The 113,827-nt window shown below is 62.1% G+C and carries 100 protein-coding genes, 2 pseudogenes and 1 riboswitch (2 of these 103 cut by a window edge); of the genes and pseudogenes, 50 read left to right on the forward strand and 52 right to left on the reverse strand.

All coding sequences use genetic code 11. The features are described 5' to 3' along the window. The 8 genes from JH15_RS10285 to JH15_RS10320 form a co-directional block, all read right to left on the reverse strand. On the reverse strand, positions 1-10 hold the start of the coding sequence (locus JH15_RS10285; protein WP_043529941.1) for an SDR family oxidoreductase. Its footprint begins 740 nt before the window's first position; 10 of the gene's 750 nt are visible here — the first part of the coding sequence; its start codon is at positions 8-10; the stop codon falls past the left edge of the window. Positions 11-206: 196 nt separating this feature from the next. Next, the gene (locus tag JH15_RS10290; protein ID WP_043529944.1) at positions 207-1,784 is read right to left on the reverse strand and encodes an aldehyde dehydrogenase (NADP(+)); all 1,578 of its coding nucleotides are present in this window, start codon (positions 1,782-1,784) and stop codon (positions 207-209) included. A 23-nt stretch (positions 1,785-1,807) separates the two neighbouring features. After that, positions 1,808-2,794, reverse strand: a complete 987-nt coding sequence (gene araD1 / locus JH15_RS10295; protein ID WP_043529947.1) for an AraD1 family protein — start codon at positions 2,792-2,794, stop codon at positions 1,808-1,810. 51 nt (positions 2,795-2,845) lie between these two features. After that, the gene (locus JH15_RS10300; protein WP_231566417.1) at positions 2,846-3,784 is read right to left on the reverse strand and encodes a glycoside hydrolase family 43 protein; all 939 of its coding nucleotides are present in this window, start codon (positions 3,782-3,784) and stop codon (positions 2,846-2,848) included. Positions 3,785-3,842: 58 nt separating this feature from the next. Further along, complete coding sequence (locus JH15_RS10305; RefSeq protein WP_043529951.1) at positions 3,843-5,213, reverse strand: MFS transporter; 1,371 nt, start codon at positions 5,211-5,213, stop codon at positions 3,843-3,845. 56 nt (positions 5,214-5,269) lie between these two features. Then, the gene (locus JH15_RS10310) at positions 5,270-6,571 is read right to left on the reverse strand and encodes a TRAP transporter large permease (RefSeq protein WP_043529953.1); all 1,302 of its coding nucleotides are present in this window, start codon (positions 6,569-6,571) and stop codon (positions 5,270-5,272) included. Further along, positions 6,571-7,167: a TRAP transporter small permease subunit gene (locus JH15_RS10315; protein WP_043529955.1), complete on the reverse strand. Its 597-nt coding sequence runs from the start codon at positions 7,165-7,167 to the stop codon at positions 6,571-6,573. Before JH15_RS10315 ends, JH15_RS10310 begins: the two co-directional genes overlap by 1 nt. A gap of 70 nt (positions 7,168-7,237) precedes the next feature. Continuing rightward, positions 7,238-8,257, reverse strand: coding sequence for a TRAP transporter substrate-binding protein (locus tag JH15_RS10320; protein WP_043529957.1), 1,020 nt, complete (start codon positions 8,255-8,257; stop codon positions 7,238-7,240). A gap of 142 nt (positions 8,258-8,399) precedes the next feature. Between JH15_RS10320 and JH15_RS10325 the strand changes: the two genes are divergently transcribed. After that, positions 8,400-9,326 carry a Gfo/Idh/MocA family protein gene (locus JH15_RS10325; protein WP_043529959.1) on the forward strand — a complete coding sequence of 309 codons (927 nt, stop codon included), beginning with the start codon at positions 8,400-8,402 and terminating at the stop codon, positions 9,324-9,326. 20 nt (positions 9,327-9,346) lie between these two features. Here the strand turns inward: JH15_RS10325 and JH15_RS10330 are convergent, their stop codons facing one another. Then, positions 9,347-10,303, reverse strand: coding sequence for a LysR family transcriptional regulator (locus JH15_RS10330; protein ID WP_043529961.1), 957 nt, complete (start codon positions 10,301-10,303; stop codon positions 9,347-9,349). Between the two features lie 159 nt (positions 10,304-10,462). On the opposite strand from JH15_RS10330, the gene JH15_RS10335 reads away from it, so the two are divergent. The 7 genes from JH15_RS10335 to JH15_RS10365 all read left to right on the forward strand — a co-directional run bounded on the left by JH15_RS10335 (position 10,463) and on the right by JH15_RS10365 (position 19,299). Next, positions 10,463-11,455 carry an arabinose ABC transporter substrate-binding protein gene (locus JH15_RS10335; RefSeq protein ID WP_043529962.1) on the forward strand — a complete coding sequence of 331 codons (993 nt, stop codon included), beginning with the start codon at positions 10,463-10,465 and terminating at the stop codon, positions 11,453-11,455. Positions 11,456-11,503: 48 nt separating this feature from the next. Beyond that, positions 11,504-12,997: an L-arabinose ABC transporter ATP-binding protein AraG gene (araG, locus tag JH15_RS10340; protein WP_043529963.1), complete on the forward strand. Its 1,494-nt coding sequence runs from the start codon at positions 11,504-11,506 to the stop codon at positions 12,995-12,997. A 33-nt stretch (positions 12,998-13,030) separates the two neighbouring features. Then, a complete protein-coding gene (gene araH, locus JH15_RS10345) occupies positions 13,031-14,047 on the forward strand; it encodes an L-arabinose ABC transporter permease AraH (RefSeq protein WP_043529964.1) in 1,017 nt (338 codons plus the stop codon). A gap of 24 nt (positions 14,048-14,071) precedes the next feature. Beyond that, entirely contained in the window at positions 14,072-15,817 is a 1,746-nt protein-coding gene (locus tag JH15_RS10350; protein WP_043529967.1) for an IlvD/Edd family dehydratase, read from the forward strand. Positions 15,818-15,822: 5 nt separating this feature from the next. After that, positions 15,823-16,491, forward strand: a complete 669-nt coding sequence (locus JH15_RS10355) for an SMP-30/gluconolactonase/LRE family protein (protein ID WP_081948976.1) — start codon at positions 15,823-15,825, stop codon at positions 16,489-16,491. 90 nt (positions 16,492-16,581) lie between these two features. Beyond that, a complete protein-coding gene (locus tag JH15_RS10360; protein WP_043529969.1) occupies positions 16,582-18,387 on the forward strand; it encodes an IlvD/Edd family dehydratase in 1,806 nt (601 codons plus the stop codon). A 12-nt stretch (positions 18,388-18,399) separates the two neighbouring features. Continuing rightward, the gene (locus tag JH15_RS10365) at positions 18,400-19,299 is read left to right on the forward strand and encodes a DMT family transporter (RefSeq protein ID WP_043529971.1); all 900 of its coding nucleotides are present in this window, start codon (positions 18,400-18,402) and stop codon (positions 19,297-19,299) included. Between the two features lie 7 nt (positions 19,300-19,306). Here JH15_RS10365 and JH15_RS10370 read toward each other — a convergent pair whose 3' ends face one another. The 5 genes from JH15_RS10370 to JH15_RS10390 all read right to left on the reverse strand — a co-directional run bounded on the left by JH15_RS10370 (position 19,307) and on the right by JH15_RS10390 (position 24,930). Next, positions 19,307-20,065 carry a FadR/GntR family transcriptional regulator gene (locus JH15_RS10370; RefSeq protein ID WP_043529973.1) on the reverse strand — a complete coding sequence of 253 codons (759 nt, stop codon included), beginning with the start codon at positions 20,063-20,065 and terminating at the stop codon, positions 19,307-19,309. 87 nt (positions 20,066-20,152) lie between these two features. After that, a complete protein-coding gene (argE, locus tag JH15_RS10375; protein ID WP_043529975.1) occupies positions 20,153-21,301 on the reverse strand; it encodes an acetylornithine deacetylase in 1,149 nt (382 codons plus the stop codon). A 126-nt stretch (positions 21,302-21,427) separates the two neighbouring features. Next, positions 21,428-22,489 (reverse strand): calcium/sodium antiporter, encoded by a 1,062-nt coding sequence (locus tag JH15_RS10380; RefSeq protein WP_043529977.1) that lies wholly within the window; start codon positions 22,487-22,489, stop codon positions 21,428-21,430. Positions 22,490-22,658: 169 nt separating this feature from the next. Next, positions 22,659-23,081: an MAPEG family protein gene (locus tag JH15_RS10385; protein ID WP_043529980.1), complete on the reverse strand. Its 423-nt coding sequence runs from the start codon at positions 23,079-23,081 to the stop codon at positions 22,659-22,661. Positions 23,082-23,328: 247 nt separating this feature from the next. Then, complete coding sequence (locus JH15_RS10390) at positions 23,329-24,930, reverse strand: SLC13 family permease (protein WP_043529982.1); 1,602 nt, start codon at positions 24,928-24,930, stop codon at positions 23,329-23,331. A 270-nt stretch (positions 24,931-25,200) separates the two neighbouring features. Between JH15_RS10390 and JH15_RS18530 the strand changes: the two genes are divergently transcribed. From JH15_RS18530 to katG, 3 genes are all read left to right on the forward strand, one after another. Then, the gene (locus JH15_RS18530; RefSeq protein ID WP_331280872.1) at positions 25,201-25,719 is read left to right on the forward strand and encodes a bifunctional transcriptional activator/DNA repair enzyme AdaA; all 519 of its coding nucleotides are present in this window, start codon (positions 25,201-25,203) and stop codon (positions 25,717-25,719) included. 60 nt (positions 25,720-25,779) lie between these two features. After that, positions 25,780-26,274 carry a methylated-DNA--[protein]-cysteine S-methyltransferase gene (locus tag JH15_RS18535; RefSeq protein WP_331280873.1) on the forward strand — a complete coding sequence of 165 codons (495 nt, stop codon included), beginning with the start codon at positions 25,780-25,782 and terminating at the stop codon, positions 26,272-26,274. Positions 26,275-26,797: 523 nt separating this feature from the next. After that, a complete protein-coding gene (katG, locus tag JH15_RS10400; RefSeq protein ID WP_081948977.1) occupies positions 26,798-29,023 on the forward strand; it encodes a catalase/peroxidase HPI in 2,226 nt (741 codons plus the stop codon). Between the two features lie 60 nt (positions 29,024-29,083). Here the strand turns inward: katG and JH15_RS10405 are convergent, their stop codons facing one another. Both JH15_RS10405 and JH15_RS10410 read right to left on the reverse strand, forming a co-directional pair. After that, positions 29,084-32,389: an AAA family ATPase gene (locus tag JH15_RS10405; protein WP_043529984.1), complete on the reverse strand. Its 3,306-nt coding sequence runs from the start codon at positions 32,387-32,389 to the stop codon at positions 29,084-29,086. Beyond that, positions 32,386-33,675 (reverse strand): exonuclease SbcCD subunit D, encoded by a 1,290-nt coding sequence (locus JH15_RS10410; protein ID WP_043529986.1) that lies wholly within the window; start codon positions 33,673-33,675, stop codon positions 32,386-32,388. The genes JH15_RS10405 and JH15_RS10410 overlap by 4 nt, the downstream gene beginning before the upstream one ends. Positions 33,676-33,797: 122 nt before the next feature. Here JH15_RS10410 and nfi point away from each other — a divergent pair, with 122 nt between their 5' ends. Next, positions 33,798-34,493 (forward strand): deoxyribonuclease V, encoded by a 696-nt coding sequence (gene nfi, locus JH15_RS10415; protein ID WP_043529988.1) that lies wholly within the window; start codon positions 33,798-33,800, stop codon positions 34,491-34,493. On the opposite strand, the gene JH15_RS10420 is transcribed toward nfi, so the two are convergent. Next, positions 34,490-35,380, reverse strand: a complete 891-nt coding sequence (locus JH15_RS10420) for an aldo/keto reductase (protein ID WP_043529990.1) — start codon at positions 35,378-35,380, stop codon at positions 34,490-34,492. The two genes, nfi and JH15_RS10420, sit on opposite strands and share 4 nt — an antisense overlap. A 112-nt stretch (positions 35,381-35,492) precedes the next feature. Between JH15_RS10420 and JH15_RS10425 the strand changes: the two genes are divergently transcribed. The 3 genes from JH15_RS10425 to JH15_RS10435 all read left to right on the forward strand — a co-directional run bounded on the left by JH15_RS10425 (position 35,493) and on the right by JH15_RS10435 (position 37,119). After that, the gene (locus JH15_RS10425) at positions 35,493-36,053 is read left to right on the forward strand and encodes a DUF1415 domain-containing protein (RefSeq protein WP_043529992.1); all 561 of its coding nucleotides are present in this window, start codon (positions 35,493-35,495) and stop codon (positions 36,051-36,053) included. 15 nt (positions 36,054-36,068) lie between these two features. Then, the gene (tpx, locus tag JH15_RS10430) at positions 36,069-36,578 is read left to right on the forward strand and encodes a thiol peroxidase (protein ID WP_043529994.1); all 510 of its coding nucleotides are present in this window, start codon (positions 36,069-36,071) and stop codon (positions 36,576-36,578) included. A 109-nt stretch (positions 36,579-36,687) separates the two neighbouring features. After that, on the forward strand, positions 36,688-37,119 hold the full coding sequence (locus JH15_RS10435) for an OsmC family protein (RefSeq protein ID WP_043529996.1): 432 nt from the start codon (positions 36,688-36,690) through the stop codon (positions 37,117-37,119). 66 nt (positions 37,120-37,185) lie between these two features. Here JH15_RS10435 and JH15_RS10440 read toward each other — a convergent pair whose 3' ends face one another. Together JH15_RS10440 and JH15_RS10445 are read right to left on the reverse strand one after the other, a co-directional pair. Further along, positions 37,186-37,884 carry a gamma-glutamyl-gamma-aminobutyrate hydrolase family protein gene (locus JH15_RS10440; RefSeq protein WP_043529999.1) on the reverse strand — a complete coding sequence of 233 codons (699 nt, stop codon included), beginning with the start codon at positions 37,882-37,884 and terminating at the stop codon, positions 37,186-37,188. After that, a complete protein-coding gene (locus JH15_RS10445) occupies positions 37,881-38,885 on the reverse strand; it encodes an amidoligase family protein (protein WP_043530001.1) in 1,005 nt (334 codons plus the stop codon). Before JH15_RS10445 ends, JH15_RS10440 begins: the two co-directional genes overlap by 4 nt. A gap of 141 nt (positions 38,886-39,026) precedes the next feature. Between JH15_RS10445 and JH15_RS10450 the strand changes: the two genes are divergently transcribed. Beyond that, complete coding sequence (locus JH15_RS10450) at positions 39,027-41,393, forward strand: mechanosensitive ion channel domain-containing protein (RefSeq protein ID WP_081948978.1); 2,367 nt, start codon at positions 39,027-39,029, stop codon at positions 41,391-41,393. 28 nt (positions 41,394-41,421) lie between these two features. On the opposite strand, the gene JH15_RS10455 is transcribed toward JH15_RS10450, so the two are convergent. From JH15_RS10455 to JH15_RS10495, 9 genes and pseudogenes are all read right to left on the reverse strand, one after another. After that, positions 41,422-43,911: an AsmA family protein gene (locus JH15_RS10455; RefSeq protein ID WP_043530003.1), complete on the reverse strand. Its 2,490-nt coding sequence runs from the start codon at positions 43,909-43,911 to the stop codon at positions 41,422-41,424. 141 nt (positions 43,912-44,052) lie between these two features. Further along, complete coding sequence (locus tag JH15_RS10460) at positions 44,053-44,466, reverse strand: hypothetical protein (RefSeq protein WP_043530005.1); 414 nt, start codon at positions 44,464-44,466, stop codon at positions 44,053-44,055. Between the two features lie 3 nt (positions 44,467-44,469). Then, positions 44,470-45,333 (reverse strand): DnaJ domain-containing protein, encoded by an 864-nt coding sequence (locus JH15_RS10465; RefSeq protein ID WP_043530007.1) that lies wholly within the window; start codon positions 45,331-45,333, stop codon positions 44,470-44,472. A gap of 117 nt (positions 45,334-45,450) precedes the next feature. After that, positions 45,451-45,858, reverse strand: a complete 408-nt coding sequence (cdd, locus tag JH15_RS10470; protein ID WP_043530008.1) for a cytidine deaminase — start codon at positions 45,856-45,858, stop codon at positions 45,451-45,453. A gap of 6 nt (positions 45,859-45,864) precedes the next feature. Next, on the reverse strand, positions 45,865-46,584 hold the full coding sequence (gene deoD, locus JH15_RS10475) for a purine-nucleoside phosphorylase (protein ID WP_052384033.1): 720 nt from the start codon (positions 46,582-46,584) through the stop codon (positions 45,865-45,867). After that, positions 46,556-47,425 (reverse strand): annotated as a pseudogene (locus JH15_RS10480) (phosphopentomutase); the annotation flags it as partial. The gene deoD and the pseudogene JH15_RS10480, both read right to left, overlap by 29 nt. Then, complete coding sequence (deoA, locus tag JH15_RS10485) at positions 47,422-48,762, reverse strand: thymidine phosphorylase (protein ID WP_043530010.1); 1,341 nt, start codon at positions 48,760-48,762, stop codon at positions 47,422-47,424. The gene deoA and the pseudogene JH15_RS10480, both read right to left, overlap by 4 nt. After that, a complete protein-coding gene (gene deoC / locus JH15_RS10490) occupies positions 48,762-49,535 on the reverse strand; it encodes a deoxyribose-phosphate aldolase (protein ID WP_043530012.1) in 774 nt (257 codons plus the stop codon). Before deoC ends, deoA begins: the two co-directional genes overlap by 1 nt. 19 nt (positions 49,536-49,554) lie before the next feature. Further along, a complete protein-coding gene (locus JH15_RS10495; RefSeq protein ID WP_043530014.1) occupies positions 49,555-50,829 on the reverse strand; it encodes a NupC/NupG family nucleoside CNT transporter in 1,275 nt (424 codons plus the stop codon). A gap of 256 nt (positions 50,830-51,085) precedes the next feature. Here JH15_RS10495 and JH15_RS10500 point away from each other — a divergent pair, with 256 nt between their 5' ends. Beyond that, positions 51,086-51,850, forward strand: coding sequence for a DeoR/GlpR family DNA-binding transcription regulator (locus tag JH15_RS10500; protein ID WP_043530016.1), 765 nt, complete (start codon positions 51,086-51,088; stop codon positions 51,848-51,850). Between the two features lie 26 nt (positions 51,851-51,876). On the opposite strand, the gene JH15_RS10505 is transcribed toward JH15_RS10500, so the two are convergent. Continuing rightward, complete coding sequence (locus JH15_RS10505; RefSeq protein ID WP_052384034.1) at positions 51,877-52,479, reverse strand: class I SAM-dependent methyltransferase; 603 nt, start codon at positions 52,477-52,479, stop codon at positions 51,877-51,879. Positions 52,480-52,850: 371 nt separating this feature from the next. Between JH15_RS10505 and cyoA the strand changes: the two genes are divergently transcribed. From cyoA to JH15_RS10535, 6 genes are all read left to right on the forward strand, one after another. Beyond that, on the forward strand, positions 52,851-53,822 hold the full coding sequence (gene cyoA, locus JH15_RS10510) for a ubiquinol oxidase subunit II (protein WP_043530018.1): 972 nt from the start codon (positions 52,851-52,853) through the stop codon (positions 53,820-53,822). 3 nt (positions 53,823-53,825) lie between these two features. Then, positions 53,826-55,865: a cytochrome o ubiquinol oxidase subunit I gene (gene cyoB / locus JH15_RS10515; RefSeq protein WP_052384035.1), complete on the forward strand. Its 2,040-nt coding sequence runs from the start codon at positions 53,826-53,828 to the stop codon at positions 55,863-55,865. Positions 55,866-55,867: 2 nt separating this feature from the next. Beyond that, entirely contained in the window at positions 55,868-56,488 is a 621-nt protein-coding gene (gene cyoC / locus JH15_RS10520) for a cytochrome o ubiquinol oxidase subunit III (protein WP_043530020.1), read from the forward strand. A gap of 1 nt (position 56,489) precedes the next feature. Next, a complete protein-coding gene (cyoD, locus tag JH15_RS10525; protein WP_043530022.1) occupies positions 56,490-56,807 on the forward strand; it encodes a cytochrome o ubiquinol oxidase subunit IV in 318 nt (105 codons plus the stop codon). Then, complete coding sequence (gene cyoE, locus JH15_RS10530) at positions 56,765-57,709, forward strand: heme o synthase (protein ID WP_043530025.1); 945 nt, start codon at positions 56,765-56,767, stop codon at positions 57,707-57,709. Before cyoD ends, cyoE begins: the two co-directional genes overlap by 43 nt. Positions 57,710-57,814: 105 nt before the next feature. Next, positions 57,815-58,423: a Yip1 family protein gene (locus tag JH15_RS10535; protein ID WP_081948981.1), complete on the forward strand. Its 609-nt coding sequence runs from the start codon at positions 57,815-57,817 to the stop codon at positions 58,421-58,423. 93 nt (positions 58,424-58,516) lie between these two features. Here JH15_RS10535 and pta read toward each other — a convergent pair whose 3' ends face one another. The 3 genes from pta to JH15_RS10550 all read right to left on the reverse strand — a co-directional run bounded on the left by pta (position 58,517) and on the right by JH15_RS10550 (position 64,027). After that, positions 58,517-60,700 (reverse strand): phosphate acetyltransferase, encoded by a 2,184-nt coding sequence (gene pta / locus JH15_RS10540; protein ID WP_043530028.1) that lies wholly within the window; start codon positions 60,698-60,700, stop codon positions 58,517-58,519. Continuing rightward, positions 60,697-61,881: an acetate/propionate family kinase gene (locus JH15_RS10545; RefSeq protein ID WP_043530030.1), complete on the reverse strand. Its 1,185-nt coding sequence runs from the start codon at positions 61,879-61,881 to the stop codon at positions 60,697-60,699. Before JH15_RS10545 ends, pta begins: the two co-directional genes overlap by 4 nt. A gap of 136 nt (positions 61,882-62,017) precedes the next feature. After that, positions 62,018-64,027: a methyl-accepting chemotaxis protein gene (locus tag JH15_RS10550; protein ID WP_081948982.1), complete on the reverse strand. Its 2,010-nt coding sequence runs from the start codon at positions 64,025-64,027 to the stop codon at positions 62,018-62,020. A gap of 209 nt (positions 64,028-64,236) precedes the next feature. On the opposite strand from JH15_RS10550, the gene JH15_RS10555 reads away from it, so the two are divergent. Continuing rightward, positions 64,237-65,145, forward strand: coding sequence for a DMT family transporter (locus JH15_RS10555; RefSeq protein ID WP_043530032.1), 909 nt, complete (start codon positions 64,237-64,239; stop codon positions 65,143-65,145). Positions 65,146-65,258: 113 nt separating this feature from the next. Continuing rightward, positions 65,259-66,203, forward strand: coding sequence for an EamA family transporter (locus JH15_RS10560; protein WP_043530034.1), 945 nt, complete (start codon positions 65,259-65,261; stop codon positions 66,201-66,203). 73 nt (positions 66,204-66,276) lie between these two features. Here the strand turns inward: JH15_RS10560 and JH15_RS17535 are convergent, their stop codons facing one another. The 3 genes from JH15_RS17535 to JH15_RS10575 form a co-directional block, all read right to left on the reverse strand. Continuing rightward, complete coding sequence (locus JH15_RS17535; RefSeq protein ID WP_052384036.1) at positions 66,277-66,645, reverse strand: DUF6482 family protein; 369 nt, start codon at positions 66,643-66,645, stop codon at positions 66,277-66,279. A gap of 176 nt (positions 66,646-66,821) precedes the next feature. Next, entirely contained in the window at positions 66,822-68,723 is a 1,902-nt protein-coding gene (thiC, locus tag JH15_RS10570; RefSeq protein ID WP_043530036.1) for a phosphomethylpyrimidine synthase ThiC, read from the reverse strand. 78 nt (positions 68,724-68,801) lie between these two features. Continuing rightward, positions 68,802-68,933: riboswitch (TPP riboswitch) on the reverse strand. A gap of 43 nt (positions 68,934-68,976) precedes the next feature. Further along, positions 68,977-69,711 carry a CDP-alcohol phosphatidyltransferase family protein gene (locus JH15_RS10575; RefSeq protein ID WP_043530038.1) on the reverse strand — a complete coding sequence of 245 codons (735 nt, stop codon included), beginning with the start codon at positions 69,709-69,711 and terminating at the stop codon, positions 68,977-68,979. A 167-nt stretch (positions 69,712-69,878) separates the two neighbouring features. Between JH15_RS10575 and JH15_RS10580 the strand changes: the two genes are divergently transcribed. From JH15_RS10580 to JH15_RS18615, 5 genes and pseudogenes are all read left to right on the forward strand, one after another. Further along, positions 69,879-70,856: a zinc-dependent alcohol dehydrogenase gene (locus JH15_RS10580; protein WP_043530040.1), complete on the forward strand. Its 978-nt coding sequence runs from the start codon at positions 69,879-69,881 to the stop codon at positions 70,854-70,856. Positions 70,857-70,878: 22 nt separating this feature from the next. Then, positions 70,879-71,277, forward strand: a complete 399-nt coding sequence (locus JH15_RS10585) for a 6-pyruvoyl trahydropterin synthase family protein (RefSeq protein ID WP_043530042.1) — start codon at positions 70,879-70,881, stop codon at positions 71,275-71,277. Next, positions 71,274-72,371 carry a glycosyltransferase family 4 protein gene (locus JH15_RS10590; protein WP_043530044.1) on the forward strand — a complete coding sequence of 366 codons (1,098 nt, stop codon included), beginning with the start codon at positions 71,274-71,276 and terminating at the stop codon, positions 72,369-72,371. The genes JH15_RS10585 and JH15_RS10590 overlap by 4 nt, the downstream gene beginning before the upstream one ends. Continuing rightward, positions 72,368-73,243, forward strand: a complete 876-nt coding sequence (locus JH15_RS10595; protein WP_052384037.1) for a class I SAM-dependent methyltransferase — start codon at positions 72,368-72,370, stop codon at positions 73,241-73,243. Before JH15_RS10590 ends, JH15_RS10595 begins: the two co-directional genes overlap by 4 nt. Continuing rightward, positions 73,189-74,139 (forward strand): annotated as a pseudogene (locus JH15_RS18615) (lysylphosphatidylglycerol synthase transmembrane domain-containing protein); the annotation flags it as partial. The gene JH15_RS10595 and the pseudogene JH15_RS18615, both read left to right, overlap by 55 nt. A 60-nt stretch (positions 74,140-74,199) precedes the next feature. Here the strand turns inward: JH15_RS18615 and JH15_RS18620 are convergent. Then, the gene (locus JH15_RS18620) at positions 74,200-75,171 is read right to left on the reverse strand and encodes a RibD family protein (protein ID WP_422730560.1); all 972 of its coding nucleotides are present in this window, start codon (positions 75,169-75,171) and stop codon (positions 74,200-74,202) included. Between JH15_RS18620 and JH15_RS10605 the strand changes: the two genes are divergently transcribed. After that, entirely contained in the window at positions 75,170-76,291 is a 1,122-nt protein-coding gene (locus tag JH15_RS10605) for a GTP cyclohydrolase II (RefSeq protein WP_043530046.1), read from the forward strand. The genes JH15_RS18620 and JH15_RS10605 overlap by 2 nt on opposite strands. On the opposite strand, the gene JH15_RS10610 is transcribed toward JH15_RS10605, so the two are convergent. Then, on the reverse strand, positions 76,270-77,088 hold the full coding sequence (locus tag JH15_RS10610; protein WP_052384039.1) for a creatininase family protein: 819 nt from the start codon (positions 77,086-77,088) through the stop codon (positions 76,270-76,272). The two genes, JH15_RS10605 and JH15_RS10610, sit on opposite strands and share 22 nt — an antisense overlap. A gap of 78 nt (positions 77,089-77,166) precedes the next feature. On the opposite strand from JH15_RS10610, the gene JH15_RS10615 reads away from it, so the two are divergent. Both JH15_RS10615 and JH15_RS10620 read left to right on the forward strand, forming a co-directional pair. Beyond that, complete coding sequence (locus tag JH15_RS10615) at positions 77,167-78,795, forward strand: sodium:solute symporter family protein (RefSeq protein WP_043530049.1); 1,629 nt, start codon at positions 77,167-77,169, stop codon at positions 78,793-78,795. Beyond that, the gene (locus JH15_RS10620; RefSeq protein WP_043530051.1) at positions 78,788-79,324 is read left to right on the forward strand and encodes a hypothetical protein; all 537 of its coding nucleotides are present in this window, start codon (positions 78,788-78,790) and stop codon (positions 79,322-79,324) included. The genes JH15_RS10615 and JH15_RS10620 overlap by 8 nt, the downstream gene beginning before the upstream one ends. Here JH15_RS10620 and JH15_RS10625 read toward each other — a convergent pair. The 3 genes from JH15_RS10625 to JH15_RS10635 are packed head-to-tail and all read right to left on the reverse strand — an operon-like array spanning position 79,288 to position 83,607. Beyond that, entirely contained in the window at positions 79,288-80,064 is a 777-nt protein-coding gene (locus JH15_RS10625; RefSeq protein WP_043530053.1) for an FkbM family methyltransferase, read from the reverse strand. The two genes, JH15_RS10620 and JH15_RS10625, sit on opposite strands and share 37 nt — an antisense overlap. Continuing rightward, complete coding sequence (gene mdoH / locus JH15_RS10630; RefSeq protein ID WP_197053304.1) at positions 80,064-82,067, reverse strand: glucans biosynthesis glucosyltransferase MdoH; 2,004 nt, start codon at positions 82,065-82,067, stop codon at positions 80,064-80,066. Before mdoH ends, JH15_RS10625 begins: the two co-directional genes overlap by 1 nt. Further along, complete coding sequence (locus JH15_RS10635) at positions 82,054-83,607, reverse strand: OpgD/OpgG family glucan biosynthesis protein (protein ID WP_043530055.1); 1,554 nt, start codon at positions 83,605-83,607, stop codon at positions 82,054-82,056. Before JH15_RS10635 ends, mdoH begins: the two co-directional genes overlap by 14 nt. A gap of 113 nt (positions 83,608-83,720) precedes the next feature. Between JH15_RS10635 and JH15_RS10640 the strand changes: the two genes are divergently transcribed. Both JH15_RS10640 and JH15_RS10645 read left to right on the forward strand, forming a co-directional pair. Beyond that, entirely contained in the window at positions 83,721-85,334 is a 1,614-nt protein-coding gene (locus JH15_RS10640) for a sulfatase-like hydrolase/transferase (RefSeq protein ID WP_052384040.1), read from the forward strand. Positions 85,335-85,386: 52 nt separating this feature from the next. Next, on the forward strand, positions 85,387-86,793 hold the full coding sequence (locus tag JH15_RS10645; protein ID WP_043530056.1) for a mannose-1-phosphate guanylyltransferase/mannose-6-phosphate isomerase: 1,407 nt from the start codon (positions 85,387-85,389) through the stop codon (positions 86,791-86,793). Between the two features lie 34 nt (positions 86,794-86,827). Here JH15_RS10645 and JH15_RS10650 read toward each other — a convergent pair whose 3' ends face one another. From JH15_RS10650 to JH15_RS10660, 3 genes are read right to left on the reverse strand one after another with little or no spacing between them, the layout of a single operon-like run. Beyond that, the gene (locus JH15_RS10650; RefSeq protein ID WP_043530057.1) at positions 86,828-87,178 is read right to left on the reverse strand and encodes a DUF4870 family protein; all 351 of its coding nucleotides are present in this window, start codon (positions 87,176-87,178) and stop codon (positions 86,828-86,830) included. A gap of 22 nt (positions 87,179-87,200) precedes the next feature. Beyond that, positions 87,201-88,136 carry a lysophospholipid acyltransferase family protein gene (locus JH15_RS10655; RefSeq protein WP_043530058.1) on the reverse strand — a complete coding sequence of 312 codons (936 nt, stop codon included), beginning with the start codon at positions 88,134-88,136 and terminating at the stop codon, positions 87,201-87,203. Then, positions 88,133-88,552 carry a glyoxalase/bleomycin resistance/extradiol dioxygenase family protein gene (locus JH15_RS10660; protein WP_052384041.1) on the reverse strand — a complete coding sequence of 140 codons (420 nt, stop codon included), beginning with the start codon at positions 88,550-88,552 and terminating at the stop codon, positions 88,133-88,135. Before JH15_RS10660 ends, JH15_RS10655 begins: the two co-directional genes overlap by 4 nt. Before the next feature lie 79 nt (positions 88,553-88,631). On the opposite strand from JH15_RS10660, the gene JH15_RS10665 reads away from it, so the two are divergent. The 5 genes from JH15_RS10665 to JH15_RS10685 all read left to right on the forward strand — a co-directional run bounded on the left by JH15_RS10665 (position 88,632) and on the right by JH15_RS10685 (position 93,807). Further along, positions 88,632-89,279 carry a class I SAM-dependent methyltransferase gene (locus JH15_RS10665; protein ID WP_043530060.1) on the forward strand — a complete coding sequence of 216 codons (648 nt, stop codon included), beginning with the start codon at positions 88,632-88,634 and terminating at the stop codon, positions 89,277-89,279. A gap of 187 nt (positions 89,280-89,466) precedes the next feature. Then, the gene (locus tag JH15_RS10670) at positions 89,467-90,882 is read left to right on the forward strand and encodes an MFS transporter (RefSeq protein ID WP_052384042.1); all 1,416 of its coding nucleotides are present in this window, start codon (positions 89,467-89,469) and stop codon (positions 90,880-90,882) included. A gap of 109 nt (positions 90,883-90,991) precedes the next feature. Then, complete coding sequence (locus tag JH15_RS10675) at positions 90,992-91,987, forward strand: lipid A deacylase LpxR family protein (protein ID WP_197053305.1); 996 nt, start codon at positions 90,992-90,994, stop codon at positions 91,985-91,987. Positions 91,988-92,069: 82 nt separating this feature from the next. Further along, entirely contained in the window at positions 92,070-92,918 is an 849-nt protein-coding gene (locus JH15_RS10680) for a 3-hydroxyacyl-CoA dehydrogenase NAD-binding domain-containing protein (protein ID WP_043530062.1), read from the forward strand. A 115-nt stretch (positions 92,919-93,033) separates the two neighbouring features. Beyond that, complete coding sequence (locus JH15_RS10685; protein WP_043530064.1) at positions 93,034-93,807, forward strand: enoyl-CoA hydratase-related protein; 774 nt, start codon at positions 93,034-93,036, stop codon at positions 93,805-93,807. A gap of 29 nt (positions 93,808-93,836) precedes the next feature. Here JH15_RS10685 and JH15_RS10690 read toward each other — a convergent pair whose 3' ends face one another. Continuing rightward, on the reverse strand, positions 93,837-94,739 hold the full coding sequence (locus JH15_RS10690; protein WP_043530066.1) for a DMT family transporter: 903 nt from the start codon (positions 94,737-94,739) through the stop codon (positions 93,837-93,839). Positions 94,740-94,906: 167 nt separating this feature from the next. Here JH15_RS10690 and JH15_RS10695 point away from each other — a divergent pair, with 167 nt between their 5' ends. Continuing rightward, the gene (locus tag JH15_RS10695; protein WP_043530068.1) at positions 94,907-95,248 is read left to right on the forward strand and encodes a zinc ribbon domain-containing protein YjdM; all 342 of its coding nucleotides are present in this window, start codon (positions 94,907-94,909) and stop codon (positions 95,246-95,248) included. A gap of 58 nt (positions 95,249-95,306) precedes the next feature. Here the strand turns inward: JH15_RS10695 and JH15_RS10700 are convergent, their stop codons facing one another. Beyond that, entirely contained in the window at positions 95,307-96,629 is a 1,323-nt protein-coding gene (locus tag JH15_RS10700) for a DUF2254 domain-containing protein (RefSeq protein WP_043530069.1), read from the reverse strand. Between the two features lie 184 nt (positions 96,630-96,813). Then, a complete protein-coding gene (locus tag JH15_RS10705; RefSeq protein WP_043530071.1) occupies positions 96,814-97,812 on the reverse strand; it encodes an NADP-dependent oxidoreductase in 999 nt (332 codons plus the stop codon). Between the two features lie 176 nt (positions 97,813-97,988). Here JH15_RS10705 and JH15_RS10710 point away from each other — a divergent pair, with 176 nt between their 5' ends. Continuing rightward, positions 97,989-99,068, forward strand: coding sequence for a zinc-binding dehydrogenase (locus JH15_RS10710; RefSeq protein WP_043530073.1), 1,080 nt, complete (start codon positions 97,989-97,991; stop codon positions 99,066-99,068). Positions 99,069-99,486: 418 nt separating this feature from the next. Here JH15_RS10710 and JH15_RS10715 read toward each other — a convergent pair whose 3' ends face one another. Continuing rightward, positions 99,487-100,230, reverse strand: coding sequence for a Crp/Fnr family transcriptional regulator (locus JH15_RS10715; protein ID WP_043530075.1), 744 nt, complete (start codon positions 100,228-100,230; stop codon positions 99,487-99,489). A 324-nt stretch (positions 100,231-100,554) separates the two neighbouring features. Here JH15_RS10715 and JH15_RS10720 point away from each other — a divergent pair, with 324 nt between their 5' ends. From JH15_RS10720 to JH15_RS10730, 3 genes are all read left to right on the forward strand, one after another. Then, positions 100,555-101,277: an aspartate/glutamate racemase family protein gene (locus tag JH15_RS10720; RefSeq protein ID WP_043530077.1), complete on the forward strand. Its 723-nt coding sequence runs from the start codon at positions 100,555-100,557 to the stop codon at positions 101,275-101,277. 164 nt (positions 101,278-101,441) lie between these two features. Further along, positions 101,442-102,488 (forward strand): GGDEF domain-containing protein, encoded by a 1,047-nt coding sequence (locus JH15_RS10725; protein ID WP_043530078.1) that lies wholly within the window; start codon positions 101,442-101,444, stop codon positions 102,486-102,488. A 59-nt stretch (positions 102,489-102,547) separates the two neighbouring features. After that, positions 102,548-103,507, forward strand: a complete 960-nt coding sequence (locus tag JH15_RS10730; protein WP_043530080.1) for a patatin-like phospholipase family protein — start codon at positions 102,548-102,550, stop codon at positions 103,505-103,507. 2 nt (positions 103,508-103,509) lie between these two features. Here the strand turns inward: JH15_RS10730 and JH15_RS10735 are convergent, their stop codons facing one another. Both JH15_RS10735 and JH15_RS10740 read right to left on the reverse strand, forming a co-directional pair. Beyond that, positions 103,510-104,178, reverse strand: a complete 669-nt coding sequence (locus JH15_RS10735) for a 2OG-Fe(II) oxygenase (RefSeq protein WP_231566418.1) — start codon at positions 104,176-104,178, stop codon at positions 103,510-103,512. Positions 104,179-104,229: 51 nt separating this feature from the next. Then, complete coding sequence (locus tag JH15_RS10740) at positions 104,230-104,883, reverse strand: CoA pyrophosphatase (protein WP_043530083.1); 654 nt, start codon at positions 104,881-104,883, stop codon at positions 104,230-104,232. Positions 104,884-104,990: 107 nt separating this feature from the next. Between JH15_RS10740 and JH15_RS10745 the strand changes: the two genes are divergently transcribed. Then, entirely contained in the window at positions 104,991-105,548 is a 558-nt protein-coding gene (locus tag JH15_RS10745) for an NUDIX hydrolase (protein ID WP_043530085.1), read from the forward strand. 20 nt (positions 105,549-105,568) lie between these two features. Here JH15_RS10745 and JH15_RS10750 read toward each other — a convergent pair whose 3' ends face one another. Both JH15_RS10750 and JH15_RS10755 read right to left on the reverse strand, forming a co-directional pair. Next, the gene (locus JH15_RS10750; protein WP_043530087.1) at positions 105,569-106,324 is read right to left on the reverse strand and encodes an SDR family oxidoreductase; all 756 of its coding nucleotides are present in this window, start codon (positions 106,322-106,324) and stop codon (positions 105,569-105,571) included. Between the two features lie 70 nt (positions 106,325-106,394). Then, a complete protein-coding gene (locus JH15_RS10755) occupies positions 106,395-106,706 on the reverse strand; it encodes a YqfO family protein (protein WP_043530089.1) in 312 nt (103 codons plus the stop codon). Between the two features lie 149 nt (positions 106,707-106,855). On the opposite strand from JH15_RS10755, the gene JH15_RS10760 reads away from it, so the two are divergent. From JH15_RS10760 to JH15_RS10775, 4 genes are all read left to right on the forward strand, one after another. Beyond that, entirely contained in the window at positions 106,856-107,692 is an 837-nt protein-coding gene (locus tag JH15_RS10760) for a fructosamine kinase family protein (protein WP_043530091.1), read from the forward strand. Between the two features lie 230 nt (positions 107,693-107,922). After that, on the forward strand, positions 107,923-109,275 hold the full coding sequence (locus JH15_RS10765) for an efflux RND transporter periplasmic adaptor subunit (RefSeq protein ID WP_052384045.1): 1,353 nt from the start codon (positions 107,923-107,925) through the stop codon (positions 109,273-109,275). After that, on the forward strand, positions 109,272-112,466 hold the full coding sequence (locus tag JH15_RS10770) for an efflux RND transporter permease subunit (RefSeq protein WP_043530093.1): 3,195 nt from the start codon (positions 109,272-109,274) through the stop codon (positions 112,464-112,466). The genes JH15_RS10765 and JH15_RS10770 overlap by 4 nt, the downstream gene beginning before the upstream one ends. Before the next feature lie 142 nt (positions 112,467-112,608). Continuing rightward, entirely contained in the window at positions 112,609-113,292 is a 684-nt protein-coding gene (locus JH15_RS10775; RefSeq protein WP_043530095.1) for a hypothetical protein, read from the forward strand. Between the two features lie 15 nt (positions 113,293-113,307). Here the strand turns inward: JH15_RS10775 and JH15_RS10780 are convergent, their stop codons facing one another. Continuing rightward, on the reverse strand, positions 113,308-113,827 hold the 3' portion of the coding sequence (locus JH15_RS10780) for an alpha/beta fold hydrolase (RefSeq protein ID WP_043530098.1). It continues 398 nt past the right edge of the window; only the last 520 of its 918 coding nucleotides appear in the window; its start codon lies beyond the right edge, outside the window — the gene reads right to left on this strand; its stop codon occupies positions 113,308-113,310.

Below are 113,827 nucleotides of genomic sequence, written 5' to 3' on the forward strand. Positions count from 1 at the left end.
CGAGGCGCATGGCGTGGGCCGTTCCTGGGTTGTTATTGTGGGGTCTGTCAGCTGGTATGACAGGATACTAGGATGACGTTCGACTCGAGTATGGTACAGATTCTTGCGCTTGCCAAACTCGACCTTTGCCCCATAAACAACAAGGGGCGGCCCATGGCCGCCCCCTACTGACGGCCTGCGAGGCAGGCCGCTTTCCATTGGTTTGCTTACGCTTCGCGCTTGCCATCCACTAGGCGCGACACCTGCCACGGGTTGCCGTCCTTGAGCGGCTCGGGCAGTAGCCCTTCCGGCAGCGCCTGGTAGCACACCGGACGCAGGAAGCGGAAGATCGCTGCGCTGCCTACCGAGGTGGTGCGGCTGTCGGATGTCGCCGGGTACGGCCCGCCGTGAACCATGGCGTGGCACACCTCGACCCCGGTCGGCCAGCCGTTGGCGAGAATCCGCCCGGCCTTGCGCTCGAGTACCGGTATCAGGGCCTTGGCCGCTTGCAGGTCGCCGTCGTCCATCTGCAGGGTGATGGTCAGCTGGCCTTCGAGCTGGGCCGCCACACGCTTCACTTCATCCTGGTCGGCACATTCGATGACCAGCGAGGTGGAGCCGAACACTTCTTCCTGAAGCTCGGTCTCGTTCAGGAAGTCGTTCGCCGTGGTGACGAACAGCCCCGCCTGGCACTGGTTGGGCGTTTCGCCCACCTGGCCACGCGCCGCTTCACGCACCTTGCTGCTGTTGGACAGCCGACCCACGCCCTGCTGGTAAGCATCGTAGATGCTCGGGGTGAGCATGGTCTGGGGCGCACTGCCCTTGACGCCTTCTGCCGCGGCCTCGACGAAGGCATCGAGCTCGGCGCCCTTGACGGCGATCACCAGGCCGGGGTTGGTGCAGAACTGGCCCGCACCCATGTTGAGCGAGCCGACGAAGCCTTCGGCGATCTGCTTGCCGCGTGCCTTGAGCGCCTCGGGCATCAGGAACACCGGGTTGATCGAGCTCATCTCCGCATACACCGGGATCGGCTGCGGGCGCGACTGGGCGGTCTTCATCAGCGCGGTACCGCCGCCCCGCGAGCCGGTAAAGCCCACCGCCTGGATGCGCGGGTCGGCGACCAGCGCCTGGCCGATCTCGTTGCCCGAACCGAACATCAGCGAGAAGGTGCCTTCCGGCAGCCCGCACGCTTTCACCGCACGCTGTACCGCACGGCCGACCAGTTCGGAGGTGCCGGGGTGGGCGGAGTGGCCCTTGACGATCACCGGGCAGCCGGCGGCCAGTGCCGAGGCGGTATCGCCCCCGGCCACCGAGAAGGCCAGCGGGAAGTTGCTGGCACCGAACACGGCGACCGGGCCCAGGCCGATATGGCGCTGACGCAGGTCGGCGCGCGGCATCGGCTGGCGGTCCGGCATGGCCGGGTCGATACGCACGTCGAGCCACTCGCCGGCGCGCACCACGGAGGCGAACAGGCGCAGCTGGCCGCAGGTACGGCCGCGCTCGCCCTCAAGGCGGGCCTTGGGCAGGCCGGACTCGGCCATGGCGCGTTCGATCAGTTCATCGCCAATGCCTTCGATTTCGCTGGCGATGGTCTCGAGAAATACCGCGCGTTCCTCGAGGGACGTCTCGCGATAGGTGGCGAAGGCCGTCTCGGCGAGCTCGCAGGCACGCTCGACCTCGGCCTTGGTACCACCGGCGTAGGTGGGCTCGAGGGTCTCGTTGGTGGCCGGGTTGATGGCGTTGATGGGCTTGGAACTGCCGCTGATGGCGTCCTGGCCAATGAGTAGCTTGCCTTCCAGGGTCATGTTGAACTCCTTACTGATTGCTGTCAGAGCGATTTTACGTCGATAGGCGCGCTGTCCGCTTCAAAGCGTAGTGGATTGCGCAACGGACGGCCGAAATCGGCGAGGCTGATCTCGAAACGGTCACCCTCTCGGGTGCGAATGTCATCGGCGAAGCTCAGGGTTGCAGTGCCGAAGAAATGCACATGCACGTCGCCGGGCCGGCGGAAACCGACATATTTGAAGTGGTGGTGCTCGAGGTTGGCCAGGCTGTGCGCCATGTTGGCCTCACCGGTAAGGAAGGGTTTCTCCCATACCGTCTCGTTGTCACGCACGATCCGGCTGACCCCCTCCAGGTGAGCAGGTAGCTCACCGACCAATAGCTCTGGGCCGAAGCTGCAGGCACGCAGTTTGGAGTGGGCCAGCCAAAGGTAGTTGAAGCGCTCGGTGACGTGGTCGGAGAACTCATTGCCGATGGCGTAACCCACCCGCCACGGGTGACCGTCATCGCCAATCACATAGAGCCCGGCCAGCTCAGGCTCTTCGCCGGCGTCCTCGGCGAAGTGCGGCACGGGGATCTCGGCCTCGGGGGCGACCACGCAGGCGCCGTCGCCCTTGTAGAACCACTCCGGCTGGGCACCGGGGGTGCCGGCCTGAGGCTTGCCGCCCTCGACCCCCAGCTTGAACATGCGCATCGAATCGGTCAGCTCTGTTTCGGCGACCTGCGTCTTGGCATGCATGGCCGAGCGCGTATCCGCGCTGCCCAGATGGGTGAGGCCGGTGCCGGTAACCAGGCAGTGAGCCGGGTCCGGATGGGTCAGCGGGGGCAACAGGCGTTTCTCGTCGATCAGCTGGGCATAGTCTAGCCGGGTCTCGGTCGCGGCCGCTTCGACGACGTCGGCCAGGGAGCGCCCCGCAGCGATGGCGCGGCGGGCCAGGCTGTAGGTATCGGCATCGAGCAGCCGGACTTGGCTGTCACTTTCGACCTGGGCGGCACGCACCTGGCCCTGATGTACACATTGAATCAATCGCATGGCGCAGTTTCCTCAGCAAAGAGTTTGGGCGGTGACGCAGTTGTCATGACCTCAGGCAGCGTCCGAGGGCTTGCCAAAAACAGGGAAACCCTCTCGGTTCCATTGGATGGGTTTGACGTACGTATGCCGATTGGGGTCCCAGAGAGGATCGCCCTCGATATCGGTGTAGGTGCGAGCGTGATACACCAGTAGATCGGTCTGGTCGTCTTCCGCCACGGTGAAGCTGTTGTGTCCCGGGCCGAAGATAGAGTTGGGCGGGTCGCTCTCGAAAACGGGCGTTGGAGATTTGGTCCAACTGGCGGGGTCGAGCAAATCGGCATTGGCGTCCGCCCATAGCGTGCCCATGCAGTAGTTCTCGTCCGTGGCGCTGGCGGAATAGGTCAGGAAGATGCGGCCATGACGACACAGAACCGCCGGCCCTTCGTTGACCATGAACCCACGGGTCTCCCATTCGAATTCAGGTACGCTCAGGCAAACCGGAGGGCCCGAAATAGCCTCGGGAGTCTTCATGGGAGCGATATACAAGTTTGAGTTTCCCGGTATATCAGGCGCCTTCTGGGCCCACACGTAGTAGAGCGTGCCCTGGTGGACAAACGTGGTGGCATCAAGGCAGAAACTGTCGATACCAGTCTCGATCCTGACAGGAGAGCTCCACGTACCCGTAAGCGGATCGGCAGCCTCGTTGCTGATCGCATACATGCGATGCTGGAACAAGCCGTCGCGTATTTCCCGGCTCGGTGCGGCAGCGAAGTAGAGATACCAGCGACCCTGGCGATGATGTATTTCAGGCGCCCAGATCAGCTCGCTGAAGGGACCCGATTCGGGCTTGCGCCAGACAGTGGTCGGGGTCGCCTCGGCGAGTGCCTCGATACTCTGGGCTCGGCGCAACTCCAGACGATCGTAGCTTGGCACTGATGCTGTGAAGTAGTAACTGCCGTCCTCATGCTTATGTATGTGCGGATCCGCTCGTTGTTCTATCAAGGGTCTCATTATCGCCATTGCCTCGTTCTGCTTTGCCGGTGTTTCGTCCCGCGATGCGTGCCCCGACTCATGATGGCTTGGGGGTGGCCGTAGCCAGGGGAGAGTCGCTCAAGCGACCTGCTTTCATCTCTTCGTAGTAGCGATCGGTAATTCGGTACTTGAACATCAGGCTGCCCATCAGGGTATGGAAGAGGCCGGGGATGATCGACAGCATCAGGGCGATGCCGGTGAGAGTGAATGCGCTCTGCTCGGTATTCGCCTCGTAATTGAAATAAGTGAGAAGCGTGCCTACCAGGAACCCGGCCACACCCATACCGGCCTTCTGAGAAAACGAGATGCCGCCGAAGGCCAGCCCGGAGACGCGTCGTCCGGTCTTGGCCTCGCCGTAATCCACCGACTCGGCAATGGCCGACCAAAAAACGGGCGCGTGTAGATCGACCACGAATGAGATAAGAAAATACAGGATGAAGGCCAGCAGGATATCGCCGGGACCCACGGCGATGAACATGACCAGACTGAGCGCGCCGACAGCGAGCTGGCTCCAGCGGAAGAGCTGAATCTTACAGTAGCGCTTGGTGATCCAGGTCGAAGCCACCATGGCCAGGATCGCCGCGCTCACCCCGACGGTCAAGAATGCCGAGAGCATCGTGGCGTTGGCGCCGAGATAGTACTTTGCGTAATAGGCCGCCACGGAGCTGCGAATGACGTAGCCAAGGGTGCCCGTGAAGCAGACGGCACACAGTACCAACCACTGGTCGTTCTTCATGAGTACACGCAGCTGCTGCTTGAGAGGCTTGTCCTCGATTGTGTGCTGTACACGTTCCGTCGTCGTGTAGTAGCAGAACAGGAAGAGCAACGTGGCAAGCGCGCCCATCAATCCCATGGAGAACTGATAACCGAATTCGAGATTGCCACCCCCCACGGTCTCAGCCAGCTTCGGCACGATGATCGTGACCAGGAACGCCGCGATCTTGGCAAAGAACAAGCGATACCCGTTGGCTGATAGCCGGTCCTTTGGGTCCGGTGTCAGCACGCCGATCAATGAAATATAGGGAATGGTCACCGCAGTGAACATGAGAGTGACGAAGAGATAGGTCGAATACGCCCAGACCAATTTTGCGTTATAGCTCCAGTCCGGCGTGGTGAAGAGCAGGAACACCGACAACCCGAATGGGATGGAAAAGACGAGAAAATAAGGGCGGTAACGGCCCCAGCGGCTATTGAACTTATCCGTGATCAAGCCCATCAGGGGATCTGTGATGGCGTCTACCAAGCGTGCCACCAGAAAAAGGATGCCCATATGGCTGGGCTTGAGGCCGAAAATATCCGTGTAGAAATAGGAAATGATCAGGAACATGGAGGAAATGACGATATTGATGGCCATATCGCCACTACCGAACCCGACCTTCTCCAGATAAGTGAGTCGTTGTGTCTTCATCAATCATACCTATCGGGTCTGACGTGTGGGCTGTCTCGTGAAAACCTTAAAAGGGCTTATAGCGGCCAGATGGCCAGCTGCGGCCACATCAGCAGGGCGGCCAGTACACAGAGCTGGATCAACATGAAGGGCAACACCGAGATATAGATGTCCTTCAGGCTGACTTCGGGCGGCGCCACGCTTTTGAGGTAGAAAGCGGCCGGGCCGAATGGCGGCGACAGAAACGAGACCTGCATGTTCACGGCGAACAGGATGCCGAACCAGATCGGGTCGTATCCCAGTTGCGTGACGATGGGCAGGAAGATCGGTAGCGCAAGCATGGCGATGCCGATCCAGTCGAGGAACAGCCCCAGCACCAGCATGATGCCCATCATGATCAGAATGATGACGATCGGTGCCACATCGAGGCCCAGGATCAACCCCGAGACGAAGCGGTTGCCGCCCATCAGGTTGTAGACGCCGACCAGGGCGGCGGCGCCGATGCCGATCCAGATGATCATGCCGCAGGTGTTCAGCGTCTGGCCCAGGCTGTGGTGCAGCATGCCCAGCGAGAATTCACGCCGCACGATAATGGCCAGCACGACCCCGAACACGCCCATGGCCGCGGCCTCGGTGACCGAGGCGATACCGCCATAGATCGTGCCCAGCACCAGGAAGGCAATCAGGCCCGGAAGCAGGATGGCCTTGATCGCATCGAGCTTGCTCGCGAAGGGGTTGTCCTGGGTCTCTGCGGTCAGTGGCGGGCCCATCTCCGGATTCTTGAGACAGCGCACCAGGACATAGGCGATATATGAGCCCATCAGAATCACCGCCGGGGTGATGGCCGCGGTGAACAGCTCAGCGATCGAGACACTGGCGATCAGGCCGTAGATGATCAGCACGATGGACGGCGGCATCATGGTGCCCAGGGCGCCGCCGGCACATACCACGCCGATCGACAGGCGCTTGTCATAGCCCAGGCGCAGCATCTGGGGTAGCGCCAGGATACCCAGCAGCACGATCTCGCCTCCGATGATGCCGGACAGTGCGGCAAGGAAGAAGGCCACCACGATGGTCTGGACGGCCACGCCCCCGGGCAGGCGTCCGGCGAACACGCGCATGGCATTGAACAGGTCCTTGGCGATGCCTGATCGATCCAGCAGCGAGGCCATGAGCACGAACATCGGTACGGCAACCAGCGAGTACTCGGTGATAAAACCGTAGACCCGGCTGGTGACCAGCGGCAGGGCGGTCTCGCCAAACCAGCCGAAGGTGAAGATCATTGCCACCAGGCCGGTGATGAAAGCCAGGGGCAAACCGGTGACCAGCAGGGCGAAGATGGAACCGACCATCAACAGCGTCGCCGTTGCGATATCCATCAGCGCACCTCCCGGCCGGGACGCGCCCGCAGTGACTGGATCAGGTGCAGCAGGGCCTGCAACGTCATCAGGGCCAGGGCGAACAGGATCACGCCCTTGATCATGGCGGGGAAGGGCGGATTCCAGGAGGTGCCGGAGCGCTCGAGACTCCATTCGCCGAGGGGATTATGCGAGGCTTTCCAGAACATAATGAACGCCGCATAGCTCATGGCCAGACAGAAGCCGAGCGTTACCAGGTCATTGAATCGATCCATCCACCCCTTCAGGCGTGGGCTGACGTTGTCGTAGAGCACCTTGACCCGGATATGACTGTTTCTGGCCAGGGCCGCAGGGCCGCCCAACGCGAAGCTGACGGCAATCAGGAACACGACGCTTTCGTGGACCCAGGAGGTGGGATTGTTGAAGGCGTAGCGCATGAAGACTTCGACGACACTGATGGCCATGGCCAGCAGAATCATCCAGGCGGCGCCCCGCGCGCCTCGCGCAATCATACGATCGAGGGCATTGCGTTCCGGCGAAGGCTCCTCGACCTGTTCGACGATCTCGGCGAGCTTCTTGTCGGGCGGGGCTTTCGGATCGTGGGTAGGCTGCGACATGGCGGGTCTCGATAGGCGTCGCGGGCCGCCAGTCGCCTGAGGGCCCGCTGTGGATTGCCGGTGGAAACGATTAGAGCAGGTTGCGCGAGCGCAGGAAGGCGGTCGCCGAATCGTAGATTTTCTGGGTCATCTCGTTCTGTCCGGCCCACTCCTTCCACTCTTCTTCTGCCGCGGCGCTGAACTTGCGACGCTCCTCGGCGGGCAGGTCATAAGGGTGGACGTCCGGGTCTTCCTGCAGACGCTGTAGGGTCTCGATGTCCTGAGCCTTGAGGCGGGCGATCAGGTCATAGGCCATGCCGTCGAAGGCGACTTCGAGGGTCGACTTGAGATCCTCGGGCAGGCCGTCCCAGATATCCTTGTTCACCGAGACGGCAATCATCGGCATGGAGTGGAACCCCGGATACAGCGGGTAGGGGGCGAACGCGTGCAAGCCCATGGCGTCATTATTGGACAGCACCGTGGAGTCGGCGGCGTCGATGACCTTCTTCTCCAGGGCGGTGTACACCTCGGAGCCAGGCAGATTGACCGGACTTGCGCCGATGCGCTCGAAGACGTTGTAGACCATGCCCTGCGGGGCGCGGATCTTGAGGCCTTCGAAGTCATCCAGCGTCTCGATCTTGACGGTAGAGGGCACCGATTCGAGCGGGAAGGTGGCGGCACTGATCAGGTGGACGCCATACGGCTCCGCCAGTTCGTTATAGAGTTCTTCGCCGCCGGCATGCTTCATGAATTCGAGGAAGTCGTAGGGGTTCTGCCAGGCGCCGACCAGGTTGCCCAGCATGCCGAACGCCGGGTCCTGGCCCGAGAAGTAGCTGGGATCGGTCATGTGGCCTTGCAGGATACCGGCACTCACGGCTTCCAGGGTCTCGGTCGGCCCCACCACGGAATTGATTGGCATCACCTCGATCTCGACCCGACCGTCGGTCATGCGCGTGATCTTCTCGGCCCACTCCTGCTTGATCTTGAAGCTGGGCTCGCCGGAGGTCTCCGATGCCTGGAACTTCCATTCATACTCCGCGGCCTGGGCGGCGGATAGGCCCACCAGCAGGGCCGAGCCGGTGATGATGAGGCTGTTCTTGAGATTGAGCATACGGGCTCCACAGGGTTGCTTGTTATTTAATGCCTTTCATATGTTGAACATAAAGAAATCATGTACAACATATACTTTAGTCGTGTCGCGCTTGTAAGCTGGGTTACGTAGTTTCTAACGACTTGAATATTCAGGAATCGTCATGAAGAAAATCGAAGTGGGACTGGTCGGTGTCGGCAAGATCGTGCGTGATCAACATCTGGCTGCCATTGAGAGTGTCCCGCAACTCCACCTCACGGCCAGTGCCGACCCGTATGCCCGGCTGGACGATCTGCCAGGCTACGACTCGCTGACAGCGATGCTGGATGATCGACCGGCGCTGTCCGCAGTTGCGATATGTACCCCGACTCATCTGCGTTATGCCCAGGCACGACTCGCGCTGGAGCAGGGCAAGCACGTGCTGCTGGAAAAACCCCCCGGGGCTACCTTGAGCGAGGTCGAGGATCTCATCGAGCTGGCCGATCGGCAGGGCGTGACCCTATTCGCTGCGTGGCATTCGCGTTTCGCTCCCGTCGTCGAGGATGCTCGGGCGTGGCTACGAGACAAGCGAATCCAGCGTGTCGAGATCAATTGGAAAGAAGACGTGAAAGTCTGGCATCCCGGTCAGGCCTGGATCTGGGAGCCGGGCGGCATGGGGGTGTTCGATCCCGGCATCAACGCGCTGTCGATCGTCACGGCGATTCTTCCCCGCGCATTCTTCCTGCGTGAGGCCACGCTGGATATCCCTGAAAATTGCCAGACCCCCATCGCGGCACGCCTGGCATTTACCGACGCGGATGAACTGCCGATTCATGCCGATTTCGATTTCCGCCAGCCCAGTCCTCCCATCTGGGAAATCCATGTCGAGACCGATGCCGGCCGGTTGAGCCTGAGCCGGGGCGGGTGTCGCCTGGAGCACGACGGCGCCTTGATCAAGGATGAGGAGGAGCGGGAATACGCCTCGCTGTATGCCCGCTTTGCCGAGTTGATCGAGCAATCGCGTAGCGATGTCGATCTGGCACCGTTACGCCATGTGGCGGACGCGTATCTTTATGGGCGGCGCGAACCGACGGCCCCGTTTCACGAGTGAGCCAGCGTTTCGCGGATTCGTTAGCCAAGCCCACGCTGACGTTGGTGGGCAACCAGCTCCTGGAGGGTGGCCATGAGCGTGGCCGCCCCGGGCGAGAGCCGCCGTCGCTTGAGACTGACCAGGCCGAACGGCTGAACGCTCAGCCGTTCGCGGAACGGCAGGATGCGAAAGCGGGGCGGGGCGCACAGCAGTTCGGCAACCTGCAATGTGGTGGCAGTAATCGTATCGGAGCGATCGACGAGCGCCAGCGCGACCAGTACATCCGGTGAATCGACGATCTGCTCGGGAAGCGTGACCCCATAATGGAGGAACAGAGCGTCGACCCGTTGACGCATCAGTGCGCCCTGCGGCTGCAGCACCCACGGAAAGGCTGCCATGGCCTCGAGCGTGAGGGGTGACATCCCCGAAAGGGGGTGCCCTTCACGACACACGAAGCAGATATCCTCTTCTCCGATCTCCTCGAAGATGAAGGGCTCGGCCGAGATATCCGACGGGATCCGTGTGATGGCGAAATCGAGCTCGCCTTCCAGGAGTCGTGGCGCGAGGCGTTTGCTGACATCCACTTCCACCGAAACCTTGAGCTTGGGGTGCGTGCGGTGAACCCGCTCGATCGCGCTGGCCAGCAGCGTGACCGCCGGCGCCAGGACCGTGCCCACGGCCACGGTACCAGTGTTGCCCTTGGCCAGTGCATTGAACTCCTCGCCGGTCTGACGAAGCTCCGAGATCATGTTGCGGGCGTGACGAATCATCACCTCGCCATACCAGTTGGGACTCAATCCCCGCGCATGGCGATCGAAGAGCTTGACCCCCAACTGCGCTTCGACATCGCCCAGTAACTTGGACGCGGCCGGCTGGCTGATGCCCAGGTGAGCGGCGGCACGGTGCAGGTTTTGCTGTTCGTCCAACGCCAGAAACAGCTGTAGATGCCGCAACTTTAGTCGTGCTTGTAGAAACCAATCCTCACCCAGCGCTCGCATCACCACGTGGCCACCCTGTTTGTTAATACGGTTTTGTATATCAAATTTTGCGTGAAAGCATATTGGTTGGTTATTACAGCGCTGTCTACTGTAAGCGTGGAATTACGATCCGTCGTATTACTGCATAACAACAATCCCCCTGGGATAGGAGACAATGTCATGCCAATCGCTTCGACCTTCACTCGACTTGCATTGAGTGGCGCACTCTCGCTGGCCATGCTCGGCAGTGCGCAGGCTCAGGACGATGTGCGTATCGGATTTATCGTCAAGAAGCCCGAACAGGCCTGGTTCATCAACGAGCAGGAAGCCGCCACCCAGCTGGGTGAAGAAAAGGGCTTCAGTGTCGTTCGCCTAGGGGGCGAGGATGGCCAGGAAGTCCTCAGCGCTATCGATAACCTGAATTCCCAGGGCGCCCAAGGCTTCGTGATCTGTCCGCCTGACGTGCGCCTGGGGCCGGCCATCATGAACCGCGCCAATCAGTACGGAATGAAAGTCGTGACCGTCGACGACCGTTTCGTAGGTAGCGATGGCGAGCCCATGGAAGATGTGCCGCACCTGGGCATGTCGGGATACAAGATCGGCCAGCAAGTAGGCAATGCCATCGCCGAGGAAATGGAAGCGCGTGGCTGGGATCCGCAGGAAGTCGCTGCACTGCGCATCACCAACTATGAACTGCCTACCGCCAAGGAGCGTACCGACGGCGCTACCGATGCGCTGACTGAATGGGGCTTTCCTGAGGACAATATCTTCGACGCGCCTCAGCAGAATACCGATACCAGCAGTGCCTTCTCGGCGGCTTCACCGGTCATTTCCAAGCGTGGCGATTTCGAACACTGGATCATCTATGCGCTTAACGAAGAAAGCGTGCTGGGCGGTGTGCGTGCTACCGAGCAATATGGCCTCGCCGCAGAAGATGTCATCGGTGTCGGTATCAACGGCTCGGGCGCGGCTTTCGCCGAGTTTTCCCGCAGCAATCCGACCGGTTTCCATGGAACGGTGGCAGTGAGCTCCACTGCGCATGGCCGTCAGACCGCGGACAACCTGTACCAGTGGATCACCGAAGGTGAAAAGCCGCCGGCCAATACTGAAACCTCCGGCACGCTCATGACGCGTGACAACTGGGAAGAAGTACGTGCCGACCTCGGCCTGTGATGCCACGTGCCCGGCCTTGCCGGGCATCGTAGGAATCAGGAGGACCCCATGACAGAACCTTATCTTCGTTTCGACAACATTAGCATGGTCTTCCCCGGCGTGCGGGCCCTCGATGGGGTCAGCTTCGGGGCGCATGCCGGCCAGGTCCACGCGCTGATGGGCGAAAACGGCGCCGGTAAATCGACCCTGCTCAAGGTGCTCAGCGGCGTGAATCGGGTAACCGAAGGCGCGCTGTGGATCGATGGCGAGCGCCATGTATTTTCGAATGCCCGGGAAGCGCTCAGGCAGGGCATTGCCATTATCTACCAGGAGTTGACCCTGTCGCCGAACATGTCGGTGGCCGAGAACCTGTTGCTGGGCCAGCTGCCGGCCACCCGCGGCTTCATCGATCGCCGCCGGATGCGGGAGCAGGCGACACGCATCCTTGAAGACCTGGGGGAGGCGGGTATCCATCCCTCGACAAAGGTGCGCGATCTCTCCATCGGCCAGCAACAGATGATCGAGATCGGGCGGGCGCTGCTGCGTGATGCCCGCATCATCGCCTTCGACGAGCCGACCAGCAGCCTGTCGGTGCAGGAGACCCGCCAGCTCAAGCGAATCGTGAAGCGACTGCGCGACGAAGGGCGCGTGGTGCTCTATGTCACGCACCGTATGGAAGAAGTGTTCGAGATGTGCGATGCGGTGACGATTTTCCGTGACGGCCAGCATATCCGCACCCACGACAACCTGGAGCAGCTGGACCAGGACACGCTGGTCAGCGAAATGGTCGGCCGCGATATCGAGGATGTGTATGGCTATCGCTCGCGTGATCACGGTGATGTGATGCTCGAGCTCGATGGGATCGAGGGCAAGGGGCTCCGCGCACCGGTCAGCTTCGAGGTGAAGCGCGGCGAAGTGTTCGGTCTGTTCGGCCTGGTAGGTGCCGGTCGCAGCGAGCTCATGCGACTTGTATGTGGTGTAGAAACCGCGAAAGCTGGCGAAGTTCGCTTTCACGGTCACGCCCGTCGCTTTGCATCGCCGACCGAGGCGATCCGCGCGGGCATCGCCATGTGCCCCGAAGACCGTAAATCGCAGGGTATCTTTCCGGTTGCCAGTGTGGCCGACAACTTGAATATCAGCTGCCGCCGCTTCTTCAAGCGATGGGGCGTATTTCGCGATCCAAGTCGTGAACGGGCCAATGCCGAGAAGTACATCCAGCAGCTTTCCATCAAGACCCCAGGCCCACGTACGCCAATCGGCACGCTTTCGGGGGGCAATCAGCAGAAGGTCATCCTGGCGCGCTGGCTCTCCGAGGAAATCGACCTGTTCGTCATGGACGAGCCGACCCGCGGCATCGATGTCGGCGCCCGGCGAGACATCTACACACTGCTCTATGACCTGGCCGACCAGGGCAAGAGCGTGGTGGTGATCTCAAGCGACCTGGCAGAAGTCAGTTCCATTTGCGATCGCATCGGTGTCATGCGCGATGGTGAGCTGATCGACATCGTGCCGCGTGAAGAAGCGACCCAGCAGCGTCTGCTTGGGCTCGCCCTGCCTGCCTGACCCCAACAATTCGAGACATTCGAGAATATCGCTATGACAACCAACAAGCTTGCCCAGGGAGAGGCTGGCGCCACTCCCGCACAATCGCAAGGTCGCCAGGGGCTGGCCAAGCCGCTGCGTACCCTGCTTGATACGTCCGGCTTGATAGGTATCTTCCTGATCCTGTTCATTGCGCTGGCACTGTTCATTCCTGACTTCCTGACTGGTCGCAATATGGTTGGTCTGCTGCTGTCGATCACAGTGATCGGCACTATTGCCACCACCATGATGATGGTGCTGGCGCTGGGGGAAGTGGATCTTTCCGTTGCCTCGATCGTCGCCTTTGCCGGGGTGGTGGCTGCTGTCGTCACGTCGACCTCGGGCAGCGTATTCATCGGTGTAGTAGGAGGGGTGGCCGCCGGGGGCGCCGTGGGGGCTTTCAATGGCTTTGTGGTCGCCAAGTTCGGCATCAATTCGCTGATCGCCACGCTCGCCGCCATGGAGTTCGTGCGGGGCCTGGCCTATATCACCTCCGGCGGGGATGCGGTAATGATCACCGTGCCCGGCTTCTTCGACTTGGGCAGCGCGTCCTTCCTGGGCTTGACCTTGCCGGTCTGGACCATGATTGCCTGCTTCGTGATCTTCGGCATCCTTCTCAACATGACCTCCTTCGGCCGCAACGTGTTGGCGACCGGGGGGAACGCCGAAGCTGCCGCCTTGGCGGGGGTGAACGTCAAGCGCTTGAAAATCATCGTCTTCGGTCTGCAAGGGGTCGTGGCCGGTATCGCCGGTGTGCTGCTGACTTCGCGCATGGGGCTCGGTGATCCCAATACGGCATTGGGCCTCGAGCTGGCCGTGATCTCGGCCTGTGTGCTGGGGGGCGTGGCACTCTCGGGCGGCGTGGCCACCATCACCGGTGTGCTGGTTGGCGTGCTCATCATGGGCTGTGTACAGAACGCCATGGGACTGCTCAACGTCCCCACTTTCTATCAATACCTGGTTCGCGGCGCGATCCTGCTGCTGGCGGTGATGTTTGATCGCTGGAAGCAGACCCGGCGCCAGCGTGCTTGAGCTTATTATAAGAGGAGAACTCGTATGACCGACCGCAAGCGTCCATTGCGTAGTGCCGAGTGGTTCGGTACCGCCGATAAGAACGGCTTCATGTACCGCAGCTGGATGAAGAACCAGGGGATTCCGGACCACGAGTTCGAGGGCAAACCCATCATCGGCATTTGCAATACCTGGTCGGAACTGACGCCCTGCAACGCCCATTTCCGCAAGTTGGCCGAGCACGTCAAGAAGGGCGTACTGGAAGCGGGCGGTTACCCGTTGGAATTTCCTGTATTTTCCAATGGCGAATCGTTGCTGCGCCCGACGGCCATGTTCACCCGTAACCTGGCGAGCATGGATGTCGAGGAGTCGATTCGTGGCAACCCGCTGGATGCGGTGGTGCTGCTGGTGGGCTGTGACAAGACCACGCCCGCCCTGTTGATGGGCGCGGCGAGTTGTGACATTCCTACGATCGTGGTGACCGGCGGGCCGATGCTCAACGGCAAGCACGAAGGCAAGGACATCGGTTCGGGCACCGTGGTCTGGCAGCTCTCCGAGCAGGTCAAGGCCGGCAAGATCTCGATCCATGAATTCATGGCCGCCGAGGCGGGCATGTCCCGCTCGGCCGGTACCTGCAATACCATGGGCACCGCCTCGACCATGGCCTGCATGGCCGAATCGCTGGGTACCTCCTTGCCGCACAATGCCGCGATCCCGGCCGTCGATTCGCGCCGCTATGTGCTGGCGCACCTCTCGGGCAACCGCATCGTCGAGATGGTCAATGAAGACCTCACCCTCTCGAAGATCCTCACCAAGGAGGCCTTCGAGAACGCCATCCGTACCAATGCCGCCATCGGCGGTTCGACCAATGCGGTGATTCATCTCAAGGCGATCGCCGGTCGCATCGGGGTGGATCTCGAGCTCGACGACTGGAGTCGTGTCGGGCGGGGAACGCCGACCATCGTCGATCTCCAGCCCTCGGGGCGTTTCCTGATGGAGGAGTTCTACTACGCCGGTGGGCTACCGGCCGTGCTTCGCAGGCTGGGTGAAGCCGACCGCCTGCCGCACAAGAACGCCTTGACCGTCAACGGCCATACCCTCTGGGACAACGTCAAGGACGCGCCGCTCTACAACGAGGAGGTGATCCGCCCCCTCGACAACCCGTTGCGCGAGGATGGCGGCATGTGTGTGCTGCGCGGCAACCTGGCGCCGCGCGGTGCGGTGCTCAAGCCCTCGGCGGCGAGCCCCGAGTTGATGAATCATCGTGGCCGGGCGGTGGTATTCGAGGACTTCGACGACTACAAGGCCCGTATCAACGATCCCGATCTCGAGGTCGATGCCAGCAGCATACTGGTCATGAAGAACTGCGGTCCACGCGGCTATCACGGCATGGCCGAGGTCGGCAACATGGGACTGCCTTCGAAACTGCTCGAGCAGGGCGTGACCGACATGGTGCGCATTTCCGACGCCCGCATGAGCGGCACCGCCTACGGCACCGTGGTACTGCACGTGGCGCCGGAAGCGGCCGCGGGGGGCCCGCTCGCGGCGGTGCGTAACGGCGACTGGATCGAACTCGACTGCGATACAGGCTCACTGCACCTGGAAGTCAGCGATGCCGAACTCGAGGCACGCCTGGCCGAGTACGATCCCACCGCCAAGTCTCGCCAGATCGCCAGCGATGGTGGCTACCGCCAGCTCTACATCGAGCGTGTGCTGCAGGCCGATGAGGGCTGCGATTTCGACTTCCTGCGAGGCTCGCGTGGGGCCGACGTACCGAGGCATTCGCATTGAGCCGGATGGCTCGCAGCGTGACCCTGCTCGACGGCTCGATGCTCGAGTGTGTCTGGCAGGGGCGAGCCCAATGGGCGAAGGGGCCGCAATGGTGCCCCCAGCGGGGCGACACGGGACAATTGCTGTTCGTCGATGTCCTTGGGGCGCGGTTGCATGCCTTCGATGTCGCTCTTGCCGAGATCCAGAGCTGGCCGCTGGACGAACCGAATGGCTGGCAGACACCGCCGGCCATTAGTCCCGATGGCGGAACGCTGTATCACAGCGATACGGCAGCGGGGATTATCCATGCGTACGATCTGGCCCCCGACGGCGAATGCTCGAATAAGCGTGAGCACATTCGCTTCCGGCCCACTCAGGGCTATCCGGATGGCATGACGTGTGACGCCGAAGGGGGCTTGTGGGTCGCCCACTTCGATGGCGGGCGCGTCAGCCGGTTCCTGCCTGACGGATCGCTCGATGAAACCTTGACGCTTCCCGCGTCGCGCGTGACCTCGTGTACCTTCGGTGGGCCGGAGCTCGATCAGCTTTACATCACCACGGCGTCTCACGAACGCGATCGAGAAGAACTGGCGGGTGCCCTGTTTCGGATTGTCCCTGGCGTCAAGGGATTGCCCCCACACGCCAATGGTGCGGCGTCTCTGCCCCACCTTGCGCCAAGGTTCAGCTGCGCCTGAAGAGATAGGCCCTTGCCTGACACGCCCCAGCGAGTAAGCTCAATAAGGAGTACAAAACGCCAATGCAATGTTACCGGTAAAGGCCACGTCATGAGCGATAACAACCGCAAGATCACGCCCGACCAGCTCCGCTCACGCTGGTGGTTCGACAACCCCGACCACCCGGGTACCACGGCGCTGTGCATCGAGCGCTACATGAATTACGGCATCACCCTCGATGAGCTGGCCAGCGGCAAGCCGATCATTGGTATCTGCCAGTCGGGATCGGACCTCACGCCATGCAACCGCCATCACATCGAGCTGGTCAAACGGGTCAAGGATGGCATTCGTGCCGCCGGCGGGGTGCCGTTCGAGTTCCCGTTGCATCCTATCCACGAGAACGCCCGGCGCCCCACCGCCGCGCTGGATCGCAACCTGGCCTACCTGGGGCTGGTCGAGGTGCTGCACGGCTACCCGCTCGATGGCGTGGTGCTGACCACCGGCTGCGACAAGACCACCCCGGCGAGTCTGATGGCCGCCGCCACGGTCAATATTCCCGCCATCGTGCTCTCCGGCGGACCGATGCTCAACGGCTGGCGCGGGCCGGATCGCGTGGGGTCGGGCACCATCGTCTGGGAACTGCGCAAGCGGCTGGCCGCCGGCGATATCGATTACGCCGAGTTCCTGGCGCGTATCACCGATTCCGCGCCCTCGGTGGGCCACTGCAATACCATGGGCACCGCCTCGACCATGAACTCGATGGCCGAGGCGCTGGGCATGAGCCTGTCCGGCTCGGCGATGATTCCCGCGCCCTACAAGGAGCGCTCGACGGTGGCCTACGACACCGGCTCGCGGATCGTCGACATGGTCTGGGAGGATCTGAGGCCCTCCGACATCCTCACCCGCGAGGCGTTCGAGAATGCCGTGCGGGTCTGCTCGGCAATAGGCGGCTCGTCCAACGCGCCGATCCATGTCAACGCCATCGCGCGCCATATCGGGGTCGAACTCACCAATGACGACTGGCAGAGCCTGGGCCACGACATTCCCCTGCTGGCCAACGTGATGCCCGCCGGGGCCTACCTGGGCGAGGAGTTCTATCGCGCCGGTGGGGTGCCCGCCGTACTTCACGAATTGCTCGAAGCCGGCAAGCTGCACGCCGATGTGATGACCGTCAACGGCAAGACGCTCGGCGCCAACACCCAGGGGCGCGAGACCCAGGATCCCGAGGTCATCCGTCGCTACGCCAATCCCCTAGTCGAACAGGCCGGCTTCCTCAATCTCAAGGGCAACCTGTTCGATTCGGCATTGATGAAGACCAGCGTCATCTCGTCCGATTTTCGCCAGCGCTTTTTGAGCGACCCCGACGACCCCGAGGCCTTCGAAGGCAAGGTCGCGGTGTTCGACGGCTCGGAGGATTACCACGCCCGTATCGACGACCCGGCACTTGGCATCGACGAGCGCACCATCCTCGTCATGCGCGGTGCCGGCCCGGTGGGTCATCCCGGCGGGGCCGAAGTGGTCAACATGCAGCCCCCCGAAGCGCTGATCAAGCGTGGCATCGAGTCGCTGCCCTGTCTGGGCGACGGACGCCAGTCGGGGACCTCCGGCTCGCCGTCGATCCTCAACGCGTCGCCGGAAGCCGCCACGGGGGGCGCCTTGGCGCTGCTGGAAGATGGCGACTGGTTGCGTGTCGACCTGAGGCGCGGCGAGGTGAAGCTGTTGATCGACGAGGCTGAGCTGGCGTCGCGCCGCCAACGGCTGGACGCCCAGGGAGGCTATCGCTACCCCGCCCACCAGACGCCGTGGCAGGAGATTCAGCGCACCTTGGTCGAACCGCTCGATCGTGGCATGACGCTGGAGCCGGCAACCAAGTATCGCGACGTGGCAAGGGTCAGCATTCCTCGGGACAATCACTGATCGGGAGAATGCATGGCTTTCTCGCAACTCTCGTCACGGCAGCAGGGGCTGCTACTGACCGGCGGCGGCGCCCTGGTCATGTCACCCGATGCGCTGCTGATCAAGCTGGCCGATCTGCCCGATGCCGAGATCCTGATGTGGCGGGGCCTGCTGTCGGCCCTGGGGTTCCTGGCCATCGTGCTGGCCCGCCATGGTCGGGGGACATTGGCCGCTTACCGCCGCTGTGGCTGGACGGGGGTAGCCGTTGCCGTTCTGTTCAGCATGACCACCTGCGGTTTCGTGCTGGGCAACCAGTACACCAAGGGCGGAAATGTGCTGATGATCCTGGCCGGCTCGCCGCTGATCGCGGCGGGCCTGTCGTGGGTACTGCTCGATGAACGCCTGCCGCGCCGCACCTGGCTGGCGATCCTGGCCTGTGTCGTGGGAATCGGGTTGATCGCGCTCGATGATACAGGCGCTGGTTCCTGGGTGGGAAACGCCTTCGCGCTGCTGGCTTCGGCCACGCTGGCCATTAACTTCACGCTTTGTCGAACCCGTCCCGGTGTCGACATGAGCCCGATGCTGACCTTTGCGGGGTTGATCGTCGGGGTTGGGGCGTTTCTGGTCATGGCCCGGGAGAGTGCGCTGCGAATTCCACCCACCGATAGCCTGCTGGTGGTGCTGTTCCTGTGCCTGATCATCGTGCCGACGGGAGTGACCCTGCTACAGCGGGGGCCGCTTTACCTTCCTGCGCCGGAGGTCGGCTTGTTGCTTCTTCTGGAAGTGGTGGTCGGCACCCTGTGGGTGTGGTGGATCATCGGTGAGCAGCCAGCGCCGCTGTCGCTGTTAGGCGGGGCACTGGTGCTCGGCACGCTACTGGTCAAGGGCCTCTACGAACGTCGTCTCGAGCAGCAACTCAGGGCGGTGGGCTAACGCAGCGCTAGGGCAGCTCGATGCAGCTGCCCAGAGTACCGTCCCCGGGCTCGATGCCCAGCGCGGTGGCCGTACCCTGGAGTACGGCCTGGGCGGCCTTGAAGGCCTCACGCGGCTGCCGGGCACGAATCGCTTCCATGACCTGGCGGTGACGCTCGAAGCTGGCCTCGGGGTCTACGGTACTGTCGTTGGACATCTCGACCAGCAGGTGGATCGAAGGGCGCAGGATATGAGAGAGCTGCGCCCATACGATGTTATGGGTGGCCTTGAAGATTGCTACATGGAAGGCAACATCGTAATCGCTATGCAATCGGCGCTCCTCATCGGTGCTCTCGCTATGCAGGCTGCGTCCCATACCCTCGAGGGCTTCCTCGATGGCGACCAGGTCGCGCGCCTTGGCACGCTTGGCGGCGGTCATCGCGACGTAGGGCTCCACATCCAGGCGAAAGGCGAGGATTTCGCGATGAATCCGGGGGTTGGGCGCGGCATAGCGTGTCATCCATTCGGTCACCGAGGGATCGAGGATATTCCAGTCCTCGTAATCGCGCACCTTGGAGCCATGCCCTGAAATGCGCGCAATGATGCCGACATCGACGAGCTGGCGCAGATCGCTTCTCACCGCGGAACGATTGATGGCGAATTGTTCGCAGAGATCGATCTCCTTGGGAACGAAGTCGCCAGGCTGATAGCGTCCTGAAAAGATGGATTCGGCGAGATAATCGACGACACGAGGTCGTGCGGGTTTGTCTAGTGACTTGACGTGCATGGCAACCAACGGCCTAAGATATTTAATACATAAGTTGCCATATGTTCAACATATGAGCAATGTCGACCGTCGTTTAGCACAAGGGTTCTAGCACAAGGACTCCCCCAGCCTCGCCATGAAGGCAGCACCCGCATCCAGTTGCTCGTAAGTGATATATTCATCGGGTTGATGCGCCTGGGCAATACTGCCCGGACCGCAAATGACCGTGGCCAATCCCTCACGCTGGAACTGTCCGGCCTCGGTAGCATAGGCCACGGCCTCCGTGGGGCGCTCGCCGAGTAGGTCATGACACAACGAAAGCGCCGCAGCATTGTCTCGATCGGCCAGTGCCGGCACGGTGGTGTTGAGGCAGTGGGTGGTGATCCCCGCTTCGGGGGCACGTTCCTGCATCGCCTTTTCCAGAGATCGCGCATAGTCATTCACGCGACCCAGCAAGTCGTCGAAACGATCCTGGGGCAAATGGCGGATCTCCCATTCGAAACTGCACTCACGTGCCATGATATTGATTGCCGTACCGCCGGCAATCTTTCCCACATGCAGGCTCGAATGCACCACGTTGAAGGCTTCGTCGATGCGGCCTTCGGCCTGGAGCTCCTGCATTACGTCTTCGATCCTGGCGACCAGCCGGGCCGCCACGTGGATGGCCGACACCCCCTGGTTCACCTGGCTGGAGTGGGCTTCTCGCCCGGTCACCACGGTGCGCAGGTTGGTGGCGCCTTTCTGGGCCGTAACCGGCGCCATGAGTGTGGGCTCACCTACGATGACCGCCGCCGGACGCGGGTGATCGGCCATCAGACGCTCGATCATGCGTGGTGCACCGACGCAGCCGATCTCCTCATCATAGGAAAAGGCCAGATAGATGGGGCGGGTCAAGGGGCGAGTTACCCAGCGTGGCACCTCGGCCAGGGCGCAGGCGATGAAGCCCTTCATGTCGCAGGTGCCGCGGCCATAGAGCTTGCCGTCATCCTTTTCGACCAGTTCGAACGGATCGGTGGACCACGGCTGCCCGTCCACCGGTACCACGTCGGTATGGCCGGACAGCACGACACCGCCTTCCACTGCCGGACCGATGCGCGCCAAGAGGTTGGCCTTGCGGCCGTCATCGCTCTCGATGCGTTGGTGGGGTATGTCGAACTCGTCCAGGTAGCCCTCGATGAATTCGATCAAGGCCAGGTTGGAGTCGCGCGAAACGGTGGCAAAGCCCACCAGACGTGATAGCAGCTCGACCGCGGTCATGGTCCACTCCTAGTTGGATAATAGGCAAAGCCTAACATGCCCCAGGTGAGGAGGCTGTGTCGCTGACACAGCTTGGCGTCCATGTGAACGCGGCAGCCGGTGAGGCTGCCGCGAGGCATTGAGCGCTTACCTTTGTACGTTTCGGCGCAGTTCGGGGACGACCATCACGGCAAGCGTCAAGCCGGTGATCGGCAACACGAAGTAGAGCATCAGCGCACTGAAGCCGGCCAGGGCGTCGTGATGTGTGGCGGCCAGGATCAGGTAGGCGGTATAGGCCACGTAGTAACCCATCAGCACGGCCCCTTCCCAGCGATTGATGGCACTGGCGGTGAAGCAGATCGGCAGGCAGGCAACGGCCACGGCGAGCATCACCGGAAGGTCGAGGCTGAGCATGGCATCGGTCACGGCGATGCCGGCTGGGGCAATCAGGCTGGCCAGGCCGAGTACGCCAAGCAGGTTGAAGATGTTACTGCCGACCACGTTGCCTACGGCGATGTCCCGCTGTCCGCGCAAGGCCGCGACGATCGAGGTGACGACCTCGGGCAGAGAGGTGCCGGCAGCGATCACGGTCAGGCCGATCACCTGTTCGCTGACGCCGAGCCAGGTGGCCAGCACGACCGCCGAATCGACGAAAAAGCGCGAGCCGGCGACCAGCATGGCGAGCCCGCCAGCCACGAAGAGTACGTCGCGGGCCCAGTGGTGGCTCTTTTCCTCGTTGGTCCCCGGCTCGGTGGGGGTTGACTGGCGCCGCCCTTGCCATAGCAGGAAGCCGGTATAGACGATTAATCCCAGGAACAGCAGGCCACCATCAAGCCGACCGATACTGCCATCCAGGGCCATGAGCAGCACGACCAGGGAGAGTGCAATCATCAGCGGAATATCCAGGCGGATCAGCTGCTGAGCCACGGCGAGCGGTACGATCAGTGCCGAGATGCCCAGAATGAACAATATGTTGAAAATATTACTGCCCACAACGTTGCCGATGGCGATACCCGCCTGATCGTCGAAGACCGCCTTGATACTGACGACGAGTTCGGGCGCGCTGGTGCCGAAGGCCACCACGGTGAGCCCGATGATCAACGGTGAGATACCCACCTTCCCCGCCAAGCGAGAGGCGCCCTGGACGAGGCCCTCCGCACCGGCAATCAACAGGGCTAGACCGACCAACATCAGCAACATTGTCAGCATTTTGGGTACTTCCGTTCACTTAGGGGAGGGGGCGGCTCTTAGCCGTAAAAGCGGGGTGATCATGGCACGATCATGGGCTCACCGATGCGCAGCTCGATTATGCATCGACCGAGCGCGTGCACGGAATGGCCTCGATGAGAAAATCTATCGGGGCATTGGTCAGCCGTCGTCAGAGGAGCGCTGCGATGATCATTGCGCACATAGCGAAAAGACAAACGATACCGACGCCATAGGCGATAGTGCGCCAAGGTTGAAGTGCAGAGAGATAAAACATCGTGTGCAAGTACCTCGCCGCCGTGAACCCAAGGAAAAGCCAAGGGGCCAGGCTCGGTGAAGCGTTCACCCACACATACGCGGTGGCAAGAGCGAAGAATATGGGAATGTTCTCTAGATCATTGCGCCAGGCTTTTGCCGCACGCTGAACTTGGGGTAACTCCTCTGCGGCAGCTTTCTGCCCAACCAAGGCTGCATCTTCAGGTGTCTTGAAGGTTCGCTTGCCGATACGGTGATATCCCTGAAATAGGGAAATGGCGAACATCTTCAGGAACAGTAATACTGCGGAGACAGCATATAAATGCTCTACTTCATTCATGTCATTACCCTTGATATGAGCCCGGCGTGCTATGAACGTGCAGAATCAACTCGTTTCCCCGAGAGTATAGGCGGGCGTGCTGTAGGATATTCATTAGGCCATGTCCGATCATGTTGATTGCCCTACTGGCATATGCGCAGGCGATTCGAAACGAGTTCGTGCTTGCACTGAAAAGGGAGGCCAGGTGCCTCCCTTCTTCGTTTTTCAGTTCGAGATTAATCGTTTAATCGAAGGTCCTGCTATGTGCTCAGAACTCCAGCCCCAGCGCAAAGCCGCCGAGCAGGTAGCAGAACAGGGTGATCAGGGCGATCCCGATCACGTTCAGGACGACGCCACCGCGCGCCATCTGGGCGATGCTGACCGCGCCGGTGCCGAAGACGATGGCATTCGGAGGTGTGCCGACTGGCAGCATGAAAGCACAGGTCGCGGCGAAGGCCGCCGGGATTAGCAGCGTCATCGGGTCGGCACCGATGCCGACCGCCACGCCGCCGAGTACGGGGATGAAGGTAGCGGCCGTTGCCGTATTGCTGGTCACCTCGGTGAGGAACAGCACGAGCGTGGTCACGGCGGCGACCAGCAACAGAATCGGAAGCACCTCGAGGCCGGTAATCTGCTCACCGAACCAGCTATCCAGGCCCGTTGCTGCGACCGCACCGGCGAGGCTCAAGCCGCCGCCGAACAGCAACAACACGCCCCAGGGCAGCCCATCCTCGGCATCCTGCCAATTCAGCACCATCTCGCGCCGGCCTCGTCCGGGCAGGATGAACATCGCAATGCCGGCGGCAATGGCGATGGCCGTGTCATCGAGTTCGCCGAACGGCCCCAGCCGGTCCCCGATGCCCGGGATACTGGCGAGCACGCCGGGCACGACCCACAGAAACGCGGCCGAACCGAAGACGATCATGACCATCTTCTCGCCCTGACTGAGGGGGCCGAGCTTTTGGATCTCGCCGTCGATCATCTCCTTGCCGCCGGGGATCTCTGCGATATCGAAACGGTAAAGCACGTTGGTCATCAATACCCAGCCCACCAGGATGAAGGTGAATGCCAGCGGCACGCCGAGCATCATCCACTCGAGAAAACCGATGGTACGACCCAACTCGTCGGCAGCGTAGCCGGCAACGATGGCATTCGGCGGGCTGCCGAGCAGGGTGCCGAGACCACCCATGCTCGCCGACCAGGCAATCGCCAGGAGCAGGCAGAGACCGAAGCGCTTGATGTTATCGTCATGGATAAAGTCGACGTGGCCGGCCCGGTGATGGTCATGGCCAGGGGAGGTCGTATGCATGGACTCGCCGCTGCGCTCCGCCACCAGACGGAGTACGGAAAGCCCGATCGGGAGCATCATCAGTGTCGTTGCGGTGTTGGAGACCCACATCGAGAGAAACCCTGTGGCGAGCATCATGCCAAGCACGATCCGCTTTGGCTCGACCCCGACCCGGGCTAGCGTCAGAAGCGCAATGCGGCGATGAAGATTCCACTTTTCCATCGCGATGGCGATCAGAAAACCGCCAAGGAAAAGAAAAACGATGGAACTGGCGTAAGGTGCCGTGGCCTGACCGACGGTTCGCTCGGTCAACATCGGAATCAGCACGATCGGCAACAGGGCGGTCGCCGAGAGCGGTATCGCCTCCGTCATCCACCAGACGGCCATCAGCGTAGCGATCGTCGCGACCCAGCGCGCATCCGACGACAGCCCCTCGGCGCTCCCCATGGCGATCCACACCAACAACGCCAAGAGCAGCCCGAAGCCGCGCAAGCCCCAAATCATCCTGGCTGATCGTTCGTTCGAACCTGGCCCTTCGGGAGAGGCACCGGGTTGATCGTGCGATTGAGGCTGTTCTGTCATATTGGCTCTCTCCCCATTTTCACTCATGCTAGTTCATCCGTGGAACGCCGGTTAGCGCTTTGGGGAGATAGCGTAGAGCATGTCAATTAGTTTGCTTAGGATCTTGGTGAGCGTCTTCGATTGCGTAGCACGCCGGTCGCGTCGAAGGCACCTTGGTACCGGTTGGAGTCGGGCCGGCGCACTTTAATAGCAAGAATCGGAGTGTGTCTAGCGATCCCGGGGTTCACCCTGCCCATAAGGAAGATGCCAACTCACCATCGGGGGCCCGCCATGATAGAGACGTCAACAGAGCCGCTAGCCACTTTCGACTCCGACGAGGCAAAGTGGGCGGCAGTACTGGCCCGCGATGCGGTGGCAGATGACGCTTTCGTCTACGCGGTGTGTACCACCGGGATCTATTGTCGTCCCACCTGCGCTTCGCGTCGGCCGCGCCGCAAAAACGCCGAGTTCCACGCGGATGCGGCCGCGGCCGAGCGGGCCGGTTACCGACCCTGTCAACGCTGCCACCCGCAGGGGGTGTCCTTGGCCCAGCGGCACGCGCAGAGTGTCGCCAAGGCTTGCCGGCTCATTGATGCATCCGATGAGCTCCCTTCGCTCGATGCGCTGGCGCAAGCCGCGGGACTGAGCCGTCACCACTTTCATCGCGTATTCAAGTCGAACATTGGCCTGACGCCCAGGGCCTACGCTGCCGGCCAGCGTGCCGAACGGGTGCGGGACGAAATGGTGCGCAGCAGGACCGTCACCGAGGCAATTTATGAGTCGGGCTATCATTCCAGCGGACGCTTCTAAGCCGATTCTAATCGCTTGTTTGGCATGACGCCGAAACGTTACCGTTCGGGAGGGAAGGGCATGGAGATTCGCTTTGCCCTGGGAGAATGTTCACTAGGCTCGATTCTGGTAGCGGCCAGCGAAAAGGGGATTTGCGCCATTTCCCTAGGGGGCGATCCGGAGCTGCTTTTGCAAGAATTCCAGGATCGCTTCGCGAACGCTGATCTGCTTCACGGGGGAAAGGATTTCGATGCATGGGTGTCCCAAGTGGTGGGTTTTGTCGAGGCGCCTGACATCGGGCTATCGTTGCCGCTTGATATCCGTGGCACTGCCTTTCAGCAGCGAGTCTGGCAGGCGATGACCGAGATTCCGGTGGGTGCTACCCTCAGCTATGCGGCGTTGGCGGAGCGGATTGGCTCTCCCAAGTCGGTGCGCGCCGTGGCCAGGGCCTGTGCCTCGAATACCATTGCGCTTGCCATTCCCTGTCATCGGGTGGTGCGCAGCGACGGGTCGCTGTCCGGGTATCGTTGGGGCGTCGAGAAAAAGCGCGCCCTGCTTGAGCGGGAACGTCAGTAAGGCTCAGTTAGGCGGTTAGACAGGCGCTTCTTCCAGCGCTTCGGAAATGCCAGCCTGGGGCGTACGTTCAAAATACGTAGCACCACGCAGCTGCGCGTGGCCTTTTTCGCCGGGCATGGCATAGAGCCTCGCATGCAAGCCTTCGAGCGCCCTGCTATTGGCACAGCGCAGTACGTTTCACCCGCTCATGCGCGGCCGCTGCCAATAGCCAACGCCTATACGCATTCGATTACTGGTAGTAGCCAGGTACCGTGCCACGGATGTAAACGCTGTGCCCGGGTACGCGCAAACCCATGCTCTCATTATCTGAAGAAATCGCTGTTATAGCCATCCATTACCAAAAGCTATCAAGCTTGTTGGCTAATACAACGCCCGTACCGCTGGGTGTAACTGGTATACATACGCTCACAGAAGGAGAGGGACCGCGCCGCTTTCGCTACGAGTGAAGCGTGCCTACGTGTCAGGGACAGACCGTGAATTCGATTGACAGGCATATAACGAGAAGTGACACGTGGAGAGCGTTATGGACCAGAAAGTAAGCAATTCCGCAGGCAAGTGCCCGGTAATGCATGGCTCACGCACCAAGCATGGGGATACCGGCAACTCGAATCACGACTGGTGGCCTAACCAGCTCAATCTCAACATTCTTCATCAACATGCCCCGAAGTCGAATCCGCTGGGTGAAGCGTTCGACTACGCTGAGGCATTCAAGTCCCTCGATCTCGCCGCGGTCAAGAAAGACCTCGAAGCGTTGATGACCGATTCCCAGGAATGGTGGCCGGCCGACTACGGGCACTACGGTCCGCTCTTCATCCGCATGGCCTGGCACAGTGCCGGCAGTTACCGGGTGGGTGATGGCCGTGGGGGTGCCGGTACCGGCACGCAGCGCTTCGCACCGCTCAACAGCTGGCCGGACAACGGCAACCTGGACAAGGCACGCCGCCTGTTGTGGCCGATCAAGCAGAAGTATGGCAACAAGCTATCCTGGGCCGACCTGTTCATCCTGACCGGTAACGTCGCCCTGGAATCCATGGGCTTCAAGACCTTCGGCTTTGCCGGTGGCCGCGCGGACGTCTACCAGCCCGAGGAAGACATCTATTGGGGTGCCGAGGACGAGTGGTTGGCCACCAGCGACCACGCCAAGAGCCGTTATTCGGGTGAGCGTGACCTGGAAAACCCGCTGGCGGCGGTGCAGATGGGTCTCATCTACGTCAACCCGGAAGGGCCCGACGGCAACCCGGATCCGCTGGCCTCGGCCCGCGATATCCGCGAGACCTTCGCCCGTATGGCAATGAATGACTACGAGACAGTGGCCTTGACCGCCGGCGGTCATACCTTCGGCAAGACCCACGGTGCCGGCGATGCAGCCAATGTCGGACCGGAGCCGGAAGCCGCGCCGATGGAGGAGATGGGCTTCGGCTGGAAGAGTACCCACAAGAGCGGCAAGGGCCGCGACACCATCACCAGCGGACTGGAAGGTGCCTGGACGCCGACGCCCACCCAGTGGGACATGAGTTACTTCGACGTCCTGTTCGGCTACGAGTGGGAATTGACCACCAGCCCGGCCGGTGCCAAGCAGTGGGTAGCCAAGGACCTGGCCGAGAAGGACATGGCGCCTGACGCAGAAGATGCCAGCAAGCGGGTTGGCATCATGATGTCCACCGCTGATATGGCCATGCGCGAGGATCCCGAATATCGCAGGATCTCCGAGCACTTCCACAACAACCCCGATGAATTCGCCGACGCCTTCGCCCGTGCCTGGTTCAAGCTGACCCACCGTGACATGGGCCCGAAGGTGCGTTACCTGGGTACGGAAGTGCCGGCTGAAGAGCTGATCTGGCAGGATCCAGTCCCGGCGGTCGACCACGAGTTGGTCAATGCCCAGGACATCGCCGACCTCAAGGACAAGATCCTGTCGTCCGGCCTGACTGTTTCCGAGCTGGTGTATACCGCTTGGTCATCCGCCTCGACCTTCCGGGGCTCCGACATGCGCGGGGGCGCCAACGGTGCGCGCATTCGCTTGGCCCCGCAGAAGGATTGGGATGCCAATCAGCCCGAGCAATTGGCCAAGGTCCTGCAAACGCTGGAAAGTATTCAGGGTGACTTCAATGCGACGCAGACGGGCAACAAGCATGTCTCGCTGGCCGACCTGATCGTGTTGGGCGGTGTCGCCGCTATCGAGAAGGCTGCCAAGGAGGCCGGTCACGCCATTGAGGTGCCGTTCGTCCCCGGCCGTACCGACGCCACCAATGAGCAGACCGATGCCGACTCCTTCGAGTGGCTGCGCCCTGAAGCCGATGGTTTCCGCAATTACCGTCGGGCCCGTTTCAATGTCTCCGACGAAGAGATGCTGCTCGACAAGGCGCAGTTGTTGGGACTCAGTGCGCCCGAAATGACCGCGCTGGTGGGTGGTATGCGCGTGCTGGAAGCCAACTACGCTAACGCACGCCACGGCGTATTCACTCAGCGCCCCGGTACCCTGACCAACGACTTCTTCGTCAACCTGGTCGACATGAACACGCAGTGGCTGCCGGTCTCGCCCGATGCCGACGTGTTCGAAGGTCGTGATCGCAAGACGGGTGAAGTGAAGTGGACCGGAACGCGGGTTGACCTGGTGTTCGGCTCCAACTCCCAGCTGCGCGCGATCGCCGAGATCTACGCCCAGGACGACGCCAAGGAGAAGTTCGTCAATGACTTCGTCGTTGCCTGGAACAAGGTGATGAACGCGGACCGCTTCGACCTGGCGTAATCCGGCACGAAACGAGCGATGACCTAGGCGCCCCGGAAACGGGGCGCTTTTTTTGGGCGGTTAGGTGCTCACCAACCGCGCTCGGCTCGTGCCGTTCCCCAGTGGTTCCACCTGGATCTGCACCGGGATGCGTTCGTGCATTTCCTGAACGTGTGAAATTACCCCGACACGACGGCCCAGGGCCTGCAGGCCATCCAGCGCTTCCATGGCCAGCGCCAACGACTGCGGATCCAGGCTACCGAAACCTTCATCGATGAATAGCGACTCGATGGCCAGCTCGCCGGAGGCCATGGAGGCCAGGCCTAGGGCCAGGGCCAGCGAGACGAGGAAGGTCTCGCCGCCCGAAAGCGAGTGCACCGAGCGCCGCTCGTCGCCCATGTCGTGGTCCACCACCAGCAGGCCTAACGGCGTGCCGCCCCGCGCCAGCCGATAACGTCGGCTGAGCCCGGCCAGGTGGACATTGGCGTGTTCCAACAGTTGCTCCAGGTTGTAGGCTTGGGCGATACGCCGGAACAGCTTGCCGTCGGCGGAACCGATCAGCTCGCTGATCCGGCCCCAGCGCACGTATTCGGCCTGAGCCGCTTCCAGCTCGGCCTGGCCCGCTTGCTGGCGTTGTCGGCGCCGGTCGTCGTCGCGCAGGGCATGAACGGCCTCGTCTCGGGCCTGTTGAACCCCCTTGAGCCGTAGCGCGAGCGCTTCGCGTTCATTGGCCAGAGCGTCGCGGCGGCCGGCAATCCTGGCATCGATAGCCTCATTCAGTAGGGCATCGTCGCCTTGTGTATCGTCGGTCAAGCCCTGTTCGCGGCGATGCTCGGCCAAGGCGTGGCGGCGCTCGGCGAGGCTGGCCTCGGCCCGTTGGCGGGCTTCGTCGGCCATGGTTAGTTCGCGCTCTTCGCGCTCGGCGTCTGCCTCGGGCTGCGCAAGCAGGCGGGTAAGCGTGGCGTCGTCCAGTTGCGGATGGGCCTGGCGCCAGTCGGCCAGTTCCCGCTCCAGCGTGGCACGCTCTTGAGTCAGTGTCTGGATGCGCTCCGCTTCGTGGCTAAGCTGCTGGTTCAGGCGCGCTTGCTCGCGTTCGGCGTCATGGCAGCGCTGTATGGCCTGGGCATGCTGTTGGCGAGCGGCCTCCTGACGTGCATCCAATGCCTGCTGCCAAGCATCGGCCGAATCATACCCGCCGAGCAGTGCCTGGAGCGTATTGGCCACGTCGTCGCGTTGCTGGCGCAGGGGAGGGAGCCGCTCGGCGAGTCTGGACCGTTCCTCGTCGAGGGCGATCCGCCGGGTTTCAAGCTGGGTGAGGCCCAGTTCGCCTTGGTGCAGGGCCTCTTCGAGCGGGGCCAGCTCGGCCTCGGCCCGGGCCAGCGCTTGCAGGGTGGCTTCGTGCTGCTTACGGGCGGCGTCACTGTGTTGCTGCTGATGGGCGAGCCAGGCGTCGCGCTCGTCGGCATGGATGGCCCCCAGTTCCGCGTGAAGCGGATGGTGAGTCAATGCCTGGTTGGCTTGGGCCAGGCGCGCCTCGGCCTCCTGTCGCTCCTGCTGGAAGCGGGCGATAGCTGCCTTGAGGGCGCGATACTCGCCTTCGAGATCGTCGCGCACGCGCTGGGCCTGTTCCCAGGCCTGTCGAGCCTCGGCCAGCTGGGCATCTTCCTGCGCTTGTTGCGCGGCGAGCTGGGCCGCTTCTGGCGTTACGGGCGGTGTGTGGCGGTAGGGATGCTCCAGCCCGCCACACACCGGACAGGGCTCGCCTTCCTGCAGGGTCTCGCGTAGGTGCGCCACGCTCTCGCTGCGCGCGGCGCGGTTGCGCTCGATGAAATCGCGCAGGCGGGTGTAATGACGCGCTTGCTCGTCGAGCTGCTGTCGGGCCGTCTTGCCCTGGGCAAGGAGTTGTGCCTGGCGCGTCTCATCGTCACCCAGTTGTTTATCCAACCGTTGCCGGGATTGTTCGGCGCGGCAGGCTTCCTGCCAGGCCGTGGCCAACGTGCTCAAGGACAGACTACGACGCGCGGCCTGGTCGTGGGCGTGCTGGGCTGCCTGGCGTGCGCTGTCTATCCGCTCATGTTGGCCCATGTACTGGTGAAGGGTGGCCTGCCATTCGTCGCGCTGCTGCTTTTGTGCATGTTGTGTGGCTTCGGCCTGTCGTCGCTGCTCAGTCAGTCGCTCAGCCTGTTGTTCAAGCGTGCTGTGCTGCGAGGCTAGATCGTTCAGCTGTCGTTCGAGGGTGGCCAACGTCTGGGACTGTTCCCGGGCCTGGCGCAAGGCGGGTTCGGCACGCTGGCGAGCCTGGGCGGCGTCTTCAAGTCGTTGCGCGGCTTGATCCCGCGCTTGGGCGGCCGCCTGTTGGTCGGTTTGGGCCTGCTCCAGAGCCTGGCGGGTCTGACGATGGGTCGCTTCCAGGGTAGCGATCTCATCGGGCATCTCAGCCTGGCGCAGCAGACGGTGACGCTTTGGCGCGAGCAGGCGGCGACATTCCCGGTCGGCCCGAGCATCGGCAAGCGAATGACAGCGCGTTTCGGCATCACGCTGTTGCTGGCGTCCCTCTCGATAGGCCTGGTGAAATCGCGCGTCGACAGCATGCCACTGTTGGCGGGCTTCCAGTTGCTTGTCCTGCTGTTGCAAGCCGGATAGCTCACCCTCGACTTGCTCGGCGTTGTGCTCCAGGGTGGCTCGCGTCTCGGCATCGGCAGGCAGATCATCGGCGAGACGGGTCTGCAGGGCCTCGACACGCTTTTTTGCCTGGCTGGCGCGGCGATAGGCGGCCATGGAAATCTGTGAATACTCGGCCGTGCCGGTCAGGCGTTCGAGCAGGTCGCTACGCTCGTTGTCGTCGGCCTTGAGAAAGGCGGCGAATTCACTTTGTGCCAGCAGCACGGCCCGGGTGAACTGATCGAAGGTCAGCCCCAGGCGCTGTGGAAGCAACTCAGCGAATTCACGCTTCTGGTTGGTGAGTAGCCGGTCGTCCTCGATGTCGGTGAGCGATTGCTCCACGGCCTGCAGCCGACCGCTGGCCTTCTCGCGGGCACGCCGCACCGCCCAGCGTGCCCGATAACGCCGTCCGTCGCGGCCCAGGAAATCGACTTCGGCATAACCTTGCGACGTCCCGCGCCGCAGCAGCGTGCGCGGATCGGCGGTGCTCACCGTCTCGCCTTCCACGTCGGGCAGCGGAGCATCGCGAGCGGGCGCCTGGCGAAGTCGGGGCGTGTTGCCATAAAGCGCCAGGCACAGGGCATCGAGCAGGGTGCTCTTGCCGGCGCCGGTGGGGCCGGTGATGGCGAACAGGCCGGCCTCGCTGAGCGGCGGTACGGTGAAATCCAGCGTGAGCGGACCGGGCAGTGAAGCCAGGTTGGCCAGGCGCAGCGCAAGGATCCTCATGGGCGCGACCCTCCCGACGGCTGTTCTTCCGAGCCGTCATCGAGCACGTCCTGAAGCAGCCGGTCGAAATCGGTCATTACCTCGGGTTCGGGGGCGTACCCCCACCGTTCCTGCCAGGTGAGCTCGAACAGGCGGCGCGGTCCCAGTGTATCCAGTTCGACCCGCGCCGGTGCATTGTCGTGTTGAATCTCGGGCAAGCGACGCACCAGGCGCAGCAGGCGAAGGGCCTTGCCCTCCATCGCCGCCTCGATCTGGGCGCGCAGGTCGGGCACCGGGGCGGCCAGCACGACGCGCACTTCCAACCAGGGCCACTGCTCGCGAGGGCGCTCCGGGTCGTGGGGAAGCGATTCGAGTTCAGCCACGACCTCGTCGAGGGGGCCGGGGCCGATACGATGCATGGCGACGGGGCGTGGTACGGGAATCGCTTCCACACCCGTCAGCGCTTCGCCGTCTAGCGAGACTTCCACGACCTGATGGGGATAGGCCGTTTCGCTGAAATCCAACGGCAGGGGGCTGCCGCTGTAGCGGATACGCGACTCGCCGACCTGTTGCGCGCGGTGCAGATGGCCCAGCGCCACATAGGCGATGTCGTCAGGAAACAGGGCGGCGGAGATCGACTCCTCTCCGCCGATGACGATGGGCCGCTCGCTGGCCTCGGAGACGGCCGCACCGTGCAGGTGCGCGTGGCTCATGGCCACCAGCGCCTGGCCGGGATGGCGGCGCGCGCGCGCGGTGTCGATGAGTTGTTCGTGAACCCGCGAAATACCGCCGACGTAGTCATTGCTGGGCAGGGCGTCATCCATCCGTTCAACGTTACGGCCGAGGCCGTGACCGGTCACCTCGGCGGGGCGCAGGAAGGGCAGTGCCAGACACCAGGCCTGGGTATCGCCGGAGGCATCGGTGAGGGGGACCAGCAAGCGCTCGGCATCGAGGCGGCCATCGTCGAGCCAGTTCACCCGGCCCAGGGCATGGGTGCGCAGGCGGCGCATCAACGGGGCCGGCAACTCGATACGATTGCCACTGTCGTGGTTACCGGCAATCAGAACGATGTCCAGGGCCGGCAGGCGCTCGTGGGCCGTCACGATGAAATCGTAGAGCAGCTCCTGGGCACGCAGTGAAGGATTGACCACATCGAAAATGTCGCCGGCTACCAGCAGGGCGTCAGCCTGGCGGTCGACGAGGGCATCGAGCAGCCAGTCGAGGAAGGCGCGATGCTCGGCATGACGCTCCTGGCCGTGGAAGGTCTGGCCCAGGTGCCAGTCGGCGGTGTGAATCAGCTTGAGCACAATATCACTCGTGGTTGGATCTGCGTCGATGATACACGATCCCGAGGTGGGCCCGGGTTGGGAGGAGCGCTCTCCTGTGCCTAGACTGGAGCCAGCCGATTACCTACGCAAGGATGCCGAATATGGACAAGACGCCACTAACGCCACTACACGAATGGACACCGACGCCGGACAAGGCGATAGCCCTGCAGCGCGAGCTGGCGCCCCGCGTCGAGCGGGAGGATCGCATCGGTGAGGTGAATCTGATCGCCGGGGTGGATATCGGCTTCGAGCAGGAAGGTGCCATCACCCGTGCCGCGGTCGTGCTGCTCGACTGGCCTTCGCTCACGCTCGTCGATCACGTCATCTATCGTGAGCCCACCCGCATGCCCTATATCCCCGGGCTGCTGTCGTTCCGTGAAATCCCCGCGGCCCTGGAGGCATTCAACAAGCTCTCGGCCACCCCGGACCTGGTCATGGTCGATGGCCAGGGCATCGCTCACCCGCGGCGCCTGGGTGTGGCTTCTCACCTCGGCTTGTGGCTCGACCTGCCGACCATCGGTGTGGCCAAGTCAATCCTGTGTGGTCGTCACGACGAGGTGCCCGAGCAGCGCGGCGGTTGGACGCCCTTGAGCCACCGTGGCGAGGTGATCGGTGCAGCGCTGCGCAGCCGCGAGAAGGTCAAGCCGATTTTTATCTCGTCCGGCCATCGTGTGAGCCTTGAAACCTCGCTGGACTGGGTCGTGCGCTGTCTTGGCCGCACAAAGTTGCCCGAGCCGACGCGGCTGGCCGATCGACTGGCGTCTCGGCGAGGTGCGATGCCCGCCGCTTCGAGCTAGACGATATCCAGCGGGACCTTGTGAATGGGAGGCGGAAAGGCGGCATCGAGCCGTGCCAACGCATCGTCATCCAGGCGAATCTCTAAGGCGCGGGCATTCTGCGAGACATGCTCCCGTTGCACGGCCTTGGGGATCGCGATCACTTCATGCTGGCCAGCGTGAGGTCGGATCGCCCAGGCCAGCAGCAACTGGGCCGGGGTGATGCCCAGCTCTGCGGCGATATCGAGTACCTCGGGGTGGGACATCAGCTCGTTGCGTAAACGACCGCCCTGGGCGAGCGGGCAGTAGGCCATCATGGGCAGGCCGCGTTCGTGCAGCCAGGGATATAAGTGGGTCTCGATGCCGCGGGATCCGAGATGGTAGAGCACCTGGTCGGTGACGCAGGCCGCGCCGCCGGGCTGAGCAAGCAATGCCTGCATGTCGTCGACATCGAAATTCGACACACCGAAGCGGAGAATCTTGCCCTGCTCCTGAAGCCGGGTGAAGGCTTCCAGGGTCTCTTCAAGGGGTATTTCGCCTGGCCAGTGGAGCAAATACAGGTCGAGATGATCGGTGTCCAGGCGCTTGAGGCTGCGTTCACAGGCTTCGATGGCGCTTTCGCGCCCCGCATTCCAGGGGTAGACCTTGGATACGAGGAACGCTTGCTCACGGCGGCCTGCCAATGCTTCGCCGACGACGCTTTCGGCGCCGCCCTCGCCATACATCTCGGCGGTATCGATCAGCGACAAACCCAGTTCCAGGCCTTCCTGCAGTGCCCGGACTTCGTCGCGATGCGGCGCCAGTCCCTCGCCCATGTACCAGGTGCCCTGGCCGATGGCAGGTACCTCGACGGCGGGATGGTCCCCCTGGGCAGCGAAGCGGACATGGGGAAGGCGGGTGGCTGGCATCGAGGGCGCTCCTGGCAGTGGCGGGTTCGTCTAGGCTGGCTCACCCTGGGTGGCTTTGCAACGTCGAGGGCAGCAGCGGTTATACTGGCCTCTTCTCGCCGTGAGTATTGTCATGAGTCCATCCGAACAGGTTATCGCCGCCACCCGTGAGTGGGTCTCATCGTTCGTCGTCGGGCACAACATCTGCCCCTTCGCCGGTCGTGAGGTGCGCCGCGAGACGATACGCTATACCAGCGTCACGGCTGAAGAATGGGAGCCGCTGCTTGCGGCCCTGCTCGATGAATGCCGACGTCTCGACAACGAGGCGGATATCGCCACGACGTTACTGATCGTCGAGTCAGGGCTGGAAGACTTCGAGACCTACCTCGACCTGCTGGCCGTGGCCGAGGCGTTGCTGGTCGATCAGGGCTACGAGGGGATCTACCAACTGGCAAGTTTTCACCCCGAGTACCGGTTCGCTGGCGCCCCCGACGATGATCCCGCCAACTACACCAATCGCTCGCCCTGGCCCATGCTGCATCTGCTGCGCGAGGCCGAACTCGAACAGGTGCTGATCCAGTACCCTGACCCCGAGGCCATACCCGAGCGCAATATTCTGGCCTTGCAAGCGATGGGCGAGGCGCCATTACGCAAGCGCCTGGCGTCACTGCGTCACCCTGAATCGAATGCCTGAACGAAGGAGAGCACTATGTCACATGTCACCCGCGCAGGCGTTCCCGTCGAGGTCGAGGGGGAGTTTCCGACGGTCGGCCAAGCAGCGCCAGCGCTGTGCCTGACCAATGCAGACATGCAGGATGTCACGCTGGCCGATTTTCCCGGCCAGCGAAAAGTCCTGAACATACTCCCGAGCGTCGATACGCCGACCTGCGCTGCGTCCACGCGCAAGTTCAATGAACTGGCCTCGACGCTCGACGACACAGTAGTACTGATCGTTTCGGCCGACCTGCCTTTCGCGGCCAAGCGTTTCTGCGGTGCGGAGGGCCTCGATAACGTAATGACGCTGTCGACCTTCCGGCACCCCGAATTTCACCGCGACTATGGGGTGGCGCTGGCCAGCGGGCCGCTCAGCGGGCTCACCGCACGTGCCGTGGTGGTACTCGACGCACAGGATCGTGTGGTCCACGCCCAGCTCGTTCTCGAAATCAAGCAAGAACCCGACTATAACGCCGCCATGGCTGCCTTGAATCAAGAGGCCTGAAATAGCCTGCGTTCTCATTCGGCGTGAAGCACGTCAGGCTTCTACACTGTACGTGCAATCTCGTGTGGCCCCGTTCGGGCCACAACTGCACGCGCAAAAGGAGCTATGCATGAGCATCAAGAAGACCGGATCCGCCGAATGGCAGGGTAGCCTGAAAGAGGGTAAAGGCACGGTGTCGACCGAGAGCGGCGCGCTCAAGGACAACCCGTACGGTTTCAAGCAGCGCTTTGAAGGCCAGCCGGGTACCAACCCGGAAGAGTTGATCGGCGCGGCCCATGCCAGTTGTTACTCCATGGCCCTGTCGATGATTCTGGGCCAGGAAAATCTGGAAGCTCAGAGTATCCGTACCGAGGCCACCGTGACACTGGATCAGGATGACAGCGGTTTCACCATCAGCAAGATCCATCTCGATACCACAGTGAAGCTCCCCGGTGCCGACAAGGCCACCTTCGAGGAGTGTGCCAACAAGGCCAAGGATGGGTGCCCGGTATCCAAGCTGTTCAAGGCCGAGATCACGCTGGACGCCAAACTCGAGAACTGATCCCACAGTTCGACAAGCGAGAAAGCGATGGCCTCCTCATCGGGTGGCCGTCGTTTTGTTCCCTTTTCAGGACCTTTCCATGCTTCCGGCTTGGCGCGTCCGGTGCCGGCAAGCCGCCTTGACCAGGGCACGTACCAGGCGTTGTTGGGGCCGATTGAAAATCAACCATTCGGGATGCCATTGCACGCCGATCAAAAATTCATGATCCCTCGACTCGATGCCTTGCACCAGGCCGTCACGGTCGCGAGCGACGATCATGATGCCCTCGCCGGTCTCCTGGACAGCCTGATGATGCAGGCTGTTGATACGACACCACGACACTGAAAGCAGTCGGTGCAGCTTGCTTCCGGGAACGATATCGACCGTCTTGCGCGGCAGGACCGTACGTCGACGCTTGAGGTCCTGATGCGTGGTGTAGATGTCTCCGTCCAACGTGCCGCCGCGATAGACATTGATCAGTTGTGCCCCGCGGCAAATCCCCAGTACGGGGCACCCTCGTGGTGTGAAGCGCTCCAGCAGGCTGAGTTCGAGCTCATCGCGTTGGGGGTCGACCCGGACATCGAGCTGGACCTCGCCGCCGTAGAGGTGGGCCTCGATGTCGTCGCCGCCGCCAATGATCAGACCGTCCAGCGACTCAGGGACAGGACGAGACGGTGACAGGCGCAGCGGACGCCCGCCGTGGCGCCATACTGCAAGCCAATCGAAGAACCAGGCGATGAAACTCTTGCGATCCGATGTGGTGATACCGATCAGGGGGCGTGTCATTCATGCATCCACTTGCGTAGTTTATCCAGCCAGCGCGACATCGGCGATTGGGCATGGTGGGCCAGGTACTCCCGCGCATGTGCCTCGAGTCGCACGGGGTCGGCGGCCAGCCGTTCGACTTCCAGCCACCGTTGCCACTCTGTGGTGACGCCCCAGTCGGGTGAGGAAAACTGTGCGTTGGGCAAACGATAGTGAAAGGTCGGGCGCGGCTTGACCAGCACGTCCTGAAACAGGGGGCTGGGATAATCCGGGCGCAGGTAGGCGAACAGGGGAAACATGTCCAACTCGCGGTTGCGGGTCGGATTGAAAGCCAGGTAATCGGCAATCAGGGTATCGAGATCCGGCTGGTAATCGGGATCGAGGATATGCGTCGCATACCCCTTGGGAAAGGGGTTGGTGTGCGGTAGTACTTCACGCGTGAGGTCGACATCGATGGCGTCGCGCAACCAGTCGGCAAGCATCATGTAAGCTTGCAGGTGAGCGAGCAGGCTTTCGGTGGAAAGGCTGGGTACCTCGGGGTTCAGATGCAGGCCGAAGCCGTAGAACAGGCTGGCATCGGATCCCTTGGCCCCTCGGCCGCGCAGGGCCTCGAGCAGGTCATCGAGTTCGGTCAGCGATGACCAGGGAATGGGCGGGCAGATGATTTCCGTGGGTACCAGGCCGGTCACCACATCGCCAATCAGCTCCCGGGTCCGCGTGTGAAACTCGACACGCAACTGTTGATACTGCCGGTCCCAGTCCGCTTCGCTGCGAGGTGGCTTTTCCACCACCTTGGCATCGGGGTGGGCATACTTGGTGTCGAGCTCGATGGTGAAGTCGCCCCAGCGGGTTCCGGCCACCTTGAGCCGGTGAGCGGTGACCATTTCCAGTTGCCCACCGAAGAGCCCCGTGACCAGACCGGCCGCGTCGTGGGGAGCGATTCCCGCGAACTCGATTTCCACGCCAACGCGCCGTAACTCGCCCTTGGGGTTGTGCGTGAGCGGAGGAGATTGCCTATCCATGCCCGACTCCTGAAGCCAACGCTGAGTCATGCAGCGTATCACAACTTGCTGTCGAGCCAGGATGGCACAGCGGGCCGATTCCTCTACCCTGTTAGTCGCCCCATGAAGACTTTTATCCTATAGCTCGCCAGTGGAGATGTCATGAATCGAGCGCCAGCCTTCGTGTCCGTTAGCCAGTTGGCGAGACACCTCATCCATCTGATGTGCCTGATGCTGGGATTATTTCTGTTATTGCCATCCACGGCAGTACAAGCCCAGTCGATCTCGTTGCCGGATATCGCCGGGGGGAATGGCCAGTCGCAGGAACAGCAGGCAGACCCTGAGCAGCTACAAGAATCCTTGGATCAAGTGATTGCGATGCTCGAGGATGCTGAGCGACGGGGGCAATTGCTCGAGGAACTCAAGCAACTGCGCGAGGCGACCTCGCAGACCGAGGCGGACGACTCGCCACTGGAAAGACAGGGCCTGCTGGGGGCGCTGGCCGACACCTTCAGCGATTTTGGCGAGCAGGCGGAAGCCGGACAGTCGCCACTGGACAATTGGCAACGCCAGATCGACCAGGGCTGGCGTGACATCAGTCAACTGGCCGACGCAGCAAGCACCAGCCAATTGATGCACTGGCTGGTAGAAGGTGGCGTCATGCTGGGGGTGTGGGTAGGTTTACTGGCCTTGCTGATGGGGGGAGGGCGCTTGCTGGCTCGCCGCCGCGATTGGCCCCTGCGGTTACCCCGGGAACCCAAGCCCTGGCTACTTGGGGTGCATTTTCTGCGTCGCGTGCTCCCCTGGTTGGTCGCCTTCGCCGCGCTGCTCGCCGCGGCGCAGTTCATGGCCCCTCAGGCCGGCCTCGTGGTTGTGCTGGTCATTGCCTACGTGGCGCTATGCGGGCGCTTGCTGTCAACGATCGTTGAAGTGGTGGCCTCGGTATTTACTCGCGGTCACCGCTATGTAGCGGTACGCATTCTGCGCGAGCGCGGTGGGCGGCGGCTTTTCCTGATTGGTGCGTTGGTCGCGCTGGGCGATGCGTTGGGGTCCGGGCGGCTGGTCGATCCGCTTGGTGCGGAGCTCGCCAGCTTGCTGTCGGTCACTGCGAATATCCTTGCTGCGCTGATCGCGGGCAACTTTGTGCTGCGTTTCAAGCGTCCCGTAGAACACATCATCTGCAATCGACCCTACACGCGTCGCAAGCAGCCCCATACTGCAGATGAGGTGGTTCGCGTCATTGGCCGGCTCTGGCATATTCCGGCACTCCTCCTGATCGGGGCGTCGCTGCTGGCGATCTTCATTTCGGTCGGCGATGCAGCGGGGGCATTGACGCGAGCCATCATCACGGCGGCATTGTTGGTGGTGACCTTGGTGTTTACCGGCCTGCTGCGCCGCAGAAGTGAGACCGTCACCCATCGCCGGCGGCTCTCTCAGTATCGCAAGCGCCTCGAGCGCTTTGGCCATGCGCTGGCGCACATGCTGTGCTGGGTGGTATTTGCCGAACTCTCCATGCAGGTGTGGGGTGGCTCGCTGATCGGTCTGGGTCAGCAAGGGGTGGCTGGGGCACGCATCGGTCAGGCGCTGCTGGCCATCGGCTTTACCGTTCTGCTGGCCTGGCTGGCTTGGATCTTTGCCGATACGGCGATCCAGCGCGCCCTGACGTCGTCCGCCCGGGTGCGTGGCGGACGGGTGAACAATGCACGTATCCAGACCATTACGCCCCTGATCCGCAACGTGATCTTCGCCACCATCGTGGTGATTGCCGCCATCGTCGGGCTGGCCAACCTCGGGGTCAACGTCACTCCCCTGCTTGCCGGTGCCGGTGTGATCGGGTTGGCGATCGGGTTCGGCGCGCAGACGCTGGTTCAGGATTTGATCACAGGTATTTTCATACTCATCGAGGACTCGCTGGCCATCGACGACTTCGTTGACCTGGGCGGCTTCATGGGCACGGTCGAGGGGCTGACACTGCGAACGGTGAGGCTGCGTGATCTCGATGGTATCGTCCACATCATCACGTTCAGCCAGATCAAGTCGATCCATAACATGTCACGCCAGTTCGGCATCGCCCTGATGCGTATCACCATTCCGCATCGCATGAAGATCGATGATGCCATCGCTCTGGTACGGGAAGTCGCCGACGAACTGCGTCAGGATCCGGTCATGCGCCACCATATCTGGTCGCCGCTGGAGCTTCAGGGCATCGACCGATTCGATGAGGGGGCGGCCGTCCTGCGCATACGCATGCGTACCGCACCGGTCATGCAATGGGACGTGGCCCGTGCCTTCAATCTACGGCTCAAGCAACGCATGGAAGAGCTGGGCGTTGATCTGGCCCTGCCACGCATGAGCATCAATATGGAAGGGCGCATGGGTGAAAGCGTACGAGACGAGAACCAGACCGGGACGGAGGACAATGCCTGGGATGCCGCCAGTTGCATGCACGGCGAGGCGGGGCAGGTCGAACGGCAAGGCGAGGTCAGCCGATACGGCGGCTCGCCGGGTCACACACCGGCGCGCAGTTAAACTATCATCACCCCGGTGGGGGTAGCGGCTAGTCCTGTTCATACTCTTGCAGGGCGCGCTCGCAGCCGATACCGGCGTCCTCGCCACCGCCAAGATCCACCCATGGCAAGATCGCGGTAGGCGGAGCAACGATAGCGCCAAGTAGCGAGGCGAGGCCCTTGGCCAGCAATTCCCGGGTCACTACGTTGACCTGGGGATTGCGAAGCGAGCCTTCGAGCTTGATTGGGCTATCGGCCGAGAGCACGCTGACATCCTTGGCATGCGTTTCGAAGGCAAGGTCGATCACTTCGTCTTCGAGGCCGATCGCCCCGGCGCCGGTGATGTTCGCGTCCTCGGTGGCCATGAAGAATTCCTCCATCGAGACCACGCCATCCTCGGCCTCGAGGTGGGCATAGGTACACTGCAACGCGACCTGATCCGAGTCGGCCAATGCTGCGATGAGTGCTTCCCCGGCATCCAGCCCCAGAATTTCCACGGCCAACATGTCCAACCAGCCACGTGACATGGCCAACTTCAGCGTGCCATCGAGGCCGGCCATGACCTCGGCCAGCGAACGGCCTTGGTAGGTAAATTCGCCACGGCCGCCAATCACACCTAGCGTATCCTCGGCGACATCGGGTAGTTCGGCCTCACGTAGCAGTGCCTTGAGATCGACCTGCTGTGCCTCGATGTTCATGTCGCCCTGCAGCGCCGCCTGGCGGGCATCCATTTGCCAGTTGGCATTCACGGTGCCTCCGCCCAAGCCCACCTCCAGGGGAGTGACACGCATCACGCCGTCCTCCAGCGAGAGTTCCAGGCGCACATCATTGAACGGGATGTAGCGGGCCTGAACGCCGTCGGCACGGTAATCCAGCTCGATATCGGTGTCCCGGAGCCCGGCAAGATCCCACTCCCGATCGGGGAACACCTGTTCCTGACGCTCGTCCTGCGCCTCCCATTGCTGTTGTTCGTCGGATGCGGCATCGCTTCCGTCGGTCTCCGGTGCGATACCCAGCATCGGCAATAAATCGTCGGCATCGAGACGGGAAGACCGCAGCGTCGCCCACACCTTGGGCGTCTCACCGAGACGCAGGCGTACATCACCAGCGACATCGCTCTCGCCGAAACTACCTTCCATCCCCTGAAGGTTGATGAGGTCATCCTGATAATGGAGGTGGCTGCTGACCTGGTAGGGCGGCAGTTCAGGGAGATTGATACCGGTGAGCTCCGACAATTCGGCAGGATTGGGTCCTTCGAGGCGGAAACTCCCTTCCACTTCGGTCAGTTGCAACGGCTGCACGACGCTGCCGTCAAGGCTGAGGTGGGTATCTCCGGCACTCAATTCCCCCGAGACAGGATAAGGCGCGGTATCGTCGGTCAGGTCGAGCAGCGGGCCAACCACCAGATCGAAGAAGAAGGCCTCGTCCTGGTAGGTGCCTTCGCCCGTGAAATTGACCCCGGGGGACTCAATGCCTTCGATATCCTGGGAATTCGCCTGTAACGATAACGCTAGGTCCCATTGCGGTGCTTGATAATCGAGCTGGGTGTCGTCGAAAACCAGACCGCCTTCGACGACCCGGGTCACCAGCCGTCCTTCAATGGTGCCCAGCTCGCCCAGACCGAATGGCGCCAATGCTGCCGTCAGGTCGATACGGTCGAATTCGGCATCGATCTCGGCGACCAGTCCCTGTTCCTGTACCTCCAGGTAACCTTGGGCATTGAGTTCGCTGGGCCCACCCTCCGCCTGTTTCTGTACCAGATGCAGCGTATCGAGATTCAGTCGACCATCATTCAGCGCAGCTTCGACGGTAATGTCGCGCAGCGTCTGTTCCGCGTAGTCCAGGGTATCGCTGGTCAATTCCAGTTGGCCTTCATAGCCTTCGAGCATGGCCAAGGACTCGGCGATGCGCTGCCTCCAGACGATGAAAGGATCTTCGGTTTGACTCGCTTCGTTACCCTGGGACCCTTCGCCCGCTGTTCCCATCTCGTCCCGGGGAATCGCCCGGCGGGCTTGTGCCTGGACATTCACGGCAAACGCGACATCCTGTGCCGCGTCATGATACGTCACCCGACTGTCCTCGACGGCAAACTCATCGGGCTGCAGGGGGAGCCCCTGTCTGTCTTCCTGAGGGGTGTCGTCCGATTCGGTCAGGGCGGCCCAGTTGGCAGTACCGTCCGTATCGCGCGCGAGGTGGATCTCGGCATTCGAGAGCGCCAGGCGGCGAAGCTCGACCCGCCCGCGCAGCAGGGCCCCAGTATCGAAAGCGATATGGGCCCGCTCGGCATTTGCCATGTTGTCCTGTTGCGTCTGGGCCCATTCGGCATTGGCCAACGTGACATTCTCGAACGTGACTGTCAGGGGCCAGCCCCAGCCGATATCGTGATCCCCGATGACGACCTCACGGCCATCGAGGCGCTGGCTGGCCTGCGTTTCGAGCCAGCTACGTGCCCAAGGTGACTCCAGAAACAGGGCGGCGGCAACCAGCAACAAAACCAGGGCCACCAAAATAACGATTCCCAGACGAAGCGCGCGTGTCACGACAGTTCCTTGTCCCTTTATCCGAGGCTGCAATGCGTTGCTCTAACCATGGACAGTGAGAGGGCGTTCGTCCAATCGATGGGATAGGCGATGTAAGAAGTGTGCTAGTAACAGAGGGGAGATTGGAAGGCTTCTCGCCGCCTACAGCAACCAGTGGCACAGGGCCATGCCGATGGCGATACCCAGCCCCAGCAGACCCGCCAATAACCAGGGGCCGTGCCAACGCTGCCAGCGGTTATGCAGGCGCACCGCATGGGTCACGCGACCGATCAATTCGTCGTGATTCGAACAGGTGTTATCGGGAGGCAGGGAGAAATCGTTGGCCACGCTGTCCTGCCAATAGCGGCCATGGGTCAGCCCCAGGCGTGCGCGCAGCAGGCCGATGTCTCGCAGCGTGGCATGCAGAGCATCGTACTCTTCGCGGCGGGACTTGACGCCGAGCACGGCGCTGGCATCGGCCTTGAGTGCCGTGTGGCTGCAGGCCTCGATGGCCCGTCCGATTTCGTTGTCCGAGGCCTGGGGAGAGATGCCCAGGCGCTTGTAAAGATCGCGCATGGGTCAGCTGACCTGCATCAAGTATTCGTAGGCGTTCTTGATTCGCTGGAAACGTGCCGAGGCCGAGGCGGTCATCGCTTCCCCCTGAGCAAAGAACCGGTCCGGGTGATGCGTCTGGGCCAGGCGCCGATAGGCCTTGCGGATATCGCTGCGACTGGCACCCGGCTCGAGCCCTAGAACGATCAGGGCACGACGCGCCCGATCACCCGGCGGGGATTGGTGTGAGGAGTGATGCCGCTGCTCCTGGCGATGACCGCCACTGCCACCAGAGTGCGCCTGCTCTCGACGGGATTGCTCCTGTCGCGACTGCTCCTGTCGAGAATGACGCTCGCGGGAATGGCGTTCCTGCTGACGCTGCTGCTCCTGGCGAGCCTGCTCCTGCTGATGTCGATGATGCTCCTTGGCTTGCCAGTAACCGGTACGGCTGGGGTCGTCGGGGTTTTCGAACGTCTTTCCGGCCACATCGTTGAATAGCCGGGCGAATTCGGGGGGCGACACACCCAGCAGATCGGCGAGAAAACGCAGGATATGATGATTCGCCGTCGTCGGCTTGCCATCGGCGATGGCCATTTGTATCGCCAGGCGCAGAAAAGGATAGGCCTGCTCACCGCAGCAGTCCTTCTGCATGATCTCAGCGGCGAGTTGTACGGCCTCGAGCGCTTGTCCGCTCGCGATCTCGAAGATCGGCTCCAGCGCATGACCGTGGCTGAACGTTGCGGCCACCTCGTCGAGACGCAACCGGTCGGCCTCGGTGAACTGCCCGTTGCTGGCCAGCACCCAGGCAAGCAACATCAGGCCGGCCGTATCGGCCTGCTTGCGGCTCTTCAGCAATAGCAGTTCAAAAGGAGAGAAACGGGCAATCGGCATCCCTGGCTCCGGGCGGGGTGATCTTGTTCTGCCATCGGCGCGTTGCGTTGCGATCGCCAATGGTCGCCCCGGCGCTGGCAGAAGGCAAGCCCGGCTCGCCAACGCGGAGGGTCTGTGTTACAGCCCTGCGAGGTTCTCCGGACCAAACGAATCCGGCAACAGCTCATCCATGGTGTAGCTCTTGAGCCAGTTGGCCTGTCCATCCAGAACATGGATGCGCGTCTCCGGCGTGGCGAACTCGCGGATGCGTTGACGGCAATCCCCACATGGCGTGCAAAGATGCTCGCCGGGGCCGATCACGTAGATCTCGGTAATGGTTTGCCGGCCACTCGAGATCAGGGCGGCAATCGCGGACGCCTCGGCGCATAGGCCCTTGTAGTTGGCGATTTCCACATTGCACCCGTAGAAGGTGTGATTGTCGTCGCTGACCAATGCGGCCCCGACGGGATGGCGAGAATAAGGCGCGTATGCCCGGTCACGCACCGCCAGTAGCTGTGTGCGTAGTTCATCGGAAATGTCATGCATCTAGGATCAAGCCTCTTGGCGGGGGGTGGAATCGTCGCGCAGGACGGCTTCGAGCGTGACTTCGATCATTTCATTGAAGGTGTTCTGGCGGTCGTCGGCACTCAATGCCTCGCCACGCGACAGATGATCGGAAACCGTGCAGATGGTCATGGCTCGCGCCCCGTACTCTGCGGCCACCCCATAGAGGCCGGCGGCTTCCATCTCGATGCCGACGATGCCGTAGCGTTTCATCAAATCGAACAGCTCGGGCTGCGCCGAGTAGAATAGATCCGCCGAGAACAGATTGCCGACCCTGAACGGCAGGCGTCGCTCACGGGCCACATCGACGGCATGCGCGACCAGATCGAAGTCGGCCAGCGCGGCAAGATCATGATCCATGAAGCGCATTCGATTGACCTTGGAGTCGGTACTGGCACCCATGCCGATCACCAGGTCGCGCAAGTGGATGTCGTCGCGCACCGCGCCGCAGGAGCCAACCCGTATCAGCGTCTCGACGCCGTAGTCGGTAATCAGCTCCTTGGCATAGATCGAGACAGAAGGAATGCCCATCCCATGGCCCATGACCGATATCTCCCGACCCCGGTAGCGTCCGGTGAAGCCCAGCATGTTGCGGACTTCATTGACCTGGCGTACCTCGCTCAAGAAGGTTTCGGCGATGAACTTGGCGCGTAGCGGGTCGCCGGGCATCAGCCCAGGCGGCCAAGGTGGCATCGAACAGGGCATCATGGCCGCTGGCCTTGATCGCGCGAGTGATGCCACAGTGGGCATAGATATCGGCGATCTTGCCGACCGACACCACAGTGCCGCCCTTTTCGTCGACCAGCTTCTGCAGCACCGTCGGCGCCGGTGGTTCTACCGCATAATCCCTGCGATTGGCGGTGCGTGTGAAGCCTGCGTCCGCAGTGCCGACGAACGGTCGAGCGATGACGCGACCGATGTTATAAGGTTCGAGCAGGCCTCGGGCGATTTCACAGACCCGATAGAGCCGCTCCAGGCCGAACGTTTCCTCATGGGCGGCTATCTGGAAGACCGAGTCCGCCGAGGTGTACACGATCGGCTTGCCGCTTGCCGTGTGAGCTTCGCCGAGACGCTCGAGGATAGCGGTGCCCGAGGCATGGCAGTTGCCCAACACGCCGGGTAGGTCGGCCTCGGCAACCAATGCCTCGAGCAGGTCAGGTGGGAAGCTTGCCTCGGGGTGCTCGAAATAGCCCCAATCGAAGAGCACCGGCACCCCGGCGATTTCCCAATGGCCGGAGGGCGTGTCCTTGCCTGAAGAGATCTCCCGTGCATGACCGTACGCCGCCGTGACCGTTTCAGGGATCGACGCGCCTTCGGCCCATGTGCCGCTGGCTTCGCGGTGGGCATGGAACAGCCCCATGCTGGCCAGGTTGGGCAAATACAGCGGCCCGTGGCGCTGCGGGCTGTCGCCGACCTGGTCGGCTTCGCCCCGGGCACACGCTTGGGCGATATGGCCCAGGGTGTCGGCACCGGCATCGCCGAAATCGGCAGCGTCCGGGGTGGCGCCGATGCCGAAGGAGTCGAGAACGAGTACCAGCGCGCGACTCATGCGTTCCCTCCCACCCTAGCGCTTCGCAGCACGTCTCGGATCAGTGTCGGCGGGGAGACCGGCGACTCACCGAGGGTGAATGCGGCACGAACCTGCCGGGCGGCACGTTGTGCGTCGTTCTCGCTGCGTGCATGGATGACGGCGAGCGGACGTTCCCCATCGATGGCGTCGCCGATCTCGGCAACGTGCGACAGGCCAACGGCATGATCGATGCTGGCCCCCGCGGTCAGGCGTCCGCCACCAAGTTCGACCACCGCCATGCCCAGTGCGCGGGTATCGATGGCCTGGACATAGCCTGGCCGATCGCTTGTGACCGTTTGGGTCATCGGCGCATGGGGCAGCACATGTTCGATGTCGGCGAGAACATTTGCCGGGCCGCCCAGCCCGGCCACCATCCGCTCGAAGCGTTCGGCGGCGTCTCCTGTCGACAATGCGTCATCCAGTCGTGCTATCGCAGCGTCGCGGTCAGCGGCCAGGCCACCGGCAACCAGCATCTCGGTAGCCAATGCGCGGGTCACGTCGAGCAGGCGGCCTCCGCGTTGCTGGCCGGTGAGCAGCGCGACCGCCTCGCGAACCTCCAGGGCGTTACCGGCGCTGCGTGCCAGGACCTGGTTCATGTCGGTGAGAAGGGCCGTCGTCGGTGTGCCGGCGCCATCCGCCACGTTGACGATGGCCTCGGCCAGTGCGCGCGAGGCCTCGGGCGTGGGCATAAATGCACCGCTGCCGACCTTGACGTCCATGACCAGTGCGTCGAGCCCGCAGGCAAGCTTCTTGCCGAGTATCGAGGCGACGATGAGCGGAATCGACTCCACCGTGGCGGTGACGTCGCGTACGGCATAGAGCCGCTTGTCGGCCGTGGCGAGGTTGCCGGTCTGGCCGATGATGGCGACACCGACATCCTGCACCAAGCGCCGGAACGTGGCATTGTCGGGTGCCACGTCATAGCCCGGGATGGCTTCGAGCTTGTCCATAGTACCGCCGGTGTGACCCAGTCCGCGTCCCGATATCATCGGCACGTGGGCACCGCACGCCGCGATCCAGGGTCCAAGAATCAGCGAGACGACATCCCCGACGCCGCCGGTGGAGTGCTTGTCGATCACCGGTCCGTGCAGGCCCAGCTCGCGCCAGTCGATTACTTCACCGCTGTCGCGGATGGCCATGGTCAACGCCACGGCTTCGTCGTCGTTCATGCCATTGAGGTACACGGCCATGGCGAAGGCGCCGATCTGCCCGTCGCCGATGCGCTCGTCGGCGATGCCGGCAACGAAGCGCTCGATCGCTTCGGCCGAGAGGGCTTGCCCGTCCCGTTTGGCGCGCAGGATCTCCTGGGGCAGCATCAGTAACCTCCTGAGCTGGGGGTATCGCCTTTCATATCGAGGGTGTCGAGCAGGTTGGCGAGCAGGCTCGAGGCACCGAAGCGGAAGTGGGCCGGGGTGACCCAGGCAGACCCCATGAACCGATTGGCCAAGGCCAGATAGTCCGCCGCATCCTCGGCCGTGCGCACCCCTCCGGCCGCCTTGAAACCCACCGCGCCGCCATGTTCACGAATGACATGAAGCATGATTTCGGTGGCTTCCAGGGTGGCGTTTACGGCCACCTTGCCGGTCGAGGTCTTGAGAAAATCGGCACCCCCGGCGATAGCCAGTTCGCTGGCTTCGCGTATCAGGGCCGGGTCGTGCAGCTCCCCCGTTTCGAGGATCACCTTGAGCGTTCGAGCGCCGCAGGCCTGCTTGCAAGCTTCGACCAGGGCGCGGCCGAGGCCGCCGTCGCCACGCATGAGGGCACGATAGGGGAAGACCACGTCGACTTCGTCGGCGCCGCGAGAGACAGCGTCTTGCGTCTCGCGAACCGCGTGGTCGATATCGTCATTGCCATGCGGAAAGTTGGTGACTGTCGCGATCTTGACCTTGTCGGCCAGGCCCAGCGATGCCAGATCATGGCGAGCGCGTACGATGAACGACGGATAGATGCACACCGCCGCCGGGTGGCCGGCGGGGGTATCCGCTTGTCGGCAAAGAGCGGTGATGCGTGTTTCGGTGTCGTCATCGTTGAGGCTGGTCAGGTCCATCAGGGACAGCGCCTGGCGTGCCACAGCTTGAAGATCGTTCATGTTAGGTCTCACTTCTCGGTCAGCCGCCTGTCGCAGCCAGGGCAATAAAGAAACCGGCAATCGAAGCCGACATGAGGTTGGACAAGGTGCCTGCCAGCACCGCCTTGACGCCGAAGCGGGCGATGTCATGGCGTCGGCTGGGGGCAATGCTGCCCAGTCCGCCGAGCAGGATCGCGATCGACGATAGGTTGGCGAACCCGCACAGGGCGAAGGAGAGAACCGCCACGGTGTGTGCCGACATCGCTTCGCCGGTGGCGGCGACCATCTGCTCGCCATCGATATAGGGCGCCAGGTTGATGAAGGCGACGAATTCGTTGACCACCAGTTTCTGGCCGATGAACGAGCCGGCGAGCGTGGCTTCTTGCCAGGGCACACCGAGCAGGAACGCCAGCGGGGCGAACAGCCAGCCGAGCAGCAGCTCGAGGCTCAGGCTGTCCATGCCGAACCAGCCGCCGATGCCTCCCAGGATGCCATTGATCAGGGCAATCAAGCCGATGAACGCCAGCAGCATGGCCCCCACATTGGCCGCCAGACGCAGCCCCGAGGTGGCACCGGATGCGGCGGCATCGAGAACGTTCGAAGGCTTGTCTTCTTCCTGGATGCGCTCCTTGGCATCAGAAATGTCGTCATCGGGGGTTTCGGTTTCAGGCAGCAGCAACTTGGCGAATAGCAGGCCGCCGGGGGCGGCCATGAACGAGGCGGCCACCAGATATTCCATGGGAATGCCCAGTGCGGCGTAGCCGGCCAGTACCGAGCCGGCCACCGAGGCCAACCCCCCGCACATCACGGCGAACAGTTGAGAGGGCGTCATGCGTGCAATGAACGGCCGTACCACCAGGGGCGCTTCCGTCTGGCCGACGAAGATATTGGCGGTGGCCGACATCGACTCGGTGCGGGAAGTGCCCAGCGCCTTCTGCAGCAATCCCCCCAAGATACGTATGATCCATTGCATGATGCCCAGGTAGTAGAGCACGGCAATCAGCGAGGAGAAGAAGATAATGACCGGCAGCACACGAATGGCGAAGACGAACCCCACCGCGTCGATATTGGCGAGTCCGCCGAACAGGAAGTCGATGCCATTATTGGCGTAACTGACGACTTGGCTTACACCGTCGGAAATGGTTTTCAGGGTCGCCTGGCCAAAGGGGACATATAGCACGAAGGCACCGATGCCGGCCTGGATCAGGAAGGCGCCGCCCACGGTGCGCAAACGAATGGCGCGGCGATTGTAGGAGAAGACGATGGCGATGAGGATCAGCGTCGCCATCCCGACCAGACTCATGAAGATGGTCATGTCTACCTCGGGGTTGTCGTTGTTGGGTTTGCCGGACGGGCCGGGGCGATGGGTGGGTCATTCGGGTATCGAGTCAAAACTATAACATGCATGTTAATTTTCTAACATTTTTGCTGCCCGGTGAGCTGTCCTGGCTGGCTATTTGATCGCCAGTGACGCAGCATGAGCCGACAAGCAGTTGATCCATAAAGGATCGGGAACCAGGAATTCGACGTTGGCCAAAGAGAAACGGACGCACAAGGAGAAGGGAGCCTCGATGAACGGTCGTAGTGCAATGCGGTTATCGCGATTGCAGGAACTTCTGGCACGAGGCGGGACGATCCATCTATCGGAGGCCGCCGGGTTGTGTGGTGTCTCTGAGATGACTATTCGCCGCGATGTGGCCGCGAGCGAGGGGGCACTCGTCTTTATCGGCGGTCGTCTGGTCCTGGCCGACAACCCCCAGTATGCCCCGGTTTACAACCTCGATGCCGAGCAGGGCAGCCACATGCCAGCCAAGCACCGGTTGTGTGAACGGGCCGTGGCATTGGTTGAAGAAGGCGATACGCTTTTCATCGATTGTGGTACCACCCTGCTTCCCCTGGTCGGGGCATTGGCCGATCGTGGGCCGCTTACCGTGGTCACCTACGCGCTGAATGTGGCCGAGGCCGCCAGCCGAACGCCCAACCTGCGACTCGTGCTGCTCGGCGGACTCTATCATGCCAGCTCACAATCCTTCGGCAGTGATGAAATGGCGACGACCATACGCCGCCTGGGCATCAACAAGGCGTTCATTTCGGCAGCTGGCTTGCATGTCGAGCGGGGGGTGAGTTGTTTCCACTTTCATGAGGTGGCCGCCAAACAGGCGGCCATCGAGGCGGCCGAGCAGCGCATCCTGGTTGTGGACGACAGTAAGCTGGGACGGATTCGCCCCGCCTATTTCGCGGAGCTGGAGGAATTCGACTGGATCGTCACCCAGCGGGAGACGAATGAGGCGTTGCAGGGTCGCGGTAGCCCTCTGCCGCGACTCGCCCTGGCATGATTTGACCTGTGAGCTATTTCAAGCTGTCAGGGTGTACAGAAATAACAATGCGCCGGTGGCACGTTGAGCGGTTCGAAATCGCTGCGCACCTGGCTGAAGATACGCACGAGATCCGCCTTGGCCTTGGGTGAGAACTGGTAGATCAGCATCGAACCCGTCGGCTTCAGGGCTTGTTGGCTGCCCTCGAACAGACTCACACGCAATTCGTCGGGCATGGTGCTGAACGGCAACCCGGCCACGACATGGTCGGCTGCCCCCAGGCCATGATCCGACAGGATGTCCGCCACATTCTCGGCAGAGTCATGGATCACATCCAGTCGAGGGTCGAATAGCGTTTCGTTGAGGAAGTCGACAAAGTCCTCGTTGGTCTCCACCACGATCAGCCGCGCTTCGGGATGCATCCGCGCCAGAATCTCGCGGGTAATGGTGCCGACCCCAGGCCCGTATTCGACAATCACCCTGGCGTTTTCCCAGTCGGCCTGATCCAGTAACCGGCGCACCAGAAAGCCCGAGCTGGGAATGATCGAGCCCAACATGCGGGGATGCTTGAAGAAATTTCTGGCGAAAAGCATCCATTGACTGCGCTGGGAGGGCACGGGCTTTTCTGAGGTGCGAGGCTGGAAATCCATTGACCGTTCCTTATGTCGAATAACGTCACATTCCCACAACTCTAGGCTAACGCGGGGCCTGGGGAAAGGCACGAGGCTATCTGGTGCTCTAGATGGGGCGCGCCATGGCTCGCTGGACTATCGTTTGCTTGGGCATTGCAAGGCCTAATGTCGCACATGGCTGCGGCAAATCGTCCCTTCACAATGGCGCTCGGTATCGGCACCCTTTCCCACCCGCGGTCGCTTCCCCCGGCCGCGGGCAGTCTCACAGCAAGCCTGCCGCCCGTTGTTTCCTGAGGGCGGGTTACCCGACCAAGGTGCTGTGACGACTGTTAGCTAGCTAAAAAAAAGTGTGCTAATTTCCCGCTCCCCAGCCCTGACGAGGTCAAATCATGAGAGGAAATCGCCGCTTGCGCGTGCTCGGCGTCTTGCTGTTGACGGCGTTACCCTTGCTTCTGGCCGGTTGTAGTTCGGCATTGCTGGATCCCAAGGGCGAGGTCGGTATGGAGCAGCGTACGCTGATCCTCACCGCCTTCGGTTTGATGCAAATCGTGGTCATCCCCGTCATTGTCATGACGCTGCTGTTCGCCTGGCGTTACCGTCGCAGTAACCACAAGGCTGCCTACAATCCCGATTGGGCGCACAACAACTGGATCGAAGCCATCGTCTGGTTGATACCGTGCGTGATCATCGTGTTCCTGGCGGGTCTCACCTGGTACACGTCACACAGCCTCGATCCGCACAGGTCCCTGGCCGAAGACGGTGAAGAGCTTGAAATCCAGGCGGTATCGCTGGATTGGAAGTGGCTGTTCATCTATCCCGAGCAGGGCATCGCCACGGTCAATGAGGTGGCCTTCCCTGCCAATGTCCCGGTGCGCTTCCGGGTCAGCTCCGGATCGGTAATGAACGCATTCTTCATTCCCCACCTGGGCAGCCAGATCTATGCCATGGCCGGCATGGACAACGATGTGCATCTGATAGCCAATCACGAAGGCACCTACGAAGGTCGCTCCACGAATTACAGTGGCGCCGGCTTCTCGGAAATGACCTTCGAGGCCATGGCTACCTCGCCCGAAGAGTTCGACAGCTGGGTCGAAGGCGTTCGCGAATCGTCGCAGACGCTCACCTTCCCTGACGGCTATGCCGAACTGGTGGAACCGACCATCAACCACCCGGTTGAGTATTTCTCGAGTGTGTCATCGGGGCTGTACGAAGACATCGTGTCGAGCTTCCTCGGGGGTAGTGAAGGCATCCACGTGCCGCCGTCCGATGGCGGGCATGGACATACCGATCATCGTGCCGGTGAGGAGAGCCATGAAGATCATGGCGAGATCTCGCCCACCAGCGCGGAGGCAGCGGAGTAAATCATGTTCGGAAAACTCAGCTTGGACGCCATTCCTACCCATGACCCGATCATCATGATCGTGGCGGTAGTAATGGGAATCGGCGCGATTGCGCTGCTTGGCGCTATCACCTATTACCGCAAGTGGGGTTGGCTGTGGTCGGAGTGGTTCACCACCGTCGACCACAAGAAGCTTGGCATCATGTATTTCATCGTCGCCCTGGTGATGCTGATCCGTGGCTTCTCCGACGCCATCATGATGCGTATCCAGCAGGCCATGTCCGTGGCCGGTGCGGAGGGCTACCTGCCCCCCGATCATTTCGATCAGATCTTTACCGCGCATGGCGTGATCATGATCTTCTTCGTCGCCATGCCCATGGTCATCGGTCTGATGAACCTGGTAGTGCCGTTGCAGATCGGTGCGCGTGACGTGGCATACCCGTTCCTGAACAACCTCAGCTTCTGGCTGTTCGTGGCGGGTGCCGCGCTGGTCAACGTTTCGCTCGTCATCGGTGAGTTCGCCACGACCGGCTGGCTGGCCTACGCCCCCTTGTCGGGGATCGAGTACAGTCCCGGGGTGGGGGTCGATTACTGGATATGGGCGTTACAGATATCGGGGATAGGCACGACGCTGACGGGGATCAACTTCTTCGTCACCATTCTCAAGATGCGCGCGCCGGGCATGACGCTGTTTCGCATGCCGATCTTCACCTGGACGTCGCTGTGCTCCAATGTGCTGATCATCGCCTCGTTCCCGATCCTGACGGCGACGGTTGCCCTGTTGACGCTGGATCGCTACATGGGGATGCACTTCTTCACCAATGATTTTGGCGGCAACATGATGATGTACGTCAATCTCATCTGGGCCTGGGGGCACCCCGAAGTCTATATCCTGATCCTGCCGGCGTTCGGCGTATTCTCGGAAGTGGTCGCGACGTTCTCGCGCAAGCGGCTGTTCGGCTACAAGACCATGGTCTGGGCCACGGTGTGCATTACGCTGCTGTCGTTCATCGTCTGGCTGCACCACTTCTTCACCATGGGAGCGGGGGCCAACGTCAATGCCTTCTTCGGCATCATGACGATGATCATCGCGATCCCCACCGGCGTGAAGGTATTCAACTGGCTGTTTACCATGTATCGCGGCAGCCTCGAGATGTCGACGCCGATGCTGTGGACGATCGGTTTCATCATCACCTTCACCATTGGTGGCATGACCGGGGTGATGCTGGCGGTGCCGGCGGCCAACTTCGTGCTGCACAACAGCCTGTTCGTCATTGCACACTTCCACAACGTCATCATCGGTGGGGTGCTGTTCGGCATGCTGGCGGGGCTGATCTACTGGTTCCCGAAGGCCTTCGGCTTCAAGCTCGACGAGAAGTGGGGCAAGCGCAGCTTCTGGTTCTGGCTGATCGGGTTCTACGTGGCCTTCATGCCGCTCTATGTGCTGAGCTTCCATGGGGCCGTGCGCCGCATGCAATCCTACGGTCCTGAGGAATGGCAGATATGGTTCATCGTCGCGCTGGTCGGTGCGCTGCTGATCATGGCAGGTATTGTCTGCACCGCGATCCAGCTCTACGTGAGCATCAAGAACCGCCATCATCCCGCCTATGTCGATGTCAGTGGCGACCCGTGGGACGGCCGTACCCTGGAGTGGTCGGTGGCCTCGCCCGCGCCGCACTATAACTTCGCCCACCTGCCGCAGATCGGTCAGATCGACGACTTCTGGGAAATGAAGCGCCAAGGACGTGTGACCGTGAACGAAGGGCCTTACGAGCCGATCCACATGCCGCGCAATACTGCAGCCGGTCCCATCATCAGCCTGTTTTCGGTAGTGGTCGGGTTTGGCCTGGTCTGGCATATCTGGTGGCTGGCCATTGTCGGTGCGCTGGGCTGCCTGGTGAGCTTCCTGGCCCGCGTGTTCAACGACGACATCGATTACTACGTGCCCGCAGAAGAGGTCGAACGGACCGAGCGTGCCCACCAGCAGCGTCTCGAGGAATATCGCAAGTGGCTGGAGGCGCATCCTGAGGAGAACCCCAACGCTCAAGTCAGGATGGAGGGCTAACCATGGCGAGTGAATCAATGAGTCAACATGGCGATCATGCGCACCCGGAAACCCATGCGCATCACGACACCGGCAGCATCAAGGTATTCGGTTTCTGGGTCTACCTGATGAGCGACCTGGTGATCTTCGGGTCACTGTTCGCCACCTACGCCGTGCTCCTTCGGGGCACGGCCGGGGGCCCCTCCGGGGCCGATATCTTCGACCTGCCGTTGATACTGGCCGGCACCTTCCTGCTGCTGATCAGTAGTTTTACCTATGGCATGGCCGTACTCGCCATGACCGCGGAGAAGGTCAAGCAGCTCTCCGCCTGGCTGATCGTGACCTTCCTGCTCGGGGCGGGGTTCATCGCGCTGGAAATCTATGAATTCCAGCACCTGATCCACGAAGGCTACGGGCCCGATCGCAGCGCCTTCCTGTCGGCGTTCTTCACCCTGGTGGGTACCCACGGCCTGCACGTGTTCTTTGGCCTGATCTGGATCCTGGTGGTACTGGTCCAGCTCAAGACCAAGGGACTCAACGACATGACGCGTCCACGCATCCTGTGCCTGAGCCTGTTCTGGCACTTCCTGGATATCGTGTGGATCTGCGTATTCTCGTTCGTCTACCTGATGGGGGTTCTGTGACATGAAGGATGCACCCGCTTCACACGGCAGCGTCAAGTCCTATGTGACCGGTCTGATCCTGTCGATCGTCCTGACCATCATTCCCTTCGCGGTGGTCATGGGCGACATGCTGGATACGGCGCCAACAATATGGGTCATCGTGGCTACCGCCGTCATGCAGATCCTGGTCCAGCTGATCATGTTCATGCATATGGATACCAAGCAGGAGGAGGGCTGGAATTTCATGTCCTTCGTCTTCACTGTGACGGTTCTCGCCCTGGTCGTTGGAGGTTCGTTGTGGATCATGCACCATCTGCATCTCAACATGATGATCGGCTGACGTTGCGCCGGGCCACTTGGGGCGACTATGTCGCCCTCACCAAGCCGGGCATCATCGGCGGCAATACGATCTCAGTGATGGGCGGCTACTTCCTGGCCGCCCGCGGCGAATTCGATCTCCTGGTGTTTGCGTCTGCGGTACTGGGGCTGGCACTGGTGATCGCATCGGGCTGCGCGTTCAACAATGTCATCGATCGCGATATCGATGCGGTAATGCGGCGCACCCGCGGCCGTCCGCTGGTTCAGGGGCGGATCACTCCCACGGCCGCGCTTGGCTTCGCCACCCTGCTTGGGGTGGCGGGCTTCGTACTGTTGGCCCTGGGCACCAATGTCCTGGCGGTGGGCTTGGCCGGTTTCGGCTTTGCCATCTATGTAGGGGCGTACAGCCTCTACATGAAGCGTCATTCGGAGTACGGCACGCTGGTGGGAAGCCTCTCCGGGGCGATGCCACCGGTCGTCGGCTACTGCGCGGTGACCGGTCAGTTCGACGGTGGGGCGCTGACCCTGCTTGCGATCTTCTGTCTTTGGCAGATGCCGCACTCCTACGCCATCGCCATCTTCCGTCGTGAGGATTACCAGGCCGCCTCGATACCGGTACTGCCCGTCGTCCGCGGCATTGCCACGGCACGCCACTATATCCTCGGCTACATCCTGGCCTTCGTGGCGGCATCGCTGGCGCTGGGCGTGGCCGGGTATGCTGGCCCCGGGTATCTGTTCATCGCGCTGATCATGGGAGGCTACTGGCTCTACCTGGCCATGCAGGGCTATCGCATTCGTGATGAAGAGCGCTGGGCCAAGCGTGTGTTTGGCTTCTCGATCCTTACCATCACGGCACTCAGCCTGATGATGTCGCTTGACGCTTACCTGGTATCTTTCTCACCGCTCTGGAATGAATTTTACTGAGCGAGGGAAGGCACGGCGGTCGGGCATTGGCCTATATTGGCTAATATACGACCGTGGTCGTATGTCCCGGCCGCACGCCGGGCATCGAACAAAAGGAGGCTTGGTATGCTGACGCACGTCTGGGGATTGATGGCCCATCCGCATCGTGAATGGAGACAGATGCGGGAAGAGCGCGAAACGATCACGCACCTTTACGCGCACCACGTTCTGCTAATGGCTGCGGTTCCCGTGGTCTGCGCTTACATCGGCACGACTCAGGTCGGCTGGGGCCTGGGAGGCGAGCGAACGATCCAGCTCAACTATCTGGATGCCTTCTATGCCGGCGTAGTGTTCTACCTGACCATTCTGGCGGCGGTCTTTGCCGTGGGCAGCGTGATCCGCTGGATGGCCAAGCGCTATGCCTCGCCACCCAGCCGGCGTCGGTGTGTCATCTTTGCCGGCTACCTCGCGACGCCGATGTTCCTGAGTGGGGTGGTGGCCCTCTACCCACTGGTCTGGCTATGCCTGCTGGCGGGTATCCTGGGGCTTTGCTATACCGCATACCTGCTTTATGTGGGTATGCCGGCTTTCCTGGGTATCGATAGCGAGGAGAGCTTTATCGTCTCCAGCGTGACCCTGGCATTCGGGATACTGGTTCTCGAGGCGATGCTGGCGGCGACCGTTCTGCTATGGGGCTATGGCGAGCGAATACTGCTGACCCTGCTGCTCAACTGATGAGCAGTGACTATCCTTCGATGCAGGCATGAAGGATAGCGAGAGACGGGATAGGGCGAACCACGCCCTATCCCGTTTTACTTTATGGGTCGCTCAGCTCCCCGCATCGCGTTGGGCGGCCTGTATCGCGGTCAATGCGATGGTATAGACGATATCGTCGACCAGGGCGCCCCGCGAGAGATCGTTTACCGGTTTGTTGAGGCCCTGCAGCATGGGGCCGACACTGACCACCTTGGCGCTACGCTGCACGGCCTTGTAGGTCGTATTGCCGGTATTGAGGTCGGGAAAGACGAACACCGTGGCCTGGCCGGCCACTGGAGAGTCGGGTGCCTTCTGGCGCCCCACGCTGTCGATGGCGGCGGCATCGTACTGCAGCGGGCCATCGATCAGCAGCTCGGGGGCACGCTCGCGAGCGATGCGGGTCGCTTCGCGTACCTTGTCGACGTCCGAGCCGCTGCCCGACTCACCGGTGGAATAGCTGATCATGGCGACCTTGGCCTCGATGCCGAAGGCAATGGCCGAGCGCGCACTCTGAATGGCAATTTCGGCCAGCTCTTCGGGATTGGGGTCGGGATTTACCGCACAGTCGCCATAGACCACCACCTGCTCGGGCAGCAGCATGAAGAAGATCGACGATACCAGGCGATAGTCCGGCGCCGTCTTGATCAACTGGAAGGCAGGCCGCACGGTATTGGCGGTGGTATGCACAGCGCCCGAGACCAGACCATCCACATCACCCTGGTAGAGCATCATGGTGCCGAGCACCACGGTGTCCTGTAGCTGGGCCTCTGCCATCGGTTCGTTGAGCTTGCCGCGGCGGCGCTCGACCATGGCCGCAACATAATTCATGTAGATGCTGTCGGGATCGATGATCTCCAGATCAGCGGGCAGATCGATGCCACGTGTCCTGGCGACGTTCTCAACCTCCTCGCGCTTGGCCAGCAATACGCAATGCGCCAGGCCGCGTCGTTGACAGAGGGCGGCAGCTTCGATGGTGCGCGGCTCATTGCCCTCGGGAAGAACGATGCGTTTTTTCGCCTGCTGGGCTTTCTGTACCAACTGATGCCGAAATGCCGACGGCGACAGGCGGCGTGGGTAACCGCGGCTGAGATGGTCCTTGAGCCACTGGAGATCGATATGGCCGGCGACGAAGCGGGCGACCTGGTCGGCACGCTCCAGATCGTCCACGGGGATTTCGTTGCTCATGCGGCTCAGGTCCTGGACGGTATTGAAACTGTTGGTTTCGACCGCCATAACCGGCAGCCCGGTCTTCAGCGCCGGGGTACAGGCATCGATCATCGCCTGATTGGGCAGATAGCCATTGGTTAGCATGACCCCTGCCAGCGGCGTCCCGTTCATGGTGACCAGGGCGGCGGCCAGCAGGATGTCGTCACGATCGCCCGAGGTGACGATCAGGCTTCCGGGCTTGAACACGTCCAGGGCATGGGCGGCACGGCGCCCGCATAAACTGGTGGCCAGCACGCGGCGGCTGTCGGCGTCGCCCTCGTTGAGCCACTTGGCACCGACGGCGGCCGCTACATCGCGAATACGCGGCACGCTCAGGGTATCGCTGAACGGCACCACGCCGATCATGTGGAAGCGGTCGGTGGCGAGTGCCGGGGCGTAGCGCCGCAGTTCGGTGACGAGCGCGTCATCCAGCGGGGCAGAGCCAGCGCCCGGTGCGATAGGGATTTCGCTGGTGGCATTGGGCAGGTGCTTCATGCGCATGAGAATACAGCCCAGGGTACGGGCGGAGGCGAGGCCACCAAAGCTGCGCGCATGAATATCGAGTTGCTCGGCGAGCTCGCGGGGGGCGTGGTAGTCGCCCGTGCCGACGAAAATGATACGTGCGTCCAGCGCATGGGCCAGGTGCGCATTCAGTTGGTTGGCGTAGGTGCTGTGTTCGGTCGACACCAGCCCTTCGACCACGACGATATCCTGCTCGATATTCTCATCGTCAGCTGCCTGCTGATGAAGCTCGACCACGGTCTCGAGCAGCTCATCCAGCTTGTCTTCTCGCAGGGCGCGCTCGATGCGCTCCTGCGGAATGGAAGGGGGCGGTGAAAGGTTCATGGCCCGCGCTACCAGGGCGCTTGAGCGATCCGGGCCGGGGCCGTTGAGCTCTTGCTGCATGAAGGGCTTGAGGAAGCCTGCTTTCAAGCCGATCGAGTCGAGGGCCTTGATCAGGCCCAGGCAGGCTGACGTCAAACCGGTTCCCACCGCAGTGGGGACCATCAGCAGGGTCTGTGTCTTGGGTCTATTCGGCGTCGGTGTCATGCGCGAGCATCCAGTACCTGTTGAGTTTCGCGAGCGATCTGGCTCTCTTCGTCGGTCGGAATGACCCAGACACGGGGCGTGGCGTGATTGCCGCTATCGATACGCTGGCAGGCGCCTCGCACGGTCGAGGTATTGGCGGCATCGTCCAACGTCAAGCGGAAGTGCGGCAGGGCGGCGACCACCTTGTGTCGCACCAGCGGCGAGTTCTCGCCGATTCCGCCGGTAAAGACGAGACCTGTCAGTTCGGGCAGGGCGCAGGAGAGACTCGCCAACGATTTGGCGATGCGATAGCAGAACACCTCGAGGGCGAGCTGGGCGCCGGCATGGCCTTCGCTGGCGGCCCGTTCGATCTGACGCATGTCGTTGGACAGGCCCGACAGGCCGAGCAGTCCGCTCTGCTTGTTGAGCAGGCGGTCGATGTCGTCCAGCGACCAACCCAGCTCGCGGCCCAGATGGGCGTGCAAGCCGGGATCGACATCGCCGCTGCGGGTTCCCATGACGACGCCCTCCAGCGGCGTCAGGCCCATGCTGGTGTCCAGGCTCTTCCCTTCCCATACCGCACAGGTAGAACAGCCGTTACCCAGGTGCGCGGTCAACCAGCCGTTGGCGGTGCCGCCTTCGAGCCGGTCGGCCTGGCGACTTACATAGGCATGGCTGGTGCCGTGGAAGCCATAACGACGTATGCCATGCTCGCGATAGAGCGAATCGGGCACTGCATAGCGGTAGGCGTGCGGTGGCAAGGTCTGGTGGAACGCGGTATCGAAGACGGCGACCTGGGTCAGGTGCGGGAAGATTCGCTGTGTGGCATCGATGCCGGCCAGGTTGGCCGGGTTGTGCAGGGGCGCCAGCGCTGCCGTTTCGTGAATACTGCGTATCACGTCCTCGTCGATGATCGCGGCCCGGGTGAAGCGCTCGCCGCCATGCACGATGCGATGTCCCACCGCTACCGGTGGCGTGTCGCCCAGGTGGGAAAGGATCGCTTCGAGGGCGGCCATGTGGTCGGCGCCCGGCAAAGCGTGCTCGCGTTTGCTGCCCTGGGTGTCGGTTGTCTCGAGGCGAGCCTCTGGACTTCCCAGGCGCTCGGCGAGTCCCACCAGCCGGGGTGCATCGGGCTCCCGTGAGATCAGCGCATACTTGATCGATGACGAGCCGCAATTGATGACCAGTATGGGATCTTTCATTGGCATACGATCCTTTGCGATGACATAGGTGCGCCGGCTACCTGAGAGAGGCCGGCGCGGCGCAATGTGATGCCCAGACTTTAGTTTATAATCGCCTCTCTCACATGGTCGGGCATAGGCTCTGAGACACTCGGCTTCAGGCGAAGTCGGCTTCTCGCCGTGGCAGGGCGCGCGGCATCGCTGTCGTGTCGGGAGCGTGCGATGGATGACGTAAGGCATCGGCCCCAGGCGCCTGCGTCTGACTGACACGGAACTCGCCCACCAATGCCGACATGTCGTTGGCCTGGTCGTCGAGGGAACGACTGGCGGCAGAGACCTCCTCGACCAGGGCGGCGTTCTGCTGGGTGACGTCTTCGAGCTGGGCGACGGCCTGGTTGATCTGCTCGATACCGGCCGACTGCTCCTGGGACGCAGCGGCGATATCGGCGATCAGCTTGGCGACCTGACCGATCCGGCCGGCAATCGCATCCAGAGTATCGCTGGTGGTCGAGACCAGCTGGCTGCCATCGGTGATGGTCGTTACGTTGTTCTGAATGAGTTGACGAATGCGCTGCGCTTCACCGGCGCTCCGGCTGGCCAACTGGCGAACCTCGGCGGCAACGACTGCGAAGCCATGGCCGTGCTCGCCGGCGCGTGCCGCCTCCACCGATGCATTGAGCGCCAGCAGGTTGGTCTGGAAGGCGATGCTGTCGATGGCGGCAACGATGGCGGTGACCTGCTGGTTGGCATTTTGGATCTGGGTCATGGCATCGCGGGCCTGTATCGCTACCTGGCTGGCCTCACGCGCCTGGTCGGCGACCTGTTCGGACATACCCTGGGCCTGGTGGGCGTTATCGGCGGCCTGACGCACCGTCGCGGTAATTTCCTCCATGCTCGAGGCCGTTTGCACCAGCGAGGCCGACTGCTCCTCGGTGCGCTGGGCCAGGTCCTGGTTCCCTTGGGCGATCTCGCCGCTGGCGACTTCGATGGACAATGCGCTTTGCTGGATATTGCCCACCAGCCGCTCGGTTTCTTCGGTCGATGCGTTGAAGGCCTGGTAGAGGCGCGAGAGCTCGTCGCTTCCCGGCACGTCCAGACGTTGGGTCAAGTCGCCACCGCGCTGAGAAATAGCCTGCAGGGCGCGCTCCAACGGACGAACCATGGCGCGAACGATCAGTAGAGACAGACCGATGGCCAGCAGCGCGGCCAATGCGGCGACGGCCATATAGCCGAACAGGGCCATGCGAGCCTCCTGCAACAGCGCATGCTCCATGGCCAACAAGTCGGTCTCGAACTGGTCTTCCAGGGTCTTGAGCCGTTCGATCTTGACGGTCTGCCAGGCGAACCACTGCTGGGGATCGACACCGAACCGGCCGCGGGTCGAGCGTGCCATGACCCGCTCGCGCAAGTCATTCAGACGCTCGATATCGGCCCCTGACAGGGCGGTTTCGGCCTGGGCGCGCATGTCGTGGGTCGCCAGGGTACGGAAGCTTTGAAGAAACGCGGCTTCCTCGCCGATCAGGGTCAGAAAGCGCTGATAGAGCGCGGGCTCGATCTTGTCCGCGGCAAAGGCGTTGGCGAGTAGGGCGCGCTCGATACCGGCGAGGTCCTTGGCTTCCAGCAGGGCGTAATAGGCACCAAGGTTACGGGTGACCTCTGCCTGCTGCGTGGCGTGCACGATCTGGCCGATCATCGCCAATACTGTCTGGTTTAGCTGGGTGTAGTAGCCGATGGCCTCGGCGGTCGGTACCGAGAGCGAATCGACACGACGGCGTATGTCGGCGCTCGCGTTCCACTGACTCTTCAGTGCCGAAAGCTGCCGGGCGATGTCGCTCTCCTGACTGACTTTCAGCGTGGCGTAGGTCTCGAGCAGCGCAGCGACCTGCCGCTCGGTGACGAGGCGCTGGTTACGCAGTTCGTCGCGGAAGGTTTGGCCGCCACTGCCCAGGAAACCGGAGGTCATGCCGCGCTCCCGTTGGGATTCGTGCATGAGTTTTCCGGCTTCTTGGGCCACTTGAGTCAGTGAGGTTAAATGGGTCATCTCGCTGACGACTTGCTGGCGCTCGATGATCCCGGCAATGGCAAAATAGGCCATGGCCAGCAGGGGCAGGAGCAGGGCCAAAGCAAACTTGCGGCCAACGGGAATACGGTGCAGTAGCGACGTCATGTGAACTCTCTCTTAAGAACAGGGGGTCGGGCAGGAAAAGAGCGCCGTGTTGTTCCTGCCTTGTTATGCGACGCCATCCTGACTCTTAATGTCGGCAACCGAGCCTCGGCATTGATGGCTCGCCGAAGCCGTCGGATGGTTTCCTGATCTGCATCAAGAAAGACATGTAAATGCAACTTTCGTCAGAGTCCCTGGCGTGCGGAGAGTCGATGCGACGCTTGAGGCCGTACATTTTTCTGGTGCTTACCGCGCTGATCTTTGCCGGTAACATCCTGGTGGGTAAGGCACTGAACGACCTGCCGCCATTGACGATTTCCTTCTCGCGGGTATTCATTGCCTTGCTGGTCATGCTGCCCATCGGCGCCTATCAGGCGTGGCGACATTGGCCGCTGTTTCGCACGCATTGGCAGCCTCTGCTCGGTCTGGCCCTGACGGGCGTGGCATTTTTCAATGCACTCATTTACGCCGCCTTGCAGTACACCTCGTCGACCAATGTGGCAGTACTGGAGAGTTCCATTCCCGTCGTCACCATGGTGCTCAGCTTCCTGTTGCTGGGCGAGCGGTTGCGGGCCGTTCAGTGGCTGGGGGTGGGATTGTCGGCACTGGGCGCCGTGGCGGTCATTATCGTGGGGGGAGAACCCGGTAGCGGGCTTGCGCGGGTCAATCGCGGCGATGCCATCATGGTGATTGCCGTTCTGGTGTGGGTGGGCTACTCGCTACTGGTCAAGAAGCACATGGCCAAGTTTCCACGCTACGGGGGGCTGCTGGTGATGCTGGTCATCGCCAATCTCGCACTGGCACCCCTGGCGCTCTGGGAAAACCTGCAGCATGGCGGGGTGATCCCCTGGGCGCCTCGGCAATGGTGGGGCCTGGTCTACCTGGGTGTATTCCCCTCGGTGGTGGCGCTACTCCTCTACGGCAGTGCCATTGGTGATGTGGGGCCATCCCAGGCAGCGGTATTCCTCAACCTGTTGCCGGTCTTCGTCATGCTGGGGGCGTGGGGCCTGCTCGGCGAGTCGGTGGGGCCGGCCCAAGTGGTAGGCAGCCTGGTCGTTATCGGTGGGGTACTGCTGACGACACGAGCGACGGGCACGGCGGGCCCCGCTCGGAAGGCTTAGCTCGGCAGGTATAGCTTGACGGGATCAGCTCGATCAGACGAGCCAGGGGTGGCTCACTGGAAACCTGGCCCTGCCAGGGCGTATATTGGCGCGCTAATCGAACAGGCAGCCTCATGACACAACGATCCGACACCCCGCCAGCCACCCAGGCCCAACCCAATCTCCTGCCCCGTCACCTTGCCATCGCACTCCTGTTGGGTGTGGCCTGCATGTTCGCGGCTAATCATGTGGCAGCACGGCTAGCTTTCGATAACGGGACCGGCCTGCTGCTGGCAATCATGACCCGCTCCGGGCTGGCGCTGGTTATTCTGGGCGTGCTGCTCACGCTCAAACGGCAAGCCATTCGGCTCCCAGCAGGTACCTGGCCCTGGCAACTGGGGGTCGGTTTGCTGATCACCCTTCAAAGCCTGTTTCTTTATTCCGCAGTGGCGCGCTTGCCGGTGGCGGTCGCGTTGCTGCTGATGAATACGTTTCCGATCATCCTTGCCCTGTTGACCTGGGCATTGGGAGGCTCGCGGCCCACGCTTCGCGCCACGCTGATCATGACCGTGATCATGGTAGGGCTGGTCGTGGTGCTGGATGTGCCGACCTGGCTGGCCAATCCCCAGGAGATGGGCGATCAATGGGCCTTGGGTGTGGCGTGCGGGCTGGGTGCGGCCACGGTATTTTCGGGGGCATTGTGGATCACCAACCATCGCCTGTCAGGCGTAGGCAATTCGCTGCGAACCTTCCTGACAATGGGCGTCGTATTCGTCAGCATGATTCTGGCGGGGGCGGCAGGGCTTGTGCCGGGAGGGCTGGCATTGCCAAGCAATGCCAGCGGTTGGAGTGGCCTGGTGGCGCTTGCCACGCTCTATGGGATCGGCTTCTCGGTATTGTTCATCTCGGTGCCGCGACTGGACATGGCCCGCAACGCACCGGTCATGAACCTCGAGCCCGTAGCCTCGCTGCTGCTTGGATATCTGGTGCTGGGGCAGATGCTAGGCCCCGTTCAGCTGCTTGGCGGTGCTATCGTGCTTGGCGGCATCGTATGGCTCAGCGTATCGCGACAGACCTGAACGTCCACAACCGCTCGGTAGCGCAAGATCGCCGCCTTAGGGCTCGAAGCTAAGTACTTACGGGCTAAGGTGCTTACGGGCCATGGTACCGGTCATTGAAGCCGACGTGCTCGCCATTCTTGAGTACATCGTCGATGCTGACACCGTCATCGTCGTTGCCGACCATTTCATCACTGGCGTCCATGTAGGTCAGGATGCCGTGGGTATAACCCAAGGGGCGCAGCATGTCCTTCACCTCCTCGACGGAATGCAGATGCACTGCACTGCCATCGTCATTGACCAGCTGGTAGGAGGTGTCCGGTGTATGCAGATAGACCAGATAGACGCTGGCACGGCTAGAGGTCATCTCGACATCCGGTCTGGGCTCATGGCGCGCCAACTCCCGCGCCTGGTCGACTGTCGCATTCTCGAGTCTGTCCGTCCTTGGTAGGCTCTCTTCCATTTCAACGCACCTCTTCCTTGTGTGTGCTACTACCTTAGTTGGCCAGGCCATGGTCGCAAGCGACTGCATCGCCTCTTCAGTATCGTTACGTGAGCGGATGAAACGGCAGGGCCCCGCCATTGCGGGCCCCTGAGCGTCGTACGAAGCATGCGGCGCTTTTGTTCAAAGTGCCTCGTTCAGACTTCCTTGTAGAGTTCGCCTCCCTGGGCGCGGAATTTCTCCGCTTGCTCCTGCATTCCACGCTTTACGGCCTCGGCATCGCTCTCCTGGCCCTGTTCAGTGATGCGCCCTCGATACGTGTCGCGCACCTCCTGGCTGATCTTCATCGAGCAGAACTTGGGCCCACACATGGAGCAGAAGTGAGCCACCTTGGCGGAGTCCTTGGGCAGTGTCTCGTCGTGGTATTCACGCGCGGTGTCGGGGTCGAGCCCCAGGTTGAACTGATCCTCCCAGCGAAATTCGAAGCGCGCCTTGGACAGGGCATTGTCGCGGCGCTGGGCAGCCGGGTGACCCTTGGCCAGGTCGGCGGCGTGCGCGGCGATCTTGTAAGTGATGATGCCGGTCTTGACGTCATCCTTGTTGGGCAGGCCCAGGTGCTCCTTGGGCGTCACGTAGCAGAGCATGGCGCAGCCGTACCAGCCGATCATCGCCGCACCGATGCCTGAGGTGATGTGGTCGTAACCGGGGGCGATGTCGGTCACCAGCGGCCCCAGGGTATAGAAGGGCGCCTCGTCGCAGTACTCAAGCTGCTTTTCCATGTTCTCCTTCACCAGGTGCATGGGCACGTGGCCGGGCCCTTCGATCATCACCTGCACGTCGTGCTTCCAGGCGATGCGGGTCAACTCGCCCAGAGTCCTCAATTCAGCCATCTGCGCCTCGTCGTTGGCGTCGGCGACCGAGCCCGGGCGCAGGCCATCACCCAGCGAGAAGGCCACATCGTACTGCTTGCAGATCTCGCAGATCTCCTCGAAGTGGGTATAGAGGAAACTTTCCTGATGATGATAAAGACACCACTTGGCCATGATCGAGCCGCCGCGGGAGACGATGCCGGTGACGCGGTTGGCGGTTAGCGGCACGTAGCGCAGGAGCACGCCGGCATGAATGGTGAAGTAATCGACCCCTTGCTCCGCCTGTTCGATCAACGTATCGCGAAACACCTCCCAAGTGAGGTTCTCGGCGACACCATTCACTTTCTCGAGCGCTTGGTAGATCGGCACCGTACCGATAGGCACCGGCGCGTTGCGAATGATCCATTCGCGGGTCTCGTGAATGTTCTGCCCAGTGGAGAGATCCATGATGGTATCGGCACCCCAGCGGATGCCCCAGGTCATCTTGTCGACCTCCTCCTCGATCGATGAGGTGACCGCTGAATTGCCCAGGTTGCCGTTGATCTTCACCAGGAAGTTGCGGCCGATGATCATCGGCTCCGATTCAGGGTGGTTGATGTTGCAGGGAATGATCGCCCGCCCCTCGGCGACTTCGCGGCGCACGAACTCGGGAGTGATCTCGTCGGGCAGCCGAGCACCGAAGCCTTGGCCGGGATGCTGGTGGCCGAGGATGCGTTCGACGTCCGCCGTGCCCAGCGCCTGGCGGCGCTGGTTCTCACGTAGCGCGATGAATTCCATCTCGGGCGTGATAATGCCTTGCCGCGCGTAGTGGAGCTGGGTGACATTCCTTCCTGTCTTGGCTCGACGTGGCGTGCGGGTCAGGTCGAAGCGCAGCGGGGCGAGCAGCGGATCGTTGGCGCGACGCTTGCCGTAGTCGCTGGTCGGGCTATCGAGATATTCGGTGTCGTCACGTTCGTCGATCCAGGCCCGGCGCAGTGCAGGCAGACCGCGCCGCAAGTCGATCTCGGTGGCGGGATCGGTATAGGGACCGGAGGTGTCGTACACCAGTAGCGGCGGGTTCTCTTCGTCGGCACCGGAGGTGCGTGTCGGTGAAAGTCCGATTTCGCGGAAAGGCACGCGAATGTCTGGGCGCGAACCTTCGACGTAGACCTTGCGAGAGCCGGGCAGTGGTTTCACGGCAGCAGCATCGACGCGGGCGCTTTCGGCGAGGAAATGATCGGTTCTTGCCATCGTTGTTCTCCCATTGTCGGTATCGTCAGGGAGGACAAGCGGAGGAGGGACAGGGGCAGGGCGGTTCTTGCCTGGAGTCTCTGCGTGTCGCTTGATCCCTACGCTGGTCCTAGCCAGATCAGGTTCAACGGGATCAGTGCTATGGTTCTCTTCTTTTGAGGGAACCCTACACCATCTCAGCCGGATTGACCGGCACCCCGTCAAGCTTCGATGGCAGTCTAGCAGGACGGGGGGAGCTTGCCATCCCTGCGAATTACCGGGCGTGGCGCCACAACCAGCGAACATCGAGGGCAAACGAGGCGAACAACAGCAAAAGCGCTATCGCCGAGAGTCGTGTCGCCCATGTGGCGTCGACCGCAGGCAATAGACAGATGAGTAGCGTGGCGACCTGCACGACACACCCGGCCTTGCGCCGCAAGCGCTCGGGCAGCTCGGCACGTAGCCACGGCCAGACCAGGCCGGCGATCACGAAGCCATAACGCATGACACCGATCAGCAGGACCCAGGCTTCCACTTTCCCCAGCAGCGCAACGGCCACACTCAGCGCCAGCACGAGTCCGGCGTCGAGCTCCATGTCGAAGTGCGCACCGAACCAAGTGTCCGTGCGGGTACGGCGCGCGACCCAGCCATCGATTCCATCGAGTACCAGAGCGAGTAGCGCAAGTCCCGCCAGGGCGACGGCGTGATTCGCCAGGAACGCAGGGAATGGCAGTGACCCAATGAATACCGTGACCAGGGTGGCCCGAAACAGAGTGACGCGGTTGGCCCAGCCAAGGCCGCGTAGCGTCGCTGGAAACGTCGCCCAGACCACGCCGGCCAGCACCAGATAGCTCAAGAGTGCGCCAGCCAACATGCCCGTGGGCGGCGCCACGAGATGTTGCCAGATCCATAGTTCCAGCCCGAGCAGCCCAAGCCCAAGTGCAAGTTCCAGCAGCACCGGAACGTTAGGGCGCTTTAGGCGGCGCATTATGTTAGACGATTCGAACATGCTGAAACTCGGCCAGGGCAACTATGCTGAAACTACGCAGCGTATAAAGAGCGGAGATCTGAAGATCGCCGTGCCTTGAAACGATGCATGGTCTACTCTAGGTAAGAGTATTGTATAAGTTTTCAGGCGTCACGTGATGGGCGCCATCTGGGCACAAGGAAGGTGAAATGACCCCCACGCTTGCCAAGGCTTTCTGGGTCCAGTCTCCCGGGCGAGGTGTCCTTAAAGAGGAGACGTTGCCGGTGCTCGGTGACGATGAGGTACAGGTTGCGACCGACTATAGTGCCGTCAGTCGGGGCACCGAGTCGCTGGTATTCGAGGGACGCGTGCCCGAAAGCGAGCACCAGCGCATGCGCGCGCCGTTCCAGTCCGGTGACTTTCCGGCACCGGTAAAGTATGGCTATGCCAGTGTCGGGCGTGTCGAGCGCGGTCCTGCGTCTCTCCGAGATCGCCATGTCTTTTGTCTCTACCCCCATCAGGACCGCTACGTTGTCCCGGCCAATGCCGTGCTCCCGCTCCCCGACGGGCTTCCCCCCGAACGGGCCGTGCTGGCCGCCAATATGGAAACGGCCCTCAATGCGACATGGGATGCGGCCCCCGCCGTCGGCGATCGTATCGTGGTGATCGGCGCGGGCGTTGTCGGTGCACTGGTGGCTTACCTGTGCGCTCGAATACCCGGTACCCGGGTGAGCCTAATCGATGTCGTACCGCAGCGTGCCTCGCTTGCCGAGGCACTCGGGGTCGCGTTCGCCACGCCCGATCAGGCCCCAGCCGATAACGACCTCGTCGTTCATGCCAGCGGCAACCCCGAGGGGCTCACGCAAGCGCTTCGCCTGGCGGGTACCGAGGCCACCGTACTCGAGATGAGTTGGTACGGTCATCAGTCCGTCAGTGTGCCGCTCGGTGAAGCCTTTCATTCCCGTCGCCTGACCCTGCGCTCCAGTCAGGTGGGCGGCATCGCCCCGGGGCGTCAACCGCGCTGGGATCACGGTCGACGACTGGCGCTGGCGCTGGATCTACTCGCCGATCCTCGTCTCGATGCCCTGTTCAATGGCGAAAGCGATTTTCTCGACCTGCCGGAGACGATGCCGCGACTCGTCGCCGCGTCAGGTGATGTCCTTTGTCATCGGCTTCGCTATCGCTAGCCGACCGTAACGGAGTTTTCTGATGTTCAGTCTCAACGTTCGCGATCACTTCATGATCGCCCATAGTTTCAGCAGCGAGGTGTTCGGGCCCGCCCAGCGCTGTCATGGTGCCACCTACGTCGTCGACGTGACGTTCAAGCGTCCCGAGCTGGATCACGACGACCTAGTCGTGGACATCGGCCTGGCCGGTAGCGTGCTTCACGAGATATTGGCCGAATTCAACCTGACCAATCTCGACGAATTCGAGGAGTTTCGTGGGCGCAATACCACGACCGAGTTCATGGCCCACGTGATCTTCGAGCGCCTTGCCAAGGCGGTCAACGGCGGGCGTCTCGGCGAGGCCGCGAAGGGACTCACGGCAATGACCGTGACCTTGCATGAGTCACACGTGGCCTGGGCCAGTTACGAGGGGGCGTTGTGAGTGAGTCTCTTACCTTGATCGTGGCCGGTGACCCCGCGCAGCTCACCGGAGGCTACGTTTACGACGCCCGTATCGCCGAGGCGCTCCAGGCCCAGGGCGTTCCGGTCGAGGTGATCGGACTCGAGGGTCGTTTTCCCGAACCCGACAGCGTTGCCGCCGACGCGCTTGAGCAGGCCCTGGCCAGCCAGGCCGAAGGAACGCGGGTGGTGATCGACGGGCTGGCCATGTGCGGCCTGCCTGACGTCGTGGCGGCCCACGGCAAACGTCTCGATCTGACGGCATTGGTGCATCATCCGCTCGCCGACGAGACCGGATTGAACGACGCCGAGCGCACGCGCTTCGCCATCAGCGAGACGCGTGCGCTGGCCGCGGTAGGGCGAGTGATCGCCACCAGTACCTTCACCGCCCGCCGTCTGGCGGATTTCGACGTACCCGCAGAGAAGGTGGCGGTCGTCGAGCCGGGGGTCGCATCGGCACCGCTGGCTGCCACCTCCAACGATGACGGCGATGCCTCACGCACCCAGCGCCTGCTGTGTGTGGCGACCCTGACCCCGCGCAAGGGGCATGACCTGCTAGTCGAGGCGTTGGCGCCGCTAGCCGATCGTGACTGGCAATGCGATTTCATTGGCGGACTGGATCGCGACCCGGCCCATCTGGCGCGCGTGAAGGCGCTGATCGAGACGCATGGTCTGGACGAGCGCATCCATTTGCTCGGTGAGCGCCCCCATGACGCGCTGGACGCCGCCTATCACCATGCCGATCTGTTCGTGCTGCCCTCGCATTACGAGGGCTATGGCATGGTCGTGGTCGAGGCCTTGGCCCATGGGCTACCGGTCATTACCACCACCGGCGGTGCCCTGGCACACACCTTGCCCGAGGCGGCCGGCGTCAAAGTGCCGCCAGGCGAGGTTGCCGCCTTGAGCGATGCGCTGCGTCGCTGGTTCGATGAGCCCGAGCTTCGTCAGGATCTGCGTCGTGGCGCCCGTGAGGCCCGTGGACGCCAGTACAGCTGGGCCGAAGCGGGCGAGACATTCATGGCGGCGCTATGCCGTCCTGCCGTGGGCTCGAACGGCGCAGCGCGGGAGGCGCCGTGAGCCTGCCGGTAGAGGCGAGTCGTTTTGCCGCCGATTGGCTGGCGCTGCGCGAGCCGGCCGATGCCCAGGCGCGATCGACGCGTCTGACGGAGCAGGCGGCAGCGTGGCTAGAGCGCGTCGATGATCGGGTTATCGTCGACCTGGGCAGCGGTGCCGGCAGCAATCCGCGCTATCTCGCCCCCCGCCTGCCCGGTCCGCAGCATTGGCGACTCGTCGATCACGATCCCGCCCTGCTGGCACTTGCCGTTGAACGTCTCCAGGCATTGACGTCGTCGGAAGGGACCCCCGTCGAGATATTCACCTGGCCACATGATCTCGATCGTCTCGAGGCCGACTGGTGGGAGGGTGCGCATCTGGTGACCGCCTCGGCGTTGTTCGATCTGGTCTCGCGTGAATGGCTGGAGCGTCTCGTCGATGAATGTGCCGGGCGTGGCATCGCCTTGTTGGCCACACTCAGTGTCACCGGGCATTGGCATTTCATCGACCGGGACGGTCGACCGGCCGATACCGAGGAGGATGCGTCGGTGGCCGAGCTGCTGCGGGTACACCAGCGGCGCGACAAAGGGCTGGGCGTTGCCCTGGGCGGGGAAGCCCCGGATGAAATCGAGCGGCTGTTCACGCTGTACGGTTATCGGGTGGAACGGGACGCCAGCCCATGGCAACTGACCGCAGGCACATCGCATGGCCTGTCCCTCGGCAGCGCCTTGATCGATGGTTGGTTCGATGCGGCATGCGAGCTGGCCCCCCAAGCCAGCGAGGCTCTTGGTGCCTGGCATGCCCAGCGCCGCTCGGCGCTGGCTAGTGGAGCGTTGGGTCTATGGGTCGAGCATTGCGACCTGTTTGCCAGTCCCGCGCAGGGGAATGCCGAGTGAGGGGGGCCGCGCGCCGCGTGGTGCGTCCACTGGTCAGCCTGGCGCTCTTGCTAGGCCTGATCCTGTGGCTCGACCTCACTGAAATCATGGCCGAGGTACAGCGCTTGTCACCGGGCTGGGCGATGTTGGGATTGGCCTTGACCCTGCCGCAGGTGGCCGTATCGGCGTGGCGCTGGCGCATGACCGCCGGTTGGCTGGGGGTACCGATCGCCTGGCGAACCGCCTTCAGCGATTATTATCTGTCGACCTTTCTCAATCAGGTGCTGCCCGGCGGGATGATGGGCGATGCCACACGGGCCTGGCGGCATGCCCAATCCAGTGGCACACGGGGTGCGGCCTGGCGTGCCGTAATCATTGAACGTGCCTCCGGCCAAGTGGTCGTCATTGGCCTGACCCTTGGAATGCTAGTGCTCTCGCCGCTGTGGCATGCCTCGGTGGGCCGTGCCGTACACGGCTTGTCGGCGCACTTGCCAATGGGCGGTGTGGGCCTGATGGCCATGGCCTTGGGCGGCCTGGCAATCGGGGGCGTGGTCTATCGATGGCTCATGCATTCGCCTCCCCGCTGGAGCGCGATACTGCTCGAGGGATTGGGCCGGGATATCCACCGGGCACTGTTCAGCGCCCGTGCCTGGCCTCGTCAACTGTTCAGTTCGTTGCTGGTAGTGGCCAGCTACGGCGCGGTGTTCGTATGCGCCGCCCGCGCCATCGGGGTCGAACTCCCGGTGACAACGCTGATGGCGCTATTGCCCCCGGTGCTACTGTCGATGTTGATTCCGCTCACGGTAGCCGGTTGGGGCATGCGAGAGGGCGCCGCCGCCCTGGCATGGGCTGCCGTAGGGCTATCCGGCGCGCAGGGCGTGGCCGTTGCCGTCAGTTATGGGCTGTTGATTCTCGTCGCCAGCCTGCCAGGGGCGCTAAGCCTATGGTACCGGCCGGGACGCAGGCGCTCACCGCCGTCAGGCGCGTCGGGCGACAGTAAAGTCGAGATCGGCGATCGTGTCGTCTCCGCAGCGGAACCATCGAGTCACCGGGCGCAGGGCTTCGTCGAGCGTGACGATGGGGGGCATCAACAGCCCCGCACGCCCCGACCCGATCAGCAGCGGCGCGATCAGCAAATGCAGCCGATGCAGCGCCCCGGCTTCCAGGAAGCGCGACACCGTGGTACCCCCGCCCTCGATCAGGAGGCGCGTGTGGCCCAGCCCGGCCAGGTAGTCGATGACGGCGTGTGGCGAGACCCTCCCGTCCTGAGAGTCAACCACGGCGCGAATGACGTGGTCGCCGACCGGCCCCTGGGGCACGGCATGCGCCCCGACCAGATGAAGGGTCGGCGCATCGGGCACTTGAAACACATGCCGTTCGGCCGGTACGCGCCCACGCGGATCGAGCACCACACGGACCGGGTTGTCGCCCGGCACATGCCGCACATTGAGCTGGGGGTCGTCCTCACACACCGTCCCGGCCCCGACCAGCACTGCGTCGACCAGGCCCCGCAATCGATGCAGGTGCGTTCGGCTGTCGATGCCATTGATGTAATGAGAGTGCCCGCTCTGGGTGGCAATTCGCCCATCCAGGCTCTGGCCGAGCTGGGCAATGGCCAGGGGGCCCTCCTGAGCGGCGAGCGGCAACAGGCAGTCGAGGATATCGCGGGCCGCATCGGGCACTGGCACCTGGGCTTGCCATTGGCCGCCGCGCTCAACGGTCACGACCGTGCCAGGCAGGTCGAGCGTCAGGCGCTGCGGCATCGCTCCGGCATGGTCGCGCACCTGGCGCACCGCGTTCCAGGCCGCCAGGCACCACGCTTGGATGTCGCTACACGCGACGATGTCGGAAGTCGGGGACATGCCATCTCCAGGTCGGTATCGAGTCATCATCTTGCTAAGTCCCCTCGTGCAGTACAACCTTTCGTCCAGCGTTAAGGAGAACGCCATGCATCAGGTCGAACGCGCCATTTTCGATTTACGTCGTGGCCTGCCTATCGTCTTGAATGACGGGCCCGCCCAGGTTCTGGTGCAGCCCGTCGAGGGTATCGACGACTCGACGCTCGAGCGTCTGCTCGACAAGGCGGGGCAGGCGCCAGCGTTGGTCGTGAGCAGGCATCGTCTGGCATTGCTAGGCGGTTCGGTCGACGCCGAGGCGGCCCGGCTGCCGCTCAGCGACACAATGCCGCTCGACGTTCGCGCGCTGAATGCGCTGGCCTTCGGTGACGATCCTCAACGGGATAGGCGCTTCGGTGCTCCGCAACCGGCCGGGCTGGCCGACCGGGCCGCGTTGGCTCTGATGCGCCGAGCCCTGCTGATTCCCGCGGCGATCACGGCACGTGTGAGCGACGCGGCCCGCCCGCGCATTCGCCAGCTGATCGAGGAGGGCACGCTGCTGTCGGTGGCGGCGGACAAGGCAGTGGGTTGCTTCGAGGCGTCGGCAGGCCTGCTCAAGCGTGTCAGCGAAGCTCAGGTGCCCCTGGCCGAGGCCCAGGACAGCCGGTTCATTCTGTTTCGCGAACCCGACGGGCTGCGCGAACATGTCGCGGTCGTCATCGGCGATATCGATGCCTGGCGAGACGCGGTACCGCTGCGCCTGCATTCGGCCTGCTTGACCGGTGACCTGTTCGGCAGCCTGCGCTGCGATTGCGGTGAACAGTTGCGCAACGCGGTGGCCGATATCGCGGAAATGGGGGGCGGCGTGCTGCTCTACCTGGCCCAGGAGGGCCGAGGCATCGGCCTGGCCAACAAGCTGCGTGCCTATGCCCTGCAGGACACCGGCCTGGATACCGTCGACGCCGACAAGACGCTGGGCTTCGGCGACGACGAACGCCATTATCGGGCGGCCGTGGATATGCTGGCGGCGCTGGGTATCGAGCGCGTCCAGTTATTGACCAACAACCCCTTGAAGCTACAGGCCTTGAGAGATGGCGGTATCGAGGTCGCCGACCGCCAGGCGCTCTATGGCCGTCTTACCGATCATAACCTGCGCTATCTGAGCGCCAAGTCCAAACGGGCTGGACATTGGCTCGACGATGTATTGGACGGTCACTCGTCGGGCCGTGCCTGAAAGGCGTCGATCGTCATGTGGCGCGGCACGTCCAGTACACTGGCGAGGCGCGACGCATAATGCGCGACCAGGCGCTCCCCTAGTGCGGGAGTGGCGAGACTGGCGTTACCCACCACCCCGTCGGGGTGCAGATCTTCAGCCAGCCAGGCAAAGGCGGCTTCACCCTCCGGACCCAGACGCATGCCCTGGGCTGCCATGGCCTCACCGCACGAGGCCGGATGTCCGAGGCGGTCGCGATGGACCTTGTGCGGTGCCAGATGCAGCATCAGTGCCGTTTCCAGGGCGCCACCATGCAGACCATGCCGCATTTCGTCGGCAGGTAGCCACTCCGAAGGCGGCGCCGAGCGGACGTAATGGTACTTGACCACCAACATGCCCCAACGGCGGCGCAGCGTGAGGGCGGCAATCGCCATCACGGCATTGTTGCCGCCATGGCCGTTGAGCAGTACCAGACGCCGTACTCCGGCGCGAGCGAGGCTATCCCCGATGGCTTCGATCGTGGCAATCGCAACCTCGGGCGGCAGGCTCAAGGTGCCCGCAAAGCTGGTGTGCTCTGGGCTGGCGCCAATCGCGAGCGGCGGCAGGACCCATAGCGGAGCATCGTCTTCCAGATAAGACAGGGCGGCATCGAGCAAGCCTTCGCCAATATCCAGGTCGGTCGACAATGGCAAATGCTCGCCATGTTGTTCGATGGCGCCGAGTACCATCACCGCGACGCTGTCGGGTCCCACCTGACGAGCCAGTTCGGGCGCGGTCAGGTCCTGCCAACGTCTGGTGCGATCCGTGTAGGGGGCCATACTGTTTTCCTCGTTTCCCTTCGGCTTCTGATTTGCCTGCTAATCTTAGTTCATCGTCAATGGTTAAGGGGGTAACGCATGGATGCGTTTACGTGGATCGATACCGTAGTGCTGGTGGTCTACGTGCTGCTGATCGCCTGGATCGGCTCGTGGGTCGGCAAGGGGCAGACGAGTACCCAGGACTACTTCCTGGGGGGACGCAGCATTCCCGGCTGGGCGATCGGCCTCTCGGTCATGGCGACCCAGGCCAGTGCCATCACGTTCATCGGCGCGCCGGGCTGGGGCTTCGAAGGAGGCCTGGAACGCCTGGTCACCTTCATCAACGTGCCGCTAGCCATGGCGGTGTTGATATTGCTGCTGGTGCCGGTGTTTCACCGCGCCGGCATCTACAGCATCTATGAATTGCTCGAACGGCGCTTCGGCCCGTCGACGCGAACACTGAGTGCCTTCCTGTTTCTGGTGGCGCGTGGTCTGGCCACCGGGGTGGTGCTCTATGCGCCCGCCCTGGTGCTGTCGGTGGTCACGGGCTGGGACGTCAACCTGACCATCATTCTGATGGCGGTGCTGGCGATCAGCTATACCGTCCTGGGGGGCATCAGTGCCGTGGTCTGGACCGACGTGATCCAGATGTTCGTGTTGTGGATGGGCGCGATCCTGAGCATGGTATTGCTGGTGACGAGCCTGCCGGGCGGCTGGGGCGATGTGTTCGATTACGGCCGGGCCAATGAGATGTTCAATGCACTGGATCTGTCGTTCAGCCCCACGGTCACCTACACGCTCTGGGCGGGGCTGTTCGGCGGGTTTTTCCTGCATGTGGCGTACTTCGGTACCGACCAGAGCCAGATCCAGCGCGTATTGACCAGTCCTTCGGTCCCCGATGCGCAACGTTCGCTTTTGATAGGCGGTTACCTGCTGGTGCCCCAGATGCTGCTCTTCCTGTTCATCGGCGTGATGCTGGGCGCCTACTATGAACAACAGGGCATGACCGCCCCCGACAATCTCAACGAGTTGTTCCCACGCTATGTGGTCAACACGTTCCCGCAGGGCGTCACGGGGCTGGTCATTGCCGGGGTCTTCGCGGCAGCCATGTCGAGCCTGGACTCCGCACTCAATTCGCTATCGGCGGTCACGGTGCGCGACTTCTACAGTCGCTATGTCAAGTCAGAGGCCAGTGAGTCGCACTATCTCAAGGTGTCGCGTCTGGCGACGGTCTTCTGGGGCATCTATGCCACGATATTCGCGTTCTTTGCGGGCAACCTCGGGCCGGTGATCGAGGCCGTCAATCAGATCGGCTCGTGGTTCTATGGGGCCCTGCTCGGGGTGTTCCTGCTGGCCATTCTCAACCATCGCGCCAACGCCCGTGGCGCGATGGCCGGGCTGATCGTAGGCATGCTGGCGGTATGGGCCGTGTCGGCCACTACCGAGATCTCCTGGCTGTACAACAATACCATTGGCGTCACGGTGTCGCTGGTGGTCGGATACCTCGTCAGCCTGACTGCGCCTGCGCCCCGTCGAGAACAGTTGAGCGATGTCATGATGGAGGAGACCGCCCCCGACATGCAGGCGATCCTCTCGAAACGTGCCGGCCAGGCGCAAGAGATCGGTGGTGAGGCCCGCCTGACACGGCAACGCTGCATCGGGCTGGTGGTGTGGTTCATCGTGTTGATGATCGGTCTTGCGGTGTTCCAGGGGTGGGCCAATGGCTAATTCCCTTGCCTTGGCCCGCCGGGTCGAGACCTCGCGAGCCATCGCCAAATTGCGGCGGTTGGGCGCGACGTCCTGCGAGCCGGCGTGGCTCAAGTTGTGGGGTTTCGGCCTGGCGCAGGCGGGGGACAGCGACCCGCTTGCCTGGCTTCTCACCGGGCAGGATCTGTCGCGTGCCCTGTTGCTGCCGGGAGGCGACTTCGCCGTTGGCGATGCTCTGTCGGCGGGCGAGGCAGTGTTCTCGGATGAGCTGCGACTCGATGACGAAATGTCACCGCAGCGCGATGACGTGGCCCGGCAATGGCTATGGGAGCGATTGGCGAAGCCCCGCTTGTGGCATACCCGGCTGATATTGGCTGAGCCTACCCCCGTATGGTTGCCTTTGTGGCTTGGCTATCGTCACGGGCGGCATCATCGGTTAGTCATCGTCAGTGGCATGTCAGGCGAGCCGCTGGTACGGCTCAAACCGGCGGTGTTGGCGGGTTTGGCCAAACGTCATGCCGAAGGCGAGGGCGCCGCCAGGCGTGCATAGAGGTCACCCGAGGCCAGACCGTCCGCACCGGCTTCGAGCCACTCCCTGACCTCGTCAGGCGTTCGCCACTGCGTCCAACGGAACTGGCGCGACTCTCCCTCGATCGTGTTGTAGCGATACTCGCCCAATGCCGCCAGGCGATCCACGCACGCCTGGCTCACTTCCAGCGAGCCGGAGACGAACTCGACCGAGAGCGCAGGCAGCGGCTGGCTCAGTCCCGCCAGCACCTCGGCCTCGAATCCTTCCACATCGATCTTGCAGAAGGCAGGCGAGCCGTAGCGGGCGATGAGTTCGTCGAGTGTGATCAAGCGAACGCGGATGCGTTCGTCCCAGGTGACATGCCGAAATCCCTCATTGCGCTCGCCGATATACTGACGCCAGTGCGTGGCCAGTGTCGAAACGGTAGGCGTGGCACGGCTGACGGCAAGCTCCGCGTGTCCGGGTTCGGCACCTGCCGCGTAGGGAAGCAGGATCACGCCCTGCCGCCAACCGACCAAGCGTTGCAGCCAGGCGTAGAGGTGGGGCTGCGGTTCCAGCGCCACCACCTGAGCGCCCAGCCCGGCAAAGGCTCCGCTGCGGTCGCCTAGATGCGCCCCGATATCGAACGCCACGTCCCCCGGTGCGAGGAACGTGGCGTAGAGGCGGCGCAAGCCACGCTGGCGCCCTGGGCGCCAATAAAGCCAGAGGGAGCGCGATAGGCCGAGCCCACGCGTGAGCCGCTCCCTGAAGGCGGTGTTCATCAGTCCTTCACGTAGGCCGTGTTTTTGCGACTGGCCGTAGTTTGCGTGGCGGGGTCGGGTTGCGGTTCGTGAGCCTCCGTATCGGGGGTTGCCGGACCCAGGGGACGCGCCTGAGCGGTGGGCTGCGGCGGGGGCTGCTGGGAGAAGGACTGGATCGGCATCTCGCCCGGCACCGGTGGGGGCGGCGGTTGTAGCTGAGCGGTCTCCTGCTCGAGAGACACTTCTTCGGCGAAGGTGCCCAGCGTTCTGAGTACACGCGTTGGCTGGACTTCCGAGGGGACCAGCAGCAGGCCGAGACGACGCAGGCGGTTGCCGTGGGTCAAGCTGCTGGTCATCTTCACCAGCGGGGCCGAAAGCAGCAGGCCGAACCACACGGGCGAAAGCCACCAGAAAAAAACCGGGGCCAATTGGTACGTGGCGATGGCCCACACCGCACCGAGCAACGTAGCGGCCCAGGTATGGCGAATGGCATCCCACCAAGGCACCGAGCGTCCTTCACGAACCTGCGCGTCCCAGCTCACCTTGCCACCGCTGAGGATGCTCAGGATGAAGAAGCTGTGGTAGACCATCATGATCGGGGCTATCAGTATCGCAATGACGATTTCGAAAACCGTGCTGGCGATCAGACAGCCTCGTCCGCCGAAGGCCTCGGGGCGTTGAATGAAGGCCAGCGTCGATCCCAGTATCTTGGGCAGTAGCAGTACCGCCGCCGTGCTGGCGATCAGTGGCATGATCAGATCCGGCGTGGCGATGGGCCAGTCGGGAAAGAGTTGGTAGCCGTCACTGAAGAACGTGTGGCGTCCCTGGGCCCGGCCGATGGCGTCGACCGTACTGACGATCAGCATCAGCGCCCACAGCAATGAGGTCATGAAGGCCAACGCGCCGAACAGGAAGTGGAAGCGGCTCATGCCGTGCAGTCCCTTGCCTGTCAGCAGACGCAGGTGTTGCATGTTGCCCTGGGTCCAGCGCCGGTCGCGCTTGGCGAATTCGAGGATATTGCTGGGTACTTCCTCGTAGCTCTCGTCGACACGCACTTCCAGGTGGGTTTCCCAGCCGGCCCGGCGAAGCAGGGCGGCTTCCACGAAGTCATGGCTAAGGATTTCGCCACCCAACGGGGGGTTGCCAGGAAGGTTGGGCAGGCCGCAACTGGCCATGAACGCCTGGGTGCGAATGATGGCGTTGTGTCCCCAGAAATTGGCGGTATCGCCCTGCCAAAAGCTCTGGCCAGTGGCCAGGAGGGGGCTGTGCAAGGCGGCGGCGAACTGGGTGAAGCGCCCGAACACGCTTTCCGAGCGTACCGGGATAGGGATGGTCTGAATCAACCCGACCTGGGGGTTTGCCTGCATGGACGCGACCAGGGTCACCAGCGTTTTCCCGCCCATGACACTGTCGGCATCGAGCACCACCATGTAGTCGTAGCGATTGCCCCACTGACGACAGAAGTCCGACAGGTTGCCGGCCTTGCGACCCTCGTTGCTCTCACGCCGCCGATAGTACACCTGCATGTCGGGGGCGAGCCGTCGCTGCAGGGCGGCGATCGCCGTGGCTTCCTCATCGGCGATCGTATCGTCACGGGTATCGCTGATCACGAAGACTTCGAAACCGTCGCCCCCCGGTTGCTCAAGCACAGAGCGGCAAGTGCTTTCCAAGCCATCCACGACCCGCTCGGGGTCTTCGTTATAGATGGGCATGACCAGTACCGTGCGGTGTTCGCCGGGGTGCTGGGCCGGGGCATCGGGGTCGAAGCGGACCAGGGTGGCCGGATCGCGTCGAATCAGCAGGAGCACGAAGCCGGCGATGGCTGTCCAGAAGGCGATCGTGATCCAGCCGAACGTGATCACGAACAGCCCCAGCACGATGCTCTGCAAGGTAGTGATGCCGTTGACCCGGAGGATTTCGAACATTGCCCAGCCACCCGCGGCGGTGCTGGAGAGCACCAGCAACGCGAATACCAGACGTCGCATGCCCAGCAAGGGCATGTGGGAAGGCTTAGCGGATCTCATTGGGATTCCAGACGTAATTCCAGGTTTCAGAAAGGGTCTCATTGCGCAATGTCAGGCCCATTCGCAGATCCACTGGTGTGTCATCTTCTGGGTGCAGGCGGAACGAGGCGCGCCAGGTCTTTCCATCCGGCAGGCGTTGAACCTGGATCTGCTCCGTTTCGCCATTGGAGGCCGTGACCCAAGCCTCGACGGGGTGACTCTCGTCGAGCGTGGCCAATGCATCTCCCTGGAAATCGACGACAAACTGACGATGGCTGCGGGGGGGCGGATCGCTCTGTCCAGGAATCGCAGCCCAGCCTTGACGCGTGCGTATCACATGCGCGAGTTCCTGGTTCGGCGGGTGCGCGTCGAACGTCGACATCCGGTAGCGGTAAGTGCGCTCTTCACCCGCTTCCAGCGAATCCTCAGGAACCCAGAACGAGACGATGTTGTCGTTGGTTTCGGAATCGCTGGGAATCTCGACCAGCTCTACGCTGCCGGCTCCCCAATCGCCCTGGGGGACGATCCAGTGGCTGGGACGCTTGTCGTAACGGGCCTCGAGATCGAGGTAGTTATCGAAATCGCGGTCCCGCTGCACGAGACCAAACCCGCGTGGATTCTCGCCCTGCAGGCGTGAAATGCTCAGGTTGCGGGGGTTGCTCAAGGGGCGCCACACCCACTCGTTGGCCTGATTCAGTACCAGTAGCCCTTCGGAGTCATGCACCTGCGGGCGGAAGTCATCGGCCTTGTAGGGACGCGCGTCGCCATGGAAGAACATGCTAGTGAGCGGGGCGATGCCGAGCTTCTCGACGGTTTCACGTGCGAACAGCCGGGCCTCGACATCGATCTTCACGTCGGCACCGGGATGCACGGTAAAACGATAGGCACCCGCCACCGACGGACTATCGAGAAGCGCCACGATCTGCATCTGGGTCGATTCCGGATCGGGCTTGAACAGCCAGAATTCGCGGAAGGCGGGAAACTCCTCGCCGCCCGGGGAGGCGGTATCGATGGCCAGGCCGCGTGCCGATAACCCATAGCCCTGCTGGCGGCCCACCATGCGGAAATACGATGCTCCCTGGAAGACCAAGAACTCGTCGTGGTACTCCTCGGTGTTCAAGGGGTAATGCAGCCGCAGCCCGGCATAGCCGGCCCCCGTGAGGTCATGCTCCGCGAGTGGGGCCGCTTCGTCATCGTAACGGAAGAACGCCTTCTGGAAGGGGAGGTGGCGGATCTCTCCGTCCTCGACCAGATTGATCTTGACCGGTGAATTGAACAGAAATCCGGGGTGGAACAACTGAACGGAATATAGATTGCCGTCATCGTTCCATAAGGCGCTTTCCCGATTGAAGCGAATCGAGCGATAGACATCGTAGTCGATATCGCGAAGTGGCTCGGGCAGGGTAATGGGGTTGTCCTCGTAGTCGGAGGCCGCCATTTCCCGGGCACGATCGGTCACGTCATCGAAGACCTGTGTGACGTTATCCTCGGCTTGACCCCATGCCATCGGAGCCAACATTACCATCGATAAGGCGAAGGCCAGTTGCCGCGCCTGTTTCATACTCTTCCTCCCTGATCTACCGTCTCCTGACGAATCGCAACATAACATGGGTCATCAACTAACAGGCGATACAAGGGTTGTACATTTCGCCAATACTAGTCCATGTTCGACTCATGAACTCGCTCACATCGTCCTTGCCATTCTTGCGCTGGCTGTGTGTCGGTACGCTGCTGAATGTAATACTGCTGGCGCCTGTCTGGTTGCGATTCGACGCGCTTTCCCTGCGCGACTTGGCCTTGGAGGCCTGGTTGATCGTTGCGGCGTTGGCACTTATGCCCCGCGGCAAATGGTATCGAATACTGTGTACGAGTGTAGTCGTTGTGGTGACATTTGCCTCGTTGATCGGGCTGGGCGACGCCCTGGTACATGAAGCGTTCGGGCGCTCGCTCAACCTCTACCTCGATCTCCCCCTGCTTGAATCGGTCTTTGACCTACTGGTCGGTAATCTAGGGCCGGTGTGGGCGTGGCTCGTGTCTCTGGCCGCCTTGCTGCTTCTCATCGGGCTCGGCGTGGGGATATACCTCGCCTTGCTATCGTTACCCCGTTACTCCCCCGGTTCCGTGCCGGGCGGTATAACTATTGGCCTGCTGGGCGCCGCTTGTCTCTATCTGTTGGCCGAGGCAACAGCCGGGCAGCGCTTGCTCACCCATGTACGTACTCCGGCCTGGGACACCCTGATGTTTCAGGGGGAGCAGGTCATCGACACCCACCGAACGAAGCGGGACTTCGCCCTTAGTCTGCAAGAGATGCCAGGGACGTTACAAGCCATGCCGGGCCTCGAAAGCAAGGATGTGTTCATTATTTTCATAGAGTCTTACGGTATGACGGCCCTGCAGGATAAACACTACGCCGAGGTCCTGGTCCCGCGATTGCGTGAACGGGAGGCGAGTCTGGCCGAGGCTGGGGTATCGATGATTTCCGGCAGTCTCGAGGCTCCGGTCCGGGGCGGTCAGTCCTGGCTTGCTCATGCCACGGCCCTGAGCGGGCGATGGATCGACAACCAGCTCCTGTACCGGCTGCTTCTCGATAGCGACTCGCCCACGCTGGTGGATGACTTCGGCGCCACCGGGCATACCACGCTGGCCGTGGTGCCGGCGATCACCCGAGCCTGGCCGGAAGGCGAGGCCTACGGGTTCGATCACATCCATGACGCGACGAACCTGAACTACGCCGGGCCGGCACTGAACTGGGTCACCATGCCCGATCAGTACACGCTGGATCATTTCCAGCGCACGCTTCGTCCTCGTCATGAGGGGCCGATCTTCGCGCAGATTGCCCTCATCAGTAGCCATGCACCCTGGACACCGATCCTGCCGATGCTCGACGACTGGGGGCGTATCGGGGATGGCCGCATTTTCGAGCGCTGGGCCACCGCGGGAGAGGCGCCCGAGGCACTGTGGCAGGACCCCGGGCGCGTCCGGGAGCATTATGCGCTCTCCGTGGACTACGCTGTGAATGTCGCGCTGCGCTGGGCCGAGGATGCCGTGGACGACAACACCTTGCTGGTCGTGCTCGGCGATCATCCACCGGCGCCTCTGATTACCGGTGACGTGGCGGGCGGAGCGGTTCCGGTGCATATCCTAAGCACCGATCCCGCGCGTCTCGAGCCGTTCATGGCCCATGGTTTCCGTCAGGGCGCCATTCCCGATAGCCTCGAGGATCCCCCCGGTATGGATCGTCTGCGTCACTGGTTCCATGATGCCTTCGGCCCCTCCGCCGAGCGATAGCCCTATTTGGAAGCGAAATGCCAGGACGCGAAATGCTAGGAGAGTTGACCGCATGCTGATTCCCATCGTGCTGGCGGGTGGAAGCGGCACACGACTATGGCCGCTTTCGCGGCGCGACCGCCCAAAGCAGTTTCAGGCGCTGGCCGGCGAGACCAGCCTGCTGCGCGAGACCCTGGCAAGGCTAGACGGTATCGAGGGTATCGCCGCGCCGATCGTGATCGGGCGTGAAGCCCATCGCTTTCTGCTTGCCGAACAGCTACGGGAAGCGGGCCTGACCGAGGCGACTCTGCTGCTCGAGCCGGAGGGGCGCGATACGGCACCGGCGATTGCCGCGGCAGCGCTGGTGGCCAGCCAGCAGGCCGACGACCCCGTACTGTTGGTCCTCCCTGCCGATCACCTGATGGTCGATACCGATGCCTTCCATGCCAGCGTGGCGAGAGCGGTAGCGCTCGCCGAGCAGGAACTCCTGGTCACGTTCGGTATCGTGCCGACCCAGCCTGAAACCGGTTATGGCTATCTCAAGCGCGGTGAGCCTGTTGGCGAGGGCTTCAGGGTCGAACGTTTCGTCGAAAAGCCCGATGCTGCCACTGCGCGCGACTACCTCGCGCATGGCGGTTATTTGTGGAATGGCGGCATGTTCGTGTTCCGGGCCACACGCTACCTGGCAGAGCTCGAGCGTTACCAGCCCGAGATACTCACGGCCTGTCGTGGGGCGGTTGACGGGGCAAGGCAGGATCTGGATTTTCTTCGTCTGGAAAGTGAGGCGTTCTGCGCCAGCCCCGCGATCTCCATCGATTATGCTGTGATGGAGCACACCGATGCAGCAGCACTGGTCACGTTGGAAAGCGGTTGGAGCGATATCGGCTCATGGGCCTCGTTATGGGAGAGTCTTCCCCACGATGCCGACGACAATGTGCTGCGCGGCGATGTCATTCTCGACGATAGCCGACGCAACCTCATTCATGCCGAATCACGGCTGGTGGCAACGCTCGGTGTTGAAGACCTGGTAATCGTGGAGACGGGCGATGCCGTGCTGGTCGCGCGGCGTGGGCACGCGCAATCCATCAAGCTGCTGGTGGCCAGGTTACAGTCCCAATCGCGGCCCGAAGCCGACAGCCACCCCTGCGTGCATCGCCCGTGGGGATACTACCAGAGCCTGGCCAACGGCCCGCGCTACCAGGTCAAGCGCTTGCATCTGTCTCCAGGGGCCCGAGTGTCTCGCCAGCTTCATCATCATCGGGCGGAACACTGGGTCGTCGTATGCGGTACGGCGCGGGTGAGTGTGGGCGAACGCAGCTTTCTGCTCGGCGAGAACGAGTCGACCTTCATCCCCATGGGCGAGGTCCATGTTCTGGAAAACCCAGGACTGATCGATCTCGAGGTGATCGAAGTCCAGTCGGGTGCCTATCTGGGCGAGGACGACATCATCCGACTGGACGATCCTTACGGGCGGGCCTGATCCTGCCTCATTGATCGAAGCTACTACAGCCAATTTACCACAGCCAACTCCCGGGGCGCGGCGGCGCCTGCTGGCGGCGCACCTCGCGTATGCCGATTGCACAGCGCACGATCAGCCATATCATCAATAGCGGCCACAACAGCACACCCACCGCGATGAGGCTGAGCACGAACGCGACGAACGAGTAGAGCAGCCCGATCCAGAAGGTGCGGATCAGGTAGCGATAATGCGCTTGTAGCCAGGGGGCGGCATCGCCGCGATAGACATAGGCGACGATCACACCGATCAATGTAGTGACGCTGCCGGTAAGCAGCCCGGCCAGGTAGAGCGCATAGACGATCTGCGGAACGCGGGTGTCCTGACTGGGTACGAGATACTGATTCATGATGTTCGCTCCGATGGATCGATCAATACAGGCGGTAACGGCGATGATTGGGGACGCCGGCGAGTTCCTCGGGCACCTTGCGGTAGCGCTTGTATTCCCACTGGTATTGGGCCGGATCGAGGGCGATGGCGGCTTCGACACAGGCGTTGACCCCGGTGGCCGAGCGTGTCTCGTCGCTATCGTAGACACGGTCGTCGGCGGCCAGGAAATGTAGGGCGAAGCCGTGCCCCTCGGGAAGACGGCGTGCCACGCCGGTGACGACACGGGCCTCGGTGCGCGCCACCAGCTTGGGTAACAGCGTGGCGGTATAGGCCTGGCGGGTATAGAACGGCGCGAACACGCCGCTGCCCCAGTCAGGCTCCTGGTCGGGCAGAATGCCGACCGCCTCACAGCGCTTCAGCGCCTTGAGCAGCGCTGCCACGCCACGCGCATTGGTGGGTACCAGGCTGGCACCCATGCGCTCGCGGCCATGGCGGATCACCGGCTCCAGGGCGTCCAGCTTGGGCGGCTCGTACATCGCCGTGAAGGGAAAGTGGCTCGAGAGCCAGAAATTGAGGACTTCCCAGTTGCCGAAATGGGGTGCCAGAACGATGACGCCGCGCCCCTCGGCGCGTGCCTCGTCGAGCAACTCGCGACCGTGGATCTCCTTGATGGCGGTCTCGACACGCTCGGGCCGCGCCATCCAGGCAAAACCCAGTTCCAGCATGGTCGCCGTGGAGTGCGTCAGGCTTTCGCGGGCCAGTTGCCGCCGCGCCTGGGATGAGCGCTGCGGGTAGACCTCATGCAGGTTGATCTCGGTGACCTCTCGCTCACGACGACTGAAGCGATGGACCAGCGGACCACCCAGCCGGGCCAGGCGCCATAGGGTGCTCAAGCGGCGGTTGGCCAGCGTTTGCCACAAGCGGGCGATCAGCCGCGATTGATAGGCGCTGGCGGTAGAACGGGGCTTACGGTTCATGCGGTCGAATCGTGGCTCGGGGCGTCGGAGTGGGTGAGGCGCGCCGGGCGGCAGATCTCCAGCAGATTGCCGTCGGGGTCGCGCAGGTAGAGTGATTCGATGGGGCCCTGGGCGCCATCACGGGGCACCGGCCCCAGGTCGATCGGCACCGAAAGAGCCTCCAGGTGCTGCTGTATTTCATCGAGGGGGCGCGCACTGCGAAAGCACAGGTCGAGGCTGCCGGCACTAGGGGTGGCGGCCCGGGGCGATACCGAATTGTCATCGAGGTGCAGGCGCAGGGCCACGTCGCCGAGCATCAGGTCGACACGCTCGGCATCCCGATAGCGCGTTTCGAGGCCCAGCACGCGGGTATAGAAATCCACGGCGCGTGGAATGTCGGTGACGGTGACGACCAGATGGTCGAGGCCTGACAGCATGGCATTCTCCTGAGGGTGCTCTCGCCACGTGAACACGGTAGGCTTGGCACGCGTTTTTTACGAGAGCCTACGATAGACGATGCTACCTGCCTTGTCCTGCCCGTTGTGCGCCGCTCACGATGTCAGCCACTATCATCGCGATGCGCGGCGAGACTATTACCAGTGCCTGGAATGCGCGCTGGTGTTCGTGCCGCCGGGCCAGCGACTCGATGCAGTCGATGAACGTGCCGTCTATGACCAGCACCAGAACTCGCCGGACGACATGGGCTATCGGCGTTTCCTGGGGCGCCTCTTGATCCCGCTGAAGGAGCGACTGGCGCCCGGTGCGCAGGGGTTCGATTTCGGCGCCGGCCCCGGCCCCACACTCTCGGTCATGTTCGAAGAGGCCGGCCACCCCATGGCCATCTACGACCCTTTCTATGCACCCGACCCGTCCGTGCTCGATCGCCACTACGATTTCATTACCGCCACCGAGGTCGCCGAGCATCTTCATGCGCCTGGACGCGACTTGGCGCGATTGGTCCAGCAGTTACGCAGCCGAGGCTGGCTGGGGTTGATGACCAAGCGGGTCGAATCCAGGCAGGCATTCGCGGCTTGGCATTACATCCTCGATCCTACCCATGTGTGCTTTTTCAGCGAAGCCACATTTCTATGGTTCGCCGCGCATCACGAACTGGATGCGACCTTTCCAAGCCCTGACGTGGTGTTGTTCCAGAAGCGGTTTTGAGCGCACTTCGATAACTTCCATTTATCCACTGATAAAACCAGGGCTTAGGTGGCGAAAGTTCTTTGCCTTTGTCTAATCTGGACGTATATTCGCCGCGCGTTTTTCCGACCTGCGCCAAACGTCTGGCGTCACTCGTGGCGGGCTTCGCCACACATCGTTATTCAAAAATTCAAGCGTGAGGCATTACATGTCGCGGCAGCTGCTGTCCATGGCGCTGGCACCGTTGTTGGGTCTTTTTATTCTCGGCATCGGTAACGGTTTTCTGGCCACCCTCATCACCCTGCGTCTCGATGCGGCGGGTGAGTCCGCCGTGGTCATCGGCTGGGTGTCGTCGGCCTACTTTATTGGCCTGGCATTGGGCGCCGTGTTCAACGATCGGTTACTGCTGCGCATCGGGCACATCCGTGCCTATGGCTGTTTTGCCTCGCTTGTGGCGGTCACGGTGCTGTTGCAAGGTCTGTGGCTCAACCCGGGGTCGTGGTTCGTGCTGCGCCTGGTCGGTGGCTGGGCGACCGTGGGGGTCTATCTGGTCATCGAAAGCTGGTTGCTGACCTCCGGCGATACCAAGGTACGCGGCCGGCTGCTGGCGCTGTACATGATCTCACTGTATGCCTCGGGGGTGGTGGGCCAGTTGCTGCTGGGGGTGACCGATGCCGCCGGTGAAACCGTACCGTTCATGGTCGTGGGGCTATTGGCCTCGCTGTCGGTGCTGCCGATGGCCTTGATTCCCCGCGTATCCCCGCTGATCGAGGCGGCCGAGCCGCTGTCACCGATGCGCCTGATCACCATGACCCCTACCGGCGTGATGGGCAGTTTCGGTTCCGGCCTGGCCGTGGCCGCGGTATATAGCTTGCTACCGCTCTACTTGCAGCGAATCGGCCTATCGGTGGGCCAGGTGGGGCAGATGATGGCGGTGGTGGTGCTGGGCGCCATGTTGTTGCAGTACCCCATCGGACGTTGGTCGGATCGTCATGATCGTCAGCTCGTGCTGATACTCATCGGTGCCTTCAGTACCGTGATCTGCCTGGGCATGCTGTTGTTGCCGTTGAGCGCCTGGGTCCTTGCCGGTTTACTGTTCCTGTTGGGCGGTGGCGTGTTTGCGATCTATCCGGTGGCGGTCAGCCATGCGGCCGACCGGGCACCGGCGGGGGCCTTGGTGCGTATGAGCCAAGGGCTGTTGCTGATCAATGCCATCGGCTCGACCTTGAGCCCACCCCTGATCACGCCCGTGATGGCGGTAGTGGGCGATGGCGGGCTGTTCTGGTCGTTGGCAGCAATGAGCGCATTCCTGGTGGCGTTCTTCTTCTGGCGACGCACCGTGCGTCCGGCGCCCATTCCTGTGGCCCCGTTCGCCCCGAATACGCCCATGAGTGCCGTGGGGGCCGAGCTCAGCGTGACCGAGGAACTGGTCCAGGGCGCCATCGAGCACGAGCACGTCGAGGATCTTTCCAATGTGGTGCCCGAAGTCGATGTGGCCGAGCCGTTAGCCGGTCCGCCTCGGGAGGATCAGGCACATATCGAGTACTTCGAAGAAGCCTCGGAATCGATCGAGGAGCGCCGGAGTGACCGCACGGGCGGCGAGGCGGAAGCCCGCACTCACTAAGGCGGCGTGCCCCGTTTGCGGAATTCAAACTTGCGTTTTATGGCTTTTCACATACATTCAAGTATGTAAATGACATACAAGTCATGGATAAACGCAAAGGGGCAATGGAATGCACCGATACTTGACGCATGCCGGGAAACTGGCTGTTTCTATTGGGCTCGTCATGGCCAGCACCGGCAGCCTTGCCGATGCCGGCGTCTTCACGTTCGAGAGTGAGAACGACAGCTACAACAGTAGCGACGACGACCACTACACCAGCGGTACCAACTTCACCTGGAGCTTCGTTCCCGAGCCGGATCATTGGGCGCAGCGCCTCGGTAATGTGTTACCCAATACGCTACTGTCGCGTGTCGATGGCGTCTCCTACCGATTGGAACACCGCATCTATACCCCGACCGACCTGCGAGAGCAGGACCTGATCGAGGACGACCGCCCCTACGCCGGGGTGACGATGCTGGGACTGTCGCTACATGAGACGCAGGAGTACGGCGGCTGGCGCCAGACCACCGATGTGGGATTGGATGTCGGTCTGGTAGGGCCGGGGTCCGGCGCCAAGTCGATTCAGCGGGAAGTGCATCGCGTCCTGCACAGTAGAATGCCGCGCGGCTGGGATAACCAGCTCGATAACGAACCGCTGGTGAACCTGGGACTGCGTCGCCAGTGGTGGCTCGGGCATCGCCTTGGCTCGCTGGAACTGGAACACGGCCCGCATGCCTCGGCAGCACTCGGCAACCTGTATACCTACGCCGGGGGCGGTTATGCCTTTCGGGTGGGCCAGTCACTCTCGCGCAGTAGTGGCATTCCCGTGACCTCGCCTGGGCACACCGGACGCGATTACTACGAGGCCGAGGGGCCCTTCAGTTGGTTCGTGTTCGCCTCACTCGAGGGTCGCTACATGGCGCATAACCTGCTGCTCGATGGCAACACCTGGACCGATAGTCATTCGGTCGATCGCCGTGAAGGTGTGGGTGACGCCTCGCTGGGCCTGGCCATGACCTGGGATCGCTGGAAGCTGTCGTTGACCAGCGTGTGGCGGACCAAGGAGTTCGAAGGCCAAGCGAGCCACGACAAGTTCGGTTCGCTGCGAGTCTCCCGCGCTTTTTGATCGCTGCACACGCCTGCTGACGTTCTCCTGGCCGATGCTATAGTTGTTGCAATGCAATAACTTGGCAGGCCAGGAGAACGTGATGAGCAAGCAAGCGATAGGCGTGGTGGGCGCCGGTACCATGGGGCAGGGCATCGCCCAGGTGCTGGTAGCAAGCGGTCGCGAAGCGCGACTCTACGATGTCAGCGCCGACCAGCTCGGCCGGGCGGAACAGAAGATCGCCAAGGGGCTCGACAAGCTGATCGAGAAAGGCAAGCTCGAGGCCGCGGTACGTGACGAAGCCATGGCCCGACTCACCAAGGTGAATGTGCTCGACGACCTGGCCCACTGCGAGGTGATCATTGAGGCTGCCCCCGAATCCCCCGAACTCAAGGAGCAACTGTTCCGCGATCTTTCGGCCCTGGGCGATGACATCATCCTGGCCTCGAATACCTCCTCCCTGTCACTGACCCGACTGGCTGCAGTAAGCCGACGCCCCGAGCGGGTGGTCGGCATGCATTTCTTCAATCCCGTACCGGTACTCAAGCTGGTCGAAGTGATCCGTGCCGAGCAGACCGCCGACGATACCGTCACCCGAATCGAGTCGCTGGCGAAGGAGCTTGGCAAGACCGCGGTGCCGATCGCCGACTCACCGGGCTTCGCGGTCAACCGCTTGCTGGTGCCTATGATCAATGAGGCGGCATTCCTGGTGCAGGAAGGCGCCGCTACCCCCGAGGCCATCGACGAAGCCATGAAGCTTGGCGCTGCCCACCCGATGGGGCCGCTGGCCTTGGCCGATCTGATCGGCCTGGATGTGTGTCTCTCGATCATGGAAGTACTGCAGGAGGGCTTCGGCGATCCCAAGTATCGTCCTTGTCCGCTGCTTAGACGCATGGTTGCGGCAGGGTACCTGGGTCGGAAAAGCGGCAGGGGCTTTTATCGCTACGAATGAGCTTACGAACACGATTGGGACAAGCACGACCAACAGGGGATTGCTGCCCAACCAAGCGTTCGCTAGGGTTTACGGTCATCAATAACAACCCCAACGCGTCGAGAAGGAAGCCGCCATGAGCGACAAGCTGATCGAAGTCCAGGAAGACACTGGTGTCGTGCGTCTGACCCTGAATCGTCCCAAGGCACTCAATGCCCTGAACACGGCCCTGTTGGCCGAGCTGGATAGTGTGCTGAATGACCTGGCCCAGCGGGATGACCTGCGGGCGGTACTGATCACCGGCGCAGGGGAGAAATCCTTTGTCGCGGGGGCCGATATCGCCGAGATGCGTGACAAGACGCCGGAGGACGCACGTCGCTTCGCGATGCAGGCGCTCACCACATTCAAGCGGCTTGAACGATTGCCGGTGCCGGTGGTTGCGCTAGTGAACGGCTTCTGCCTGGGCGGTGGTTGCGAACTGGCGCTGGCATGCGACTGGGCCGTGGCCAGTGACAACGCCCTCTTCGGTCAGCCCGAAGTCGGCTTGGGGGTCATACCCGGTTTCGGGGGTACGCAAAGACTTCCGCGTCGTGTTGGGCCGGCAATGGCGCTGGATCTCGTCACTACCGGACGCAAGATCGATGCCCAGGAAGCCCTGCGGGTCGGCCTGGTCAATCGCGTAGTGCCCCAGGCCGAGCTCGAGGCCGTGGCCGAGGAGCTCACCAAACAATTAGCCGCCAACGGCCCCCAGGCGGTGCGCTCCGCCAAGCAGGCGGTGCACGACGGCATGGACCAGGATCTCGAAAGTGCCTTGGCCTTGGAAACCAGTCTGTTCGCGCTGAGTTTCGCCGGTAGCGAACAGAAGGAGGGCATGGGCGCCTTCGTCGAAAAGCGCAAGCCTAACTTTTGAGTCCTTCCCCCGTTGGCTGGCGGCACGCTTCACGGGCAGCCCGTTGGGTTGCGCCCCGGGCGTAGCGGGGGCAGGCGCAGGATTCCGGTGGCGATCGCCGTGCCCAGCAGGGTGATCGCCATGCCGATCATCACCTGCAAACTCAAGACCTCGCCCAGCAGCAGGTAACCCCACACCAAGGCGCTGACCGGTACCAGAAATGTGACGGTCGACGTCGCCGTAGCGCCGGCGCTCGATATCAGCCCGAAGTAAAGCAGGAACGCCACCGTGGTGCTGAACACCGCCAACGCCAGACCGTTGGCCCAGGCCAGTCCGCTCACCGGTTCGCTAGGCCATAGCCATAGGCCGGGCACTAATAGGATCAGTGCCGACATGGCCGAGCTGCCTGCCGCCAATACCCGGATCGGCAAGTGGGCCAGGTGGGTCTTCGAGTAGTTGCTGGCGATGCCATAACAGAAGGTGGCGCCCAGTGCGGCCAGGATGAACCAGCCATCGCCCCCCAGGGCGAAATCAAGCCGATTGGCCGAGAGCACATACACGCCACAGAAGGCCAGAGCCAGCCCTACGTATTGCCGGCCTTGTATCGGTGTGGCGAAGAACAGTGCGCCGAGCAAGGCGGTGAAGATCGGCGTGGTGGCGTTGATCAACGAGGTGAAGCCGGCTTCGAGCCGCGTGGTGGCGAGGGCGAGCAGGCAGAACGGCAACACGTGGTTGACCAGCCCCAGCAGGAACAGCTTGCCTTTATGCTCCCACACCAGACGCAGGTAACGCAGGCTCAGCAGCAGCGGTACCAGCAGTAATGCGCCGACGCCCATGCGTACCAGCACCAGGGGGACAGGCCCGAACTCGGGCACCGCCACGCGCATGAATATGAATGACATACCCCACAGGGTGGAGAGCAGAATCAGGCGTAGCGTATCGGCGGGGGTCATTCGAATTCCCTGTCGAATGGAGGGGGAGGCAAGCAGATTACGTCGGGTGCCGTGTCTTGGGAAGCCGTCTCTGGGTAAGCAATGCAGGGCGCCCGCAGGTAGGCGAAATCGGCGAAGCCGTGTAGGCTTGCCCGCTTTCGTTTTCCTTCGCCGTAAAGGACCCGAGCATGAGCGACCTTCCCCCTTGCCCGAACTGCAGTTCCCCTTATACCTATGAAGATGCTGCCATGTTCGTGTGCCCCGAGTGCGGCCATGAGTGGGCGGAGCAGGTGGCTGACGATACGGGAAGCGACGAAGGCGGCATCCGCGATGCCCATGGCACCGTACTGGCCGATGGCGACAGCGTTACCGTGATCAAGGACCTGAAGGTCAAGGGCTCGTCATTGGTGGTGAAAGTGGGTACCAAGGTCAAGAACATTCGCCTGGTCGGCGGCGATCACGACATCGACTGCAAGATCGACGGTATCGGTGCCATGAAGCTCAAGTCCGAGTTCGTCAAGAAGGCCTAAGCGCCTGGCTCTGTGACTTCAGGCCGGCTGTTAGTGCCGGCACGCCGAGGATCGGCGATTATCCCGCAACGGGTGCCTGCAGCGTTTGGGGGAGGGATAACCTGTGCACACCCTCGCTCAAGCGCGCTTCAACGAAGTCGACCTCCAGGGGATCGGTATAATCCTGCGCCAATCGTTGGATAATGCGGTCAGCATGTCGTTGTATGGTCTCCAGTTCAGGTGGCTCTGCAAAATTCGATAGGGTCTTCAAGGCGCTGAGCAGCGATAGACATATGCTCAGGTCATCGCCGCCATAATGGAGGATAGGGTTGAAGACCCTGAACATTAAGCTCTCGAGCGCTTCTTCGTGCCAGGACACAAGACACTTTCCGTCTGAATCGACGATCATGTTGCTGGGCGTCATCGTGAGTCGTTGAGAAAATAATTCGGTAATCTGGTGAACGCACAGCCGCGCTGTGCCTGGGTCGTTGATGCCCGGTGATAAGGCCTTGATGGCCACCTCCATCAACTGTGTCAGGCCGTTGACATAATGATCCTCCGTTGATTCACCTTCCACATACTTTAGAGACGATTGGATCTCATCGAGGATCTCATTGCTGGGTGGCTCGCTAGATTCAATATGAATGATGGGAAAGTGCTTTACTACGAACACCCCAAAACTGAAGTTGAAGTGAATCGCGATATTCTTCTTTTTAGCCAGTTTGGCCAGCTTCTTGAGTTCCGCGCTTTGGATGTAGCCGCTGTAGCGCGAGAACACGGGGTGGCAACGGTACGGGTCAATAGTCTGGTGACCACAAATATAGGCGCTGTCTTCTTGTCTCCTTTTCAGCTTTTTCAAGGCTTGTCGTGTCGATTCAAGAAGGTCTTGTGTTATGGCATTTATCTGAACCGACTGTGACGCGGAATGTATAAAGAAAACGAAGAGCCCTAAGCTGTTGATGACCATGGCAGCGCCCAGGTAAACGGCTAAAGAGCGCCAAGTGTCAGGGGTGTCGCTTGCCGCTGGTACAAGAAGAAGGATCAAGATATACAAGATCGTGCCGAGGTAATGGCCCAGCACATGCTGATGCTTTTTCTCCGTCATCAGCCCGAACACGAGCTTGTTGGAGAAATTGCTTCCCGCTTGAGTCAGCACAGACATGACCATCGAGAAGCTGAATACGACCAGAGAGATCATTCCCGCGATAAGCGTCGACAATAAGGTCCGTGCCGTACCGGGTTGGTCAAAGCGTATGACGTTCAGTGCGTCTGGAAGCGAGGGAGGCTCGACCGAGACGGCGATCAAGCCCAGTATCACATAGGCCAGGATTATGATGCTGGTGAGATAAGCGATGCTGTTTCGAAAATTTATGATAAATCGAAGCGCCGAAGTCATGCTCATGGTAGACACTGCCTCCCCGGGCCGTCCTTGCTTAAATCACTTTCATGGCGCACGACGATCCAACGAGGCGTCATGAAGATCAGCTTCGAGACGTCTTTGGATGCGATTTACCTGGCGCTATCGGCATTGGCCCTCGCGGAGGCCATCTCTCTCATGGGCTATGGCCACCGCGAGGAGTGAGACCTTAAAGCTTCACGACCATCTTGCCGCGGTTAGCCCCTTCGAATAGCTGGAGGAACGCATCCGGCGTTTTCTCCAGGCCTTCGACGACGGTCTCTTCGTGCTCGATTTCGCCCTTGGCGACACGCGGACCGACCTCGTCGAGAAACTGCGCATAATGCTGCCAGTGATCGGCCACGATGAAGCCCTGCATGCGGGCTCGATGCATGATCAGCGCCGCCAGGTTGCTGGGCCCCGGGGCAGGCTGCGTCTCGTTGTAATGGGCGATCATGCCGCAAACGGCGATACGTGCATCGCGGCGCAGGCAATTGAGCGCCGCTTCCAGGCAAACGCCCCCGACGTTCTCGTAGTAGACGTCAAATCCCTCGGGGCAGGCGTCCTTGAGGTCGGCCGTGAGCTGTTGGGCCTCCTTGTCGCGGTAACTGACCGCCTTGATACCCATGGATTCCAGCCATTCGAGCTTCTCCTTGGCGCCGGCGATACCTACCACGGTGCCGCCCTTGGCCTTGGCGAGTTGCACCGCCAGTGAGCCCACGGCGCCACTGGCGGCACTGACCAGGACGTTGTCACCCTGTTGGAGCTCGGCCACCCGGTTGAGCCCTGCCCAGGCGGTCATGCCCGGCATACCCAGTACACCCAGATAGGCCTGGTCCGGCAGGTCGAGATTCGGCAAGGGCTGCACGGCCTTGTCGGGCAATTGCGCGATGTCTCGCCAGCCCCCCATGTGGCTTACCTTGTCGCCTTCCTTGAGCCGTTCGCTGCGTGACTCGATGACCTCGCCCACGGCGGCGCCTTCCATCGGCGCATTCAGCTCGAACGGATCGATATAGGTACGCTGGCCGCTCATCCGTCCGCGCATGTACGGATCGACGGAAAGCCAGGTGTTGCGTACGCGGACCTCTCCTTCACCGAGATCGGGAAGATCCTGTTCCTGCAACTGGAAGATATCGCGGCTGGGTGTGCCTTTCGGGTATTCGCTTATCGATATGAAGCGTGACTGCATTCCCGTCTCCTTTCACCTAGGTTTAAAAGTGCCTCACACAACGTAGCCCATGTCTGCAGGTCAAGCTGAGCGCAGCTTGACCCAGCTCAAGTTGGTAGCCGCACGACTATGGCCCAATGATCTTGCCTACTGCACAAGACTCTGCCGAGAGGCCCTGACGCTACGAGGAATCCGCCATGCCTGAGATGATGAAAGCCGCTATCTTCGTCGAACCCGGCCGCATCGAGATCGACGACAAGCCGATCCCCGAGATCGGCCCCAACGACACGCTGATTCGCATCACAACGACGACCATTTGCGGTACCGACGTTCACATTCTCAAGGGCGAGTACCCGGTCGAGAAGGGCTTGACCATCGGCCATGAGCCGGTCGGGATCATCGAGAAGCTGGGCGCCAATGTGCAGGGTTACCAGGAAGGCCAGCGGGTGATTGCCGGCGCGATCTGCCCGACCTTCACTTCGTATGCCTGCCAGGATGGCTGCTGCGCCCAGGATGGCGGCCATCACGCCCACGGCTACAAGCCCATGGGCGGCTGGCGCTTCGGCAATACCATCGACGGCGCCCAAGCCGAATACCTGCGGGTGCCCGACGCCCAGGCCAACCTCGCGCCGGTGCCCGATGGCCTGACCGACGAACAGGTGCTCATGTGCCCCGACATCATGTCCACCGGCTTCGCCGGGGCCGAGGCCGGGGGCATCAAGATTGGCGACAGCGTGGCAATCTTCGCTCAGGGCCCCATCGGGCTTAGCGCTACGGCCGGTGCCCGCCTGCGCGGGGCAGGGCTGATCATTGCCGTGGACGGAGTCGATGAGCGTCTGGCCATGGCCAAGCGCATGGGCGCCGACATCACCCTCGACTTTCGCAAGGTCGACGTGGTCTCGGAAATCCTCAAGCTCACCGGCGGGCGCGGGGTGGATGTCTCCATCGAGGCGTTGGGCCTGCAAAGCACCTTCGAATCCGCCCTGCGTGTGATCAAGCCCGGCGGCACACTCTCAAGTCTAGGGGTGTACTCCGAGAACCTGACCATCCCGCTCGATGCCTTCAGTGCCGGTCTGGGCGATCACCGTATTATCACGTCGCTATGCCCCGGCGGTAAGGAGCGCATGCGCCGCCTGATGCAGGTCATCGAAAGCGGTCGACTCGATCTTGGCCCGATGGTGACTCATCGCTACAAGCTCGAGGACATCGTCGACGCCTACGATCTGTTCTCGCACCAGCGCGACGGGGTGCTCAAGGTCGCTATTCAAGCAGGCTGAATGCGCGCTATGCACACGAGATAACAGGGGGCGCTGAAGGGCGCCCGCGTAGGAAAGGGTGATTGGGTCGATTGATTCGAGGGGTTATTAACTGGAAAAGAAGCCAATCCGCAAGCGAGCTTGGCCTGCCGACGCAATGATAGGTAAGTGGAAACAGTCTGCACGCTTAAGTAGGCCGAGGCAGCCAGGGCGTCACCGCCTTCCTCCACTATTACCGCCGCACTGGATGGTCAGGGCGTTGCGCTGATGAGCCAGCTATCGCCGCTGTGCGCGAATGGGTCATGGGGCTTCGCAGCGCATCTTCCCGAGAGAGTGCCTGTCGAAATCAATAGCTGGTACGCGTTGTTTCAGGCGTTGGCGGTTTTCGTCACTTATGGTTCATTCGCGCCATCACCGCTGCCGGTGAGAGGGGGTGGATTCAGGCAGCGGGGTTCTTTTCAAGATGCAGATAAAGAGGGTCGAAGTCGCCTGCCTGCTTGAGCTTCTCCCAGTCCGGAACGGTGATCTGTGTTCTGTTTGACTGAATCAAGCCATCGGAGCGAAGCGCCTGGAGAACACGGTTCATGTGAACCAAGCTCATGCCGGTCGCATCTGCCAGCTCGGACTGGGTGACCGGCAGCTCGAATGTATCATTGTCCGCCAGTCCTACCGCGTTTAGCCGCATCCGAAACTCGCAGATTAAATGGGCTACGCGGGTGTAAGACTCGCGTTGACCGTTATTCAATAACCATTCCCTGAAGATCGACGCGTCAATCAGCGTCTCGCGCCAGAAGGCGGCGGTAAGGCGGGGATAGCGTTCGCATAGTTGGCGTAAATCGTCATGTTGGATAAACCCGACCATACAGGCACTGACCGGGGCAATACTGTGGTCAAGCACCTTGAGATGAAGACTCTGCAAATCCGGAATATCGCCTGGAACGTGCAGGGCCATTATCTGGCGTTCGCCCTCGGAAGTTAACTTGTAGACGCAGGTGAAGCCTTCAAGGATCAAGCAGCAGTGGGCGGGACGGTCGCCGATTCGCACGATGTCCTGGCCGGCCTTGAGGGCGACAACCTCGATTGGCAACCCGAGTAGTGCCTTTTGCTCCTCGTCGGTGAGGGAAAAAATGCTGGCCAGCTTGCGAATCATCAAGGTGTGGGGTGGTAGAGAATCCGCGGTCATAGGAGGGCTCCAAGTTCGGTGGGGCAGGAATGAAGCCCATCGCCACAGTGTCTCAGCACATCTGACCTGAACCATTTCCTTTATTGCGGCTAATTATGATGCATCGCCTCATGTCTGGCCAGACGAGGTGATGCGACACTATATAGCAAAGCTCCTTGTAAATTTAGTCATACTCAACCTCTTGCATAACGAGTCGGAGCGGTGATCCATTTGCTCTTACGCGTTCGCTAGTGGCGCATGCAGGGATTCGCATAAGATAAAGAGCCTGGCTGACTTCGATCATGTAGCCTATATATTCACGTCGTGCTCACCAGGACGAACCTAATGCATACCATTGGTCTTCTCGGCGGAATGAGTTGGGAGTCTACTCAAAGCTACTATCGCGCTCTCAATGAGGGCATCAAGGCGGCCTTGGGTGGGCTGCATTCGGCCAAGGTAGCCATGGTCAGTGTCGATTTCGCCGAGATCGAGACGCTGCAGCACCAGGGGCAGTGGGAGGAAACGGGGGAGTTGCTAGCCGCGGCAGCCGGCCAGGTGCAGGCGGCCGGTGCGGATTTCCTGCTGATCGCCACTAACACCATGCACAAGGTGGCGCCCCAGATCGAACGGGCCATCGATATCCCGCTTTTGCACATTGCCGATGCCACTGCCGAGAAACTGGTAGCCGACAATATCACGCGGGTGGGTCTGCTGGGCACGCGTTTCACCATGGAGCAGGCCTTCTACAAGGACCGGTTGAGCGAGCGCTTCGGCATTGAGGTGGTGATTCCCGATGCAATGCAACGAGACACCGTGCATCGCGTCATCTATGAGGAACTTTGTCTGGGGCGGATCGAGTCTGCGTCACGTGATGCCTATCTCGATATCATCGTGTCGCTGCGAGAGCAGGGTGCCCAGGCAGTCATCTTGGGTTGTACAGAGATCGCGTTGTTGGTGAGCCAGGCCGATACCGACATGCCACTTTACGATACGGCGGCGATCCATGCCGCACGCGCCGTAGAATGGGCGCTGGCGGCGACTATTCCACCCGGCACGCATGGCAAGTAAGCGACGGCATCGTTTCCTGGGTCACGCTAACGCTGCTCAATTGCTTGCCACAGTAAGCACGGTTATCCGTGCTGGAGCGGGGGGTTGACTGTTACATAATTGTCAGGGCGAGCGCTTAGACTGGTGATACCATCGTCGTGTCCCGCCGTGACGAGAATACCGCTATGCCCGCCCTCGACCTCCGCGTTTCACGCCGCCGCAATGCGTTGCTGGCGCTGCTTTGGGTTGCGCTTCCCGTCGCTATTCTATTTTTGGTTTTGAATATTTCGCTCAAGGCTCCCTGGCTCGCAGTGTTCAATGGTCTGGCGCTGCTAGTGTCGTTGGGCCTTCTCGTGGCGTTGCGCCGCGGTGCACCGTTACACCTTGCTGCGGTGGGGTTCCTGATGGTGTTTTATCTCAATATCGCCGCCACCATGGCGAGGCCGGATATACACCCGGGGGTGACTTCATGGCTTCCGGTGATACCGGTACTGGCGTACCTGTTGCTAGCGGTCCGTTGTGCGTTTCCCTTGGCATTGGGGGCCGTAACGGTCACGTTAATGGCTTATTTTGCCGGTTCTGAATTGGCTCCCTACCGCTGGAATCCGTTGCTGATCGTGCATGTGGTCACACCCATGTTGGGTGTCTTCATCGTCTGCCATTTCTATTCGCGCAGCCAGCATGCACTCACCATCACGCTGCTCGAACGCGCCCTGCGCGATCCGCTGACGGGGCTGTGGAATCGCGCCAAGCTGGAACGCGAGTTCGATCGAGAGCAACGGCGTGCGACACGCAGTGGCAGGCCGCTGTCATTACTGCTGATCGATCTCGATCATTTCAAGCGGATCAATGACTGCTTCGGTCATGCTGCCGGCGATGCGGTATTGATGGCCTTCGCGAGGCTGCTTCGAGAGCGTACCCGTGAAACGGATCTGCATTGCCGGATAGGCGGTGAAGAGTTCGCTACCTTGTTGCCCGATACCGACGTGAAAGGTGCGGCTGTCATTGCCGAACACCTGCGTCAGGCCCTGGCGCTGGAGGGGGTTATCTACCAGGGGGAGCGAATCCATGTGACGTTGAGCGCGGGTGCCGTGGAGCTAGGCCGCGACGGCGATACGTGGTCGGCACTGTTTCGCACGGCAGACGCCAGGCTTTATGCCTGCAAGGAGCGCGGGCGCAACTGTGTTCTATGGGAGGAAACCATGGCCACTCCCTGGCCTGTCGCATCGTGATTTCATGATGCAGCCCCTTCTGTAGCCACTATGCTATTGGCATCGACACAGGAGGTATCATGGCTGATCGCATTCTGCTAGTTCTCAACGGGGGCGGCGCGCTAGGGGCTTATCAGTGTGGGGCCTACAAGGCGCTGGTCAGGCATCTGTCGCCGGAGTCACTGCGTTCCATGGTCGTGGTGGGAGCGTCGATCGGTGCGGTGAATGGCTATCTCATCGCCGCCCATCATCAAGACCCCGATGGTGGTGTCGAGGCGTTGGAACGCTTCTGGCGCAACGTGACAATGCCCTCCATTCCCTTCAACCCGCTTCCCGTGCCTTACGCGGCACGCTTGAATGCGACCCTTACGGGATTGACCCTCGGCAACCCGGCCATATTCCAGGCGGTGCCGGGGGGTGCCCTGGGCGGGATGTTCCGTTATCCCGAGATGGCCGGCTTCGATAACGCGACCCTGGCCCGAACCGTGAAGACCCATGCCCCGGCGCGTGTGGCAAGACGCGAATCGGGGCCTCGCCTGATGATCCGCGCCATCGATATCGAGGCCGCCGAGCCGGCCTGGTTCGATAGTCAGCATGAGGACATCGAACTATCGATGCTCGGTGCCAGTAGTGCGATCCCTCTGCTGTTCAAGCCAGGCGAACATGCGGGGCGGACCTATTGGGATGGCGATGTATGGCACCAGGGGTTGCTGCCCCCCGCCCTGGATCGGATGAAAGGCGATGGCGATGGGGATCGTTTCCATGTGATCACGATGGAGTTGTTTACCCGCACGCCGGGCACCCAACCGGTGGGCTTTGGCGGGAATCTGGATCACTTTCGGCGCATGTTCCTGGGGGCGCGTAGTGACGAGGACGCAGCCAAGGCCCAGGCGACGCACCCCGAGCTCCGCCTGACACGCATCCAGCGACATCCTCACCCCAACGAGCGGGTCTCATTGTGGTTGATGGACTGGTCCGCGGGACGTCTCCAATATCTGATCGAGCAAGGGGAAGCGGATGCCGAGCGGGCGTTGGCGTGACGTCAGCGCGCCGGGTCGATTCGTCCATTGAGTGAGGCGTTGCGCCGGAACCAGCCGGCAATGCTGGCGCGGGGCAGGCGCGTCGGTAGCACCTCATGGGGCACGGTTTCGGAAAGAAAACAGGCGAAGGTGCCCGCGCGCGGCACGACCCGGGCCACCTCACGCTCGGGATCGGCGGGCTCGAACAGGGCCATCTCACCACCGCCGTCTTCGGGCCACTCGGGATTGAGATAGAGCACGGTCGAGATCACGCGATTGGCACGCCCTTGAAAACTGTCGACGTGCTTCTTGTAGAACGCGCCAGGCGGGTACTGGGCGAAATGCGCCTCGAATTCGAATAACCCCAGATAAAGGGCGTGATTGAGCTCGCGCTGCAGCAGCCCCATGGAATCGAGGTATTGCCGCTGAGGCAGACTTTCCCGGTCGAGCCAATGGATGGCGTCACCACGAATGTCGCGACGCACATTGTGTTGATTGCCGCGTCCGATGCCGGCATCGGCCAGTGCGTCGTGCTCTGCCAAGGCCATGACTTCACGATACAGGGCGTGGCAAAGCTCGGCCTCGATGAAGGCCTCGCCGACGAACCAGCCTTTTTCAACCAGCTGGTCGACCAGCGGGGCGAGCCGATTGGCTTCGAGCGGGATGTCGTCATACGAGAATAACAGAGGCACCTCCCAGGCGTGTCGGCGAGGCCAGTGGCCTCGGTATGGGCGCAGTATGGCTTATACCGTACGTGTCGTGGAGGCGGTCAAGGTTCGGGCGGCAGTACGACGCGCCGGGTAATGACAAAGCCAGCCTTCGGCGGGCTCGTGGTAAAGGCTGATTCGGCTGCCGAAGCCTTCGACCAGCAACTCCACCAGCATCATCGCCGACAACCCCCAGATAACGTGGTCTCCTGCACGGTAGCTGGGCACGTAATGGGGCCGTCCGTCGACGGGTATTACATCGGTATGGGTGCGGCGATCCTCGAGAAAGTGGCTCAACGGTACCTCGAAGATGGCATCGAGTTCGCCGGGGTCGGCGCGCAGGGGGAGGTCAGGCGGAATCAACCCTACGTATGGCGTGACGGCGATACCATGCAATGAAATCAGATCACCGAGGCGACCGACCAGGTCGACGTTCCCGGGCGGCAAGGCGATTTCCTCCTCGGCCTCACGCAGGGCAGTGGCCAGCAGGTCGGCATCGCCGGGCTCCCATTTTCCACCGGGGAAGGCGACCTGGCCGCTGTGCTGCTTGAGATGGCCGGCACGGCGGGTAAACAGCAGGGTCGGCTCGGCACGTGTGACGATCGGCAGCAAGACGGCGGCCTGTGGCAGCTCGGTGACCAGGCGGCGAGGCGTGTGTGCTTGCAGGCGCTCACGTAGTTTCTCTAACATGGGACGTCCATTGGGTTTCATCTCTTGTACCCAGCCCTCTCTGGTGCGTCAAGGACCGGTCCGGGCCGCCTGGAAGCGGCGAGCCGAGAATCCGAGCTAGGAGTCCCATGAATTTCTGCAGCCACTGTGGTCACAAGGTTCACGTCGCGGTTCCAGAGGGGGATAACCGGCCCCGTTATCTGTGCGAGACCTGCGGAACGATCCATTACCAGAATCCGCGTATCATTGCCGGCACGCTGCCCGTCAAGGGAAGCCAGGTCCTGTTATGCAAGCGGGCCATCTCGCCACGCAAGGGCTACTGGACCCTGCCGGCCGGTTTCATGGAAAACGCCGAGACCACGGGCGAGGCTGCCATTCGCGAGACGCTGGAGGAAGCCTGTGCCGATGTCTCCCTCCAGGGGCTATATACCCTGATCAATCTACCGCATATCAACCAGGTCTACATGATCTACCTGGCCCGGCTCGAGGGCGGTTTCGACATCGGCCCTGAAAGCCTGGAAGTCTCGCTGTTCGAGGAACACGAGATCCCGTGGGAATCGCTGGCGTTCCCCACCATCGAGCGCACCCTGCATCACTTCTATGCCGACCGGGATGAGGGTGCATTTCCTCTGCATGTCAGCGATATCACCGCCGAGGATCGGGAGCGTTACTTCGGTAGCGCCTGAACTCCCCAGTAACGAAACAATCAATCGCGGTCAATGTTGAACGGCGACCATGCCTGGCGTGTCGGCATGATTTCCAATCGATTGATATTGATGTGGTCGGGCAGGGTAGCCACGTAATAGATCTGCTCGGCAATATCTTCCGCCTGTAACGGCGTGGTGCCGCTGTACAGTTTGTCCGAGGCTTCCTGGTCGCCCTTGGTGCGCACCAGGGTGAACTCGGTCTCGGCCATGCCTGGGGCGACATCCGTCACTCGCACGCCGGTGCCCAGCAGATCGCAGCGAAGGTTGTATCCGAACTGCTCGACGAAGGCCTTGGTGGCGCCATAGACGTGTCCGCCGGGATAGGGCCAATGCCCCGCTACCGAGCCCAGGTTGACGATGCTGGCGCCCTTGCCGGTTTCAATCAGCGACGGCAGCACGGCATGGGTCACGTTGACCAGGCCGGTCACGTTGGTATCGATCATGGTGTGCCAGTCCTTGAGAGCGACCTTCTGTGCCGGCTCGGGGGCCAGGGCCAGTCCAGCATTGTTGACCAGGCAGGTCACCGGACGAAACTCCGATGGCAAATCGGCGACGGCCTTGCTCACGGCCTCGGCATCCCGCACATCCAGGGTGACGGCATGTACGGCTGCCTTGTCGCCGAGTTCCTGCTTGAGGTCATCGAGTCGTTCGGTACGACGGCCAGTGATGATGACCGACCAGCCAGCCTCGGCAAACCGTCGGGCGGTGGCGCGACCGAAGCCGGAGGTGGCACCGGTGATCAGAGCTACGGGCATTGAGTCTCTCCTTGTTATGCTTGATAGATAAAGAAATTGAAGGGGGCCTGACTCTATTTCACCCCAATCGTCAGAATTCCTCCAGCCGCCACACTTCGTAGGCCGGTTCCTCATAAGGATGGGCGAGCTTGAGCGCGGCCACGGCGGCGTGAATCAGGCTCTCGTCGCAGACCAGCTCGACCTTGAGCTCCTCGACCCGCTCCAGTTCACCGACTCGGCCGATATGCGGGGCGGCGCCATCCAATGGGCGGAACTGGCCGGTGCCGCGTGTTTCGAAACAGCACGCCTCGTAGTCGCCCAGGCGGCCGGCACCGCTTCTAAAAACCGCTTCCTTGACGCTCTCGGCGTCCTCCACGGGGACGAAGAAAGCCAACTTGTACATGGCATCGCTCCTGTTTACGCCGGGTTCGTTTTGCCACAATGGTTCTTTTGCCATAGTAGTAGGGCGTTATCGTCTCAGCAGGCGTTGCCACGCTGCAAGCAATGCTCTGGACACACAGGATGGTGTCCCAATCAACCGCAGGAGGCCGGATGGAACGCGCGCTACACGAACTATTGGAATCGCTGGGCCTTGCCCCGAATGGTGAGCCACAGCCCTTGTCCGGAGGCGACATCGCCGAAGTTGCCTGGCTCGATACGCGTCAGGGCCCCGTGGTAGTCAAGCGTGACAGCCATGAGCGCATCGAGGCCGAAGCCGACGGACTGCATGCACTGCACCAGGCCGGTACCCGGTTGATCGTGCCCGAGGTGCTTGGGACTGTGGATGGCTGGATGGTGATGGAAGCGCTGGAAAGCGATACCGGTTCGACACACAGTGCCATTACGCTGGGGGAAGGGCTGCGCGAGTTGCATGCGGTCACAGGCGATACGCATGGCTGGGCACGGGACAATTTCTGCGGGCTGACACCCCAATCCAACACGCCCATTGCCAACGGACGGGCCTTTCAGCGTGAGCGGCGATTGGTGCCTATGGCCCATGCTTGTCAGGAGAAGGGGCTGATGGATACGGCCCTGCGTGAGCGGATCGAAGCGGTGGCCGATGCGCTCGAACGCTGGCTACCGGACACCCGGGCCAGTCTGGTACATGGCGACCTATGGTCGGGCAACGTTCTCCAGACCCGCCGGGGGCCGGCAATCATCGATCCGGCAATCTATCGTCATTATCCCGAAGTCGACCTGGCGATGCTGACGCTATTCGGTTCACCCGGCGAGGCGTTTTTCGAAGCCTACTGGAACGGTCGCCGCCCCGACGATTGGCCGAGGCGGCAGGCGTTGTTCCAATTGTACCCGCTGCTCAATCACTTGCTGCTGTTCGGCGGGACCTACCGAAGCGGTGTAGAGCGCTGCGTGGCGCTGCTGGAAGGCTAGAGAGCCGGTGCAATAAACGGTCAGTCTTAGTTCTTTCAGCACAAGCCGACAGCTCCGGTCAGTCCCTCGTCTTGTGCGAAACTGCATTGCTTTGTGCACGGTTTTCGGCTATGCGCAAGTCTGGCATACATACATGAATGTAACTATACTGCCGCTCTTTGGGTCGCTCCGTACGGCCCGCACGCTCAATGTTGACCGTCATCGAATCACGATAAACAGGTGCAAGGCACATGCTAACCACGATAGGCAAGGGACGAGGAAATCTGCTGGCCATGGCAGTGTTGGGGCTGGTACTGGCCGGTTGCGGTGACGGTGGCGAAGAGGGCGGCGCTGCACAGCAACAGCAAGGGCAGCAGCAATCCCCGCCACGCCCGGCCCAGGTCATGGAGATGCAGCGCCAGGATCTGGACCTCGACAAGGCTTACTCGGCCATGCTGCGTAGCGAAAATGAAGTGACACTGGTCGCCCGGGTGACCGGGACACTGGAAGAGCGGCTATTCGAGCCGGGCGACCAGGTGGAGAAAGGCGAGAGCCTCTACACCATAGAACCCGATGTCTACCAGGCAACGGTCAGCCAGCGTGAGGCCGACCTCGAAAGCGCTCAGGCTCAGGCCAACCGTGCCCAGCGTGATGCCGAACGTTTCGAGCGCCTAGTGAGCCAGAATTCTGTCAGCCGTCAGGAGTACGACCAGGCCCAGGCTGAACTGCGTGTCGCACGGGCCAGCGTGGCCCAGGCGCGCGCAGCGCTCGAGAGCGCCCAGATCGATCTGGACTATACCGATGTGACTGCGCCGGTCGCCGGCATGATCGGCTTGAGCAACGTCAACGTGGGCAACCTGGTCAATGCAGGTACTACCTTGGCGACCATTACGCCGCTGGATCCGTTGGAAGTGCGCTTCCAATTACCCCAGCGCGATGCCTTTGCCCTGCGCAACCAGCGTAGCCAGGAAGGCACCGCGCCGATCAAGGCGCATCTCGAGTTGCCAGGCCGTGAAGGGAGCGAGGCCTCCCGCCTGGAAGGGAAACTCGATTTCCTGAGTTCCAGGGTCGATGAGAATACCAGCACCGTGCAGGCCAGCGCCGTTTTCGAAAATCCCCAAGGCGTCTTCCTGCCCGGCCAGTTCGTGCGGGTGCGTCTGGAAGGGCTCAAGCGTTATGACGTGCTAGCCGTGCCGGAGATTGCCGTCACCCAGGGTCTGATGGGGCCGCAAGTATTCGTGCTGGATGAAGACGACACCGCTCGCTCACGTACCGTTCAGCTCGGCGAGATTGCCGGTCCGTGGCAGCTGATCGTCGATGGGCTCGAACCTGGCGACCGTGTGGTGGTCGGCGATCCGGCCGGTATCGAGCCGGGTACACCGATCGAGGCGCAGCCCTTCGAAGGCGACGCCGAACAGATTGTCGAGAATGTCGAGGAAGCGCGCGAAGAGGCCCAAGAGGAGCAAATGCAGCAGGCCGAAGCGGCCCAGGGCGGACCGCCCGCAGGGGGCGACGCCGAAGAGGGCGATGCCGCTGGTGATGCTCCTGCTGAGGGCGCCGAGGCCCAGAGTGGCGACGATGCCGAGGGAGACCGGGCGGAATGAATTTTTCCAACTTCTTCATCAAGCGGCCGATCTTCGCCACGGTCCTCGCCATCATCCTGACGATCATCGGGGTGATGAGCATGCGGGTCCTGCCGATCGAGCAATACCCTAGCGTGGTACCGCCCACGGTGTCGGTTCAGGCCAGTTTCCCCGGGGCCAATGCCGAGACCGTGGCACAGACCGTCGCCGCCCCGCTGGCCGAGGCGATCAACGGGGTCGAGGACATGCTCTACATGACCTCGACCAGCGCCGACAATGGCTCGATGAGCCTCAATGTGGCATTCAACATCGGCACCGATGGCGACATCAACACCATCAATGTCAATAACCGGGTCCAGGGCGCACTGTCGCAGCTGCCCGAGGCGGTGCAATCCCAGGGTGTGCAAGTGGAGCTTCGCTCCAGCTCGATCCTGATGCTGGTGGCCTTGATCTCGCCGCAGGGCGATTACGGCAAGGTCTTCATGCAGAACTACGCCACGCTGAACATCCTCGATGAGCTGCGCCAGGTATCTGGTGTGGGCAACGCCGAGGTGTTGGGCGGTGGTGAGTTCGCCATGCGTATCTGGATGGACCCGCACAAACTCGCGCAGTACGACCTGACGCCCAGCGAAGTGGCCAGCGCCATTCGGGCGCAGAATACCGAAGTGCCTGCGGGTAGCCTGGCGGCGACCCCACAGAGCGAACCGCGTGCCTATACCTATACGATCACGGCGGGGGGCCGCCTATCTAACCCCGACGATTTCCGTGAGATTTACCTGCGCACCAATCCCGACGGTTCGTCGCTACGTCTGGCAGACGTCGCCCGTATCGAGCTAGGCGCCTCGTTCTACGGGGTCGACGCGCGGCTCAACGGTGCGTCCATGACGCCGATCATCATCAACCAGCAACCCGGGGCCAACGCGCTGGAAACGGCCGATGCGGTCAAGGCCACCATGAACGAGCTGGCGTCGCGCTTCCCGCCGGGCCTCGAGTACGTGGTGCCTTATGACACCACGCTGTTCATCGATGCCTCGGTCGAGACGGTGGAACATGTCTTCGTCGAAGCGTTCCTGATCGTACTGGTGATCCTGTTCATCTTCCTGCAGAACTGGCGCTTCACCATCATCGCCATGTCGGTCGTGCCGGTGTCGGTATTGGCCACCTTCGCTGGGTTCTACGTCTTCGGCTTCTCGATCAACTTGTTGACCCTGTTCGCGTTGGTGCTATCCATCGGGATCGTGGTCGATGACGCCATATTGGTCGTGGAGAACGTCGAACGCGTTCTCAGTGAAGACGAGTCTATCAGCGTGCGCAATGCCACGATCCGCGCCATGAAAGAGGTCGGTGGGCCGGTTATTGCCACCTCGTTGATCATGGCGGCAGTCTTCGTGCCAGTGGCCTTCCTGGGCGGCTTCACCGGGCAGATCTATCAGCAGTTCGCCCTGACCGTAGCGATATCTGTCGCCTTCTCGGCATTGATGGCGCTGACCTTCACACCCGCATTGTCGGCGATCTTCATCAAGCACAAGCCCAAGGGCGCTGGCGAATCGAAGTTGATGCGGGCGCTCAATACGCCACTGCGCCTGTTCGATCGGTTCTTCGCCTGGGTGACGGCGGTTTACCTGTGGGTGGTGCGTTTGCTGGTCAAGCACTGGTTCGTTGCACTCATGCTGACCATAGCGACCGGTGTGGGATCCTACTGGCTGTACGAGCGAACCCCGTCGACGATGGTGCCCGAAACCGATCAGGGCATCGTGCTGGCGAGTGTCTCGCTGCCGGATTCGGCGTCTCTGGCGCGGACCCAGGAGTACATGGCCAAGCTCAGCTACGAGATCGAACAGATTCCCGGGGTACAGTATTCCTCGGCGGTAGCCGGTTACGACATCCTGTCGAGCGCGGTGAATACGGCGCGCGGGATCATCTTCGTCAACATGGCGCCCTGGGACGAGCGTGAACTGACCGCCACACAGCTGGTGGGTCGCATCATGCAACTGGGGGCGCAGATCGAAGGGGGCTCGGCAATGGCCTTCAATGCGCCGCCGATCATGGGGCTGTCCACCACCGGCGGGTTCACCGGCTACCTGCAATCCTATGAGGGGGCCTCGCCAAAAGAGCTCTATCAGGCCTCGCTGAAGGTGATGCAGGCGGCGAACCAGCACCCGGTATTGCAGCGCGTATTTACTACCTTCAACACCAACGTGCCTTCGTATCGCGCGGAGATCGACCGACAGAAAGCGCTGAGCTACGGCGTATCGCTCGAGGCCTTGAACAGCACGCTGGCGAATACCTTTGGTAACGGCTTCGTCAATTTCTTCAACTACCAGAACCGCAACTTCCAGGTCTACCTGCAGAACGAGGACGAGTTCCGCAAGACGCCGGACGATATCGCCAACGTGCATGTGCGCGGCGGCGATGGCGAGCGCATTCCGCTCTCCGAATTCGTCGAGCTCGAGCGGCAGGCCGGGCCGGCCGTGGTGACACGCTTCGGGGTGTACATCGGTGCCCAGTTCCAGGGCGGGCCGGCGCCGGGTTACAGCTCGGCACAGGCGATCGAAGCCATGGATGAGATCGTTCAGCAGGAGCTGGGAGGCAACTGGGGCATGGGCTGGACAGGCACGGCCTATCAGGAAGCCAACATGGGCAACACCGCGACACTGGCCATCGTCTTCGGCCTGATCATGGTCTTCCTGATCCTTGCTGCCCAGTACGAGAGCTGGTCGTTGCCGCTGGCGGTACTCACCGCCACGCCGTTCGCCTTCCTCGGCGGGATCGGCGGCATCGCCCTGCGTAGTCTGGAAACCAGTGTCTACGTGCAGATCGGTATGTTGGTGGTGGTGGGGCTGGCGGCCAAGAACGCTATCCTGATCGTCGAATTCGCCGAGATGCAGCGCAAGGAGCTGGGGCAGACGATTCGTGAGGCCGCCGTCTCCGCGGCAGAGCTTCGCTTCCGTCCGATCGTGATGACCTCGCTGGCCTTCATCTTCGGCACCCTGCCGCTGGCGCTGGCCACGGGGGCCAGCGACACCAGCAGCCACCATATCGGTACTACGGTGGCGGTCGGTATGGCTTCGGTCGCGGTGCTGGGTAGCTGCTTCGTGCCCACCTTCTACACCATGATCGCGCATGTTTCTGCCTGGATGGGCGAGAAACTGGGCCTCGGTAGCGACCATGACGACGAAACCGACGAGCAGGCCGTCCCGAAACAGCACTGAGCCACGTAGCATGAGGGCCGCCCCACAGGGGCGGCCTTTTTTTACGGCTTAACGAATTCGACCAAAGTCGTAGGTCGTCTGCCTTACGTCACCACTACGCTGAAGACAGGTACACCGGTTCCCTACCCAAGGAGGTGCCGATATGGACCTGCTGATCCAAATTGCGCTGAGCTTTCCGACCCTGATCTTCACCGGTCTGCTGACGCTAGTCGTTGGCTATTGGTTACTGGTTGCCCTGCGGGTGCTACCGGTGGAATTCTTCGAGCGCGACAGCCTGCGTGACGATCATCTCTCGAGTACCTTGGTCTCGCTGGATCTCGGTGGGGTGCCGGCGTCGTTGGCTTTATCGGCACTGTTGTTGCTTGGGGGCGTCATATGTTTCGCCCTGGAGTTCTTCGTGTTACGCCATCTTCCGTTGGGCTTCTTCCGTGTGCCGCTGGGCCTGGTCGTTATCTGGGCATCGCTGGCCTTGGCTACGCCGTTAACCGTCAGCGTCTGTCATGTCATTCGGCGCCGCCTGCATCGCTTTAACGCAAAGCCGACGCGTTGTTTGCTCGGCCATGTGGTCGAGGTCACAAATGAGCCGGATGCTCAGGGGCGCTCTCGGGCACGGCTCATCGAGGATCCCGAGTTCGAAGTGACGCTGCATGGCAAGCAGGAGCGGACCCCGCATATCGGCGATCGTCAGGTATTGGTGAAGTACCTGGCGGAAGAAGGGGGATACCGCAGTGTGCCGCGCAGCGAATACCTGGAAGCCAGCGAGTACCTGCGTAAGCTGCGGCTGCGTCGGCAGCATTCGGCGGGTCGGGGCAGTCACGCACACTGACGTAAGCGGAAGGCATCAGCGCTGCAAGAGCGCGCGGCGCAGCCACGCCCACGGTCGCTGCCACCCGGTTGGCTCCTGGCCATGGCGAGGGGCGCCGTGGGAGAGCTCGAGAAACGCTTTCAGGGGCGTTACCTGTGCCGGACGGTCCAGCATGGGGGCGTGGCCGCAGCCTTTGGCTTCGATACTCGACAGGTCGGGTTGCTCGCGCTTCATGCGCTCCACCACCGCGCGACTCAAGAGTGGCGACTGCTCGCCACGAATCACCATCAGCGGGCAACGGATCTTGCCCCAATCGGCCCATAGATCGCGGGGTGTATCATGCACGAACTGCTCGGCGATCCGCGGATCGTAGTGAAAGGTCCAGCTGCCGTCAGGCAGGCGACGCGCGCTTTCCAGGGCCAGCCGACGCCAGGCCGCCTCGCTGTCGATACCGAACCCGGCGTAATGCTCGCGTAGCTCGTCAGCCAAAGCGGTAAATGTGGCGAAGCGATGGGGAACGCTGAAGTAACGGCTCAGGTCGCGTAACCCGTCGCGT

Source organism: Litchfieldella xinjiangensis, from assembly GCF_000759345.1.
Lineage (GTDB): Bacteria > Pseudomonadota > Gammaproteobacteria > Pseudomonadales > Halomonadaceae > Litchfieldella_A > Litchfieldella_A xinjiangensis.

Excerpts from the sequence above, each read along its gene's own strand:
- JH15_RS10355 (WP_081948976.1), top strand. The coding sequence starts at position 15,823 with ATGGCTCGCAGCGTGACCCTGCTCGACGGCTCGATGCTCGAGTGTGTC.
- katG (WP_081948977.1), top strand. The coding sequence starts at position 26,798 with ATGGACCAGAAAGTAAGCAATTCCGCAGGCAAGTGCCCGGTAATGCAT.
- JH15_RS10370 (WP_043529973.1), bottom strand. The coding sequence starts at position 20,065 with ATGCACGTCAAGTCACTAGACAAACCCGCACGACCTCGTGTCGTCGAT.
- JH15_RS10555 (WP_043530032.1), top strand. The coding sequence starts at position 64,237 with ATGCGACGCTTGAGGCCGTACATTTTTCTGGTGCTTACCGCGCTGATC.
- cyoD (WP_043530022.1), top strand. The coding sequence starts at position 56,490 with ATGAAGGATGCACCCGCTTCACACGGCAGCGTCAAGTCCTATGTGACC.
- JH15_RS10605 (WP_043530046.1), top strand. The coding sequence starts at position 75,170 with ATGCATCAGGTCGAACGCGCCATTTTCGATTTACGTCGTGGCCTGCCT.
- JH15_RS10640 (WP_052384040.1), top strand. The coding sequence starts at position 83,721 with ATGAACTCGCTCACATCGTCCTTGCCATTCTTGCGCTGGCTGTGTGTC.
- JH15_RS18535 (WP_331280873.1), top strand. The coding sequence starts at position 25,780 with ATGGAGATTCGCTTTGCCCTGGGAGAATGTTCACTAGGCTCGATTCTG.
- JH15_RS17535 (WP_052384036.1), bottom strand. The coding sequence starts at position 66,645 with ATGGAAGAGAGCCTACCAAGGACGGACAGACTCGAGAATGCGACAGTC.
- JH15_RS10580 (WP_043530040.1), top strand. The coding sequence starts at position 69,879 with ATGACCCCCACGCTTGCCAAGGCTTTCTGGGTCCAGTCTCCCGGGCGA.
- JH15_RS10665 (WP_043530060.1), top strand. The coding sequence starts at position 88,632 with ATGCTACCTGCCTTGTCCTGCCCGTTGTGCGCCGCTCACGATGTCAGC.
- JH15_RS10655 (WP_043530058.1), bottom strand. The coding sequence starts at position 88,136 with ATGAACCGTAAGCCCCGTTCTACCGCCAGCGCCTATCAATCGCGGCTG.
- JH15_RS10680 (WP_043530062.1), top strand. The coding sequence starts at position 92,070 with ATGAGCAAGCAAGCGATAGGCGTGGTGGGCGCCGGTACCATGGGGCAG.
- JH15_RS10650 (WP_043530057.1), bottom strand. The coding sequence starts at position 87,178 with ATGAATCAGTATCTCGTACCCAGTCAGGACACCCGCGTTCCGCAGATC.
- JH15_RS18620 (WP_422730560.1), bottom strand. The coding sequence starts at position 75,171 with ATGGCGTTCTCCTTAACGCTGGACGAAAGGTTGTACTGCACGAGGGGA.
- JH15_RS10560 (WP_043530034.1), top strand. The coding sequence starts at position 65,259 with ATGACACAACGATCCGACACCCCGCCAGCCACCCAGGCCCAACCCAAT.
- thiC (WP_043530036.1), bottom strand. The coding sequence starts at position 68,723 with ATGGCAAGAACCGATCATTTCCTCGCCGAAAGCGCCCGCGTCGATGCT.
- tpx (WP_043529994.1), top strand. The coding sequence starts at position 36,069 with ATGTCACATGTCACCCGCGCAGGCGTTCCCGTCGAGGTCGAGGGGGAG.
- JH15_RS10745 (WP_043530085.1), top strand. The coding sequence starts at position 104,991 with ATGAATTTCTGCAGCCACTGTGGTCACAAGGTTCACGTCGCGGTTCCA.
- JH15_RS10710 (WP_043530073.1), top strand. The coding sequence starts at position 97,989 with ATGCCTGAGATGATGAAAGCCGCTATCTTCGTCGAACCCGGCCGCATC.
- JH15_RS10770 (WP_043530093.1), top strand. The coding sequence starts at position 109,272 with ATGAATTTTTCCAACTTCTTCATCAAGCGGCCGATCTTCGCCACGGTC.
- pta (WP_043530028.1), bottom strand. The coding sequence starts at position 60,700 with ATGACACCGACGCCGAATAGACCCAAGACACAGACCCTGCTGATGGTC.
- JH15_RS10365 (WP_043529971.1), top strand. The coding sequence starts at position 18,400 with ATGGCTTTCTCGCAACTCTCGTCACGGCAGCAGGGGCTGCTACTGACC.
- JH15_RS10305 (WP_043529951.1), bottom strand. The coding sequence starts at position 5,213 with ATGAAGACACAACGACTCACTTATCTGGAGAAGGTCGGGTTCGGTAGT.
- JH15_RS10420 (WP_043529990.1), bottom strand. The coding sequence starts at position 35,380 with ATGCCAGCCACCCGCCTTCCCCATGTCCGCTTCGCTGCCCAGGGGGAC.
- JH15_RS10425 (WP_043529992.1), top strand. The coding sequence starts at position 35,493 with ATGAGTCCATCCGAACAGGTTATCGCCGCCACCCGTGAGTGGGTCTCA.
- JH15_RS10715 (WP_043530075.1), bottom strand. The coding sequence starts at position 100,230 with ATGACCGCGGATTCTCTACCACCCCACACCTTGATGATTCGCAAGCTG.
- JH15_RS10765 (WP_052384045.1), top strand. The coding sequence starts at position 107,923 with ATGCTAACCACGATAGGCAAGGGACGAGGAAATCTGCTGGCCATGGCA.
- JH15_RS10755 (WP_043530089.1), bottom strand. The coding sequence starts at position 106,706 with ATGTACAAGTTGGCTTTCTTCGTCCCCGTGGAGGACGCCGAGAGCGTC.
- JH15_RS10315 (WP_043529955.1), bottom strand. The coding sequence starts at position 7,167 with ATGTCGCAGCCTACCCACGATCCGAAAGCCCCGCCCGACAAGAAGCTC.
- JH15_RS10730 (WP_043530080.1), top strand. The coding sequence starts at position 102,548 with ATGGCTGATCGCATTCTGCTAGTTCTCAACGGGGGCGGCGCGCTAGGG.
- JH15_RS10465 (WP_043530007.1), bottom strand. The coding sequence starts at position 45,333 with ATGCCGATTGCCCGTTTCTCTCCTTTTGAACTGCTATTGCTGAAGAGC.
- JH15_RS10290 (WP_043529944.1), bottom strand. The coding sequence starts at position 1,784 with ATGACCCTGGAAGGCAAGCTACTCATTGGCCAGGACGCCATCAGCGGC.
- JH15_RS10505 (WP_052384034.1), bottom strand. The coding sequence starts at position 52,479 with ATGGATTTCCAGCCTCGCACCTCAGAAAAGCCCGTGCCCTCCCAGCGC.
- JH15_RS10740 (WP_043530083.1), bottom strand. The coding sequence starts at position 104,883 with ATGTTAGAGAAACTACGTGAGCGCCTGCAAGCACACACGCCTCGCCGC.
- JH15_RS10435 (WP_043529996.1), top strand. The coding sequence starts at position 36,688 with ATGAGCATCAAGAAGACCGGATCCGCCGAATGGCAGGGTAGCCTGAAA.
- cyoA (WP_043530018.1), top strand. The coding sequence starts at position 52,851 with ATGAGAGGAAATCGCCGCTTGCGCGTGCTCGGCGTCTTGCTGTTGACG.
- JH15_RS10685 (WP_043530064.1), top strand. The coding sequence starts at position 93,034 with ATGAGCGACAAGCTGATCGAAGTCCAGGAAGACACTGGTGTCGTGCGT.
- JH15_RS10620 (WP_043530051.1), top strand. The coding sequence starts at position 78,788 with ATGGCTAATTCCCTTGCCTTGGCCCGCCGGGTCGAGACCTCGCGAGCC.
- nfi (WP_043529988.1), top strand. The coding sequence starts at position 33,798 with ATGGACAAGACGCCACTAACGCCACTACACGAATGGACACCGACGCCG.
- JH15_RS10545 (WP_043530030.1), bottom strand. The coding sequence starts at position 61,881 with ATGAAAGATCCCATACTGGTCATCAATTGCGGCTCGTCATCGATCAAG.
- JH15_RS10535 (WP_081948981.1), top strand. The coding sequence starts at position 57,815 with ATGCTGACGCACGTCTGGGGATTGATGGCCCATCCGCATCGTGAATGG.
- JH15_RS10385 (WP_043529980.1), bottom strand. The coding sequence starts at position 23,081 with ATGAATGAAGTAGAGCATTTATATGCTGTCTCCGCAGTATTACTGTTC.
- cyoC (WP_043530020.1), top strand. The coding sequence starts at position 55,868 with ATGGCGAGTGAATCAATGAGTCAACATGGCGATCATGCGCACCCGGAA.
- JH15_RS18530 (WP_331280872.1), top strand. The coding sequence starts at position 25,201 with ATGATAGAGACGTCAACAGAGCCGCTAGCCACTTTCGACTCCGACGAG.
- deoA (WP_043530010.1), bottom strand. The coding sequence starts at position 48,762 with ATGCTGCCCCAGGAGATCCTGCGCGCCAAACGGGACGGGCAAGCCCTC.
- JH15_RS10325 (WP_043529959.1), top strand. The coding sequence starts at position 8,400 with ATGAAGAAAATCGAAGTGGGACTGGTCGGTGTCGGCAAGATCGTGCGT.
- JH15_RS10585 (WP_043530042.1), top strand. The coding sequence starts at position 70,879 with ATGTTCAGTCTCAACGTTCGCGATCACTTCATGATCGCCCATAGTTTC.
- JH15_RS10390 (WP_043529982.1), bottom strand. The coding sequence starts at position 24,930 with ATGACAGAACAGCCTCAATCGCACGATCAACCCGGTGCCTCTCCCGAA.
- JH15_RS10690 (WP_043530066.1), bottom strand. The coding sequence starts at position 94,739 with ATGACCCCCGCCGATACGCTACGCCTGATTCTGCTCTCCACCCTGTGG.
- JH15_RS10670 (WP_052384042.1), top strand. The coding sequence starts at position 89,467 with ATGTCGCGGCAGCTGCTGTCCATGGCGCTGGCACCGTTGTTGGGTCTT.
- JH15_RS10675 (WP_197053305.1), top strand. The coding sequence starts at position 90,992 with ATGCACCGATACTTGACGCATGCCGGGAAACTGGCTGTTTCTATTGGG.
- JH15_RS10705 (WP_043530071.1), bottom strand. The coding sequence starts at position 97,812 with ATGCAGTCACGCTTCATATCGATAAGCGAATACCCGAAAGGCACACCC.
- JH15_RS10660 (WP_052384041.1), bottom strand. The coding sequence starts at position 88,552 with ATGCTGTCAGGCCTCGACCATCTGGTCGTCACCGTCACCGACATTCCA.
- deoD (WP_052384033.1), bottom strand. The coding sequence starts at position 46,584 with ATGATGCCCTGTTCGATGCCACCTTGGCCGCCTGGGCTGATGCCCGGC.
- cdd (WP_043530008.1), bottom strand. The coding sequence starts at position 45,858 with ATGCATGACATTTCCGATGAACTACGCACACAGCTACTGGCGGTGCGT.
- JH15_RS10310 (WP_043529953.1), bottom strand. The coding sequence starts at position 6,571 with ATGGATATCGCAACGGCGACGCTGTTGATGGTCGGTTCCATCTTCGCC.
- JH15_RS10550 (WP_081948982.1), bottom strand. The coding sequence starts at position 64,027 with ATGACGTCGCTACTGCACCGTATTCCCGTTGGCCGCAAGTTTGCTTTG.
- JH15_RS10720 (WP_043530077.1), top strand. The coding sequence starts at position 100,555 with ATGCATACCATTGGTCTTCTCGGCGGAATGAGTTGGGAGTCTACTCAA.
- JH15_RS10350 (WP_043529967.1), top strand. The coding sequence starts at position 14,072 with ATGACCGACCGCAAGCGTCCATTGCGTAGTGCCGAGTGGTTCGGTACC.
- JH15_RS10320 (WP_043529957.1), bottom strand. The coding sequence starts at position 8,257 with ATGCTCAATCTCAAGAACAGCCTCATCATCACCGGCTCGGCCCTGCTG.
- JH15_RS10330 (WP_043529961.1), bottom strand. The coding sequence starts at position 10,303 with ATGCGAGCGCTGGGTGAGGATTGGTTTCTACAAGCACGACTAAAGTTG.
- JH15_RS10615 (WP_043530049.1), top strand. The coding sequence starts at position 77,167 with ATGGATGCGTTTACGTGGATCGATACCGTAGTGCTGGTGGTCTACGTG.
- mdoH (WP_197053304.1), bottom strand. The coding sequence starts at position 82,067 with ATGAGATCCGCTAAGCCTTCCCACATGCCCTTGCTGGGCATGCGACGT.
- JH15_RS10635 (WP_043530055.1), bottom strand. The coding sequence starts at position 83,607 with ATGAAACAGGCGCGGCAACTGGCCTTCGCCTTATCGATGGTAATGTTG.
- JH15_RS10360 (WP_043529969.1), top strand. The coding sequence starts at position 16,582 with ATGAGCGATAACAACCGCAAGATCACGCCCGACCAGCTCCGCTCACGC.
- araH (WP_043529964.1), top strand. The coding sequence starts at position 13,031 with ATGACAACCAACAAGCTTGCCCAGGGAGAGGCTGGCGCCACTCCCGCA.
- JH15_RS10445 (WP_043530001.1), bottom strand. The coding sequence starts at position 38,885 with ATGGATAGGCAATCTCCTCCGCTCACGCACAACCCCAAGGGCGAGTTA.
- JH15_RS10405 (WP_043529984.1), bottom strand. The coding sequence starts at position 32,389 with ATGAGGATCCTTGCGCTGCGCCTGGCCAACCTGGCTTCACTGCCCGGT.
- JH15_RS10760 (WP_043530091.1), top strand. The coding sequence starts at position 106,856 with ATGGAACGCGCGCTACACGAACTATTGGAATCGCTGGGCCTTGCCCCG.
- JH15_RS10610 (WP_052384039.1), bottom strand. The coding sequence starts at position 77,088 with ATGGCCCCCTACACGGATCGCACCAGACGTTGGCAGGACCTGACCGCG.
- araD1 (WP_043529947.1), bottom strand. The coding sequence starts at position 2,794 with ATGCGATTGATTCAATGTGTACATCAGGGCCAGGTGCGTGCCGCCCAG.
- JH15_RS10440 (WP_043529999.1), bottom strand. The coding sequence starts at position 37,884 with ATGACACGCCCCCTGATCGGTATCACCACATCGGATCGCAAGAGTTTC.
- JH15_RS10775 (WP_043530095.1), top strand. The coding sequence starts at position 112,609 with ATGGACCTGCTGATCCAAATTGCGCTGAGCTTTCCGACCCTGATCTTC.
- deoC (WP_043530012.1), bottom strand. The coding sequence starts at position 49,535 with ATGAACGATCTTCAAGCTGTGGCACGCCAGGCGCTGTCCCTGATGGAC.
- argE (WP_043529975.1), bottom strand. The coding sequence starts at position 21,301 with ATGACCGCGGTCGAGCTGCTATCACGTCTGGTGGGCTTTGCCACCGTT.
- JH15_RS10380 (WP_043529977.1), bottom strand. The coding sequence starts at position 22,489 with ATGCTGACAATGTTGCTGATGTTGGTCGGTCTAGCCCTGTTGATTGCC.
- JH15_RS10495 (WP_043530014.1), bottom strand. The coding sequence starts at position 50,829 with ATGACCATCTTCATGAGTCTGGTCGGGATGGCGACGCTGATCCTCATC.
- JH15_RS10450 (WP_081948978.1), top strand. The coding sequence starts at position 39,027 with ATGAATCGAGCGCCAGCCTTCGTGTCCGTTAGCCAGTTGGCGAGACAC.
- JH15_RS10300 (WP_231566417.1), bottom strand. The coding sequence starts at position 3,784 with ATGAGACCCTTGATAGAACAACGAGCGGATCCGCACATACATAAGCAT.
- JH15_RS10460 (WP_043530005.1), bottom strand. The coding sequence starts at position 44,466 with ATGCGCGATCTTTACAAGCGCCTGGGCATCTCTCCCCAGGCCTCGGAC.
- cyoB (WP_052384035.1), top strand. The coding sequence starts at position 53,826 with ATGTTCGGAAAACTCAGCTTGGACGCCATTCCTACCCATGACCCGATC.
- araG (WP_043529963.1), top strand. The coding sequence starts at position 11,504 with ATGACAGAACCTTATCTTCGTTTCGACAACATTAGCATGGTCTTCCCC.
- JH15_RS10625 (WP_043530053.1), bottom strand. The coding sequence starts at position 80,064 with ATGAACACCGCCTTCAGGGAGCGGCTCACGCGTGGGCTCGGCCTATCG.
- JH15_RS10695 (WP_043530068.1), top strand. The coding sequence starts at position 94,907 with ATGAGCGACCTTCCCCCTTGCCCGAACTGCAGTTCCCCTTATACCTAT.
- JH15_RS10575 (WP_043530038.1), bottom strand. The coding sequence starts at position 69,711 with ATGTTCGAATCGTCTAACATAATGCGCCGCCTAAAGCGCCCTAACGTT.
- JH15_RS10500 (WP_043530016.1), top strand. The coding sequence starts at position 51,086 with ATGAACGGTCGTAGTGCAATGCGGTTATCGCGATTGCAGGAACTTCTG.
- JH15_RS10725 (WP_043530078.1), top strand. The coding sequence starts at position 101,442 with ATGCCCGCCCTCGACCTCCGCGTTTCACGCCGCCGCAATGCGTTGCTG.
- JH15_RS10645 (WP_043530056.1), top strand. The coding sequence starts at position 85,387 with ATGCTGATTCCCATCGTGCTGGCGGGTGGAAGCGGCACACGACTATGG.
- JH15_RS10700 (WP_043530069.1), bottom strand. The coding sequence starts at position 96,629 with ATGAGCATGACTTCGGCGCTTCGATTTATCATAAATTTTCGAAACAGC.
- JH15_RS10335 (WP_043529962.1), top strand. The coding sequence starts at position 10,463 with ATGCCAATCGCTTCGACCTTCACTCGACTTGCATTGAGTGGCGCACTC.
- JH15_RS10750 (WP_043530087.1), bottom strand. The coding sequence starts at position 106,324 with ATGCCCGTAGCTCTGATCACCGGTGCCACCTCCGGCTTCGGTCGCGCC.